Annotated in this window: 116 protein-coding genes and 1 pseudogene (1 of these 117 cut by a window edge); 68 read left to right on the forward strand and 49 right to left on the reverse strand. The window is 70.3% G+C overall.

The features are described 5' to 3' along the window. The first annotated feature begins 169 nt into the window (after positions 1 to 169). The 4 genes from VGN45_RS04145 (at position 170) to holA (ending at position 4,842) form a co-directional block, all read left to right on the forward strand. The gene (locus VGN45_RS04145) at positions 170 to 652 is read left to right on the forward strand and encodes a DUF3576 domain-containing protein (RefSeq protein WP_327459648.1); all 483 of its coding nucleotides are present in this window, start codon (positions 170 to 172) and stop codon (positions 650 to 652) included. Between the two features lie 101 nt (positions 653 to 753). Then, positions 754 to 3,312 (forward strand): leucine--tRNA ligase, encoded by a 2,559-nt coding sequence (leuS, locus tag VGN45_RS04150; RefSeq protein WP_327459650.1) that lies wholly within the window; start codon positions 754 to 756, stop codon positions 3,310 to 3,312. Continuing rightward, the gene (gene lptE, locus VGN45_RS04155) at positions 3,309 to 3,785 is read left to right on the forward strand and encodes an LPS assembly lipoprotein LptE (protein WP_327459652.1); all 477 of its coding nucleotides are present in this window, start codon (positions 3,309 to 3,311) and stop codon (positions 3,783 to 3,785) included. The genes leuS and lptE overlap by 4 nt, the downstream gene beginning before the upstream one ends. A gap of 4 nt (positions 3,786 to 3,789) precedes the next feature. Further along, positions 3,790 to 4,842: a DNA polymerase III subunit delta gene (holA, locus tag VGN45_RS04160; protein ID WP_327459654.1), complete on the forward strand. Its 1,053-nt coding sequence runs from the start codon at positions 3,790 to 3,792 to the stop codon at positions 4,840 to 4,842. On the opposite strand, the gene VGN45_RS04165 is transcribed toward holA, so the two are convergent. The 12 genes from VGN45_RS04165 to hemE form a co-directional block, all read right to left on the reverse strand. Further along, the gene (locus VGN45_RS04165) at positions 4,839 to 5,024 is read right to left on the reverse strand and encodes a hypothetical protein (protein WP_327459656.1); all 186 of its coding nucleotides are present in this window, start codon (positions 5,022 to 5,024) and stop codon (positions 4,839 to 4,841) included. The genes holA and VGN45_RS04165 overlap by 4 nt on opposite strands. 4 nt (positions 5,025 to 5,028) lie before the next feature. After that, positions 5,029 to 5,676: a class I SAM-dependent methyltransferase gene (locus VGN45_RS04170; RefSeq protein WP_327459658.1), complete on the reverse strand. Its 648-nt coding sequence runs from the start codon at positions 5,674 to 5,676 to the stop codon at positions 5,029 to 5,031. Then, entirely contained in the window at positions 5,652 to 6,548 is an 897-nt protein-coding gene (locus VGN45_RS04175) for a ParB/RepB/Spo0J family partition protein (RefSeq protein ID WP_327459660.1), read from the reverse strand. The genes VGN45_RS04170 and VGN45_RS04175 overlap by 25 nt, the downstream gene beginning before the upstream one ends. 17 nt (positions 6,549 to 6,565) lie before the next feature. Then, complete coding sequence (locus tag VGN45_RS04180) at positions 6,566 to 7,363, reverse strand: ParA family protein (RefSeq protein ID WP_327459663.1); 798 nt, start codon at positions 7,361 to 7,363, stop codon at positions 6,566 to 6,568. Then, positions 7,353 to 7,964: a 16S rRNA (guanine(527)-N(7))-methyltransferase RsmG gene (gene rsmG / locus VGN45_RS04185; RefSeq protein ID WP_327460174.1), complete on the reverse strand. Its 612-nt coding sequence runs from the start codon at positions 7,962 to 7,964 to the stop codon at positions 7,353 to 7,355. The genes VGN45_RS04180 and rsmG overlap by 11 nt, the downstream gene beginning before the upstream one ends. Before the next feature lie 2 nt (positions 7,965 to 7,966). Next, positions 7,967 to 9,817, reverse strand: a complete 1,851-nt coding sequence (mnmG, locus tag VGN45_RS04190; RefSeq protein WP_327459665.1) for a tRNA uridine-5-carboxymethylaminomethyl(34) synthesis enzyme MnmG — start codon at positions 9,815 to 9,817, stop codon at positions 7,967 to 7,969. A gap of 64 nt (positions 9,818 to 9,881) precedes the next feature. Continuing rightward, complete coding sequence (gene mnmE / locus VGN45_RS04195) at positions 9,882 to 11,174, reverse strand: tRNA uridine-5-carboxymethylaminomethyl(34) synthesis GTPase MnmE (protein WP_327459668.1); 1,293 nt, start codon at positions 11,172 to 11,174, stop codon at positions 9,882 to 9,884. A 139-nt stretch (positions 11,175 to 11,313) separates the two neighbouring features. Next, complete coding sequence (locus VGN45_RS04200; protein ID WP_327459670.1) at positions 11,314 to 11,541, reverse strand: DUF6489 family protein; 228 nt, start codon at positions 11,539 to 11,541, stop codon at positions 11,314 to 11,316. A 75-nt stretch (positions 11,542 to 11,616) separates the two neighbouring features. Beyond that, positions 11,617 to 13,032: a transcription termination factor Rho gene (gene rho, locus VGN45_RS04205; protein WP_327459672.1), complete on the reverse strand. Its 1,416-nt coding sequence runs from the start codon at positions 13,030 to 13,032 to the stop codon at positions 11,617 to 11,619. A 197-nt stretch (positions 13,033 to 13,229) separates the two neighbouring features. Further along, positions 13,230 to 13,697 (reverse strand): CopD family protein, encoded by a 468-nt coding sequence (locus VGN45_RS04210; protein ID WP_327459675.1) that lies wholly within the window; start codon positions 13,695 to 13,697, stop codon positions 13,230 to 13,232. Continuing rightward, complete coding sequence (hemH, locus tag VGN45_RS04215) at positions 13,694 to 14,761, reverse strand: ferrochelatase (protein WP_327459677.1); 1,068 nt, start codon at positions 14,759 to 14,761, stop codon at positions 13,694 to 13,696. The genes VGN45_RS04210 and hemH overlap by 4 nt, the downstream gene beginning before the upstream one ends. Further along, the gene (gene hemE, locus VGN45_RS04220) at positions 14,758 to 15,792 is read right to left on the reverse strand and encodes a uroporphyrinogen decarboxylase (RefSeq protein WP_327459680.1); all 1,035 of its coding nucleotides are present in this window, start codon (positions 15,790 to 15,792) and stop codon (positions 14,758 to 14,760) included. The genes hemH and hemE overlap by 4 nt, the downstream gene beginning before the upstream one ends. Before the next feature lie 495 nt (positions 15,793 to 16,287). Between hemE and VGN45_RS04225 the strand changes: the two genes are divergently transcribed. The 5 genes from VGN45_RS04225 to dnaQ are packed head-to-tail and all read left to right on the forward strand — an operon-like array spanning position 16,288 to position 19,850. After that, positions 16,288 to 17,145, forward strand: coding sequence for a pyruvate, water dikinase regulatory protein (locus VGN45_RS04225; protein ID WP_327459682.1), 858 nt, complete (start codon positions 16,288 to 16,290; stop codon positions 17,143 to 17,145). Beyond that, positions 17,142 to 17,726 carry a Maf family protein gene (locus tag VGN45_RS04230; RefSeq protein WP_327459684.1) on the forward strand — a complete coding sequence of 195 codons (585 nt, stop codon included), beginning with the start codon at positions 17,142 to 17,144 and terminating at the stop codon, positions 17,724 to 17,726. The genes VGN45_RS04225 and VGN45_RS04230 overlap by 4 nt, the downstream gene beginning before the upstream one ends. After that, entirely contained in the window at positions 17,723 to 18,514 is a 792-nt protein-coding gene (locus VGN45_RS04235; RefSeq protein WP_327459686.1) for a shikimate dehydrogenase, read from the forward strand. The genes VGN45_RS04230 and VGN45_RS04235 overlap by 4 nt, the downstream gene beginning before the upstream one ends. After that, complete coding sequence (gene coaE, locus VGN45_RS04240) at positions 18,511 to 19,152, forward strand: dephospho-CoA kinase (protein WP_327459688.1); 642 nt, start codon at positions 18,511 to 18,513, stop codon at positions 19,150 to 19,152. The genes VGN45_RS04235 and coaE overlap by 4 nt, the downstream gene beginning before the upstream one ends. 5 nt (positions 19,153 to 19,157) lie before the next feature. After that, positions 19,158 to 19,850 (forward strand): DNA polymerase III subunit epsilon, encoded by a 693-nt coding sequence (dnaQ, locus tag VGN45_RS04245; RefSeq protein WP_327459690.1) that lies wholly within the window; start codon positions 19,158 to 19,160, stop codon positions 19,848 to 19,850. Positions 19,851 to 19,930: 80 nt separating this feature from the next. Here dnaQ and secB read toward each other — a convergent pair whose 3' ends face one another. Continuing rightward, positions 19,931 to 20,428 carry a protein-export chaperone SecB gene (gene secB / locus VGN45_RS04250; RefSeq protein WP_327459692.1) on the reverse strand — a complete coding sequence of 166 codons (498 nt, stop codon included), beginning with the start codon at positions 20,426 to 20,428 and terminating at the stop codon, positions 19,931 to 19,933. Positions 20,429 to 20,605: 177 nt separating this feature from the next. Here secB and timA point away from each other — a divergent pair, with 177 nt between their 5' ends. Then, positions 20,606 to 21,223: a TIM44-related membrane protein TimA gene (timA, locus tag VGN45_RS04255; RefSeq protein ID WP_327459694.1), complete on the forward strand. Its 618-nt coding sequence runs from the start codon at positions 20,606 to 20,608 to the stop codon at positions 21,221 to 21,223. Further along, the gene (locus VGN45_RS04260; RefSeq protein ID WP_327459696.1) at positions 21,220 to 22,317 is read left to right on the forward strand and encodes an MltA domain-containing protein; all 1,098 of its coding nucleotides are present in this window, start codon (positions 21,220 to 21,222) and stop codon (positions 22,315 to 22,317) included. Before timA ends, VGN45_RS04260 begins: the two co-directional genes overlap by 4 nt. Here VGN45_RS04260 and VGN45_RS04265 read toward each other — a convergent pair. Both VGN45_RS04265 and VGN45_RS04270 read right to left on the reverse strand, forming a co-directional pair. Beyond that, complete coding sequence (locus tag VGN45_RS04265) at positions 22,289 to 22,975, reverse strand: hypothetical protein (RefSeq protein ID WP_327459698.1); 687 nt, start codon at positions 22,973 to 22,975, stop codon at positions 22,289 to 22,291. The genes VGN45_RS04260 and VGN45_RS04265 overlap by 29 nt on opposite strands. Next, positions 22,972 to 24,522, reverse strand: coding sequence for a helicase HerA-like domain-containing protein (locus VGN45_RS04270; RefSeq protein ID WP_327459700.1), 1,551 nt, complete (start codon positions 24,520 to 24,522; stop codon positions 22,972 to 22,974). The genes VGN45_RS04265 and VGN45_RS04270 overlap by 4 nt, the downstream gene beginning before the upstream one ends. Before the next feature lie 111 nt (positions 24,523 to 24,633). Between VGN45_RS04270 and VGN45_RS04275 the strand changes: the two genes are divergently transcribed. The 15 genes from VGN45_RS04275 (at position 24,634) to VGN45_RS04345 (ending at position 40,787) form a co-directional block, all read left to right on the forward strand. Then, positions 24,634 to 25,773 carry an AI-2E family transporter gene (locus tag VGN45_RS04275; RefSeq protein ID WP_327459703.1) on the forward strand — a complete coding sequence of 380 codons (1,140 nt, stop codon included), beginning with the start codon at positions 24,634 to 24,636 and terminating at the stop codon, positions 25,771 to 25,773. A 298-nt stretch (positions 25,774 to 26,071) separates the two neighbouring features. Further along, positions 26,072 to 26,905: an outer membrane protein gene (locus VGN45_RS04280; protein ID WP_327459705.1), complete on the forward strand. Its 834-nt coding sequence runs from the start codon at positions 26,072 to 26,074 to the stop codon at positions 26,903 to 26,905. Between the two features lie 142 nt (positions 26,906 to 27,047). Then, positions 27,048 to 31,955 (forward strand): NAD-glutamate dehydrogenase, encoded by a 4,908-nt coding sequence (locus VGN45_RS04285; protein ID WP_414643385.1) that lies wholly within the window; start codon positions 27,048 to 27,050, stop codon positions 31,953 to 31,955. A gap of 13 nt (positions 31,956 to 31,968) precedes the next feature. Further along, complete coding sequence (locus VGN45_RS04290; RefSeq protein WP_327459707.1) at positions 31,969 to 32,427, forward strand: universal stress protein; 459 nt, start codon at positions 31,969 to 31,971, stop codon at positions 32,425 to 32,427. 81 nt (positions 32,428 to 32,508) lie between these two features. Next, positions 32,509 to 33,072 carry a NifU family protein gene (locus tag VGN45_RS04295; RefSeq protein ID WP_327459710.1) on the forward strand — a complete coding sequence of 188 codons (564 nt, stop codon included), beginning with the start codon at positions 32,509 to 32,511 and terminating at the stop codon, positions 33,070 to 33,072. Positions 33,073 to 33,115: 43 nt separating this feature from the next. Continuing rightward, positions 33,116 to 33,721 carry a helix-turn-helix transcriptional regulator gene (locus VGN45_RS04300; RefSeq protein ID WP_327459712.1) on the forward strand — a complete coding sequence of 202 codons (606 nt, stop codon included), beginning with the start codon at positions 33,116 to 33,118 and terminating at the stop codon, positions 33,719 to 33,721. A 69-nt stretch (positions 33,722 to 33,790) separates the two neighbouring features. Next, complete coding sequence (locus tag VGN45_RS04305; RefSeq protein ID WP_327459714.1) at positions 33,791 to 34,132, forward strand: helix-turn-helix transcriptional regulator; 342 nt, start codon at positions 33,791 to 33,793, stop codon at positions 34,130 to 34,132. A gap of 16 nt (positions 34,133 to 34,148) precedes the next feature. Continuing rightward, positions 34,149 to 34,826, forward strand: coding sequence for a tRNA (adenosine(37)-N6)-threonylcarbamoyltransferase complex dimerization subunit type 1 TsaB (gene tsaB / locus VGN45_RS04310; protein WP_327459716.1), 678 nt, complete (start codon positions 34,149 to 34,151; stop codon positions 34,824 to 34,826). Continuing rightward, positions 34,823 to 35,248 (forward strand): GNAT family N-acetyltransferase, encoded by a 426-nt coding sequence (locus tag VGN45_RS04315; RefSeq protein ID WP_327459718.1) that lies wholly within the window; start codon positions 34,823 to 34,825, stop codon positions 35,246 to 35,248. Before tsaB ends, VGN45_RS04315 begins: the two co-directional genes overlap by 4 nt. A gap of 29 nt (positions 35,249 to 35,277) precedes the next feature. Further along, on the forward strand, positions 35,278 to 35,745 hold the full coding sequence (locus tag VGN45_RS04320) for a Fur family transcriptional regulator (protein ID WP_327459720.1): 468 nt from the start codon (positions 35,278 to 35,280) through the stop codon (positions 35,743 to 35,745). A gap of 42 nt (positions 35,746 to 35,787) precedes the next feature. Then, positions 35,788 to 37,215, forward strand: a complete 1,428-nt coding sequence (gene miaB / locus VGN45_RS04325) for a tRNA (N6-isopentenyl adenosine(37)-C2)-methylthiotransferase MiaB (protein WP_327459722.1) — start codon at positions 35,788 to 35,790, stop codon at positions 37,213 to 37,215. 2 nt (positions 37,216 to 37,217) lie between these two features. Next, on the forward strand, positions 37,218 to 38,210 hold the full coding sequence (locus tag VGN45_RS04330) for a PhoH family protein (protein WP_327459724.1): 993 nt from the start codon (positions 37,218 to 37,220) through the stop codon (positions 38,208 to 38,210). After that, complete coding sequence (gene ybeY, locus VGN45_RS04335) at positions 38,207 to 38,668, forward strand: rRNA maturation RNase YbeY (RefSeq protein ID WP_327459726.1); 462 nt, start codon at positions 38,207 to 38,209, stop codon at positions 38,666 to 38,668. The genes VGN45_RS04330 and ybeY overlap by 4 nt, the downstream gene beginning before the upstream one ends. 32 nt (positions 38,669 to 38,700) lie before the next feature. Further along, positions 38,701 to 40,269 carry an apolipoprotein N-acyltransferase gene (gene lnt / locus VGN45_RS04340; protein ID WP_327460178.1) on the forward strand — a complete coding sequence of 523 codons (1,569 nt, stop codon included), beginning with the start codon at positions 38,701 to 38,703 and terminating at the stop codon, positions 40,267 to 40,269. Positions 40,270 to 40,379: 110 nt separating this feature from the next. Beyond that, the gene (locus VGN45_RS04345) at positions 40,380 to 40,787 is read left to right on the forward strand and encodes a helix-turn-helix transcriptional regulator (RefSeq protein ID WP_327459729.1); all 408 of its coding nucleotides are present in this window, start codon (positions 40,380 to 40,382) and stop codon (positions 40,785 to 40,787) included. 5 nt (positions 40,788 to 40,792) lie between these two features. On the opposite strand, the gene VGN45_RS04350 is transcribed toward VGN45_RS04345, so the two are convergent. Continuing rightward, positions 40,793 to 41,299, reverse strand: coding sequence for an S-type pyocin family protein (locus VGN45_RS04350; protein ID WP_327459731.1), 507 nt, complete (start codon positions 41,297 to 41,299; stop codon positions 40,793 to 40,795). A gap of 102 nt (positions 41,300 to 41,401) precedes the next feature. Between VGN45_RS04350 and coaBC the strand changes: the two genes are divergently transcribed. The 5 genes from coaBC (at position 41,402) to VGN45_RS04375 (ending at position 46,300) form a co-directional block, all read left to right on the forward strand. Beyond that, a complete protein-coding gene (coaBC, locus tag VGN45_RS04355) occupies positions 41,402 to 42,634 on the forward strand; it encodes a bifunctional phosphopantothenoylcysteine decarboxylase/phosphopantothenate--cysteine ligase CoaBC (RefSeq protein ID WP_327459733.1) in 1,233 nt (410 codons plus the stop codon). Beyond that, positions 42,631 to 43,080 (forward strand): dUTP diphosphatase, encoded by a 450-nt coding sequence (dut, locus tag VGN45_RS04360; protein ID WP_327459735.1) that lies wholly within the window; start codon positions 42,631 to 42,633, stop codon positions 43,078 to 43,080. Before coaBC ends, dut begins: the two co-directional genes overlap by 4 nt. Before the next feature lie 70 nt (positions 43,081 to 43,150). Continuing rightward, a complete protein-coding gene (locus tag VGN45_RS04365; protein ID WP_327459737.1) occupies positions 43,151 to 43,513 on the forward strand; it encodes a hypothetical protein in 363 nt (120 codons plus the stop codon). Between the two features lie 282 nt (positions 43,514 to 43,795). After that, positions 43,796 to 45,298, forward strand: coding sequence for a CoA-acylating methylmalonate-semialdehyde dehydrogenase (locus VGN45_RS04370; RefSeq protein ID WP_327459739.1), 1,503 nt, complete (start codon positions 43,796 to 43,798; stop codon positions 45,296 to 45,298). 93 nt (positions 45,299 to 45,391) lie between these two features. Continuing rightward, entirely contained in the window at positions 45,392 to 46,300 is a 909-nt protein-coding gene (locus VGN45_RS04375; RefSeq protein WP_327459741.1) for a hypothetical protein, read from the forward strand. Positions 46,301 to 46,304: 4 nt separating this feature from the next. Here VGN45_RS04375 and VGN45_RS04380 read toward each other — a convergent pair whose 3' ends face one another. Further along, positions 46,305 to 47,468 (reverse strand): aminotransferase class V-fold PLP-dependent enzyme, encoded by a 1,164-nt coding sequence (locus VGN45_RS04380; protein ID WP_327459743.1) that lies wholly within the window; start codon positions 47,466 to 47,468, stop codon positions 46,305 to 46,307. A gap of 77 nt (positions 47,469 to 47,545) precedes the next feature. Continuing rightward, positions 47,546 to 50,440 (reverse strand): preprotein translocase subunit SecA, encoded by a 2,895-nt coding sequence (gene secA / locus VGN45_RS04385; protein ID WP_327459746.1) that lies wholly within the window; start codon positions 50,438 to 50,440, stop codon positions 47,546 to 47,548. A gap of 292 nt (positions 50,441 to 50,732) precedes the next feature. On the opposite strand from secA, the gene VGN45_RS04390 reads away from it, so the two are divergent. The 4 genes from VGN45_RS04390 to VGN45_RS04405 are packed head-to-tail and all read left to right on the forward strand — an operon-like array spanning position 50,733 to position 53,695. Then, the gene (locus tag VGN45_RS04390) at positions 50,733 to 51,713 is read left to right on the forward strand and encodes a peptidylprolyl isomerase (protein ID WP_327459747.1); all 981 of its coding nucleotides are present in this window, start codon (positions 50,733 to 50,735) and stop codon (positions 51,711 to 51,713) included. Beyond that, on the forward strand, positions 51,710 to 53,095 hold the full coding sequence (gene argJ / locus VGN45_RS04395) for a bifunctional glutamate N-acetyltransferase/amino-acid acetyltransferase ArgJ (protein ID WP_327459748.1): 1,386 nt from the start codon (positions 51,710 to 51,712) through the stop codon (positions 53,093 to 53,095). Before VGN45_RS04390 ends, argJ begins: the two co-directional genes overlap by 4 nt. Before the next feature lie 5 nt (positions 53,096 to 53,100). After that, entirely contained in the window at positions 53,101 to 53,499 is a 399-nt protein-coding gene (locus VGN45_RS04400; RefSeq protein WP_327460180.1) for a (deoxy)nucleoside triphosphate pyrophosphohydrolase, read from the forward strand. Between the two features lie 19 nt (positions 53,500 to 53,518). After that, positions 53,519 to 53,695, forward strand: a complete 177-nt coding sequence (locus tag VGN45_RS04405) for a Flp family type IVb pilin (RefSeq protein WP_327459750.1) — start codon at positions 53,519 to 53,521, stop codon at positions 53,693 to 53,695. 91 nt (positions 53,696 to 53,786) lie between these two features. Here VGN45_RS04405 and VGN45_RS04410 read toward each other — a convergent pair whose 3' ends face one another. Beyond that, complete coding sequence (locus VGN45_RS04410) at positions 53,787 to 54,656, reverse strand: methyltransferase domain-containing protein (RefSeq protein ID WP_327459753.1); 870 nt, start codon at positions 54,654 to 54,656, stop codon at positions 53,787 to 53,789. Here VGN45_RS04410 and VGN45_RS04415 point away from each other — a divergent pair. From VGN45_RS04415 to VGN45_RS04440, 6 genes are all read left to right on the forward strand, one after another. Beyond that, positions 54,656 to 55,450, forward strand: a complete 795-nt coding sequence (locus VGN45_RS04415; RefSeq protein WP_327459755.1) for a ComF family protein — start codon at positions 54,656 to 54,658, stop codon at positions 55,448 to 55,450. The two genes, VGN45_RS04410 and VGN45_RS04415, sit on opposite strands and share 1 nt — an antisense overlap. 65 nt (positions 55,451 to 55,515) lie before the next feature. After that, positions 55,516 to 55,773, forward strand: a complete 258-nt coding sequence (grxC, locus tag VGN45_RS04420; protein ID WP_327459757.1) for a glutaredoxin 3 — start codon at positions 55,516 to 55,518, stop codon at positions 55,771 to 55,773. Beyond that, positions 55,770 to 56,618 (forward strand): carbon-nitrogen hydrolase family protein, encoded by an 849-nt coding sequence (locus tag VGN45_RS04425; protein WP_327459759.1) that lies wholly within the window; start codon positions 55,770 to 55,772, stop codon positions 56,616 to 56,618. The genes grxC and VGN45_RS04425 overlap by 4 nt, the downstream gene beginning before the upstream one ends. Before the next feature lies 1 nt (position 56,619). Further along, positions 56,620 to 57,039 (forward strand): DUF1178 family protein, encoded by a 420-nt coding sequence (locus tag VGN45_RS04430; RefSeq protein WP_327459762.1) that lies wholly within the window; start codon positions 56,620 to 56,622, stop codon positions 57,037 to 57,039. 2 nt (positions 57,040 to 57,041) lie between these two features. After that, positions 57,042 to 57,863: a helix-turn-helix domain-containing protein gene (locus VGN45_RS04435; RefSeq protein WP_327459764.1), complete on the forward strand. Its 822-nt coding sequence runs from the start codon at positions 57,042 to 57,044 to the stop codon at positions 57,861 to 57,863. Between the two features lie 35 nt (positions 57,864 to 57,898). Continuing rightward, positions 57,899 to 58,348 (forward strand): DUF6265 family protein, encoded by a 450-nt coding sequence (locus VGN45_RS04440; protein ID WP_327459766.1) that lies wholly within the window; start codon positions 57,899 to 57,901, stop codon positions 58,346 to 58,348. Positions 58,349 to 58,351: 3 nt separating this feature from the next. Here the strand turns inward: VGN45_RS04440 and VGN45_RS04445 are convergent, their stop codons facing one another. Together VGN45_RS04445 and VGN45_RS04450 are read right to left on the reverse strand one after the other, a co-directional pair. Continuing rightward, positions 58,352 to 59,164, reverse strand: a complete 813-nt coding sequence (locus tag VGN45_RS04445) for an SDR family oxidoreductase (RefSeq protein WP_327459768.1) — start codon at positions 59,162 to 59,164, stop codon at positions 58,352 to 58,354. Between the two features lies 1 nt (position 59,165). Next, a complete protein-coding gene (locus VGN45_RS04450; RefSeq protein WP_327459770.1) occupies positions 59,166 to 59,636 on the reverse strand; it encodes an Rrf2 family transcriptional regulator in 471 nt (156 codons plus the stop codon). A gap of 166 nt (positions 59,637 to 59,802) precedes the next feature. Between VGN45_RS04450 and VGN45_RS04455 the strand changes: the two genes are divergently transcribed. The 4 genes from VGN45_RS04455 to VGN45_RS04470 all read left to right on the forward strand — a co-directional run bounded on the left by VGN45_RS04455 (position 59,803) and on the right by VGN45_RS04470 (position 66,235). Continuing rightward, on the forward strand, positions 59,803 to 61,761 hold the full coding sequence (locus VGN45_RS04455; protein WP_327459774.1) for a potassium transporter Kup: 1,959 nt from the start codon (positions 59,803 to 59,805) through the stop codon (positions 61,759 to 61,761). Next, a complete protein-coding gene (locus VGN45_RS04460; protein ID WP_327459776.1) occupies positions 61,758 to 63,047 on the forward strand; it encodes an RsmB/NOP family class I SAM-dependent RNA methyltransferase in 1,290 nt (429 codons plus the stop codon). Before VGN45_RS04455 ends, VGN45_RS04460 begins: the two co-directional genes overlap by 4 nt. Before the next feature lie 768 nt (positions 63,048 to 63,815). Continuing rightward, positions 63,816 to 64,478: a ribulose-phosphate 3-epimerase gene (gene rpe / locus VGN45_RS04465; protein WP_327459778.1), complete on the forward strand. Its 663-nt coding sequence runs from the start codon at positions 63,816 to 63,818 to the stop codon at positions 64,476 to 64,478. Further along, on the forward strand, positions 64,475 to 66,235 hold the full coding sequence (locus tag VGN45_RS04470) for a heparinase II/III family protein (protein WP_327459780.1): 1,761 nt from the start codon (positions 64,475 to 64,477) through the stop codon (positions 66,233 to 66,235). The genes rpe and VGN45_RS04470 overlap by 4 nt, the downstream gene beginning before the upstream one ends. A 3-nt stretch (positions 66,236 to 66,238) precedes the next feature. Here VGN45_RS04470 and VGN45_RS04475 read toward each other — a convergent pair whose 3' ends face one another. Then, entirely contained in the window at positions 66,239 to 66,655 is a 417-nt protein-coding gene (locus VGN45_RS04475; protein WP_327459782.1) for an endonuclease domain-containing protein, read from the reverse strand. A gap of 122 nt (positions 66,656 to 66,777) precedes the next feature. On the opposite strand from VGN45_RS04475, the gene purH reads away from it, so the two are divergent. Together purH and VGN45_RS04485 are read left to right on the forward strand one after the other, a co-directional pair. After that, on the forward strand, positions 66,778 to 68,382 hold the full coding sequence (gene purH, locus VGN45_RS04480) for a bifunctional phosphoribosylaminoimidazolecarboxamide formyltransferase/IMP cyclohydrolase (protein WP_327459784.1): 1,605 nt from the start codon (positions 66,778 to 66,780) through the stop codon (positions 68,380 to 68,382). Positions 68,383 to 68,430: 48 nt separating this feature from the next. After that, positions 68,431 to 69,183: a dienelactone hydrolase family protein gene (locus tag VGN45_RS04485; RefSeq protein ID WP_327459786.1), complete on the forward strand. Its 753-nt coding sequence runs from the start codon at positions 68,431 to 68,433 to the stop codon at positions 69,181 to 69,183. A gap of 73 nt (positions 69,184 to 69,256) precedes the next feature. On the opposite strand, the gene VGN45_RS04490 is transcribed toward VGN45_RS04485, so the two are convergent. The 11 genes from VGN45_RS04490 to VGN45_RS04540 all read right to left on the reverse strand — a co-directional run bounded on the left by VGN45_RS04490 (position 69,257) and on the right by VGN45_RS04540 (position 79,484). Further along, entirely contained in the window at positions 69,257 to 69,871 is a 615-nt protein-coding gene (locus VGN45_RS04490) for a DUF1134 domain-containing protein (RefSeq protein ID WP_327459789.1), read from the reverse strand. Positions 69,872 to 69,968: 97 nt separating this feature from the next. Beyond that, entirely contained in the window at positions 69,969 to 70,346 is a 378-nt protein-coding gene (locus VGN45_RS04495) for a hypothetical protein (RefSeq protein ID WP_327459791.1), read from the reverse strand. A gap of 83 nt (positions 70,347 to 70,429) precedes the next feature. Next, positions 70,430 to 70,969 carry a TIGR00645 family protein gene (locus tag VGN45_RS04500; protein ID WP_327459793.1) on the reverse strand — a complete coding sequence of 180 codons (540 nt, stop codon included), beginning with the start codon at positions 70,967 to 70,969 and terminating at the stop codon, positions 70,430 to 70,432. 3 nt (positions 70,970 to 70,972) lie between these two features. Continuing rightward, on the reverse strand, positions 70,973 to 73,408 hold the full coding sequence (gene pheT, locus VGN45_RS04505) for a phenylalanine--tRNA ligase subunit beta (RefSeq protein WP_327459795.1): 2,436 nt from the start codon (positions 73,406 to 73,408) through the stop codon (positions 70,973 to 70,975). After that, positions 73,405 to 73,830: a hypothetical protein gene (locus tag VGN45_RS04510; protein ID WP_327459797.1), complete on the reverse strand. Its 426-nt coding sequence runs from the start codon at positions 73,828 to 73,830 to the stop codon at positions 73,405 to 73,407. The genes pheT and VGN45_RS04510 overlap by 4 nt, the downstream gene beginning before the upstream one ends. A gap of 13 nt (positions 73,831 to 73,843) precedes the next feature. Continuing rightward, on the reverse strand, positions 73,844 to 74,920 hold the full coding sequence (gene pheS / locus VGN45_RS04515; RefSeq protein ID WP_327459799.1) for a phenylalanine--tRNA ligase subunit alpha: 1,077 nt from the start codon (positions 74,918 to 74,920) through the stop codon (positions 73,844 to 73,846). Between the two features lie 89 nt (positions 74,921 to 75,009). After that, entirely contained in the window at positions 75,010 to 75,378 is a 369-nt protein-coding gene (gene rplT, locus VGN45_RS04520) for a 50S ribosomal protein L20 (protein ID WP_327459801.1), read from the reverse strand. A 104-nt stretch (positions 75,379 to 75,482) separates the two neighbouring features. Continuing rightward, complete coding sequence (gene rpmI, locus VGN45_RS04525) at positions 75,483 to 75,680, reverse strand: 50S ribosomal protein L35 (protein ID WP_327459803.1); 198 nt, start codon at positions 75,678 to 75,680, stop codon at positions 75,483 to 75,485. Between the two features lie 160 nt (positions 75,681 to 75,840). Beyond that, entirely contained in the window at positions 75,841 to 77,796 is a 1,956-nt protein-coding gene (locus VGN45_RS04530; protein WP_327459805.1) for a S9 family peptidase, read from the reverse strand. Positions 77,797 to 77,882: 86 nt separating this feature from the next. Then, positions 77,883 to 78,404, reverse strand: a complete 522-nt coding sequence (gene infC, locus VGN45_RS04535) for a translation initiation factor IF-3 (protein ID WP_327459807.1) — start codon at positions 78,402 to 78,404, stop codon at positions 77,883 to 77,885. Positions 78,405 to 78,536: 132 nt separating this feature from the next. Then, positions 78,537 to 79,484, reverse strand: coding sequence for a glycosyltransferase family 9 protein (locus VGN45_RS04540; RefSeq protein ID WP_327459809.1), 948 nt, complete (start codon positions 79,482 to 79,484; stop codon positions 78,537 to 78,539). Between the two features lie 57 nt (positions 79,485 to 79,541). On the opposite strand from VGN45_RS04540, the gene VGN45_RS04545 reads away from it, so the two are divergent. Then, on the forward strand, positions 79,542 to 80,288 hold the full coding sequence (locus tag VGN45_RS04545) for an alpha/beta hydrolase (RefSeq protein ID WP_327459812.1): 747 nt from the start codon (positions 79,542 to 79,544) through the stop codon (positions 80,286 to 80,288). A gap of 9 nt (positions 80,289 to 80,297) precedes the next feature. Here the strand turns inward: VGN45_RS04545 and VGN45_RS04550 are convergent, their stop codons facing one another. After that, complete coding sequence (locus VGN45_RS04550; RefSeq protein WP_327459814.1) at positions 80,298 to 81,599, reverse strand: M23 family metallopeptidase; 1,302 nt, start codon at positions 81,597 to 81,599, stop codon at positions 80,298 to 80,300. 405 nt (positions 81,600 to 82,004) lie between these two features. On the opposite strand from VGN45_RS04550, the gene VGN45_RS04555 reads away from it, so the two are divergent. The 4 genes from VGN45_RS04555 to VGN45_RS04570 all read left to right on the forward strand — a co-directional run bounded on the left by VGN45_RS04555 (position 82,005) and on the right by VGN45_RS04570 (position 86,134). Beyond that, entirely contained in the window at positions 82,005 to 85,157 is a 3,153-nt protein-coding gene (locus tag VGN45_RS04555; protein ID WP_327459816.1) for an intermembrane phospholipid transport protein YdbH family protein, read from the forward strand. Between the two features lie 94 nt (positions 85,158 to 85,251). Beyond that, entirely contained in the window at positions 85,252 to 85,434 is a 183-nt protein-coding gene (locus tag VGN45_RS04560; RefSeq protein ID WP_327460182.1) for a YnbE family lipoprotein, read from the forward strand. Between the two features lie 22 nt (positions 85,435 to 85,456). Beyond that, positions 85,457 to 85,822, forward strand: a complete 366-nt coding sequence (locus VGN45_RS04565) for a DUF1318 domain-containing protein (RefSeq protein WP_327459818.1) — start codon at positions 85,457 to 85,459, stop codon at positions 85,820 to 85,822. A 42-nt stretch (positions 85,823 to 85,864) separates the two neighbouring features. Next, entirely contained in the window at positions 85,865 to 86,134 is a 270-nt protein-coding gene (locus VGN45_RS04570; RefSeq protein ID WP_327459821.1) for a hypothetical protein, read from the forward strand. Here the strand turns inward: VGN45_RS04570 and VGN45_RS04575 are convergent. Beyond that, positions 86,131 to 87,261 (reverse strand): DNA cytosine methyltransferase, encoded by a 1,131-nt coding sequence (locus tag VGN45_RS04575; RefSeq protein ID WP_327459823.1) that lies wholly within the window; start codon positions 87,259 to 87,261, stop codon positions 86,131 to 86,133. The two genes, VGN45_RS04570 and VGN45_RS04575, sit on opposite strands and share 4 nt — an antisense overlap. A gap of 81 nt (positions 87,262 to 87,342) precedes the next feature. Here VGN45_RS04575 and VGN45_RS04580 point away from each other — a divergent pair, with 81 nt between their 5' ends. From VGN45_RS04580 to VGN45_RS04605, 6 genes are all read left to right on the forward strand, one after another. Beyond that, on the forward strand, positions 87,343 to 87,816 hold the full coding sequence (locus VGN45_RS04580; protein WP_327459825.1) for a hypothetical protein: 474 nt from the start codon (positions 87,343 to 87,345) through the stop codon (positions 87,814 to 87,816). Positions 87,817 to 87,850: 34 nt separating this feature from the next. Beyond that, positions 87,851 to 89,005 (forward strand): acyltransferase, encoded by a 1,155-nt coding sequence (locus VGN45_RS04585; RefSeq protein WP_327459827.1) that lies wholly within the window; start codon positions 87,851 to 87,853, stop codon positions 89,003 to 89,005. Between the two features lie 46 nt (positions 89,006 to 89,051). Then, complete coding sequence (locus VGN45_RS04590) at positions 89,052 to 89,561, forward strand: CHAP domain-containing protein (protein WP_327459829.1); 510 nt, start codon at positions 89,052 to 89,054, stop codon at positions 89,559 to 89,561. Positions 89,562 to 89,571: 10 nt separating this feature from the next. After that, entirely contained in the window at positions 89,572 to 90,537 is a 966-nt protein-coding gene (locus tag VGN45_RS04595; protein ID WP_327459831.1) for a magnesium transporter CorA family protein, read from the forward strand. A gap of 37 nt (positions 90,538 to 90,574) precedes the next feature. Further along, positions 90,575 to 91,372 carry a tryptophan 2,3-dioxygenase gene (locus VGN45_RS04600; RefSeq protein WP_327459833.1) on the forward strand — a complete coding sequence of 266 codons (798 nt, stop codon included), beginning with the start codon at positions 90,575 to 90,577 and terminating at the stop codon, positions 91,370 to 91,372. 86 nt (positions 91,373 to 91,458) lie between these two features. Further along, positions 91,459 to 91,965: a PA2169 family four-helix-bundle protein gene (locus tag VGN45_RS04605; RefSeq protein ID WP_327459835.1), complete on the forward strand. Its 507-nt coding sequence runs from the start codon at positions 91,459 to 91,461 to the stop codon at positions 91,963 to 91,965. 69 nt (positions 91,966 to 92,034) lie between these two features. Here VGN45_RS04605 and VGN45_RS04610 read toward each other — a convergent pair whose 3' ends face one another. The 5 genes from VGN45_RS04610 to VGN45_RS04630 all read right to left on the reverse strand — a co-directional run bounded on the left by VGN45_RS04610 (position 92,035) and on the right by VGN45_RS04630 (position 95,971). Further along, complete coding sequence (locus tag VGN45_RS04610; protein ID WP_327459837.1) at positions 92,035 to 92,517, reverse strand: hypothetical protein; 483 nt, start codon at positions 92,515 to 92,517, stop codon at positions 92,035 to 92,037. Between the two features lie 161 nt (positions 92,518 to 92,678). Then, entirely contained in the window at positions 92,679 to 93,104 is a 426-nt protein-coding gene (gene rplS / locus VGN45_RS04615) for a 50S ribosomal protein L19 (RefSeq protein ID WP_327459839.1), read from the reverse strand. Between the two features lies 1 nt (position 93,105). Then, positions 93,106 to 93,831, reverse strand: coding sequence for a tRNA (guanosine(37)-N1)-methyltransferase TrmD (gene trmD, locus VGN45_RS04620; RefSeq protein WP_327459841.1), 726 nt, complete (start codon positions 93,829 to 93,831; stop codon positions 93,106 to 93,108). A gap of 3 nt (positions 93,832 to 93,834) precedes the next feature. Beyond that, the gene (locus VGN45_RS04625; RefSeq protein ID WP_327459843.1) at positions 93,835 to 94,287 is read right to left on the reverse strand and encodes a hypothetical protein; all 453 of its coding nucleotides are present in this window, start codon (positions 94,285 to 94,287) and stop codon (positions 93,835 to 93,837) included. Between the two features lie 10 nt (positions 94,288 to 94,297). Continuing rightward, the gene (locus tag VGN45_RS04630) at positions 94,298 to 95,971 is read right to left on the reverse strand and encodes a thiamine pyrophosphate-binding protein (RefSeq protein WP_327459845.1); all 1,674 of its coding nucleotides are present in this window, start codon (positions 95,969 to 95,971) and stop codon (positions 94,298 to 94,300) included. A gap of 108 nt (positions 95,972 to 96,079) precedes the next feature. Here VGN45_RS04630 and VGN45_RS04635 point away from each other — a divergent pair, with 108 nt between their 5' ends. After that, entirely contained in the window at positions 96,080 to 96,217 is a 138-nt protein-coding gene (locus tag VGN45_RS04635; protein ID WP_125255452.1) for an entericidin A/B family lipoprotein, read from the forward strand. A 169-nt stretch (positions 96,218 to 96,386) separates the two neighbouring features. On the opposite strand, the gene truA is transcribed toward VGN45_RS04635, so the two are convergent. From truA to def, 6 genes are all read right to left on the reverse strand, one after another. After that, positions 96,387 to 97,124, reverse strand: a complete 738-nt coding sequence (truA, locus tag VGN45_RS04640) for a tRNA pseudouridine(38-40) synthase TruA (RefSeq protein ID WP_327459852.1) — start codon at positions 97,122 to 97,124, stop codon at positions 96,387 to 96,389. 12 nt (positions 97,125 to 97,136) lie between these two features. Then, positions 97,137 to 98,093, reverse strand: coding sequence for a methionyl-tRNA formyltransferase (gene fmt / locus VGN45_RS04645; RefSeq protein ID WP_327459854.1), 957 nt, complete (start codon positions 98,091 to 98,093; stop codon positions 97,137 to 97,139). A 16-nt stretch (positions 98,094 to 98,109) separates the two neighbouring features. Continuing rightward, on the reverse strand, positions 98,110 to 98,433 hold the full coding sequence (locus VGN45_RS04650; protein ID WP_327459856.1) for a type II toxin-antitoxin system PemK/MazF family toxin: 324 nt from the start codon (positions 98,431 to 98,433) through the stop codon (positions 98,110 to 98,112). After that, the gene (locus VGN45_RS04655) at positions 98,430 to 98,639 is read right to left on the reverse strand and encodes an antitoxin MazE family protein (RefSeq protein WP_327459858.1); all 210 of its coding nucleotides are present in this window, start codon (positions 98,637 to 98,639) and stop codon (positions 98,430 to 98,432) included. The genes VGN45_RS04650 and VGN45_RS04655 overlap by 4 nt, the downstream gene beginning before the upstream one ends. 217 nt (positions 98,640 to 98,856) lie before the next feature. Beyond that, positions 98,857 to 99,084, reverse strand: coding sequence for a hypothetical protein (locus VGN45_RS04660; RefSeq protein ID WP_327459860.1), 228 nt, complete (start codon positions 99,082 to 99,084; stop codon positions 98,857 to 98,859). Beyond that, positions 99,084 to 99,653: a peptide deformylase gene (gene def, locus VGN45_RS04665; RefSeq protein WP_327459862.1), complete on the reverse strand. Its 570-nt coding sequence runs from the start codon at positions 99,651 to 99,653 to the stop codon at positions 99,084 to 99,086. Before def ends, VGN45_RS04660 begins: the two co-directional genes overlap by 1 nt. 103 nt (positions 99,654 to 99,756) lie before the next feature. On the opposite strand from def, the gene VGN45_RS04670 reads away from it, so the two are divergent. Continuing rightward, positions 99,757 to 100,782 carry an adenosine kinase gene (locus VGN45_RS04670; RefSeq protein ID WP_327459864.1) on the forward strand — a complete coding sequence of 342 codons (1,026 nt, stop codon included), beginning with the start codon at positions 99,757 to 99,759 and terminating at the stop codon, positions 100,780 to 100,782. Here the strand turns inward: VGN45_RS04670 and VGN45_RS04675 are convergent. The 3 genes from VGN45_RS04675 to VGN45_RS04685 are packed head-to-tail and all read right to left on the reverse strand — an operon-like array spanning position 100,769 to position 102,165. Further along, a complete protein-coding gene (locus VGN45_RS04675) occupies positions 100,769 to 101,320 on the reverse strand; it encodes a Smr/MutS family protein (RefSeq protein WP_327459866.1) in 552 nt (183 codons plus the stop codon). The genes VGN45_RS04670 and VGN45_RS04675 overlap by 14 nt on opposite strands. Before the next feature lie 7 nt (positions 101,321 to 101,327). Further along, a complete protein-coding gene (locus VGN45_RS04680; protein ID WP_327459868.1) occupies positions 101,328 to 101,567 on the reverse strand; it encodes a helix-turn-helix transcriptional regulator in 240 nt (79 codons plus the stop codon). A 22-nt stretch (positions 101,568 to 101,589) separates the two neighbouring features. Continuing rightward, complete coding sequence (locus VGN45_RS04685; RefSeq protein ID WP_327459870.1) at positions 101,590 to 102,165, reverse strand: DUF2975 domain-containing protein; 576 nt, start codon at positions 102,163 to 102,165, stop codon at positions 101,590 to 101,592. Between the two features lie 433 nt (positions 102,166 to 102,598). Between VGN45_RS04685 and rdgB the strand changes: the two genes are divergently transcribed. The 8 genes and pseudogenes from rdgB to VGN45_RS14645 all read left to right on the forward strand — a co-directional run. After that, a complete protein-coding gene (rdgB, locus tag VGN45_RS04690) occupies positions 102,599 to 103,204 on the forward strand; it encodes an RdgB/HAM1 family non-canonical purine NTP pyrophosphatase (protein WP_327459872.1) in 606 nt (201 codons plus the stop codon). Further along, positions 103,194 to 104,351, forward strand: coding sequence for a radical SAM family heme chaperone HemW (gene hemW / locus VGN45_RS04695; protein ID WP_327459874.1), 1,158 nt, complete (start codon positions 103,194 to 103,196; stop codon positions 104,349 to 104,351). Before rdgB ends, hemW begins: the two co-directional genes overlap by 11 nt. Before the next feature lie 32 nt (positions 104,352 to 104,383). Further along, entirely contained in the window at positions 104,384 to 105,259 is an 876-nt protein-coding gene (gene rsmI / locus VGN45_RS04700) for a 16S rRNA (cytidine(1402)-2'-O)-methyltransferase (RefSeq protein WP_327459876.1), read from the forward strand. After that, entirely contained in the window at positions 105,256 to 105,639 is a 384-nt protein-coding gene (locus VGN45_RS04705) for a YraN family protein (RefSeq protein ID WP_327459878.1), read from the forward strand. Before rsmI ends, VGN45_RS04705 begins: the two co-directional genes overlap by 4 nt. A gap of 61 nt (positions 105,640 to 105,700) precedes the next feature. After that, positions 105,701 to 106,633 carry a glutathione synthase gene (gene gshB, locus VGN45_RS04710; RefSeq protein WP_327459880.1) on the forward strand — a complete coding sequence of 311 codons (933 nt, stop codon included), beginning with the start codon at positions 105,701 to 105,703 and terminating at the stop codon, positions 106,631 to 106,633. A gap of 155 nt (positions 106,634 to 106,788) precedes the next feature. Beyond that, complete coding sequence (locus VGN45_RS04715; protein ID WP_327459882.1) at positions 106,789 to 107,220, forward strand: hypothetical protein; 432 nt, start codon at positions 106,789 to 106,791, stop codon at positions 107,218 to 107,220. A gap of 711 nt (positions 107,221 to 107,931) precedes the next feature. Further along, positions 107,932 to 108,972, forward strand: a pseudogene (locus VGN45_RS04720) (YifB family Mg chelatase-like AAA ATPase); the annotation flags it as partial. A gap of 175 nt (positions 108,973 to 109,147) precedes the next feature. Further along, on the forward strand, positions 109,148 to 109,273 hold the 5' end (the start) of the coding sequence (locus VGN45_RS14645; protein ID WP_414643387.1) for a helix-turn-helix domain-containing protein. The gene runs 147 nt beyond the window's last position; only the first 126 of its 273 coding nucleotides appear in the window; it begins with the start codon at positions 109,148 to 109,150; its stop codon lies off the right edge, out of view.

Genomic DNA, 109,273 nt, shown 5'->3' on the forward strand with positions numbered 1-109,273 from the left:
CGCCTCTCCCCTGACGCGGGAAAGTCCCGCTTCGGCCGTCGGATCGCCGTTCGGCCGCGACTTCGCCTTGTCATCGCCCCTTTTCGCCGTGCTATAGAGCGCGACCGCGCCTTGAGGGGGCGCCCGCGGCCCCTCCGGGCGCTGACGGAAACCATACGGAGTGGCATCGATGCGGTTCAGGACGGCGAAGGTCGGCGCGGCGGCTCTCATGGCGGTCACGGCGGGTCTGGCCCTTTCGGCCTGCTCGACCGAGCGTCCGTTCGGACCGACGGTCGGCGACGTCCTGGGCGGCGGCGGAACCTCGCCCGTCGCGTCCGGCGCCCAGGTCGGCATCGGCGTCAACGCCTATCTGTGGCGCGCGACCCTGGACACCCTCAGCTTCATGCCCCTGACCAGCGCCGATCCTTGGGGCGGCGTGATCAATTACGACTGGTACAGCGATCCGGCGACGCCGAACGAACGTTTCAAGGCGACCGTCTTCATTCTGGACACGCGCCTGCGCGCCGACGCCCTGAACGTGTCGCTGGTCAAGCAGGTGCGCGACGCGAGCGGAGAGTGGGTCGCCGCCGCCGTCGATCCCCAGACCGAGACGGATCTGGAAAACGCCATCCTGACCAAGGCGCGTCAGTTCAACCTGGCCGACGCGGCCTGATCCTCGCGCGCCCGGCTTGACGGGCGTCCAGCCCTCCCCGACTGATTCCGGGCCCCGAGGCCGAGCCTGACGGGCCCTTCGCCCTTCAGGAACCGCCGCCCGTGGCCCGCTACGATCCCAAGACCGCCGAACCCCGCCAACAGGCGCGATGGGCGGCCGCCGACGCCTTCCGCGCGCCCGACGCGCCGACCGGCCGGCCGAAATATTATGTGCTGGAGATGTTCCCCTATCCGTCCGGGAACATCCACATGGGCCACGCCCGCAACTATGTGATGGGCGACGTGGTCGCGCGACTGAAGCGTATGCAGGGCTTCGACGTCCTGCACCCCATGGGCTGGGACGCCTTCGGCATGCCGGCCGAGAACGCGGCCATGGAGCGGAACGTCCATCCCGGCGCCTGGACCCGCCAGAACATCGCCGCCATGCGCGAACAGCTGAAGCTGCTGGGGCTGTCGCTGGACTGGAGCCGCGAGTTCGCGACGTGCGAGCCGGAATACTACGGCAAGCAGCAGGCCTGGTTCCTGGAGCTGTTCCGGCGCGGTCTGGTCTACCGGCGCGAGGGCACGGTCAACTGGGATCCGGTCGACAACACCGTGCTGGCCAACGAGCAGGTGATCGACGGCCGCGGCTGGCGCTCCGGCGCGGTGGTCGAGAAGCGCAAGCTGAACCAGTGGTTCCTGCGCATCACCGACTATGCCGACGACCTGATCGAGGGGCTGAAGGAGCTGGAGGGCCGCTGGCCCGACAAGGTCCGGCTGATGCAGGAGAACTGGATCGGCCGGTCGAAGGGTCTGGAGATGACCTGGCGCTTCGCCGGTCAGGCCCCCGAGGGCTTCGAGGACGGAATCACCGTCTACACCACCCGGCCCGACACCCTGTTCGGCGCCAGCTTTCTGGGTCTGGCCCCCGATCACCCGATCTCGCAGAAGCTGGCCGCGGCGGACCCCGCCGTCGCCGCCTTCGTCGCCGAATGCCGCAAGGGCGGCGCCTCCACCGCCGACATCGAACAGGCCGAGAAGATCGGCTGGAACACCGGCCTGAAGGTCATCCACCCGTTCGACGGGCGTCAGGTCTCGGTCTGGATCGCCAACTTCATCCTGTCGGACTACGGCACGGGCGCCATCTTCGGCTGCCCGGCTCACGACCAGCGCGACCTGGACTTCGCCCGCAAGTACGACCTGCCGGTGATCCCGGTGGTGCGCCCCGACGGCGCGGGCGACGACTTCTCGGTGGGCGACGAGGCCTACGTCGGCCCCGGCCGCCTGTTCCACTCCGACTTTCTTGACGGGCTGGAGGTCGAGCCGGCCAAGGCCGCGGCCATCGCCCGCATCGAGGCCCTGGGTCAGGGCACGGGCGCGACGGTCTATCGCCTGCGTGACTGGGGCGTCAGCCGTCAGCGCTACTGGGGCTGTCCGATCCCGGTCATCCACTGCGAGGCGTGCGGCGTCGTGCCGGTTCCCGCCGATCAGCTGCCGGTCGTCCTGCCCGAGGACGTGACCTTTGACGTGCCCGGCAATCCGCTGGCCCGCCATCCGACGTGGAGGCACGTCGCCTGCCCGTCGTGCGGCGCGGCCGCGACGCGCGAGACCGACACCCTGGACACCTTCGTGGACTCCAGCTGGTACTTCGCCCGCTTCGCAGACCCGCACGCGGCCGAGCCGATCAATGCGGAGGCGGCGAACCGCTGGCTGCCGGTGGATCAGTACATCGGCGGCGTCGAGCACGCGGTCCTGCACCTGCTCTATGCCCGCTTCATCAGCCGGGCCCTGTCCGACGCGGGCTTGATGAGCGTCAAGGAGCCGTTCGCCGGCCTGTTCACCCAGGGCATGGTGGTGCACGAGACCTATCGCACCGCCGACGGCGCCTGGGTCGAGCCGTCGGACGTCGACCTGATCAATGAGGCCGGAAAACGTACGGCGCGCCGCCTCTCGACGGGCGAGCCGCTGGTCATCGGCGACGTCGAGAAGATGTCGAAGTCGAAGAAGAACGTGGTGGCCCCGCAGGAGATCGTGGACCTGCACGGCGTCGATGCAGGCCGCCTGTTCGTCCTCAGCGACAGCCCCCCGGAGCGGGACGTGCAGTGGACCACCGGCGGAGTCGAGGGGGCCAGCCGTTTCGTCCAGCGGGTGTGGGCCGAGTTCGACAGGGATATCGGGTCCGGATCTGCTGACGCCGACGCCGCTCTGAGCCGCGAAACCCACAAGACGATCAAGGCCGTCACCGAAGGTGTGGAACAGTTCCGTTTCAACTCGGCCATCGCGAAACTCTACGGTTTCCTGGGCGCGCTGAAGGCGCACGAGCAGGCCGGGGGCGAGGCGCGCCGCGAGGCGCTGTCCGCCTTCGCGCGCCTGATTTCCCCCTTCGTGCCGCATCTGGCCGAGGAATGCTGGACGCGGCTGGGAGAAACCGGGATGATTCTGGACGCGCCGTGGCCGATCTTCGACCCGACGCTGGCGGCCGACGACGAGGTGACCCTGCCGATCCAGATCGGCGGCAAGCGTCGTACCGAAGTGGTCGTGCCGCGAGGCAGCGACGCCCAGATCGTCGAAGCCGCAGCCTTGGCCAATACGACGGTTCAGGCCTATCTGTCTTCCAACAACGTGGCCGTGACCAAGGTGATCGTGGTGCCTGATCGGATCGTCAATCTGGTGGTTTCGTGATCCGGCGCCTTGCCCTGATCGCGGCCGCGGGCCTGAGCCTGACCGCTTGCGGCTTCACGCCGATGTACGGCGAGGGCGCGGGTCTGGCGCTGTCAGGCGTGGCCGTCACGACGCCCGACGATCGCTTCGGCTACCGTCTGCGCGAAGCGCTGGAAGACGCGTTCGGAACGCGGATCGGCGCCGCGGCCGCCTGGCGGCTGGAGACGGCCGTCGAGCAGGACCGTCGTCCCGTCGGGCGGCGCATCGACGATACGGCCGCCCGCTATGAGCTGACCGTGCGGATGAGCTGGACCCTGACGCCGGCGTCCGGCGGCGAGCCTGTGACGGGCGTGGAGACCGCCGTGGTCACCTACGCCTCCGCCGACCAGCCGGTGGCCGCCATCGCCGCTCAGGAGGATGCGGAGGTCCGCGCCGCCGCCGAACTGGCGCGCGAGGTGCGGCTGGACGTTCTGGCCGCGATCGCGGGGCGCTGATACCGTGATCCTGAGCAAGCGCCCCGAGGTCGAGCGCTTTCTGAAATCCCCCGACCCCATGGTGCGCGCCGTCGTCATCCACGGCCGCGACCGCTCCGGCGTGGCCGAGAGGTCTGAAATCCTCTGCAAGACCGTCACCCCCGATCTCAACGACCCCTTCAACGTCAGCCTGCTGACCGACGGCGACGTCGACGCCGGCGACGGCCGGCTGGAGGACGCGCTGGCCGCCATGTCGCTGATGGGCGGGCGGCGTCTGGTGCGGGTGCGCCTGTCGGCCGACAAGGCCGCGACCGACAAGGCTTTGGCCGCAGCGCTGAAGTCCCATGCGGAGGGCGGCTTCAATCCCGACGCCCTGCTGGTGGTCGAAGCCGGCGCTCTCGGCCGCGACTCCGCCCTGCGCAAGGCGGCGGAGGCCAGCCCCAACGCCGCGGCCATCGCCTGCTACGAGGACGAGGTCGGCGACGTGGCGCGCATGACGCGCGAGGCCCTGGCCGCCGACAAGGTCGGCCTGACCGGCGACGCGCTGGACCGTTTCGTCGCCCGCCTGCCCCGCGAGCGCGGCCTGATGCGCCAGGAGATCGAGCGGCTGGCCCTGTTCATCGGCCCCGGCAGCGGGCGCACCCTGGACGTCGCCGAGCTGGAGCAGCATCTGGGCGTGGAACCGGACGCGAGCCTGCAGGACGCGGCCCAACAGGCCTTCGGCGGCAAGGCCGCGCCCGCCCAGTCCGGCCTGCGCCGCGCCTTTCTGGAGGGCGAGGGCGCCGTCGCCGCCCTGCGCGCGATCGGGCGTCAACTGCAGATCCTGATCCGCATCCAGACGCTGATGGGGGCCGGCGCCGGCGCCAAGGAGGCCGCCAAGTCCGCCGGCGTCTTCTGGAAACAGGAGGCCGAAGTGCTGCGCCAGACGAAGTCGTGGACGCCCGACGCCCTGGACGCCGTCATGGATTCGCTGAACGCCGCGGAACTGGCCTGCCGCTCCACGGGATCGCCGGATCAGCTGATCGCAGAGCGTCTGATCCTGGAGATCAGCGCTCGGGCGCGACGGCTGGGGCTCTAGCCGCGTTTGGACGCCCGTCGGAACGCCGGCTTGTTCAGCGCCGAGTTCTGACGTTCCACCGCTTTTTCGGCGTGCTGACCGGGCTTGAAGCCGCCCGACTTCGGCGCCGATGCGCCCGCACGCTTGGCGGCCAGGGCCTTCTTCATCGCTTCGGCGGTCGGGTTCTTCGGGTTTTCGGTCATGGCGTCAGTCTGACGTCTTTCGCCGCGCCGTCCAGACCCGCGCCCCCTCGTCGGCGTCGGGCTTCAGCACCCGCTCCTGCACGTCGTCGAAGCCGGCCCGCTCCAGCCCCTCGCGATACTCCGCCGGATCCAGGCTGGCGTGATGGAGAGGCCGCCCCATCCATTCGCCCATGGCGACGCCGCGGCGCGGGCCGCCGACGAACATCAGCCGTCCCCCGGGCGCGACGTGCCGCGCGTAGACGGCCGCCATCGCCTCCTGATCCTCCGCGGTGAGGTGAAAGGCGCTGCACCAGGCCAGAAGCCCGTCGAACCGGCGTCCCAGATCGAGGCGGCGCATGTCGGCGACGATCCACGCCTGCTCCGGAAACCCCGCGCGACAGAGATCGATCAGGCCGGGCGAGGCGTCGACGCCGGTGACGCGGAAGCCGCGCCCGATCAGGGTCGCCGCGATCGGCCGCCCCGAACCGCAGCCCAGGTCCAGAACCTCGCCTCCCACCGGCAGCGACGACATGAACCGATTCAGATGGACGGCTTCGTCGGCCAGAAGCGTGTCGCCCCGCGCCTCGGCCCAGGCGTCGGCGTGGCGGGCATAGAGATCGACGATCTCCTCCGCCGCCGCGTCGGGTTTCAGACCTTCATCAGGCGGCGGCACAGGTCGTCCAGCTGGTCGAGGCTGCGCCAGTGCAGGGTCAGTTCGCCCTTCTCGCCCGGCCGCGCCGACAATTCGACCTTGAGGCCCAGCGCGTCGGCCAGATCCTGTTGCAGGGCGGCGATGTCGGGGTCGGTTTCCGCGCTGAGAGGCACGGCGCGCGGTTTGGCGGGCGCAGGGCGGTCCCCCTCGGTCGCGCGACGGGCCAGGGCCTCGGTCTGCCGGACGTTGAGGCCCTCCATGAAGGCGCGGTCGGCGAGGGACGCGGGATCCGGCGTATTGATCAGCGCGCGCGCGTGTCCGGCTGAAAGCTTGCCCTCGCGCACATAGTCGAGCACGCGCGGCGGCAGTTGCAGCAGGCGCAGCGTGTTGGCCACGTGGCTGCGGCTCTTGCCGACGACTCCGGCCACGGCGTCCTGGGTCCGGCCGAAGCGGTCCATCAGGACACGATAGGCCTCGGCCTCTTCAAGCGGGTTCAGGTCGGCGCGCTGGACGTTCTCGATGATGGCGACTTCCAGCACCGCCACGTCGTCCAGAACGCGCTCGACGATCGGCACCTCGGTCAGGCGCGCCTGCTGGGCCGCGCGCCAGCGGCGCTCGCCGGCGACGATCTGCCAGGATCCGGGCACGTCGGGATGCGGGCGCACCAGGATGGGCTGCAGCACGCCCCGATCACGGATGGAGCCGGCCAGTTCGTCCAGATCCTCCTTGGCGAAGATCTTGCGGGGCTGATCCGGATTGGGCTTCAGCGCCTCGATCGGCACGCTGCGAACGCCGGCGGGCGCGGGACCCCCGTCGACCGGAGCGCTCTCGGCCACCTGTTCCCCCAACAGGGCCGAAAGACCTCGACCCAAGCCGCGCTGGCGTTCGCTCATCATCCCCTCCACCGGCGTCAGGCCGCCTGCAGCCGGCCGCGCTCGCGCGCCACCACTTCCCGCGCCAGCCGCAGATAGGCCTGGCTGCCCGCGCATTTCAGATCGTAGATCAGCGCCGGCTTTCCGAACGACGGCGCCTCCGAAACGCGGACGTTTCGCGGTATGACGGAGTCATACACCTTGTCCCCGAAATGCGCGCGCACGTCGGCCTCGACCTGGCCCGACAGGGCGTTGCGGCGATCGTACATGGTCAGCACCAGACCCTGGATTTCCAGCTTCGGATTCAGGCTCTGACGGACCATGTCGACGGTTTTCATCAGCTGCGTCAGACCCTCCAGCGCGAAGAATTCGCACTGCAGCGGCACCAGGACCGCGTCGGCGGCGGACATGGCGTTGAGCGTCAGCAGGTTCAGCGAGGGCGGGCAGTCGATCAAAACGTAGTCGTAGGGTCGATCCAGATCCTGAGCCGCCAAGGCGTCACGAAGACGGTAGGACCGCCGGTCGGCCTGACTGAGTTCGATCTCGACGCCCGACATGTCCGCGTCGGCGGGGACGATGTGAAGACCGGGAACGGCGGTCTCGACGGCGGCCTCGGAAACCGCTCGTCCGTCCACGATGACGTCGTAGATCGTCACCCGGCGTGTTTCACGTGGAACACCCAAGCCGGTCGAAGCATTGCCCTGTGGGTCCATGTCGACGATCAGGACGCGCTGGCCGATCGCCGCCAAAGCGGTGCCGAGGTTGATGGCGGTCGTGGTCTTGCCCACCCCGCCCTTCTGGTTCGACACGGCCAGGACGCGAGACTTAGCGGACACGGCGAAGACTCCGGACGGACACCACGCGTCCCCGCGCGTCGCTGCGCGACGGGAACAGTTGGCTTTCGAATTGCCAGACCTTGCGGGCCTCCGCCACCTCGGCCTCGGCCTTCTCGCCCTTCAGGTACAGGCCCGCCGCCCCCTTCTGGTGATAAGCCTGTGCATAGCCGAGCAGCTTCGTCAGCGGCGCCACCGCCCGGGCCGTCACGACGTCGGCCTTGACGGCCTGCTCTTCCGCCCGAGCCCAGACGACGGTCGCCGGAAGCCTCAGCGCGTCGACGACCCACTGCAGGAAGCGGCATCGCTTCTGCAGGCTGTCGATCAGGTGCACGTGACCGCCCCGCGCCTTCATGAAGACGGCCAGCACCACGCCGGGCAGGCCGGCGCCCGCGCCGAGGTCGGCCCAGATTCGGGCTTCCGGCGCGTGATCCAGCAGCTGCGCCGAATCCAGGGCGTGGCGGTTCCAGAAATCCGGCAGGCTGTCGGGCCCCACCAGATTCATCACCGCGTTGGCCTCGGTCAGCAGGGAGAGATAGGTCTGAAGGTCCGCGGCCTCCGCCTCAGTCGCCCCTGTCGCGGCCCGGAACCCCGCGGCGTCCAGCGTCACGCCGCCACGCGCCGCACGTGGGCCAGCAGCGCCGTAAGCGCGCCGGGCGTCATGCCCTCGATCCGTCCCGCCTGACCCAGGCTGATCGGCCGCACTCGTTCCAGCTTCTCCCGCACCTCGTTCGACAGGCCCCCCACCGCGCCGTAGTCCAGGTCGCCCGGCAGGCGCAGATCTTCGTCCCGCTTCAGCGCGGCGGCATCGGCGGCCTGACGATCCAGATATCCGGCGTAGGCGGCGTCCACCTCCACCTGCTCGCGCACCTCCGGCGACCAGTCGGCGATTTGCGGCAGAACCGACCGGAACTGATCCAGCGTCACGCCGGGGTGGCCCAGAAGGTCGCGCACGGAACGGCGCCGGCCGTCGGCGTTCACGGCGATGCCGAGCGCACCCGCCTCCTTGGGCGTGAAGGTCATGTCCCGCGCCATAGACAGAGCCTCGGCCACACACGCCTGCTTGTCGACGAAGCGGCGACGGCGCTCCGGCCGCACGATCCCAGCGGCGTCGCCGATTGGGGTCAACCGTTGATCGGCGTTGTCGCTGCGCAGGTTCAGCCGCCACTCCGCCCGGCTGGTGAACATGCGGTAGGGCTCGGTCACACCGCGCGTGACCAGATCGTCGATCATCACGCCGACGTAGCCCTGGTCGCGGCCGATCACGATCGGCTCCTGACCGCCGGCCTTCCGCGCCGCGTTCAGACCGGCCATCAATCCTTGAGCGCCGGCCTCTTCATAACCGGTCGTGCCGTTGATCTGACCGGCCAGGAACAGGCCCGGCCGCGCCTTGACCTCCAGCCCCGGCGTCAGCTCGCGCGGATCGACGTAGTCGTACTCGATGGCATAGCCGAAGCGGAACACCTCCACCGCCTCCAGCCCGGGAATGGTCCGCAGGAAGGCCGTCTGGGTGGCGTCGGACACCGACGTGGAGATGCCGTTGGGATAGACGGTCGGATCGTCCAGCCCCTCGGGCTCGAGGAAGATCTGGTGCGAGGTCTTGTCGGCGAAGCGGACGACCTTGTCCTCGATCGACGGGCAGTATCGGGGGCCCCTGCCGGAGAGACGGCCGCCGTAGACGGCGCTCTCGCCGAGGTTCTCGGCGATGATGCGATGCGTTTCCGCGGTCGTCGCGGTGATGCCGCAGGCGATCTGCGGCACGGTGATCCGATCCGTCAGGAAGCTGAAGGGGACGGGCTCGTCGTCCGCCGCCTGCATCTCCAGCCGGTCCCAGGCGATGGTGCGACCATCCAGACGCGCGGGCGTGCCGGTCTTCAGACGCCCGAGCGCCAGACCGGCGGCGTGCAGATCGGCGGCGAGGCCCGTCGAGGGCGCCTCTCCATGGCGGCCGGCGGGAATGCGCTGGTCGCCCTTGTGGATCACGCCGTTCAGGAAGGTGCCGGTCGTCAGAACCACGGCTCCGGCGGTGATCGCCTCGCCGGCGCCGGTGACGACGCCGACCACGCGGTCGCCGTCAAGCGTCAGGCGCTCGGCCGTGCCGGCCATGAGCGTCAGGTTCGGCGTGCCGCCCAGTTCGGCCTGCATGGCCTCACGATACAGGCGCCGGTCGATCTGACTTCGCGGCCCCCGCACGGCGGCGCCTTTCGACCGGTTCAGCATGCGGAACTGGATGCCCGACAGATCGGCCATCCGACCCATCAGGCCGTCCATGGCGTCGATCTCGCGGACCAGATGGCCCTTCCCCAGGCCGCCGATCGCGGGATTGCAGCTCATCTCACCGACGGTCTCGAGCCTTTGCGTCAACAGAAGCGTGCGCGCGCCGGCGCGTGCGGAGGCCGCCGCAGCCTCGCAGCCGGCGTGTCCCCCGCCGATGACGATGACGTCGAAGCTGATCATGGGACGCGGGACATAGTCGATCTGGCCCCTCGAATCCACCGCGGCCGACGTTTCACGTGAAACGTCACTTGCCGATGCAGAAGCTGGCGAAGACCTCGCCCAAGACGTCCTCCACCCCAATTTCGCCGGTCACCTGGGCCAGAGCGGTCGCCGCACGACGCAGGTCCTCGCCTGCCATCTCGGGGGCCGGCTCCAGCGCGGGGCGCGCGGCCTCCACGGCGTCGAGCGCTTCCGCCAGACGCAGGCGATGCCGCGCGCGCGTCACCGCCGGGAAGTCGGCCCCTGACAGATCCCCCCGCAGCCGCTCGCCTAGCGCGGCATGGAGCGCGTCCATGCCCTCGCCCGTGACCGTGGACACCTGCAGGCCCTCCCCTTCGGCGCGGAGATCCGCCTTGGTCCAGATGACCAGATCGTCCGGACGGACGAAATCCGCAGCGGCGCCCTCCGGATCACCGGGCGCCCGGACCCAGAGCCGAAGGTCGGCCGCCTCGGCGCGCGCTCGGGCGCGACGGACGCCCTCGGCCTCGATGGGATCGTCGGACTCCCTCAGCCCCGCGGTGTCCGACAAGGTCACCGCATAGCCGTCGAGGACCAGTTGGGCGTCCAGAACGTCGCGAGTCGTGCCGGGGATGGGCGTCACGATGGCCGCCTCGCGCGCGACGAGCGCATTGAACAATGAGCTCTTGCCGGCGTTGGTCTCGCCGATCAGGACGATGCGATAGCCTTCCCGCACCCGCTCGCCGCGACCGGCGTCCGCGAGGGCGCGGCGAAGATCGTCGGCCAGGCGATCCAGAACGGGGCCCGCCGTCCGGGCCAGGTTGTCGGGCACATCCTCATCCGGAAAGTCGATCTCGGCCTCGACGAGGGCCAGCGCCCTCAGCAGGTCGGCGCGGAAGCCAGCGTAGACCGCGCTCAGGGCGCCGTCGAGCTGGCCCAGCGCCTGCCGCGCCTGAGCCGCGCTCTCGGCGTCGATCAGGTCGGCCACCGCCTCGGCCTGCGCCAGGTCCATGCGCCCGTTCTCGAACGCCCGACGTGTGAACTCGCCGGGATCCGCGGGGCGCAGGCCCAAGTCCGACAGAACGCCAAGCACGCCCTCGACCACTGCGCGCCCGCCGTGGAGATGCAGCTCCGCGACGTCCTCTCCGGTGTAGGATGCCGGGCCGGGGAACCAGAGAACCAACGCCTGATCAAGGCGGTCGCCCTTGTGACGGAGAGTTCGAAGTGTGGCGAGGCGGGGCGGAGGTACGCTCCCGGCCAGATGGACCAGAGCCCCGGCCGTCCCGGCCCCGCTGAGACGGACCACGGCGATCGCGCCTCGGCCCGGTGGCGTTGCGAGGGCGAAGATGGCGGAACTCATCCGTCTCCTCCCTGTCGCGAAGCGATGGGGGGGTGGCGCGACGCCGTAGGCGACGTGACGGAGGGGGTGGCGCGGTGGAGAGAGCCCCTCCACCGCTTCGCGGTCCCCCTCCCCATCAGAGATGGGGAGGAGACGGACACTACGGCTTGACCGCCGCTTCCATCAGGCGGCGGAACTGGTCCTGGGCCTGCAGGCCGAAGCTGGTCCAGGTCTTCATCAACTCTTCGGGCTGCATGGCCGCGACGTTGTCCTGCATCCGCTTCCGCATCTCCGCGACCATGGCGTCGTTCAGCGGCGTCACGTCGGGCAGGCCCAAGAAGGTCCGCGCTTCGGCCGGGGTGCAGTCGATCTCGACGTTGACCTTCATCGGGCGTCTCCTCGTTTCACGTGAAACACGGCCCTCAAGCAGCGAGGGCCCGCGGCGCGTGCGGTAGGGCCAGAATCACGTGTTCATGGACTGGAAGAAGTCGGCGTTGTTCTTTGACTGGCGCAGCTTGTCGAGCAGGAACTCGATCGCGTCCTGGGGGCCCATGGGGTTCAGGATGCGGCGCAGCACATAGGTCTTGGCCAGCTGATCCTTGGGCGTGATCAGGTCTTCCTTGCGAGTGCCGGACTTCAGCACGTCGATGGCCGGGAAGATTCGCTTGTCGGCGACCTTGCGGTCCAGGACGATCTCGGAGTTGCCGGTGCCCTTGAACTCTTCAAAGATCACCTCGTCCATGCGGCTGCCGGTGTCGATCAGGGCCGTGGCGATGATGGTCAGCGATCCGCCCTGTTCCACGTTGCGCGCCGCGCCGAAGAAGCGCTTGGGCCGCTGCAGCGCATTGGCGTCCACGCCGCCGGTCAGCACCTTGCCTGACGATGGGACGGTGGCGTTGTAGGCGCGGCCCAGGCGGGTGATGGAGTCCAGCAGGATCACCACATCCTTCTTGTGCTCGACCAGCCGCTTGGCCTTTTCGATCACCATTTCGGCGACGGCGACGTGGCGGGTGGCCGGCTCGTCGAAGGTGGAGGCCACGACCTCGCCCTTCACGGTGCGCTGCATGTCGGTGACTTCCTCGGGCCGTTCGTCGATGAGGAGGACGATCAGGAAGACCTCGGGATGGTTGGCCTCGATCGACTTGGCGATGTTCTGCAGCATCACCGTCTTGCCGACGCGCGGCGGGGCCACGATCAGGCAGCGCTGGCCCTTGCCCAGCGGGGCGACGATGTCGATGACCCGGCCGGAGCGGTCCTTCAGGGTCGGATCCTGGATCTCCATGTGCAGACGCTCTTCCGGATAGAGCGGGGTCAGGTTGTCGAACAGGACCTTGGTCTTGACCGTCTCGGGGTCTTCCAGATTGATCGTGTCGCACTTCAGCAGGGCGAAGTAGCGCTCGCCCTCGCGCGGGCCGCGCACGGCGCCGTGCACCGTGTCGCCCGAGCGCAGGCCGAAGCGGCGGATCTGCGACGGCGAGACGTAGATGTCGTCCGGCCCGGGCAGGTAGTTGGCGTCGGGACTGCGCAGGAAGCCGAACCCGTCGGGCAGGATTTCCAGCACGCCGTCGGCGATGATCTCCACCTCCTCGTCGGCCAGGGCCTTGAGGATGGCGAACAGCAGGTCCTGCTTGCGCAGGTTCGAGGCGTTCTCGATCTCCAGCTGCTCGGCGAAGGCGACCAGGTCTTCGGGAGACTTGGCGTTCAGTTCGGCCAGGGTGATGCGGCCGTTGGGGACGATCGGCTCGCCGTCGTCGTCCTCGTCCTCGTCGGCCTCCTGATCGACCATGGGCAGGTCGGCCGCGGAAACCTCGTCGTCCCGGACGGCGTCCAGGTCTTCGGTTTCGGGGGCGGTGGGATCGGTGTCGCGGACGTCGGTCATGGGAGCTTCTTCAGGCAGGCGCGCCCGACCGCTCGCGAAGGCGAGGGTCGCAGGCTTGGGAAATGTTCGGCCTCGCGGCCGCAGGGGGAACGATGGACTCCGCCTCTCGAAGGGAAGCGGCATCGTTTGGAGAGAGGGACCGTCCGGCCGGGCCAGGATCGGTTCGCCGCCAGCGAAACCACGCCGACGGGCTCAGGTCAACCGAAAGTCCACTCGGTCGTGACGGACAGGACCATGATCACCGCCAGGACGAAGGGAACTTCGTTGGTCATGCGCCAGAACTTTCCGGTCCGCACCGACGTGCCCGCAAGAATTCGGCGACGCTCCGCGACCAGAAACCCGTGCCAGCAGCTCAGTGCGACGACGCCCGCCAACTTGGCGAGCATCCACGGCTCCAGGATGAAGGCAGGGCCGCGGGTCTGAACGTCCAGATGGATCAGCCATAGACCGAACGCCCAGGCGGCGATCATCGCCGGGTTCAGGATGATCTTCAGCAGCCGACCTTGCCACGCCCGCAACAGCTCACGCACGTCCGACTTCAGAGGCTCGGTTTTCTCCGCTTGCTCGGCGTCGTAGGCATAGAGGCGGGGCAAGAACAGCAGGCCCGCCATCCAGGCGATCACGGCCAGGATGTGCAGCCCCCGCGCCAGGTCATAGGCGTTCATGCGGCCCTCCGCGCGTTCTGGCGGGGGCAGGCCTTCCAACGGCCCTGACACCCCGGTCCATGCGGCGCCGAGCCGAGGCGCGGCAGGGCCTCGACCACCGCCTCGGCCAGGGCGGCGATGAAGTCCGGGGCGGCGCCGACCGCCGCCGCCCTCAGATAGGGCGACACGCCCGCTTCATGCGCCAGTTCGGCGTACTCGACGTCCAACTCGACCAGGGTCTCGATGTGTTCGGAGACGAAGGCGACCGGCGCCAGCACGACGCCCAAGCCGTCCTCGCCCGCCCTGACGATCGCCTCCGGGGTGGCCGGCCCCAGCCACTTCAGCGGTCCGACGCGGCTCTGGTAGCAGATGTCCCATCGATCGCCGCGCGGGCCCAGCTCCAGCCGCTCGGCCACGGCGGCGCAGGTGGCCTCGACCTGCTCCTGATAGGGGTCGCCCTTCTTGGTCACCAGGGTTTCGGGGATTCCGTGCGCCGACATCAGGACGCGGACGGGGCGGTCGCCGGCCTCGGCCAGCTTGGACCGGATCGCCTCGGCCTGGGCTGCGATCCAGCCCTTGGCCCGGGGCCAGCAGCAGACGGTGCGGGTGCGGCCCGGTCCGGCATACGTCCGGTTCCACAGCTTCAGCGAGGAGTCCGACGTGGTGGTCGAAAACTGCGGATACAGCGGCAGGAGCACGATCTCGTCCGGCGCGAAGGCCGCCACCTCCGACGCCACCTCGGCCGTCATCGGCCGCCAGTAGCGCATGCAGACGAAGGCCCGGCACTCGTCGCCGGGAAGGCAGCGCGCCAGAGCGGCCTCCAGCGCCACCGCCTGGGCCCGCGTGCCGGGCAACAGCGGCGAGCCGCCCCCCATGACGTCATAGTTGGCCTGGGCCTCGGCTTCCCGGCGGGAGGAGATGAGGCGCGCCAGCGGCGTGCGGACGATCCCGGGCAGGCCGATGATGGCCGGATCATTGAACAGGTTGAAAAGAAAAGGCTTCACGTCCTCGGGGCCGTCAGGGCCGCCCAGATTGAACAGGACGACCGCGATGCGTCGTCCCCCCGACGTCTCCGTTTGCGTCACTGCGCGCCGATCCTCTTCAGAACGCGCTCGACATGCGCGATCGGCACGTCAGGTAGGATGCCGTGGCCCAGGTTGAAGATCCACGGCCCATGGCCCCAGGCCTCCATCAGCTGATCCACCCTGCGGTCCAGCGCGGCGCCCCCGGCCCGCAGCAACAGAGGATCCAGCGCGCCCTGGATGGGACGCATCTTCTGCACGCGCCGGCCGACCGCCAGCGGACAGGCGGTGTCCAGCGCCACGCCCTGAACGGCGCAGCGCGCGGCATAGTCCTCGACCAGGGCCGCCGACCCGCGTGGGAACCCGATCAGCGGCGCCGTCACGCCCAGATCGCGCAGCCGGGCCACCAGCATCTGGTGCGGGTTCATCACCAGGTCTTCGAACAGGTCGTCGGGCAGGCCCTCGGCCCAGCTCTCGAAGATCTTCAGCACCTGCGCGCCCGCGTCGGCCTGCATCTTCAGATAATGCGCCGTCGCCTCGACCAGCACGCCGAGCAGGGCGTTCACGCCGTCCGGGTCGCGATAGGCGTACTCCCGCGCCTGGGCCCGCTCGCCCTTGCCGATCAGCCGCGCCTCGCCGTCCAGCATGTAGGTGGCCACCGTCCACGGCGCGCCGGCGAAGCCGATCAGGGCGCGTTCCGGCTCCAGCTCGCGGCGCACGATCTTCAGGGTCTCGCCGACCTCGGACAGGGCGCGCCCGGCTCCTTCAGCCTTCTCACGCATGCTTTCCAGCGACGGCAGGGCGCCGAGACGCGGCCCCTCCCCATGCTCGAACCAGACGTCCTGACCCAGAGCCCGAGGGATCAGCAGGATGTCGGCGAAGACGATGGCGGCGTCGAAGCCGAACCGCCGCATGGGCTGCAGCGTCGCTTCGGCGGCCTTTTCCGGGTCCAGGCAGAACTCGATGAAGCCGGGCGTCGTGGCCCTCAAATCTCGATACTCGGGCAGATACCGCCCCGCCTGGCGCATGAACCAGACGGGCGGCCGGCCCACATGTTCACCGGCCAGGGTTCTGAGAAGACGAGGCGTGGTCATGAATCCGGCTTAGGGCGTCGGGCGTCGCCGCTCAAGCCACGCTTCCCTTCCCCTTATCCCTTTCTTGAATCGAAGAGTCGGGAAGAAGAAGGAGGAACGGGGGATGGCGGGGAGAACTTCGGACCCGTCCCGCATCTGACCGAGGTTGTCCACGGCGCCTGGACCCCTCCCGCCCGCTGGGGATCGATGCGGGCGCCGTCGCGGCTGAAAGCGTAAACGAAGCCTTAACGTCGAGGCCCTGCCGTGATCGACCTGCCCCACGGGCTTGTGGGTCGTTAACCGGTGGTCAAGATTTTCCCCACCGGCGTCGTCGTCGGTCTCCCCAGGTGGAAGATCACCCGGCGAAAACCCCCGACCGTCCCCGTTCATCCCCGCTCGCCCGGCGTCGGACGACGGGGTATGGAAATCCATGACCGGAACTCCGCAGACGGCGCCTCGATCTTCCCCCGCCTTCTCCCCAGGATTCGCCCGCATGTCCCAAGCGAGGCCCAAGGCATGACGCCGCCGCGCGCGGGCCGCCTGGCCACCTATTTTCACGTCCATCTGGTGTCGGATTCCACCGGAGAGACCCTGAACGCCATGGCCAAGGCCGTGGTGGCGCGCTTCGACGGCATCATCCCGATCGAGCACATCTATGCCCTCGTCCGCTCGCCCCGTCAGATGGAGCGGGTGCTGGAGGAGGTCGAGGCGGCGCCGGGCGTGGTGCTGCACACCCTGGTCGACCCGGAACTGCGCGACCAGCTGGAACAGGGGTGCCGCCGGCTGGACATGCCCCAGATCGCCGCGCTGGATCCTCTCGTCGGGGCCCTGTCGCGCTATCTGGGCGCGGCCCTGTCGACGCGGGTCGGCGCCCAGCACGCCCTGGACCACGACTATTTCAACCGCATCGCGGCGCTGGACTTCGCCATGGCCCACGACGACGGCCAGGGCACGACCGAGCAGCTGGAACAGGCCGACGTGGTGCTGACCGGCGTCAGCCGCACGTCGAAGACCCCGACCTGCATCTATCTGGCCCACCGGGGCATCCGCGCCGCCAACGTGCCGCTGGTGCCGGGGCAGGAGGACGGCGAGCGCCTGACCGCGCTCAGGAATCCCCTGGTCGTCGGCCTGACCGTGTCGCCCGACCGTCTGGTGCAGATCCGGCGTAACCGGCTGGAGGGGCTGAACGCCGACCGGGCCTCGTCCTACGTCGATCAGGACGCGGTGCGCGACGAGACGATCAAGGCCCGCCGCGCCTTCGAGCGGCGCGGGTGGCCCGTCATCGACGTGACGCGGCGCTCGGTCGAGGAGACGGCCGCCGCCGTGGTCAATCTGCTGCAGGAACGGCGCGCCAGGGCCGAGGCCGGCCGATGATCGTCCTTGCCTCCGCCAGCGCGGCCCGGCGCGCCATTCTGGACCAGGCGGGCGTCGATTTCGTCGTCGATCCGGCCGACGTCGACGAGGCGGCGCTGAAGACGCCCGACGCGCGCCGCGATCCGGCGCGGCTGAGCGTGACGCTGGCCGAGGCCAAGGCGCTGGACGTGTCCGGTCGCCGTCCGGACGACTGGGTGATCGGCTCGGACCAGATTCTGTCCTTCGACGGCGGTCTGGTGTCCAAGGCGACTTCCCTGTCGGAGGCGCGGACGCGGCTTCAGACCATGCGGGGGCGGGAGCATGTGCTGTGGTCCGGCGTGGCGCTGGCGCAGGGCGGACGCGTCGTCTGGTCCGATCGCGACGCCGCCCGCATGACGATGCGCGACGTCTCCGACGCCTTCCTCGACGCCTATCTGGCCGCAGAGGGCGAGGGCCTGCTGGCCTCGGTCGGTTGCTACAGGATCGAGGGACGCGGCGCACAGCTGTTCGCGCACGTCGAGGGGGCGCAGGCGACGATCATGGGCATGCCGCTGTGGCCGCTGCTTGAGGCCTTGCGGGCTCACGGGGCCCTGCCGGCATGATCCGGGGCGGCGTCGTCGGCTGGCCCATCGGCCATTCTCTCAGCCCGCTGATTCATGGCGCCTGGATCGACGTGGCCGGGCTGGACGCGACCTATGAGGCCTTCGCCGCTCCGGACGAAGCCGCCTTCGACGCGCTCGTACGGCAGGGCCGTGAAGGAATGCTCCGCGGACTGAACGTCACCGCGCCCTGGAAGCTGCGGGCGCTGGCGGCGGCGGACGAAGCGACGGACACGGCCCGCCGCGCCGGGTCGGCCAATCTGCTCGCCTTCCGCGATGGGCGGTTGGTCGCGGACTCGACCGACGGGCAAGGGCTTCTCGACGCCTTGGGGGAGCAGGCCCCGGACCTCGCGCTGCAAGGCGCGCGGGCGACGATCCTCGGCGCGGGAGGCGCGGCGCGCGCGGCCGTCGCGGCCCTTCAGGATGCGGGCGCCGTCGTGGGGGTCGTCAACCGAAGCCTGGACCGCGTGCGTGAGCTGGCCGAGACCCTGGGAGCCCTCCCTCAGACGACGGACGATCTGGACACCGCCGACCTGATCGTCAACGCCCTGCCCGTCGATCCCGAGCTGGACGTTCGGCGTCTGAAGCCCTCGGCGGTGGTGATGGACATGACCTACCGTCCCCTCATCACGCCGTTCCTGAGTGCGGCGCGCGACAGCGGCCTGACGATCGTCGACGGGCTGGCGATGCTGATCGGGCAAGCCCGGCCGTCGTTTTCAGCCATCTTCGGCGCCGCGGTTCCGGACGTCGACGTCCGTGCCCTGTGCCTCGAGGCGCTGGAGGGGTCATGATCCTGCTCGGTCTCACCGGATCGATCGGCATGGGCAAGTCGACGACGGCGCGCATGTTCGCCCTGGCCGGCGCCCTGACCTGGAACGCCGACGACGCGGTCCACGCCCTCTATGCGCCCGGCGGCGCGGCCGTAGGGCCGGTGGGCGAGGCCTTCCCCGGCGTGGTGGAGGAGGGCGCCGTCGACCGCGCCAGGCTGGCGGAGGCGCTGGGGCGCGATCCGTCCGCCTTCGCCCGGCTGGAGGCGATCGTCCATCCGCTGGTGGCGGGGGGCCGCCTTCAGGATCTGCAGGCCGCGCGGGCGGCCGGCGTGCGGCTGGCGGTTCTGGACATCCCCCTGCTGTTCGAGACCGACGGAGACGGCGCCGTGCATGCGGTGGTCGTCGTGACCGCTCCGCCGGAGGTTCAGGCCGAGCGCGTGCTGGCGCGGCCCGGCATGACGCGGGAGCGTTTCGACGCCATCCTCGCCCGCCAGGCGCCGGACGCGGAGAAGCGACGCCGCGCCGACTTCGTCATCGACACTTCCCGCGGCCTGGAGGCCGCGATGGTGCAGGTCGAGGGGATCGTGGGGACGGTTCTGGATCCGGCGTGGACTCCCGCGCCCGGACGGCTTCCGCTGGACGACGAACCGGGTCAGTAAGGGCCATGGCCCGCGAGATCGTGCTCGACACCGAAACCACCGGCTTCGACCCGAAGACCGGCGACCGCCTGATCGAGATCGGCTGCATCGAGATCGAGGATCTACTTCCGACCGGCCGGACCTTCCACCGCTACGTCAATCCCGAACGGCTGATCCCCGCCGGCGCGATCGCCGTGCACGGGATCACCGACGACAAGGTCAGGGACGCCCCGAAATTCCATCAGATCGCCGGCGACTTCCTGGAGTTCGTCGGCGACGCCCCGATCATCGCCCACAACGCCGGCTTCGACCGGGCCTTCGTGGAGTGGGAATGCGCCAACTGCGGGCGCGACCTGATCCCGGTCGAGCGCTGGATCGACACGCTGCAGCTGGCCCAGCAGCGGTTTCCCGGCATGCCCAACTCGCTGGACGCCCTGTGCCGGCGCTTCAAGATCTCGCTGACGGAGCGCACCCTGCACGGCGCCCTGATCGACGCCCGGCTGCTGGCCGAGGTCTATCTGGAGCTGAAGGGCGGCAAGGCGCGCAAGCTGGACTTGTCCATGGCCGCGGCGGTCGCCGCCACGACCCACGCCGGCGGCACGACCCACGGCCCCCGGCCGCGCCCCCTGACGCCGCGCCTGACCGACGCCGAAGCCGCCGCGCACCGCGCCTTCTTGGAAGGCGAGATCAAGTCGACGACGCTCTGGGACGCGGCTTGAGGAGCGCGGACCTCCAGGTCCGCGACCGTCGCTGATCTATGAGTGCAAGACGCGGACCTGGAGGTCCGCGCTCCTTGTCCTTACGCCTGCGCCGGCGTCCGCTGCATCTCTGCGCGGCGCTGGGCGTAGATGGCCGAGAAGTCGATCGGGTCCATCAGGAACGGCGGGACCAGGCCGCCGTCCGAGGTCGCCCGGGCGATGATCTCGCGCGCGAACGGATAGAGATAGCGTGGGCATTCGATCATCAGCATGGGCTCGATGTCCTGCTCGGGCACGCCGATCAGCTGGAACAGGCCGCCGTACACAAGTTCGACGGCGAAGATCGGCCCCGCCTCGACCGCGGCCTTGATCGACAGCTTCAGGTCCACCTCGAACAGGCCGTCCTTGCGGCCCATGGCGTTCATCTCCACGCCCATGTCGATGGTCGGCTTGCCCTCGGCGCGCAGGCTTTCCGGCGCCTTGGGGTTCTCGAACGACATGTCCCGGACGTACTGCGCCAGAATGCGGAAGCCGGGAGCGGCGGGCTGGCCCTGCTGGGGCTGGTCGCCGGTCGGCGTCGGGGTCGTGGCGTCGGTCATGGGTCGCGGATATCCGAAACGTGGCGGCGGAACGGCGGCCGCCGGGAAGGCGCGGCGACTATCATGGGCGGCGTCGGGTCGCAACGGCGGGCGCGGGCCGGGCATTGGGCGTTCCGCTTGCCCCACCCCATATGACCGCCTAATCCTGCTTTCCTCCCCCGCCTCCAGGGATGCCCCGTGCCCGTCCAGTTCCAGATCGTGCTCTTCGCGGTGATCGCCGCCTTCGTCCTGTTCCAGCTCTACAACGTGTTGGGCAAAAAGGTCGGCCGCCAGCCCGAGGACGACCCGCGCGCCCAGCCCGTGCCGGCGCAGGGTCCGGTCGTCGTGCCGAACGCGCAGCCGGTCGACGGCCACACCCTGGCGGCCATCCAGGGTCTGAAGGCGCGCGACCCCGCCTTCGACCCGCATCGCTTTCTGGAGGGCGCCCGCACCGCGCATGAGACGATCGTCCAGGCCTATGCGGCCGGCGACCGCGAGGCGCTGAAGCCGCTTCTGGCTCCGGCCGTCCTGGCCTCGTTCGAGGCCGGCATCGCCGCGCGCGAGGCCCGGGGCGACGTCGAGCGGGTGGAGTTCACCCACGCGCCGCGCGCCGATCTGGAGCAGGCGACGGTCGAGAACGACCGCGCCGTCGCCCGCGTCCGCTTCCTGGCCGAGCTGCGCCAGACGTCGTCGGCGCCCGGCCGCGACGACGTGATCGAGGAACGCCGCACGGCCGAGGTCTGGACCTTCCAGCGGCCGCTGGGCGCCCAGGATCCGAACTGGGTTCTGGCGCGGGTTGAGCCCGCCACGGCGTGATTCGCCGGCTTCTTCCGCTTCTGGGCCTGATCGCCGCCGCCTGCGCCACCGCGCCGGCCCCCTCGCCGACCGCGCCGCCGGTCGAAGGGCCCCCCCCGACCGTCTCGCCCCCGCCGGTCGTCGAGCCCGGCCCGGGGCCGCGCCCGCTTCCCGCCGGCGCCGTGCCCCTGTCCGCCCTGCCGGGCTGGGACCGGGAGGATCACGCCGCCGCGCTCCAGGCCTACGCCGCCGGGTGCCGCCCCGCCGCCGATCCGATGTGCGAGGCGGCGCGCGCCGAAGCGGCGCGGAACCCTTCCCCGAGCCGCGCCCGGGACTGGTTCGAGGTCAATTTCGCCGCCGTGGAGGCCCGCACGCCGGACGGATCGCCGGGCCGCCTGACCGCCTATTTCGCGCCGGAGTATCCGGCCCGCCGCTATCCGGACGCGGAATTCTCGGCCCCCGTCCTGCCGCCCCCGCCGGGCTGGCGACGCGGCGACGTCGGTCCGACCCGAGCCGAGATCGAGGCCCTGCCGGCGCCTCAGGCCCTGGCCTTCATGCGCGCCGAGGACCTGTTCTTCATGCAGATCCAGGGCTCCGGCTATCTGACGTTCGAGGACGGCACGCGCGCCCGCGCCGCCTATGCCGCCGACAACGGCCAGCGCTTCCTCGGCATTGCTGTGCCCATGGCCGAGCGCGGTCTGCTTCCCCGCGACGGCACCTCGGGCGAGGCGATCCGCGCTTGGCTGGCCGCCAACCGGGGCGACCGCGCGGCCGAGGTCATGGCCCTGAACCCCCGCTACATCTGGTTCCGCCTGGACCCCGACGACGGCGGCCACCCGGCGGGCGCGGCGGGCGTCCCCCTGACCGCGCGGCGGTCCATCGCCGTGGACCCCGCCTACTGGATCTATGGCGCCCCGGCGTGGATCGAGGCCGACGCTGGCAACCTCGCCGGCGCCCGCTCCGGCTACTCCGGCCTCGTTATGGCGCTGGACACCGGCTCCGCCATCCGCGGCCCGGTCCGTGCGGACTTCTACATGGGCCGCGGCGACGCGGCGGGCGACGAGGCCGGGACGGTCCGGCATCCGCTCAGGATGTGGCGGATCGTGGGGCGGTAGCGCGCGCCTTGCGCAGGCAGGCATCCTGAGCGACGGACGGCGGCATGGCGTAGCACTGACGGAAAGACTCCCTCTTCTCGACGTCCAGAAGGTTTTGCTGAGAAATCCAGGCCTCAGCATCTTCCCTAGTGTCGAAGGTGACCTTGCCGCCCGATCCATTGCGGCCCAAGACGACATACTCCTCCACGCCTGAGGGCCTGATCGCCACCCATTCGACGCCAAGTCGATCCAGCTGATCGACGGCCTGATCCGTGGCCGGATCCTCGAAGGCCCCGGGGGGCGCCGGAGGCAGGGTTGAGCCGCAGAAGTAGCGAACCAAGTTTCCCACTCTGGCCGCGCGAGCGCGTTCCACGGCTCCGCCGACGTCTCTTTCAGGAACCAGCGGCAACGCTTCATGGCCTGGTGGCGGCCGAAGTGAGTAGAAAGCCAACGCCGATCGTCCCCGAGATGGCGCCACCCATCCGCAGACCCCGCTCCTGTCGCTATCGACGTCGATCACGCGCGCGCCGGATTGGTCGCCGAACTGAGCAAGCACGGCGGTCTGAACGGCCCGCTCGTCTCTATGCCGGTCGTACGTTTCCCACCCCAACCTGCCGATCACGACCAGCAGCGGGCCGAGGGTGAGGGCGACCCAGAGTTTGGGCACCCGCATGTTCATCGCCGCTTCAACCCGCCGAGCACGCCGCGCAGCAGCTCCCGCGTGAGCGTGCTGCCCGCCGTGCGCAGCACCGACTTGGTCAAGGCCTCCACCGGCGTCTGGCGGTTCGAGCGGCGCGCGGGCGCACGGGCGCGTTCCGCCTCGCGGTCGAGGCGGACCTGTTCCTTCTCACGGGCGGCGGCGGCCTTCTCCGCCTCCTTCGCGGCGGCCGCGTCGGCCCTGGCGCGGGCTTCGGCCAGTTTGGCGTCGGCGGCGGCCTGGTCGGCCTCGCCGCGGCGGGCGGCCAGGACCTCTTCGGCGGACTCGCGGTCGACCGGGGTGTCGTACAGGCCGCGCACGGGGCTGGCGGCCATGATCTGCGCCCGCTCGGCGTCGGTGGCGGGGCCCAGACGGCTGTCCGGCGGGCGGATCTTCGTGCGGCCGACGACGCGGGGCGCGCCCTTTTCGTCCAGGGTCGAGACCAGCGCCTCGCCCACGCCCAGACCCTGGATCGCCTCGGCCGTGTCGAAGGCGGGGTTGGGGCGGAAACTCTGCGAGGCGGCCTTCAGGCCCTTCTGCTCCGACGGGGTGTAGGCGCGGAGCGCATGCTGGATGCGGTTGCCCAGCTGGGCCAGCACGCTGTCGGGGATGTCGGCGGGGTTCTGGGTGACGAAATAGACGCCGACGCCCTTGGACCGGATCAGGCGCACCACCTGCTCGACCTTCTCGCGCAGGGCGTCGGGCGCGTCGGTGAACAGCAGGTGCGCCTCGTCGAAGAAGAAGACGAGCCGCGGCCGGTCCGGATCGCCCACCTCCGGCAACTGTTCGAAAAGTTCCGACAGCAGCCACAGCAGGAAGGCGGCGTACAGGCGCGGCGAGTTCATCAGCCGGGTCGCGTCCAGCACGTTGACCTGCCCCCGGCCGTCCAGCGACGTCCGCAGCATGTCCTCCAGCCGCAGCGCCGGCTCGCCGAAGAAGGCGGCGCCGCCCTGCTGTTCCAGCTGAAGGATCGACCGCTGGATGGCGGCGATGGACGTCGGCGCGACGTTTCCGACCTCCCGCCCGATCCGCTCGGCGTTCTCGCCGACGTAGGCCAGCATGGATCGCAAGTCGTCGAGGTCCAGCAGCAGCAGGCCTTCCTTGTCGGCGACGTGGAAGACCACCGACAGCACGCCCTCCTGCACCTCGTTGAGGTTCAGCATGCGCGCCAGCAGCACGGGCCCGACCTCGCTGACCGTGGTGTGGATGGGATGCCCCTTCTGCCCGTACAGGTCCCAGAAGACGGTCGGCGCGGCCTTCGGCGTCAGCGCCAGCCCCATCTCCTGCGCCCGCGCCAGCAGCTTCTCGTTCGGGCTGCCCGGCATGCAGATGCCCGACAAATCGCCCTTCACGTCGGCGCAGAAGACCGGCACCCCGGCTTCGGAGAAGCCCTGGGCCATGATCTGCAGGGTCACGGTCTTGCCCGTGCCCGTCGCGCCGGCGACGACGCCGTGCCGGTTGGCCCGGCTCAGCAGCAGGGTTTCCGGCTGGTCGGACTGGCCCAGGAACAGGGCGGGGGCGTCGGTCATCGGGGCGTCCTTTGCGGAACCGGGGCGGATCGGCGGCGCTCATGCTTCACCGGGGCGGAGCGGGGATCAAGGCCCGTTGACGCCGCCGGTCCGGACCTTGACCATATGCCGATGAAGCCGCCGACCGTGATCCCCTCCTCGACCGTGTCGAGAAACGCCCTGGTGGTGATCGCCGCGGTGGCCGGGTGCTGGGCGGTCTACTGGCTGAGGGACATCCTGACGCCCCTGGCCATGGCCATCTTCCTTCTGATCATGATCGGCGGCATGCAGCGCTGGCTGGAGCGGCATGCCCGCCTGTCGCCGCGCTGGGCGGGGGTCACGGCCCTGGTCCTGGTCATCCTCGGCTTCTTCGCCTCGGTGGCCTTCATCCTGAACGGCGCGATCGGCTTCTTCGGCGAGGCGTCGGGCGTGTCGACGCGGATCGGGCCCCGCCTGGATCAGATTCTGACCGACGCCTGGGCCCTGTTCGGTCAGGCCGAGCCGCCGACGATCTCCGAGCTTCTGACGCAGCTGGACCTGCGATCCTACATCGGCCAGGCGGCCGTGCAGGCGCAGGGCGTGCTGACCGGCGCGGTCTTCGTCCTGATCTACCTGGCCTTTCTTCTGGCGTCGCAATGGGGCTTCCGGCGCAAGCTGGTCGGCATGTTCCCCGAGCGCAAGGCCCGCACCGAGGCCATGGAGGTGTTCGAGCGCGTCCGCGGCGGGGTCGAGGGCTATCTGTGGGTCCAGACGGTCACCGGCCTGATGATCTGCGCCGCCGCCTGGGTGCTGATGCGGGCCGTCGGGCTCCAGAACGCCGAGTTCTGGACCTTCGTCATCTTCGTGGTCGGCTTCATCCCGGTTCTGGGCGGGGCCATCGCGGGGCTGGCGCCGCCGCTGTTCGCCCTTGTGCAGTTCGAGAGCTACTGGCCGGCGCTGATCCTGCTGGGAGGGCTGCAGGCGATCCTGTTCATCTCCGGCAACATGATCCAGCCGCGGATGCAGGGCGACAACCAGAACATCGACCCGGTGGTGGTCCTGCTGTCGCTGGCCTTCTGGGGCAAGATCTGGGGCGTGGTCGGGATGTTCCTGTCCACCCCGCTGGCGGTCATGGCCATGGCCATCCTGGCGGAGTTCCGCGGCAGCCGCTGGATGGCCATCCTGCTGTCCGGCGACGGCGAGCCCTATGCCGACGAGGAGCAGAAGGCCGCTGCGGCCCGCGACAACCCGCCGCGCCCCGGCCGGGCCTCCAAGGCCGCCGAAAAGGGTTGAACCCGGGCGCGGAGTGCCCATTTCCGCATCACCGTCGCGGACCCCCTCCCCCTCCAGCCGCGGCGATCGACAGGCCGGCGCCTCCCCTCCCCCTCCCGGCGCCGTCCCGGCAAAGGCCGCCGAAGTTCGCTTCGGCGGCCTTTCGCCATTCTGGGTTGTTGCCTCTTGAACACAGCGGCGCCGTAGACGGGCGCCGGCGCGGTCGCGGCCGGAACGGCCGACGAGACGCGACGTTCATCCGCCCTGGGAGGGCTTCCACACCCCGACGCGGCGACGCGTCCAGCATTTGAGGTTTTCGATGAACATTCGACACACCGTCGCCGCCGCCGCGCTTCTGGCCGTCGCCGGCGCCACCCCCGCCCTGGCCCAGGCCGCTCCGGACTGGAGCGGCTTCTACGTCGGAATCCACGGCGGCTTCCTGGATTCGGACGAGGACAAGAACGAGACCCTCGTGTTCGACCGCGACTTCGACGGCGACTTCGACGACACCGTCGTTCTGAGCGCCGGCGGCGACGCCTTCAGCCCCGGCTATTGCTCCGGCCAGGGCAGCAACGCCCAGCCGACCAGTTGCGACCGCGACGACGGCGGCGTCGAGGGCGGCGCCCGCGTCGGCTACGACATGCAGTTCGGCAACTGGGTCGTGGGCGCCGTGGCGGACGTCTCGGCCGTGGACGCCGAGGACAGCGTGACCGGCTTCAGCACCACGCCGGCAAACTATGCCTTCACCCGCAATCTGGAGCAGATGGCCGCCTTCCGCGGGCGGGTCGGCTACGCCTTCGGCCCGGCCCTGGTCTATGCCACCGGCGGCGTCGCCTACGGCCAGATCGACAACAAGTTCTTCACCACCAACGGCGCCAATTCCTTCGTCGAGCGCGTGGACGAGGAGCGGGCCGAGGGCACGCAGTTCGGCGGCGGCATGGAGTGGAGCCTGGCGCCCAACCTGACCTTGGTCGGCGAATATCTCTACACCGATCTGGAGGCCGGCGACTACGTCGTGCGCGCCGGCCCGGGCACGGCGGGCCCCACCAATCCCTTCATCCTCGCCCCGAACACGGCGGGTACGGACATCACCCGGTCGAACGAGGACTTCAAGTTCCACGCCTTCCGGCTGGGCTTCAACGTCCGCTACTGAAGACCCCTCGGGTCACGACGGGACGCCGGCTTCCGAAGCGAAGCCGGCGTCTTGTCTTTTCCGGCCTTCCCCTTTGACGACGCCCGCACTAACCATCGGCGAAAGTGCGGTCGGGAGGACCGCGTCCGACAAGAGAGCCCCCATGGCCGCCCAAGCCGAAGCCGCCCCGACGTCCGCCCATCGGATGGAGGCGCTGGCGGGCGACTTCACCCGGGCCGGCGGCGGCGCGGTCGGGCCCCTGGAACGGGAGTTCCTGCGTCAGGCCCTGGACGACTGGTCGGCGGACGAGACGCCGGAGATCGCCCTGGCCGATCTGGGAGCCGTTCTGGCCGGCGTCTGGACCGCGACCGCGGTGCGCCGGGCGGGCGAAGCCCCGCGCGTCGAGATCGGGCCCATGGCCGGGGCCGACGGCCGGCCCGGCGGCTTCGACCTGATCCACGTCATCCAGGACGACGGCCCCTTCCTGGTCGACAGCGTCATGGGCGAGCTGGCCGACGCCGGCGTCTCGGTGCGCGCCATGTTCCATCCCGTGGTTCCGGCCGCCCGCGACGGCAAGGGCGCGCGGACCGCCGGGGCGACCCGGGAATCCGTCATCGTGGTGGTCGTCGATCCCCTGCCGAACGAACGTCGCGAGGCCTTGCGGCAAGGACTGACGACGACGCTGGAGGACGTGCGTCTCGCCGTGGGCGACCACGGCGCGATGAATGCGGCGATGAGCCGGGCCATCGATCATCTGCGCGCCGGGCCGAAAGGCGTCGACCCGGAACTGGCGACGGAGTCCATCGCCTTTCTGGAGTGGCTGAACGCCGACCACTTCGTCTTCCTGGGCGCGCGCGACTACGACTATCCGCGCGACGCCGCCGGCGCCTACCAGGCCGAGGCCCCCCTGTCGCAGTCGCGCGAGGGACTGGGCGTCCTGCGCGACCCGGAGCGCACCGTGCTGCGCCGGACGAACGAGCCGGCGGTGCTGACCGGGGCGATGAAGCGCCAGATCGACCTGTCGGACCCGGTCACCGTGGCGAAGGCCAACGCGCGGTCGCGCGTGCATCGCCGCGCCTACATGGACTACGTCGGGGTCAAGCGCTTCGACGCCGAGGGTCGTCCGTCGGGCGAGACCCGCTTCGTCGGCCTGTTCACCGCCGAGGCCTATGACCGGCAGACCTCGGAGGTTCCGCTGATCCGGCGCAAGGTCATGAACGCCCTGGCCCGCGCCGCCAAGGTCGAAGGCAGCCACAGCCACAAGCGGTTGAAGAACATCCTCGAGACCTATCCGCGCGACGAGCTGTTCCAGATCCGCGAGGACGAGCTGCTGGAGATCGCGCTCGGCATCCTGCACCTGCAGGATCGACCCCGCATACGCAGCTTCACGCGCAAGGATCCCTTCGACCGCTTCGTCTCCGTGCTGGTCTTCATCCCCCGCGACCGGTTCCACGCCTCGGTGCGCGAGCGCATCGGCCGCATCCTGGCCGAGGCCTGGGGCGGGCGCCTGTCGGCCTGGTATCCGGAGCTGTCCGACAATCCGCTGGTCCGGATCCACTACATCATCGGCGTGACGCCCGGCGACCACCCGACGCCCGACGCGGCGGACCTGGAAGCCCGGATCGCCGAGGCGGGGCGGGGTTGGAAGGACCGGTTCGAAGCCGCCCTGCGCGCCGCCTCGGTCGACGACGTCGGCGTGGGCCCGCTCAGCGAACGCTGGGCCGACGCCTTCGGGGCCGGTTATCGCGACCGTTACGACGCGGCGGAGGCCGTTCGGGATCTTCATGCCTTCGACCGGCTGAACGAGGACGGCGCCGTGGGCGGCGGCGAACCGGTGGGCGTACGCGCCTTCCGCAATCCGGGCGACACCGCCCTGCAGTTCCGCTTCAAGCTGTACCGTCGCGGCGGGGCCGTGCCCCTGTCCGACGTCCTGCCCATCCTTGCGGACATGGGGCTGAAGACGCTGGAGGAATGGGGCCACGCCGTGATGCCGCTGGGCGACGAGTCGGTCCACGTCCACGAGTTCCTGCTTGAGGACCCGCGCGGCGAGGCCCTGAGCTTCGACGCCGTGGCCGGCCCGTTCGAGGCGGCGGTTCAGGCCGTGTGGAACGGCCTGACCGAAAGCGACGGCTTCAACCGGCTGGTGCTGGAACTGGGCGTGGGGTGGCGCGAGGCCGCCCTGATCCGCGTCCTGGCCCGCTATCGCCAGCAGAGCGGTCTGGATCCCAGCCAGGCGGTGCAGGAAGAGGCGTTGATCCTCTACCCGGACGCGGCGCGGACCCTGCTGGAGCTGTTCCTCGCCAGGTTCGATCCCTCGCGCGGCGACGTCGCGGCCCGTCAGGCCGAGGTGGACCGGCTGAACGCCCGCATGGCGGACCTGCTTCAGGCGGTGAAGAGCCTGGACCACGACAGGGCCCTGCGTCGCATGGCGGCGCTGATCGGCGCGATCAAGCGCACCAACTTCTTCCAGACCGAGGCGGACGGCGCGCCGAAGCCGCACATCTCCATCAAGATCGCCTCTCGTGAGCTGGACGACCTGCCCCTGCCCAAGCCGCACCGCGAAATCTTCGTCTGGGCGCCGCACGTCGAGGGCGTGCACCTGCGCTTCGGGCCCGTGGCGCGCGGCGGCCTGCGCTGGTCGGACCGACGCGACGACTTCCGCACCGAGGTGCTGGGCCTGGTGAAGGCGCAGCAGGTCAAGAACGCCGTCATCGTGCCCGTCGGCTCCAAGGGCGGCTTCTATCCCAAGAACCTGACCGCCATGGTCCGCGCCGGCGCCGACCGCGACGCCCAGCAATCCGAGGCGATCCGCGCCTACAAGACCTTCCTGTCCGGACTGCTGGACGTCACCGACAACATCGCCGCCGACGGCGCGGTGGTCCGGCCCGCGAACGTCGTCGCCTGGGAAGACGACGATCCCTATCTGGTCGTCGCCGCCGACAAGGGCACGGCGACCTTCTCCGACATCGCCAACGGGGTGTCGGCGCAATACGGCTTCTGGCTGGGCGACGCCTTCGCGTCCGGGGGCTCGGTCGGCTACGACCACAAGGCCATGGGCATCACTGCCCGCGGCGCGTGGGAGGCGGTCAAGCGCCACTTCCGCGAGATGGGCAAGGACATTCAGACCGAGCCGTTCACGGCGGTCGGCGTCGGCGACATGTCGGGTGACGTCTTCGGCAACGGCATGCTGCTGTCGAAGGCCACGAAACTGGTCGCCGCTTTCGACCACAGGGACATATTCCTGGACCCGGACCCCGACCCGGCCCTGAGCTGGGCCGAGCGGAACCGCATGTTCCAGCTGACGCGCTCGTCTTGGCAGGACTACGACAGGTCGAAGATCTCGAAGGGCGGCGGCGTCTTCTCGCGCGGCGACAAGTCCATCCCGCTCTCGCCCGAGGTCCGGGCCCTGCTGGGCGTCGAGGACGAGGCGCTGGACCCGCCGTCGCTGATGAGGGCGATTCTGAAGGCGCCGGCCGAACTGCTCTATCTCGGCGGCATCGGCACCTATGTGAAGGCTCCTCACGAAACCGACGCCCAGGCCGGCGACAAGGCCAACGACGCCCTGCGCATCGACGGCGGCGACCTGCGCGTGAAGGTGGTCGGCGAGGGCGCCAATCTGGGTCTGACCCAGGCGGGCCGCATCCATTTCGCCCTGAGCGGACGCGGATCGGGCGGCGGTCGGATCAACACGGACGCCATCGACAACTCGGCCGGGGTGGACACCTCGGACCACGAGGTGAACATCAAGATCCTGACGGGCTCGGCGATCATGTCCGGCGCGCTGAAGCCGGAGGATCGCGACGCTCTGCTGGCCTCCATGACCGAAGAGGTCGGGCTGAAGGTGCTGAGGCACAACTATGACCAGACCCTGGCCCTGACGCTGCAACAGGCCGAGGGGACCGACGCCCTGGACGCCCAGCAGGCCTTCATGCAGGCCCTGGGAGCCAAGGGCCGGCTGGACCGCAAGGTCGAGGGCCTGCCCGACGACCTGAAGCTGGCGGAGCTCAAGGCCACCGGCTCGGCCCTGACCCGGCCGGAACTGGCCGTGCTGACCGCCTATTCCAAGATCGAGCTGTTCGACGAGATCGTGGCGTCCGAGGCCCCGGACGACCCCTTTTTCTTCAAGACCCTGGTCGGCTACTTCCCCGCCGCCCTGCATGGGTTCGAGGCGGAGATGAAGGGCCACCGGCTGCGGCGCGAGATCATCTCGACCGTGCTCGCCAACGACATCGTGAACGCCTGCGGCGCCACCTTCCCTCTCCGCCTGCGCCAGAGCGCCGAGACGGGGGCCGGTCCGATGGTCCTGGCCTTCGCCGCGGCGCGCCGCATCTTCCGCCTCGACGAGGCCTGGGCCGAGGTGTCGGCGCTGGATCTCAAGACCCCGGCCGAGGCCCAGACCGCGCTCTATCGCGAGATCGCCCTGGTCATGCGCCGCCAGACCTTCTGGCTGACCCGGCGCGCCGCTCGGGCCGGCAGCTCGGTCCAGGGCTTGATCGACGCCTATCAGCCCGTGGCCGACGCCCTGCGGCCGCACGGCGGCGAGGTGCTGTCGCGCTTCGAGCAGGCGCGGCTTCAGGCCCGTATCGACGCCTTCCGCGCCGTCGGCGCTCCGGACGATCTGGCCCGCTCTGTGGCGATGCTGCGGCCGACCGTGGCGACCGCCGACGTCGGCGATCTGGCCCGGGAGGCCGGCTGGGACGCGGCCTCGATGGCCCGACTGTACCATCAGGTCGGCGCCGCCTTCGACTTCGACCGCCTGCGCGCGGCCGCCGGCGGCGTGCCGTCCCAGGACCGCTTCGATCGGATGGCGGTGCGCCGTCTGGTCCAGGACCTGAAGGCCGAACAGCTGGTGCTGACCCGCGCGGTGGCCAAGTCCTCGGACGCCTCGTGCGGCAAGGACGAGCTTGCCGCCGAGAAGGCCGTCGACGCCTGGATCGGACCGCGGCTTTCGATCGTCGAGGGCGTGCGCGCCTCGGTGGACGAGATCGAGGCCTCGGGCGCCGGCTGGACCTTCGCCAAGTTGACCATCGCCAATTCGACGATCCGAGAGATCGCCGCCACGGCGGGCTGACGGGGAGGGAGCCGTGCCGCGCAAATTTCTGGTCGTCGCCGACGAAAGCCCGGAGTTCGACGCGGCGCTTCGCTACGCCTCGCGGCGCGCCCGGTCGACGGGCGGGCGCGTGGCTTTGCTGCGGGTGATCCCCAGCGGGTCCGACGCTCACTGGAGCGGCGTGCGCGACGAAATACAGCGCGAGCTGCGCGAGGAGGCCGAGCGCCTGCTGAACCGGCTGGGGCAGGAGGCGCAGGAGCGCTCGGGCGCGGCCCCGCAATTCCTGATCGAGGAGGGCGAGCCGGTCGAGGCGATCCGCCGCGCGGTCGAGCAGGATCCGGAGATCAAGATCCTGGTCCTGGCCTCCAGCGTCGGCGGTCGGGGGCCCGGCCCCCTGGTCACCGCCGCGATCAAGGGCCTGGGCGGACGCAAGCTGCCGGTGACCATCGTGCCGGGGGAGCTGAGCGACAGGGACGTCGAAGACCTGGCTTGATGCCGCCCTGGCGCTCGCCGCTGGCGGCTCACCGCTTGAGGGCGGCTTGCGTAGGCGACGGGGAGGGCGCATCTCGGTCCCATGTTCATCCAGACCGAACCGACTCCGAACCCGGACGCGCTGAAATTCCTGCCGGGCCGCGTGGTGGCCGAGGGCGCCGGGGTCGCTTTCGACGATGCGGCGTCGGCCGCCGCCTCGCCCCTGGCCCATGCCCTGTTCGGCCTGCACGGCGTGACCGGCGTCTTCTTCGGTCCGGACCACGTGGCGGTGACCCGCGCCCCGGACGGGCCGGACTGGGTCCAGCTGCGCCCGCACGTCCTGACGACCCTTATGGACCATTTCGTTTCGGGTGCGCCGTTGATGCGGGACGGCGAGACCGGCGCCGGTCACGCCGCGTCGGATCTCGACGACGAGATCGTCACGGAGATCAAGGCTTTGCTCGACTCTCGCGTGCGCCCGGCGGTGGCCCAGGACGGGGGCGACATCCTGTTCGACGCCTTCGATCGTGAAACGGGAGTGTTGACCCTGCGCATGCGCGGCGCCTGCGCCGGCTGTCCGTCCTCGACCGCCACGCTGAAGGCCGGGGTCGAGCAGATGATGCGTCACTACGTGCCGGAGGTGACGTCCGTCGAGGCCGCGCTCTGACGAAACGCTTCCGTCGCGCCCCGACGCGCGGCATGATCGAAGAATGGCGGGATTTCGAGGCGACGAACGGGCGGCGGAAGAAGCCCGGCGGCTGGGAGAGGCCTTGGCGCGTCTGCGCCGAGAGGCCGGTCTGAACCAGGCCGAGGCCGGGGCGCGGGCGGGCATGACGGGTCAGGGCTGGGGCCTGTATGAATCCGGCAAGCGGCCCGGCCTCTTCCGCCCCGACGTCCAGCGTCGCCTGACCGCCGCCCTCGGCGCCGATCCCGAGGCCCTGGCTCTTGCCGCCGTCGGCGAAGCGCCCCAGGCGCCGGAAAAGCCGATGGGAATGGAGGCGACCTCTCGCGATTTCGCGTCCGGTCCCATTTCGTCTTCACAGGCGACCCTTCACCTCGTGCTCACGGACGACTCGCTGGACCCGTGGGCCGCCGCAGGCACGGTGGTGGAGTACGATCCCGATCGGTTTCCCCGCCGTGGCCAGGGTTGCGTGGTGGAAGGTCTGGACGGCTCCGTGTCCGTCTGGCTGTTCGACGGCGCGGACGCGGACCTGTTGCACCTCCGGGGGGGCTCCGGAGGCCTCTCGGCCACAGTCAGACTGGCGCGTGTCACGGTGGCGCGCATCGCTTCGGTCGTCGCCAGACGCGACGCATGAAACCTTTTCGTTGCAATATCGGCGCGGGCGTGAAACATCTTCGTCGTGAAGGCGATGAAGGGGCGGCTCATGAGCGCGCGAGACAGCACGGAGGCGGATCGGGCCCTGGGCGCGAGGCTGGCGGCCCGTCGCACCGCGCTGGGTCTGACGCGGGCGCAGATCGCCGCCATCGCCGGCGTCAGCGTGCAGCAGCTGGCCAAGTACGAGGCGGGGACGAACCGCATTCCGGCCTCGCGGCTGGTGATTCTGGCCACGGCTCTGGGCGCGCCGGCGGCCGATCTGTTGGGGCCGTCCGCCCCGACTTCGAGGCCGGAGGCGGACGGGATCGTGTTCGACCGGCTGGCGGCGCGCATTCCGGACCCTGCGGTTCGGGCGGCGCTGATCGGGCTGGCGGCGACGCTGGCCGCCTGACCGCACAGGTTCCCGAATGAATCTGCTCGTCGTCGACACGGCGCTGGGTCGGTGCACCGCCGCCGCTTGGGACGGTGCGCGGACGGTCGCGCGCAGCGAACCCATGACCCGAGGCCATCAGGAGGCGCTGGCTCCCCTGGCCCGGGCGGTCATGGCCGAGGCCGGGCTCGCCTTCACCGATCTGGACGGCGTGGGGGTGACGGTCGGGCCGGGCTCGTTCACGGGCCTTCGCGTCGGCCTGGCCTTCGCCCAAGGCCTGGGCGCTGCTCTGAGCCGACCGGTCGTCGGGCTGTCGACGCTGGACGCCCTCGCCGCCTCGATCGCGCCGGACGGCCGGCCCGTCGCCGCCGTGATCGACGCCCGCCGGGGTCAGGTCTACGCCCGCCTGTTCGACGGCGCGGGCGGGATCCTGGACGCGGCGACGGCGACGCCTCTGGCGCAACTGTCGGGCCGGCTGTCGGCAGCCGGCGGCCCCGGCCGACTGGTCGGAACCGGCGCCGCGCTCGCGGCCGAGGCGACGCCCGGCTGGACTCCGGCGCCGCTGGACGGGCCCACCGCCGAGGCCATGATCCGGCTGACCGCCGCCGGCTTGGCCCAAGGCGCGCCCGACGCGCCGCGTCCGCAGTATCTGCGCGCACCCGATGCGACGCCGCCGACCCGGCTGCCCGGCCAACCCCGCCCGGCCCGCGCATGACGCCGGACGTCGAGGCGCTGGCCGCGATCCACGCCGAGGCGTTCGACGCGCCCTGGAGCGCCGTGGCGCTCAAGGCCTTCATCGAAAGACCGGGCGTCGTGTTGCGGGTCGAGGCGGACGGGTTCGCCCTGCTTCAGGTCGCCGGCGACGAGGCCGAGGTGCTGACCCTCGCCGTCCGGCCCGCCGCGCGCCGTCGCGGCGTGGCCCGGCGGTTGATGCGCGCCGCCGCCGCGGGCGCCGCCGCCCAGGGCGCCGCCCGGATCTTTCTGGAAGTGGCCGAGGACAACGCCGCCGCACGAGGCCTCTATGCGGGCCTGGGCTTCGAGCGGGCGGGCCGGCGCCCGTGCTACTACGCCCGTCCGGACGGGGCTCCCGTCGACGCCCTGCTTCTCGTTCTCAACTTGCCCGGACCGCTTCCCTAGGCCGTCGCCGGGCCCTATTCTCATCGCCCATGGACCGGATCGAGAAACTCTGCGCCGAGCGCGGCATGCGCATGACCGACCAGCGGCGCGTGGTCGCGCGGGTGCTGTCGAACGCCGAAGACCATCCGGACGTCGAGGAGCTGTATCGTCGCGCCTCGGCCATCGATCCGCACATCTCCATCGCCACCGTCTATCGCACCGTGCGCCTGTTCGAAGAGGCGGGCGTGGTCGAGAAGCACGACTTCGGCGACGGGCGCAGCCGCTATGAAGAGGCCGGCGACGACCACCACGACCATCTGATCGACACCAAGACAGGCGAGGTCATCGAGTTCTTCGACGCCGAGATCGAGCGCCTGAAGACCGAGATCGCCCAGCGCCTGGGCTTCGAACTGGTCGGTCACAAGCTGGAACTGTACGGCAAACCCATTCCCGGGGCGTCGCCCGAGGCGCGCGAGGGCCTGATCTACAAGCGCCACGCCGCGCGGGTCGACGCCTGACCCCGCCTTGCCGTCGCCACGTGCGGCGATCATAAGCCGCTGATGACCGAAACCGTCGTCCCGCCTCAGGTCGAGCCGGCGCCCAAGCGCCTGTTCATCAAGACCTACGGCTGCCAGATGAACGTCTACGACTCCGAGCGCATGGCCGACGTCCTGCGCCCGCTGGGCTATGCGCCGACGGAAACGGTGGAGGACGCCGATTTCGTCATCCTGAACACCTGCCACATCCGCGAAAAGGCTGCGGAGAAGGTCTATTCCGAGCTCGGAAAGCTGCGGATGCTGAAGGAGGAGAAGGCCCAGAACGGTCGTGGCGCCATGACCATCGCCGTGGCCGGCTGCGTCGCCCAGGCCGAGGGCGAGGAGATCATGAAGCGCCAGCCGGCGGTCGATCTGGTCGTCGGCCCCCAGGCCTATCACCAGCTGCCGGAGCTCCTGACCCGCACGGCGCGGGCGCGCGGCGAGCGGATCGGCGCGGACTTCGCCCCCGACGACAAGTTCGACGCTCTGCCGAAGACCCGCGGCGTCGACGGCGTGACCGCCTTCCTGACGGTGCAGGAGGGCTGCGACAAGTTCTGCACCTTCTGCGTGGTGCCCTACACGCGCGGCGCCGAATGGTCGCGCCCGGTCGCGGCGGTGGTGGCCGAGGCGCGGGAGCTGGCCGCGCGCGGCGTGCGCGAGGTCACCCTGCTGGGCCAGAACGTGAATGCCTATGACGGCGTGGGCGCCGACGGCGCGCCGTCCAGCCTCGCGCGGCTGGCCTTTGAACTGGCCGCGATCCCCGGGCTGGACCGCATCCGCTACACCACCAGCCATCCCAACGACTTCACCGACGACCTGATCGCCGCCCACCGCGACCTGCCGCAGCTGATGCCCTATCTGCACCTGCCGGTGCAGTCGGGGTCGGATCGCATCCTGCGCCTGATGAACCGCAAGCACGGGCGTCAGAAATACTTCGACCTGATCGACCGCATCCGTGAGGCGCGGCCGGATCTGGCGCTGTCGGGCGACTTCATCGTCGGCTTCCCCGGCGAGACCGACCGGGACTTCGACGACACGATGGATCTGGTCCGGCGCGTCGGCTACGCGAGCGCCTTCTCCTTCATGTACTCGCCGCGCCCCGGCACGCCCGCCGCCACCATGGCGGCCCAGGTGCCCGACGAGGTCTCCCGCGCGCGCCTGCACGCGCTCCAGGCCCTGCTGACCGAGCAGCAGGTGGCGTTCAACGCGTCGCAGGCGGGCAGGGTGCTGCCCGTGCTGTTCGAACGAAAAGGGCGGCACGGCAGGCAGGCCATCGGCCGGTCGCCGTACCTGCAGTCGGTGCACGTCGAGGACGCCGATCACCTGATCGGCCGGGTCGTGCCCGTGCGCATCCTGAAGGGACAGCAGAACAGCCTGACCGGCGAACTGATCGCCGAGGGCCACGTTTCGACGCCCGGGGCCGAGCCGGTCCGCGCGAGGGGAGCCGCCTGACCTTGGCCCGAGACACCGAATTCCTGGCGCTGGGCGACGACGCCCTGCGCGCCGTCGTGGGGCCGGGCAGCCGGCACCTGGCGCTGATCGAGACGGCCTTCAAGGTGCTGGTCGAAGCGCCCGGGGGCGGCGTGACGGTCAACGGCTCACCGCGCGACCGGGCGCAGGCGAAGCGCGTCATCCAGACCCTGGCCGACCGCGCCGAGACGGGCGCCGAGATCACCGAGGCGGACGTGCGCACCGCCCTGGGCGCCGCCGTCAGCGCGCCCCGGCCCGAGGGCGGCCGCAAGTCGGACGTCGCGGCGGCCGCGGCCGTCTCCCTGCCCGTCGGACGGCGCGGGGCGATCGCGCCCAAGACGGCGGCCCAGGCCGAGTACATGTCGATGCTGGGGCGCTGCGAGGTGACCTTCGGCGTCGGGCCGGCGGGCACGGGCAAGACCTTCCTGGCCGCCGCCTACGGCGCCTCGCTGCTGCGTCGTGGCGAGGTGGACCGGCTGGTGGTCACCCGGCCGGCGGTGGAGGCGGGCGAGAAGCTGGGATTCCTGCCCGGCGACCTGAACGAGAAGGTCGATCCGTATCTGGCGCCGATCTGGGAGGCGCTGAACGACATCCTGGGCGCCGACGACGTGCGCCGCCGCCGCGACAAGGGCGAGATCGAGGCCGCGCCGATCGCCTTCATGCGCGGCCGCACGCTCAGCCACGCCTTCGTCATCGCCGACGAGGCGCAGAACCTGACCCGATTGCAGATGAAGATGGTCCTGACCCGTCTGGGCGAGGGCGCGCGCATGGTGGTGACCGGCGACCCCAGCCAGATCGATCTGGTCAACACCCGCGATTCCGGCCTGGCCCACGCCCTGCGCATCCTCGAGGGCGTCCAGGGCATCGGCGTGCAGAGGTTCCAGGCCCAGGACGTGGTGCGTCACGCCATGGTCGAGCGCATCGTGCGCGCCTACGACGCCGACGCCGCGCGCGGCCGGGGCGAGGACGCCCAATGAGCGACGGCCGGATCGACGTCGAGGTCGAGGCCGGGGACTGGCGCGGCGTCGCCGACGTCGAAGCCTTGGTCATCCGGGCGGCGACGGCGGCCTTGGGAGCCGAACCGGGCGCCCTGACCGTGCTGCTGACCGACGACGCGGCGCAGGCCGAGCTGAACGCGCGCTTCCGGGGCCGCACCGGCTCGACCAACGTGCTCAGCTTCCCGGCGCCGGACAGCGCTCGGCCGCACCTGGGCGACCTGTCGCTGGCGTGGGAGACCTGCCTGGGCGAGGCGGAGGCTCAGGGAAAGCCGATCGGCGACCATCTGGGCCACCTGATCGTCCACGGCGTGCTCCACCTGCTGGGGCGCGATCACATGGACGACGCCGAGGCCGAGGCCATGGAGGCCGAGGAGCGCACGATCCTTGCAGGGCTGGGGATTCCCGATCCCTATCGTGCCGAGACGAGCCAGACGTGACCGATCCCGCCGCCCCGACCGACAGACCCGCGCTGCGACGCTGGGGCTGGGCGCTGCGCATCGTGTTGGCGCTTCTGGCCGGCGTCCTGACCGCCGTGGTGCATCCGCCGTTCGGCTTTTTGCCCGGCCTGATCGGCTACCCGCTGCTGATGGTGCTGGCCGAACGGTCGCGGACCGTGCGCGGCGGCTTCTGGACGGGGTGGCTGGCGGGCTTCTCCTATTTCGGCGTCGGCTGCTGGTGGGTGGCCGAGGCGTTTCTGGTCAATCCGGCGCAGGCGTGGATGGCCCCCTTCGCCGCCAGCCTGCTGCCCTCGGGTCTGGGCCTGTTCTGGGGGGCCGCGACGGCTCTGCATCGCCGCCTTGCTCCCGCCGGCGTGGCCCGCGTGTTGGCCTTTGCGGCGTTCTTCAGTGGAATGGAGTGGCTGCGCGGCCACGTGCTGACGGGCTTTCCCTGGAACCCGGCGGGCGCCGGGTGGGAGGCCGGATCCGCCCCGTCCCAGTTCGCCGCCGTGGTCGGCGTTTACGGGTTGGGACTGATCACCGTGCTGGCCGTCTGCGCTTTCGCGCCGATGGTCGTGGGCGGCGGGACGCGCAAGGGCCGCATCGGTGCGGCGATGGCGGGCGCGGCGGCGCTCATCGTCCTGTTCGTCGGCGGCGCGATCAGGCTGTCGGGGGCCGAGGTGCGATCGACCGGAACCATCGTCCGGGTGGTCCAGGCGGACGTCGATCAGGAATCCAAGTGGTCGCCCGAAGCCTACCGCGACATCGTCCAGCGCTACGTCGCCCTGACCGCCCGGCCGGGCCCGCGCGTGCCGGACGTGGTGGTCTGGCCCGAGGGCGCCCTGCCCAACACCGCCAACGCCGTCCTGGCCGAGGGCGCCTGGGAGGCGGGGGCCATCGCCGCCGCTCTGCAGCCCGGACAGACCCTGCTGGCGGGGCTCAGCCGGGGCGAGCCGGACCCGGAGGCCGAAACCGGCGGTCGCTATTTCAACAGCCTGATCGCCCTGCGCCGCCTTCCGGGGCGCGACGGCATGCGGATCGAGGCCGTCTACGACAAGTACCGCCTGGTGCCGTTCGGCGAGTTCCTGCCCGCGGGCGCGCTGATGAGCCGGCTGGGCGTGCGCAGCCTGGTGCACGTGCCGGCCGACTTCACCGCAGGGCCGCGTCCGAGACCGCTGGAGCTCGCCGGCCTGCCGACCGTCCAGCCCCTGATCTGCTACGAAAGCCTGTTTCCCGGCTTCGTGGGGCGCGGCGCCGACGTGAAGTGGATCGCCAACGTGTCGAACGACGCTTGGTTCGGGCGCACCTCGGGTCCGTTGCAGCACCTGAATCTGGCCTCCTACCGGGCGATCGAGACGGGCCTGCCGGTCGTGCGCGCCACGCCCACGGGCACGTCGGCGGTCATCGATCCGTGGGGCCGGATCGTCGGCGACAAGCGGCTGGATCCGGGCGAAAGCGGCGTCATCGACGCGGCCTTGCCGCAGGCCCTGACGACCACGCCCTATGCCCGGGTCGGCGACCTGCCGTGGCTGGCCGGAATCATGATCTGCCTGGTCGGGACGGTCATGGCGCGTCGCCGCCGCGAGGAAGTTTCCCGCTGACCGCGAATTCCGTCCGTTCTCGTACAGAAGGCGAAATTTTTTCCCGTGACACGCCAGCGTGACGGGCGCATTTCAGCGATATGGGGCGGCGACAGGCCGTGGAGGACTCTATGGCGCGAGGCAAGGTGATCGAAGACGGTCCGCATCCGGTGGATCGCCACGTCGGCAGGCGCGTGTGCGAGAAGCGCATCGCGCTGGGCTATAACCAAAGCGATCTGGGTCGCGCGGTGGGCGTGACCTTCCAGCAGATTCAGAAGTACGAAAAGGGCACGAACCGCATCTCGGCGTCGAAACTGTTCGAAATCTCGCGCTTCTTCCAGACCGAGATCGCCTACTTCTTCCAGGGGCTGGGCGACGCCCAGCCGGGCATGGCGGAAGACGCGGCCGGCTTCGATCACGACTACCCCGCCACCCGCCAGTCAGTGGAGATCGCCCGCCTGGCTCCCAAGCTGTCGCCGCAGAAGCAGAAGCTGGCTTTGGACCTGATCCGGGCCCTGCACGCCGCCAAGGACGACTGACCGGCTCAGTCGGCCCGGCGCCGTCCGAACGTCGGCGCGGCGGCCTTCTCCTTCTCCCAGTAGTCGGAGCCTTCGCGCGGCTTGAACATCGTCCGCGCCGACCCGTTTCGGTCCACCACGGCGAAGGTGTTGCTGGACGCCTGATAGAGCAGAACGTCGCCGTTCGGCCGCTCCGCCCGCTCCACGTCGCGCGGCGGATTGCGGGTGAAGGCGGTCACCTTGGCCAGATAGTCCTCGGCCGACCGCGCCCCGAAGTCCGCCCCGTTGCGCTCGTACAGACGCTGCACCTTGGCGTCGACGGTCTCGCGCCGGTTCGCCGTCAGCGGCGCCGCCTCGACCTTGGCCACCGTCTCGGTCGGCGCGTCGTCGGCCATGGCCGCGGCCGTCTGGACCGCGCCGCCGGCCGAGCCTTCGACCCGATCCCGCGTCTCGACCGCCGACGCCCCGTCGTCGCAGCCCGCCAGCGCCCCCAGCGCCCCGACGACGCCGACCAGAATGAGATGCCGTTTCATCCAACCCTCCGTTGAGATACCCGCGATCGGACTCGTGGCACAGGAATTCTGTTCTTGCAATGTTCCATTTCGCGGGCCGCCGCCGACCGCTATGGAGAGGCCATGACTTTCACCCTCGCCCGGCCCCGTCGCGTGCTGCTGATCGTCGGCGGCGGCATCGCGGCGTACAAGTCGCTGGAGCTGGTGCGCCTGTTCGCGAAAGCCGGCGTCGAGGCCCAGGCGATCCTTACGAAGGCGGGCGAGGAGTTCGTCACCCCGCTGTCGCTGGCGGCCCTGACGGGGCGACCGGTGCGCCAGTCCCTGTTCAGCCCCGACGACGAGACCGCCATGGGCCACATCGAGCTGTCTCGCTGGGCCGATCTGGTGGTCGTGGCGCCGGCGACCGCGGGGCTGATCGCCAAGGCGGCGAACGGGATGGCCGACGACCTGGCCTCGACCACGCTGATGGCCACCGACAAGCGCGTGCTGATGGCGCCGGCCATGAACGTGCGCATGTGGACCCATCCGGCCGTGCAGGCGAACGTGGCGCGGCTGAAGGGCTTCGACGGTCTGCACGGCGTCGCCTTGGTCGGCCCGGACGAGGGCGAGATGGCCTGCGGGGAGTTCGGCCCCGGCCGCATGGCTGAGCCGCCCGCGATTCTGGAAGCCGCCATGGCCCTGCTGGACGGCCCCGACGGCCGCCCCCTGTCCGGCCGCCGCGTCGTGGTCACCGCCGGGCCGACGTTCGAACCGATCGACCCCGTCCGCGGCCTGACCAACCGGTCCTCGGGCAAGCAGGGCTATGCCGTCGCCCGGGCCCTGGCCGAACTCGGCGCGGAGGTGACGCTGGTGTCTGGCCCCGTGGGGCTGGAGGCGCCGGCGGGCGTGACGCGGGTTTGGGTCGAGACCGCCGAGCAGATGCGCGCGGCGGTTCAGGCGGCCCTGCCGGCCGACGTGGCGGTGATGTCCGCCGCCGTGGCCGACTGGCGCGTCGACGGCGTCGCCACCGGCAAGATCAAGAAGGCCCCCGGCGGCGCGCCCAAGCTCAGCCTGATCGAGAACCCGGACATTCTGGCCGAAACCTCGCGCAAGGGGCCGCGCCGGCCGAAACTGGTCGTCGGGTTCGCGGCCGAGACCGGCGATCTGGTCGCGCTGGCGAAGGCCAAGCTGTCGCGCAAGGGCTGCGACTGGATCGTGGCCAACGACGTCTCCGCCGACGTCTTCGGGGCCGAGGCCAACGCCGTCACCCTGATCCGCGCGGACGGGTCGATGGAAAGTCTCGACCGACGGTCCAAGGCCGAGATCGCCCGGACGCTGGCCGCCCGCATCGCAGAGCATTTCATGGAGTCCGAATGACGACCCTGCGCGTCCGCCGCCTGCCGCACGCCGAAGGCCTGGCCCTGCCCGCCTATGAGACGGCCCAGTCGGCCGGCATGGACCTGAGGGCCGCCGTGCCGGCGGACGCGCCCGTGACCCTGGCCCCCGGCGACCGGGCCCTGATCCCCACCGGCCTGCAGATCGCGCTGGAGCCGGGATTTGAGGCGCAGGTCCGGCCGCGCTCCGGCCTTGCGCTCAAGCACGGGATCACCTGCCTGAACAGCCCGGGCACGATCGACGCCGACTATCGCGGCGAGGTCGGCGTCATCCTGATCAACCACGGCCGCGAGAGCTTCGTGATCGCGCGTGGCGAGCGCATCGCCCAGATGGTCGTCGCGCCGTTCGTGCAGGCGGCGCCGATCGAGGTCGAGGCTCTGGACGAGACGGCTCGCGGGGTCGGAGGCTTCGGCTCGACCGGACGCTGAACCTTTGCCGGGCGAACCGCGTTAACCCAACCGGCGGCCAAGCTTGGCCGGTCTGGAACGGAGCGAGGACATGGAGTCCCTGATCGACGCGATCAGCGGTTTTCTGATGGGCCTGTGGGCCCTGGCCCAGGCGGGCTTCGACGGCGTGAACCAGGTCGTCGGCCTGATCATCGCCCTGGTCGCAGCCCTGATGATGCCGGCGTGGCGCGCCCTGTGGGCCACGGCGGCCGGGGCCACGGTGGTGCATCTGATCGTACAGGTGCTGCGGCCGGTGCTGGACGGCGCGGCCTTCGCCCTGCCGCCGATCATGACGCTGGGCTTCTGGATGACGGCGCTGGCCCTGTTCCTGGGCTTCGCGGTCGTGATCGCCGTCTTCTTCCTGATCAAGAGCCTGATCCCCGGCCTGGGCGGTCGCCGCGCGCACGCTCACTGAGCCGCGTGTGAACGCGCGGGTCGCTGGTTCATCACAAAGGACACCAAGGGACCACCAAGGACACGAAGAGACCGAGGGCAAGGCGCCGCAGGCATTCCAACTCGGGGACGTCGGACGTGAAGGCGCTGCGCGCGGCTTCGGTCGCCGAACCCTTGGTGTTCTTCGTGCCCTCTTCGTGTCCTTCGTGATGAACCAACAGGCCCCAACCTCGCGCTCAGGGTGGCGTGGTCGGTCGCCAGGGGCTAAACCGCGCGCGTCAGTTTCTTGAGGAAAAGCCTGCCCATGCGCGACATCACGCACTTCATCGACGGCGCCGCCTTCACGGGGGCCTCGGGGCGCTTCGGCGACGTGATGAACCCCAACACCGGCGAGGTTCAGGCCCGCGTCCAGCTGGCCACCGCGTCGGAAGTCGATCGCGCGGTCCAGGCTGCCCAGAACGCCTTCGAGGGCTGGTCCTCGACCAATCCGCAGCGCCGCGCCCGCGTCCTGTTCGAGTTCAAGCGCCTGGTCGAGGCCAACATGAACGAGCTGGCCGAGCTGCTGTCCAGCGAGCACGGCAAGGTCATCGCGGACTCCAAGGGCGACATCCAGCGCGGGCTTGAGGTCATCGAGTTCGCCTGCGGCATCCCGCATGCGCTCAAGGGCGAATACACCTGGGGCGCCGGCCCCGGCATCGACGTCTATTCGATGCGCCAGCCGCTGGGCGTCGTCGCGGGCATCACCCCGTTCAACTTCCCCGCCATGATCCCGATGTGGATGTTCGGCATGGCCATCGCGGTCGGCAACACCTTCGTGCTGAAGCCGTCCGAGCGCGATCCGTCGGTGCCCGTCCGTCTGGCCGAGCTGATGATGGAGGCGGGCGCCCCCGCCGGGGTTCTGAACGTCGTCCACGGCGACAAGACCGCCGTCGACGGCCTTCTGACGCACCCGCTGGTCCACGCGATCAGCTTCGTCGGCTCGTCCGACATCGCCCACTACGTCTATCAGACCGGGGCGGCCAACCATAAGCGCGTCCAGGCCATGGGCGGCGCCAAGAACCACGGCGTCGTCCTGCCCGACGCCGACATGGACCAGGTGGTCAAGGATCTGGCCGGCGCCGCCTTCGGCTCGGCCGGCGAGCGATGCATGGCCCTGCCCGTCGTCGTTCCGGTCGGCCAGAAGACCGCCGACGACCTGCGCGAGCGGATGGTGGCGGAGATGCGCACGCTGAAGGTCGGCGTCTCCACCGACGCCGAGGCCCACTACGGACCCGTCGTCACCGCCCAGCACCGCGAGCGCGTGGCCGGCTGGATCGAGAAGGGCGTCCAGGAAGGCGCCGAACTGGTCGTCGACGGCCGCGACTTCAGCCTGCAGGGGCACGAGAAGGGCTATTTCATCGGCCCGTCGCTGTTCGATCGCGTGACGCCGGACATGTCGTCCTATCAGGAAGAGATCTTCGGCCCCGTGCTGCAGATCGTGCGCGCCGACACCTTCGAGGAGGCGCTCAGCCTGCCGTCGAAGCACCAGTACGGAAACGGCGTCGCCATCTTCACCCAGAACGGCCGCGCGGCGCGCGACTTCGCCGCCCGGGTCAACGTCGGCATGGTCGGCATCAACGTGCCGATCCCGGTGCCGGTCGCCTATCACACCTTCGGCGGCTGGAAGCGCTCGGCCTTCGGCGACATCAACCAGCACGGCATGGAAGGCCTGCGGTTCTGGACCAAGACCAAGACCGTCACCGCCCGCTGGCCCGACAGCGCGCTGGAACACGCCGACAGCGCCTTCGTCATCCCGACGATGCGGTGAGGCAAGGCGCGGAGGCGTGTCCCCCGCGTCATGTTTCCGACCGACGTTCGATGGTAAGCCTCGTCATCGACTGAAACGAATCCGGACCCTCGCATGCGTCGCTTCTTCGTCTGGTCGGCCCTGGCGGCCCTCGTGGGCCTGCTGATCGCGGGAGGCGGCTACTGGGCCTACTGGCAGTTCCATGCGCGGTTCCAGCCCGTCACGATCACCCGGCACCAGGGCGCGATTCAGACCCTCCTGGACGGGTCGGGCTGGGTTTCGGGCGGCGGCGGCGGTCAGGCGCTGTGGATCGTCGGCTATCGCGACAGCGCCGCCATGCAGCGCTACGAACGGCAAGAGGGCCCCAAGCTTCGCGCTGCGGGGGTTGAGGTGCGGGTCGTGGTCTTCGCCCGCCCCGACCGCGAGGGGCTGGAACAGTCCACGGCCGCCGAGCGGTCGACGGTGGCGGAGCTGTGGCTGACCCGCGACTGGTCGCTGTACCAGCGCTGGACCGCGACCCCGACGGCGTCCTGGACCGCGGCGGGCCTGCCGCGCGCCGACGGCAACCTGGCCCGGATGGCGGTGGTCGAGGCGGGACGCAGCTTCTCCGGCGACCTGTCCGATCTGCTGTCGGCCTCGGGCTTGCAGACCCGCTGGCCACTGGTGATCTGGCGTGACCGCGACGGCTTCCTGAAGGCCTGTGCCTGCACCGACGCGCGCTCCTGGGCCTTCATCCGCGACGACCTGGGCGCCCCGGACCGGGTCGATCCCGACGTTCCGGCCGGTCCGGGCCTGCCGCCCGCGCCGGTGGACGGCGTGCCGCCCGGCGGGCAGGGCCAGACGCCGCTGCCCTATCCGACCCTGCCGACCCTTCCGCCGGCCGACGCTCCCGCAGGGGGCGGCCAGCCCGGCGCGACGCCCGCCGCTCCGGGCCAGACGGCTCCGCGACCGGCGCCCCGCGCCCCGGCCCAGCCCCGCAAGGCGCCGGAGCCGACGAAGCAGGAAGACACCACCTTCTATTGAGCCGTCACAGGGCGGCGCACGCCCGGATCAGGCCGTCCAGGTCTTCGGCGTTCTGATAAAGGCCGAAGCCGAAGCGGATCACGTCGTCGCGCACGTCGGTCACGACGTTCGAAGCCATCAGCGCCTTCTGCCAGCTCCCGGCCTCGGGATGCCGCAGCGCCAGGAACCGGGCCCGCGCGCTTTCGCCGGGCGTCACGGGGTTCAGGATGTCCGCCTCGATCAGGCGACCCGCCTTGCCGTCATGCACGGCCTTCTGGAACGCGATGGCCAGAGCGTCCGCATGGGCCGAGATGCGCGGTGTCGTCAGCCCTTCGGCGTCCAGCGCCCATCGCGCCGCGTTGAAGCGATACAGGGCCGAGACGTCGAAGGTCGCGCCCCAGAAGCGGCCGCCGTCGGTGCGATGGCCCACGCCGCCCGGCGGGCCCGCCAGATCGCCGAACTCCGCGAACCAGCCGGTCGCCACGGGCCGCGGACAGAAGCCGTCCGGCGCATGCAGGAAGCAGCCGCCCTCGCCCGACATGGCGTATTTGTAGACCCCGGCCGTGTAGAAGACCCGGTCGGCGATCGCCGACAGGTCGGTCGGGCGCGCCATGAAGCCATGGTAGCCGTCGATCAGGACCCAGGGCCCCTCGGGCCGGGCCAGATTCGCCAGCTGATCCAGGGCCTCGAAGGCCTGCCCGGTGCGGAAGAAGACGTGGCTGACCACGATCCAGTCGTGCCCGCCGGCCCGCGCAGCCTCCAGAAAGCGGTGGGCGAAGGTCGCGAACGGCTCCAGCGGCACGCGATCGACCACCGCCTGTCCCGCCTCTTCCCACCGCTGGGCCTGCCGTCGGAACGAGTGGAATTCGCCGTCGGTCGACAGGATGCGGACGGGCGACCTCTCCACGCCGGAGAAGATGCGCAGCAAGAAGTCGTGGGTGTTGGACGAGAAGGTGATCGTGTTCGGGTCCGGCAGCCCCAACTCCCGCGCCACATGCGCCTGCGCCTCCGGGATCACCTCCCCGAAGATGTGATCCCACTTGCGGTCGGCGTGGCGCGCCGCGTCCTCCCAGGCCTGAACCTGCCCCTCGAACCCCGCGTCGGGCCACAGGTGATGGCTGTGCGCGGCGAAGTGCAGGCGTCCGGGCGCGGCGGACAGGGCGCGGGAGAACAGGTCTTTCCGGCTCATGTCCACCTTGTGTCCTTCGTCCTTCACGCTCGGCGACGATTGTCCCGTTTTTGTCCTGCCGAATGTGTCGCTTCGGATCAGACCAGCGCGCCGTGGCAATGCTTGAACTTGCGGCCGGAGCCGCAGGGGCAGTCGGCGTTGCGGCCGGTGCGCTCCCAGCCCGGCGGCAGGGCCTCGACCGGCAGGCGCGCCCGGTCGTCGCCCTGCAGCGCCCCTTCGGGCAGCTGGGCGGCGGGGTTGGCCATCTCGTTCTCGCCGGTTTCGGGATTCAGATGAATCTCCTGAAACTCGGGCAGTTCCATCTGCGGCGGCGGCTCGAAGCGGAACTCCACCGTCATCAGCCAGCGCGTCACGTTGTGCCGCAGCTGGGTCAGCAGGCCCTCGAACAGGTTGAAGGCCTCGGTCTTGTACTCGTTCAGCGGATCGCGCTGGCCATAGCCGCGCAGACCGATGACCCCGCGCAGATGGTCCAGATGCACCAGGTGCTCGCGCCATTGCAGGTCGATCATCTGCATCAGGAATTGCTTCTCCAGACCCCGCATGCGGTCCGGCGTGATCGCCTGCTCGCGCTCGGCGGCGCGGGCGTCGGCGGCCTGGACCAGGCGTTCCTCGACCTCCTCGTTCGACACGCCTTCTTCCGCGGCCCAGTCGTGCAGCGGCAGGTCCAGACCCAGGGTCGACTGAACCTTCTCCTTCAGCCCGTCGATGTCCCACTGTTCGGCATAGGCCTTGGGCGGCATGTGCTGCTCGACCAGGTCGGCGATCACGTCGTGGCGGAACTCGGCCACCAGTTCGGAGTGGTTCTCGGCGTCCAGGAATTCCTGACGCTGTTCGAACACCGCCTTGCGCTGGTCGTTCACGACGTCGTCGTACTTCAGCAAGTTCTTGCGGATGTCGTAGTTGCGCTGCTCGACGCGCTTCTGAGACGTTTCGACCGCCTTGTTCAGCATGGAGTGGCTGATGGCCTCGCCTTCCTGAACGCCGAAGGTCTTCATGATCGCTTCCAGCCGCTCGCCGGCGAAGATGCGCATCAGGTCGTCTTCGGTGGACAGGAAGAATTTCGATGTGCCGGGGTCGCCCTGACGGCCGGTGCGGCCGCGCAGCTGGTTGTCGATGCGGCGGCTCTCGTGGCGCTCGGTGCCCAGCACGTACAGGCCGCCGGCGGCGAGCGCCCGTTCCTTCTGGACGGCGATCTCGGCCTTCACCTCGGCTTCGCGCGCGGCCTCGCTCTCCGGCGTCACCTCGACGCCGAGGTTGCGCTGGTCCTGGCGCCAGCGCTGCATGCGCATCTCCAGGTTGCCGCCCAGCTGGATGTCGGTGCCGCGGCCCGCCATGTTGGTGGCGATGGTCACCGCGCCGGGCAGGCCGGCCTCGGCGACGATGTAGGCTTCCTGCTCGTGCTGGCGCGCGTTCAGGACGTTGTGCGGAATGCCCTTGCCCTTGCGCACCTCGACGTCGAAGTCTTCGTCCTTCAGCGCCTGATAGGCCTTGCGTGCTGCGGCGCGTTTCTTTGGATCCTCGGACCGGACGTCGATCTCCAGCTGGCGGTGCATGTCCTTCAGCGTCTTCAGCTCGACGGCGTACTCATAGGTCTGCAGCAGGGCCGACAGGCTCTCGGATTTCTCGATCGACACCGTGCCGACCAGAACCGGCTGGCCGCGCACGAAGCACTCGGCGATCTGCTTGGCGATGGCGTCGTTCTTCTCGCGGGCCGAGCGATAGACCTCGTCGTCGTGGTCGATGCGCTTGACCGGCCGGTGCGTCGGCACTTCGAGCACGTCCATCTTGTAGATGTCCATGAACTCCTGGGCCTCGGTCGCGGCCGTGCCGGTCATGCCCGAAAGCTTTGAATACAGACGGAAATAGTTCTGGATCGTGACCGAGGCCAGGGTCTGGTTCTCGGGCTGGATCTTGACGCCTTCCTTGGCCTCGATGGCCTGGTGCAAGCCTTCCGACAGGCGCCGGCCCTGCATCATGCGGCCGGTGAACTCGTCGATCAGCATGATCTCGCCGGCGCGGATGATGTAGTCTTTGTCTTTTTGATACAATGTGTTGGCGCGCAGGGCCTGGTTGATGTGATGCACCAGGGTGATGTTGGCGGCGTCGTACAGGCCGGTGGTGTCGGCGGCGAACAGGCCGCGGTCCTCCATGATCTGCTCGATCTTTTCGGAGCCTTCCTCGGTCAGCAGGGCCTGGCGCTGCTTTTCGTCGAGGTCGAAGGTTCCTTCTTCCTTGATCAGGTCCTTGATGATGGCGTCGACCGTCACATACAGGTCGGACCGGTCCTCGGTCGGGCCTGAGATGATCAGCGGCGTGCGCGCCTCGTCGATCAGGATGGAGTCGACCTCGTCGACGATGGCGAAGTTGTGCCCCCGCTGGACCATCTCGCGCCGGTCATAGACCAGGTTGTCGCGCAGATAGTCGAAGCCGAACTCGTTGTTGGTGCCGTAGGTGATGTCCGCGGCATAGGCGGCCTGGCGCTGGCCCTGCGACAGGCCGTTGACGATGACGCCCACCTCCATGCCCAGGAAGCGATAGACGCGGCCCATCCATTCGGCGTCGCGGCGGGCGAGGTAGTCGTTGACGGTGATGACGTGGACGCCCTTGCCCTCGAGCGCATTCAGATAGACGGGCGCCACGGCGACCAGGGTCTTGCCCTCGCCGGTCCGCATCTCGGCGATGCCGCCTTCGTGCAGGATCATGCCGCCGGCCAGCTGGACGTCGTACTGGCGCTGGCCCAGCGTCCGCTTGGACGCCTCGCGCACAACGGCGAAGGCTTCGTTCAACAGGGCGTCCAGCTTTTCGCCCTTCGCCAGCCGGTCGCGGAAGACGTCGGTCATCATCCGCAGTTCGTCGTCGGAAACCTTGGCGTACTTCTCTTCCAGCGCGTTGATCCGGGTCACCTGACCCATGAAGTCGCGGACCCTGCGGTCGTTGGTGCTGCCGAACAGTTTCTTGGCGAAGCCGAGCATGAGGATTCCGGTAAGCGGTCGAGCGGGCGAAGGCTCTGGGACAGGGGCTCTTGAGCCTGGGACGGGCCCCGGTCGGGGCGGTCGCGCCGGTCTCGGGCCCTTCGGCGTCGCGCGACCCTGACCCGGCTGAAACAGCGGCGCGGCGAGGGCGCGCGGACCGTCGAAAACCCCTCGACTTGAACGCAGGCGGGACTTAAGCACCGGCCTTACCCCTGTCAACGCGAGGGGCTTTGCAGGGGCCGCCGAAGGCCCGTCGCAGCGGCCTTTTCGCCCGCAGCCGATCGAGCCGCCCATGCCCTCGCGCCCGACACCGATCTTCGCGCTTCTGGCGGCCTTCGCCTTCCTGACGCTGGCGGCCTGCGGCGGCGGCGGCGGGAACGACCGCCCGCCCGAGCCCGGCGACCGCGCCGTCGCCCGCGTGGCCGGCGAGACCATCTGGGCGTCGGACGTCAAGCGCGAGGCTGTGGCGCAGGGGCTGATCGGCGAGGGGGAGCCCCTGGACGTGACCTCAGGCCTGTTCCGCCGCGTCCTGGACGAGGTGATCGACCAGAAGCTGCTGGCGCGCGAGGCCGAGCGCCGCGGCCTGGACAACAGCCCGTCGGTCCAGCGCCGCCTGGCCACCACACGCGACCGCATCCTGGGCGACGTTCTGGTCGAGACCGTGGTCAACGGCACCATCACCGATCAGGCGGTTCAGACCCTGTACAACGAACAGCTGAACCTGGCCCGAACGTCGGAAGAGATCCGCGTGCGCCAGATCGTGTCGCGCACCCAGCCCGAAGCGGCCCAGGTCGTCGGCATCCTGTCGGCCGGCGCGGCGTTCGAGGCGGTGGCGGCGGAACGGTCGATCGACGAGGCGACGCGCTATTCCGGCGGCGATCTGGGCTATTCCACGCTGGACGTCATGCCCAAGGCCTATGCCGACGCCCTGCGCGACCGGCCGGCCGGCTCGACCGTGGGACCCTTCCAGGTCGAGGGCGGCTGGGCCGTGGTCCGCATCGAGGACCGCCGCCGCGAGACGCCGCCGACCCTGGAGCAGGCCCGGCCGCAGATCGTGCGTTATCTGACCTATGAGGGCGTGCGCCGCCTGCTGGAGGATCTGCGCGGCGGCGCCGAGGTCGAAATCCTGCTGGGCGGCTCGGACGAAGGGGGGGGGACGGAGCCGGCCTCGGCGCCCCGGACGGCCGCGCCCCAGCCCACGCCGCCCCCCGCTTCGGCGCCGACGTCGGGCCAGGCGCCGGCCGCGACCGCCGCGCCGAAGGCCCGGCCTTGAGCGGCGCCGGCGACGGCCGCTCGACCGGCCGCAAGATCGAACAGGCTTTGGGGAAGGCGCTGGATCCGCTGACCTCGGCTTTGAAACCCAGGACGGCGACGACGCCGGCCGCCGCTCCGGGCAAGCCTGGGCTGCAGGTCTCGCCCCTGGCCGTGCCGTTCCCGAAGGTCGGGGCCGTCGGCGGAGTGGAGATCGCGACTGCCCGGGCCGGTTTCTACAAGCACGAGCGGGACGACCTGACGGTGTTCCGTTTCGCCCGCGGCACCACCTGCGCCGGGGTGTTCACCCGCCACAAGATCGGCTCGGCGCCGGTCGACTGGTGCAAGCGGCACCTCGACGGCGCCGAGGGCGGCGGCGACGTGCGTGCGCTGGTCGTCAACGCCGGCTGCGCCAACGCCTTCACCGGCAAGGCGGGAGCCGACGCCGCGCGGCGTACGGCGTCGGAAATCGCCAAACGCTTCGGCTGTCGCCAGCGCGACGTCATGTTGGCCTCGACCGGCGTCATCGGCGTGGTGCTGGACGACCGCAAGATCGCCGCCCGCCTGCATGAGGTGGAGGCGGCGCTGGACGCCGACGTGCCGGCCGGGGAGCAGTGGGCCCGCGCCGGTCTGGGCATCATGACCACCGACACCTTCCCCAAGGGATCGTACGCCGAAGCCCGGATCGACGGGGTCAAGGTGCGGATCGCCGGCATCGCCAAGGGCTCGGGCATGATCGCGCCCGACATGGCCACCATGCTGGCCTTCATCGTCACCGACGCCGCCATCGCCCCGCCGGTGCTGAAGGCCCTGCTGGGCCTGCACGTGCGCACCACGTTCAACAGCGTGACGGTCGACGGCGACACCTCGACCAACGACACCTGCCTGCTGTTCGCCACCGGCGCCTCGGGCGCGCCGCGCATCGGCCGCGTCGGCGACCGGCGGCTGAAGGAGTTCTCGGCCGCGCTGGACAAGGTCATGCTGGACCTGGCCCACCAGCTGGTCCGCGACGGCGAGGGCGCGACCAAGTTCGTGCGCGTGACGGTGGAGGGCGCCGCCAGCCCCGCCAGCGCCCGCAAACTGGCCAAGTCGATCGCCGACAGCCCGCTGGTCAAGACCGCGCTCGCCGGCGAGGACGCCAACTGGGGCCGCGTGGTGATGGCCGTGGGCAAGACCGAGGAGCCCGTCTCGAAGGAACGGCTGGCGATCCGCTTCGGCCCGCACGTGGCGGCGATCGAGGGCGCGCCGTCGCCCCACTACGACGAGGCGAAGATGAGCGCCTACATGAAGAACGCCGAGATCGACGTCGTCGTGGACGTCGGCATGGGCCGCGCCTCGGCCACCGTCTGGACCTGCGACCTGACCAAGCGCTACGTCGAGATCAACGGCGATTATCGCTCGTGAGCGACCTGAAGACCGTCCTCGTCGTCGCCGTGGCGTTGATCGACGCCGACGGGCGCGTGCTGATCGCCCAGCGGCCCGAGGGCAAGCAGATGGCCGGGCTGTGGGAGTTTCCGGGCGGCAAGGTGGAGCCCGGCGAGCGGCCGGAGGCGGCCCTGATCCGGGAACTGAAGGAAGAGCTTGGCATCGACGTCAACGAGGCCTGCCTGGCGCCGTTCGTCTTCGCCAGCCACGCTTACGATTCGTTTCACCTGTTGATGCCACTGTATCTGTGCCGACGCTGGTCGGGCACGGTGACGGCGCATGAGCATGCGGCGTTGAAGTGGGTCAGGCCGAACGCCCTGTCCGACTGGCCGATGCCCCCGGCCGACGCGCCCCTGGTCGCCTGGCTGCGCGACCTTCTCTAGCCTTCGGAAGGGAGGGCCGATGCCGATGCTGAAGCGCCTCCTTCAAGACCGTTCCGGCGCGACGTCACTGGAGTACGGCCTGATCATCTCGCTGATCTTCCTCGTGATCCTGACGGCCCTCACAGCTTTCGGCGACACGTCCTCCGGCATCTTCAACGGTGCGATGAACGCCATCCGCAACGCCATGGGCGGCTGAAGCTCTTGAGGAGCGCGGACCTCCACGGCCGCGAAGCCGTCGAGCCTCCAGACGCGGACCTGGAGGTCCGCGCTCCATCGAGGAGAGGTTCTCACTCCCCCTTGTGCTCCACCACACCCAGGGCATCGGCCAGCCGCACCGTGGCGGATCCGCGCGACAGCGGCCTCTGCTGGCCTTCATGCGGGGCCCAGCCCGACAGGGTGACGATCTCGAATGTGGCCGTCAGCTTGCCGTCGGCGTCGGCGAAGCGTTCGGCGTAAATCTGCGCCGCCCGCAGCAGCACATCCCGGCGCAGCGGGCGGACGGGCCCGGTCGGCACTGCCGTCTCTCCCATAGCGCGCAAATCCTTCATCAGGGCGATCGGATCGCCGTAGCGCACAGTGACGCGATCGACGTCGCAGACCGGCAGGGCCAGACCGGCGCGTTGCAGCAGCGCCGCCCCGTCGAAGCCGTCGGCGAACGGCGACACCCGCGTCGCCGCGCCGTCGGTGATCTCCAGCTCCGCCGCCGTCAGCGCCTGACGCAGCTCCGTCAGGGTCGACCCTCCGAGCAGGGCCGCCAGGAACAGGCCGTCCGGCTTCAGCGCGCGTCGGGCCCGCACCATCAGGCCGGGCAGATCCTCGACCCACTGCAGGCCCAGCACCGAGACGATCAGGTCGACCGACGCCGGCTCGAGCTCCAGGTCTTCAGGCCCCATCGGCGCGGCGACCGTGCGCGGCGACCCCACCCGGCCCGCAGCGTCCGACGCGGCGAGGGCCTCGGCGAACGCCCGCGGATGGGGCGACAGGTCGACGACGGCGGGAAAGTCGCGCAGGATCGCCTCCAGGCTTTCGACCAGCCCCAGAGCGGCACGGCGGTGCAGGAAGTCGGCCCCGGCGAACAGGGGCCGGCTCCGCTCCAGTCGGGCGGCGCGGCGGGCGGGGTCGAACAGGCGGGCCTGAATCGGGCGGGGAGGGGTCATTGCAGGGACAGGATGGGGTCTGGACCCGCGCCTGGGAAGCCGCCCGGCCCCGACTGGCGCATTTGGGCCGGGGCCTGACCCACTTGATCCTGCCGCCGTTGGCCCACGACGCGCCGGAAGCCATGGGCGCCGCCGGGCTGTCCGCCGGGGCTTTCAGCCGCGTGACCTTTCTGGAAGACCCGGTCTGCGACGGTTGCGGCGCGGCGTTCGCGCACGACGGCGGCGTGTTCGCCGAAACCCGCTGCGCCGCCTGCACGGCCCATCCCTACGCCTTCGCCCGAACCCGAGCGGCCTGCGTCTACGACGACGCCTCGCGCCAGGTGATCCTGCGGCTCAAGCACGGCGACCAGCAGCAGTTCGCGCCCCTGTTCGCCCGCTGGCTGGAGCGGGCGGCCGCGCCCCTGCTGGCCGACTGCGACGCGATCGTGCCCGTGCCGCTGCACCGGCTGAGGCTGCTGTCGCGCCGCTTCAACCAGGCGGCGGAGATCGCCCGGCCGCTGGCCAAGGCGGCGAACCGTCAGTTCCTGCCCGACGCCCTGATCCGAACCGTCCGCACCGACAGCCAGGGCGGCAAGTCGGCGCGTGGACGGCGGTTGAACGTGAAGTCCGCCTTCGCCGTGACGCCCGCGGGGGCCCGCGCCGTGCAGGGTCGGCGCATCTTGCTGGTCGACGACGTCCTGACGACCGGCGCCACGGCCGAGGCCTGCGCCAAGGCCCTGCTGGCCGCCGGCGCCCGCGCCGTGGACCTGGCGGTCGTCGCGAGGGTGCGAACGGCGCGAACCCTGCCTACATGAGGTCGGCCCTATCGCTCGCGACGCGGTCGCTCGCTGCTTGAGGGCTGTTTGAGTTGGAGAAAAACGTGCCCGACGTCGTCATCTACACCAAGCCCGGCTGCCCTTACTGCGCCATGGCCGAGGCTCTGCTGGAGCGCAAGGGCGTCGCCTTCACCGAGATCGTCGCGTCCAACGATCCGAAGAAGAAGCAGGAGATGATCCAGCGTTCGAACGGGCGGATGACCTTCCCCCAGATATTCATCGGCGACAGGCACGTCGGCGGCTCCGACGACCTGCACGCGCTGGACCGCAAAGGCGAGCTGGACGCGCTTCTGGCCGCATGAGCGAAACCCTGCGCGTCGCCCTGGTCCAGACCACGACCCCGGCCGATCCGGCCGAGGGTCTGGCCCACGTCGCGCCGCTGATCCGGCGGGCGGCGGAGGGCGGGGCGCGGCTGATCCTGACGCCGGAGGGGACCAACCTGCTGGTTCAGGACCGCGCCCGGCGCGAGGCCCTGCTGGCCGACGAGGGCGAGGACGTGGCGGTGGCGGGGCTCAAGGCGCTGGCGACCGAACTCGGCGTCCAGCTGCTGATCGGCTCGGCCATCGTGAAGTCCGGCCATGCGGACGACGCGCGCGCCGCCAACCGGTCCCTGCTGATCGACGACCGAGGGGAGACCGTCGCCCGCTACGACAAGCTGCACGTCTACGACGTCGATCTGCCGACCGGCGAGCGCTGGCGCGAAAGCGCGGCCGTGCGGCCGGGCGAGCGGGCGGTGGTGGCCCGGACGCCCTGGGGCGGGCTCGGCCTGACCGTCTGTTACGACGTGCGTTTCCCGCACCTGTTCCGGGCCCTGGCTCGGGCGGGGGCCGACCTGATCGCCGTGCCCGCCGCCTTCACCGTGCCGACCGGCGAGGCGCACTGGGAGACGCTGCTGCGCGCCCGGGCCATCGAAACGGGCTGCTTCGTGCTGGCCCCGGCCCAGGGCGGCGCCCACGCCGACGGACGCCGGACCTGGGGCCGCTCCACCGTCGTCGGGCCGTGGGGCGAGGTGATCGGAAGGCTGGACCACGACCGGCCCGACGTGCTTTTCGCCGATCTGGACCTGTCGGCCGTCGCCCGCGCCCGTCAGGCCGTGCCCCAGCTGACCCACGACCGCGATTTCGCCGCCCCTGACCCGATCGCCTGACATGATCCGCTACGCCCTCCACTGCGACGCCGGCCACGCGTTCGAGGCCTGGTTCGGCTCCTCGGACGACTGGGACGACCAGTCTGCGCGGGGTCTGGTCGAATGCCCGTTCTGCGCGTCCACTCAGGTGTCGAAGCAGATCATGGCCCCGGCCGTGGCCGGAACGAAACGATCCGCCACGCCCGACCCCGGCGCCCTGCGCACCATGATGATGCAGGCCGCGCACGAGGTCCGCAGCCACGTCGAGACCACCTTCGACTACGTCGGCGACGCCTTCGCCAGCGAGGCCCGCGACATCCACGAGGGTCGGTCCGAAAAGCGCGAAATCTACGGCGAGGCCACCCCCGCCGAGGTCAAGAAGCTGAAGGACGACGGCGTCCCCGTCGCCCCCCTGCCGCCCGATCCGTCGAAACTGGTCTGACCTTGGGACCGGGGGAGCGGTATCAGGAGGTCGACCCGCCCGAGGCCCTGCGGCCCTGGGTTCGGACCATTTGGACCTATGCCGCCCCCGAGCCCAGTCCGACCGTCCAGCGCATCGCGCCCGACGGCTGTCCAGAACTGATCCTGCACCTCGGCGTCCCCTACGAGGAACAGAGCGACGACGGGATGTTCCATCCGCAACCGTCGGCCGTCTTCGCCGGCCAGATGACGCGTCCCCTGGCGCTGCGCCCGGCCGGGCCGGTCGAACTGTGCGCCGTCCGCTTCCACCCCGACGGCGCACGCGACTGGCTCGCCGCCCCTCTTGCTTCGGCGACCGACCGACGGCTGGACATGACGGCGCGGCTGGCCAGCTTGCGCCTGCCGCGCGGCGACCCGGATGAGCAGGCGCGGCGACTTGGCGACTGGCTGGAAGAAGAGCGGCAGGGCCGTTCCGGCTGGACCGTCGACCCTCGCGTTCGGGCCGAGGTCCGCGCTCTGGAAGAAGGGCTGGAGACCGCCGCGCGAGATCCCGCCGGCCACCGGGCCTTGCAGCGGGCCTTTCTCGACCGGGTCGGCGTGTCGCCGCGGCTATTGCGCTCGATCTTCCGTTTTCGTCGCGTGTTCGATCACGCCCACGATCCGGACGCGGCCATCGGCTGGCTGGAGGCCGGATTGGCGGCCGGCTATTTCGACCAGCCCCAGCTGGCCCGGGACTTCCGCCGGTTCCTCGGCTGCACCGCAACCGCCTGGGCACGCGAGCAGGTCGAACTGGCCCGGTCTCTGGCGTCGCAATCCTACAAGACCGTCGTGGGCGAGGCGCCCTAGACCGCTTTCCGCCGTCATCGCACGAGGGACTCCCCATGCTCGCCGCCGCCGTCGCCGCCCTCCTCGCTCCTTCCGCCGATCCGGACCTGTCCTGGATCGCCGGCTATTGGCTGGACTGCTCCGACGGGCGCGAGGTCTCGGAGACCTGGAGCGATCCGCGCGGCGGCCTGATGGTCGGTCATGCCCTGACCCTGTCACCGACCGGCCGCGTCTCCTTCGAGATGGCGCGGATCGGGCCGACGCCGCAGGGGCTCGCCTACGTTGCCCAGCCGGACGGCGGCACGCCGACCGTCTTCGTCCTCGCCGAAAGCGGGCCGGGCCGCGCGGTTTTCGCCAATGAGACCAACGATTTTCCCACCCGCATCATCTACGCCCGCGACGGCGACGTGCTCACCGCCCGGATAGAAGGCACGATCGACGGTCAGGCCCGCGCCATGGGCTGGTCCTTCCGCTCGGCTCCGCTCAACGCCCGCTGTTCGGCCTGAAAGTCAGATCCGCTTCAGCCGCTTCGCATGGCCGCCGACCATGTTCAGCGCCACGCGGTCGGGCAGGTGCTTGGCCAGCCCCGCCAGCAGATTGTTCATGACGCCCGGCGTCACCTGCGGCCGGTTCGCCTCGCAGGCGTCGTGGCCGACGCGCGCCACGTGTTCGGCCGTCTGCCACATCCAGGCCGGATAGGCGCTCGACACCTCCTGCCGCGTGCCGTTGACGTCGTGGAACTCCGTCAGGGTGTAGCCGGGGCACAGGGCGGTGACGTGCACGCCGGTCCCGCGCAGCTCCAGATGCAGGCCCTGCGAGGCCTTGATCAGAAAGCTCTTGATCGGGCCGTACAGGGTGTCGCCCCCGGTCGCGGGCATCCGTCCGGCCAGGCTGGCGACGTTCAGGATGCGGCCGAAGCCGCGCTCGACCATGCCGGGGGCCAGCCGCCGCGCCAGCTCGACCGGCGCGCCCAGCATGACCTGCACCATGGCGCGGTGGTCGGCCGGGTCGGTGTTCAGGAAGCCTGAGGTGCGGCTGAAGCCGGCGTTGTTGACCAGGCCGTCGACGTGCAGGCCGCGCTGGTCGATCTCCGCGACCAGTCGGGTCGGCGCGTCCGGGTCGGCCAGATCGTCGGTCAAGACGGTGACGGCTGAGCCGGAGAGCGTCAGCTCCTTGGCCAGCGCCGTCAGCGGCCCCTCGCGCCGCGCCGTCAGGACCAGATCCCAATCATTTCGCGCATACTCCCGCGCCAGCGCCGCGCCGATCCCGGCCGAGGCGCCGGTGACCAGCATCGTGGGGCGGACCTTGGAAGGCAGGCTCACCCTAGGCCGCGACCGGGCACGAGGCGTGCGGCGCGAACGGCCTCAGCGCGTCGGCGTCCTCGGCCAGAAGGTCGGCGATGGTGATCTTCGACAGGGCCTCCGCCGCCGCCTGGTCCGCCGCGGTCAGGGCCTTGGCCACCTGGCGCGGGATGTGTTGGCCGACCGGGCAACCCTTGGCCCCCGCGGGCGGAGAGCCGAGGTGGGCGCAGCCGTTCACCGCCTTCAGCACCTGGTCCAGGCGAATGTTTTCCGGCCGGTGCAGCAGCCAGGCCCCGCCCGAAGCGCCGGGCCGCGTGGCGATCAGGCCCGCTTTGGCCAGCAACGCGGTCACGCGCCGCACCACGACCGGATTGGTCGGCACGGAGGCGGCGAGCACGGCGCTGGGCGCGGCGGCCTCGGGCCCATAGGCGCCCTTGTGGGCCAGATAGGCCAGGGCATGGGCGGCGACGGGAAAGCGTTGGCTGTCGGACATGGCGTTTCGACCCCAATTTAGGCGTGCGGCGCCGGATTCACAAACGCGTCGCAACTGGGCGTCCCCCACGACCGTTTCGGCCGCGATTGATGCGCCGTTCGAAAGGGTCTAAAGCCCCGCGGCTTTCGAGAAAGGGTCGCCTCTCCGCGGACCCCGGAGATCGTGAATGGCCGGGGCCGACCCCCGCGGCGAGACTGACGCTTCCGCCGCCCAACCCTCTTCCACGCCCGCCCTGCCCGACGCCCCCCACGGCGACGGTCATGCGCGCCAGGGCAAGGCCGCCCTGATCGTGGGCGCCATCGGCGTGGTGTTCGGCGACATCGGCACCAGCCCCTTCTACGCCATGCGCGAGGCCCTGGCGCACAGTCGCTCGGGCGGCCAGGCCGAACTCGCCGTGCTGGGCGTCGTCTCGCTGGTGTTCTGGGCCCTGATCCTGGTCGTGACTCTGAAGTACGTCGTCTTCCTGATGAAGGCCGACAACAAGGGCGAGGGCGGCACCCTGTCGCTGATGGCCCTGGCCCAGCACGCCATCGGCCGGCGCAGCGCCCTGATCTTCCTGCTGGGCGTCTGCGGCGCGGCCCTGTTCTACGGCGACGGCATCATCACCCCGGCGGTGTCGGTTCTGGGCGCGGTCGAGGGGCTGAAGGACGCGCCGGGTCTGGCCGGGCGGGTCGACGGCTTCATCCTGCCCATCGCGGCGGGCATCCTGATCGGCCTGTTCCTGATCCAGTCGCGCGGCACCGCCAGCATGGCGCGGTGGTTCGGCCCCTTGACGACGGTCTGGTTCCTGATCCTGGGCGGATTGGGAATCTACCACATCTTCGACGACGTCTCGATCCTGCGGGCCCTGTCGCCGCACTACGGCGTGCTGTTCCTGATCGACAACGGCTTCCTGGGCTTCGTCATCCTGGGCAGCGTCTTCCTGGCCGTCACCGGGGCCGAGGCGCTGTACGCCGACATGGGCCATTTCGGAAAGGCCCCGATCCGTCAGGGCTGGCTGTTCTTCGTCCTGCCCTGTCTGACGCTGAACTATCTGGGTCAGGGCGGTCTGGTCCTGTCCGACCGCGCGGCGGCCGAGAACCCCTTCTGGATGATGGTGCCGGAGTTCGCCTACTGGCCAGTCTTCGTCGTCGCCACGATCGCGGCCATCATCGCCAGTCAGGCGGTCATCACCGGCGCCTTCTCGGTGACCCAGCAGGCGGTCCAGCTGGGTCTGCTGCCGCGCATCAGCATCCTGAACACGTCGGAAAGTCAGTCCGGCCAGATCTTCGTCCCGGCGGTCAACATGATGCTGATGGTCGGCGTCCTGTTCCTGCTGGCCATGTTCCAGACCTCGTCCAACCTGGCCGCGGCCTACGGCATCGCGGTGACCGGGGCGATGTTCGTCGACAGCCTGTTGGCTTGGTTCGTGGTCCGGCGGCTGTGGAAGTGGTCGCTGCCCCTGTCGCTGGCGGTGCTGACGCCCTTCCTCGCGCTGGATCTGGTCTTCCTGACCTCGAACCTGCTGAAGATCCCGCAGGGGGCGTGGTTCCCGCTGGTCATGGGCGCGGGTCTTCTGATCGTCATGTGGACCTGGGTGCGCGGCACCCAGATCCTGACGGCCAAGACGCGCAAGGATTCGCTGCCGCTGACCGACCTGATCGAGATGCTGCGCGCCCGGCCGCCGCACCGCGCGCCCGGCACGGCCATCTTCCTGACCAGCGACCCCGACGTCGCCCCGGTCGCCCTGATGCACAACCTCAAGCACAACAAGGTGCTGCACGAGAAGAACGTGATCCTGACGGTGCGCACCACCGATCGCCCGCGCGTGCCCGAGGACAAGCGCATCCAGATCGACCCCATCTCCGACGACTTCAAGAAGCTGACGATCTACTACGGCTTCATGGAGCAGCCGAACGTGCCCAAGGCGCTGGGCGTGTGCCGCCGCCAGGGGCTGAAGTTCGACATCATGTCGACCAGCTTCTTCCTCGGCCGTCGCTCGGTGGTGCCGTCGGCGCAGCAGGGCATGCCCCTGTGGCAGGACCGGCTGTACATCTTCCTGATGCGCAACGCCGCCAATCCGACCGACTTCTTCCACATCCCGCCCGGCCGCGTGGTCGAGCTGGGCGCGCAGGTCTCGGTTTGAGCGAGGTCGAGCCCGGCGCCGGCATCGAGGCGCGCCGCCTCGCCGGCGCTCTTCTGGAAGGCGCCCTGTCCGGCCGAGACGGTCTGGCGGCCGTGCAGGCGGGCAAGCCGTTCAACGCCCTGTCGCCCCAGGACCGCGCCTTCGCCCGCGCCGTCGCCATGGGCGCCCTGCGTCGGCTGGGCGAGATCGACCGCGCGCTGGACGCGCGTCTGAAGACCGCGCCGCCGCAGCAGGTCCGCACCCTGCTGCGCGTGGCGCTGGCCCAGCGGCTGGCGCTGGACGTGCCGGCCTTCGCCACCGTCTCCACCGCCGTCAAGCTGGCCGAGCGCGAGGCCAAGACCCGGCCCTACAAGGCGCTGGTCAACGCCGTCCTGCGCGGGTTGGAGCGCGACGGCCTGCCCGACGCCGACCCCGTCGCCAATCTGCCCGGCTGGCTGGTGGCCCGCTGGACCCAGGCCTGGGGCGCCGACGCCGTCGCCGCCATCGCCCGCGCCGCCCGCGAGGAGCCGGCCACGGACCTGAGCCTGAAGCCGGATCAGGACGCCGCCGCCCTGGCCGCCGCGCTGGAGGGCGAGGTCCTGCCCTGCGGCTCCGTCCGCACGCGTCGGCGCGGCGATCTGTCGGCGTGGCCCGGCTACGCCCAAGGCGGCTGGTGGGTGCAGGACGCGGCGGCCGCCGTGCCCGTGCGGGCGCTGGCCCCGCTAGCTGGCGAGACCATGCTCGATCTCTGCGCCGCGCCCGGCGGCAAGACGCTGCAGCTGGCGGCGTCGGGGGCCTCGGTCGTGGCTCTCGACCGCAACGCCTCGCGCCTGAAGCGCGTGCACGAGAACCTCGCCCGCACCGGCCTGACCGCCGAGGTCGTCGCGGCCGACGCGGTCGGCTGGGACGACCCGCGCACCTTCGACGCCGTGCTGCTGGACGCGCCCTGCACCGCCACCGGCACCCTGCGCCGCCATCCGGAGGCCCTGCACGCCGTGCGCCCCGCCGACGTCGCCAACCTGGCCGACGTCCAGCATCGCCTGCTGGACGCCGCCGCCGACCGCGTGAAGCGCGGCGGACGGCTGGTCTACTGCGTCTGCTCGCTGGAGCGAGAAGAGGGCGAGGGCCAGGTCCCGGCCTTCCTGCGCCGCCGCCCGGACTTCCGCCTGACCCCCATCGACCCCGCCGCCGTCGGCGCGCCGCCCGAGACCGCGTCGGAATACGGCTTGCGCCTGCACCCCGGGCATTGGCCCGAACGCGGCGGTCTGGACGGCTTCTTCGTCGCTCGGTTTGAGCGGACAGGCTGACGCCCTAAACTCCAGGCCTTGGCGCGGTCATCGGCTCTATGCGCTTTTGACAGCGTATTTTTGTCTCCATTCAGCGCAGCTTTCGATTTCCACTGCACCTCGAAATATTTGAGCGTCTTGGGTTGTCCCGACTATGGCAACGTCAAAGTAACACTCGACAAATGTACATTCCGAGATTATAACAGCACCAGTTATGTTCGAACCCATAGGAACCACCACAATATTTCTTTCAATTGTAGAGCAAAATAGAACTGTAGTTTTGCTATGTAATTTTATCTGACCGTTTCCATGTATCACGCATCTTATGAATTCCCGGCCGTGGACTATGGGATTTGGGCCGACAAGGTCTGCGATTGATACACGCTCATCCACAAAGGTGCGGCGATCGCGCGTCGCAACTTTACGAGGACTTAAGTGGCTGAGCCCGACTAAAAGCCAAGTAAGAATCACCCCAACCAAAAGTACGAAGACCAGCCCAAGTATTAGGGCATCAAGCCAGCTAGCCGAATTTAGCCACGGTCTCGATTTCGCGAAGACGGTGGCCAACCCTGTGCCAGCCGCGAGCAAAATAGGCCACCATCGTTGCGCCAACTCCAAGGCTCTATCGACGGCTCTGAAACTGTCCCGGAGCACGGGCGCACCTCGACTTGAGTTAAATTGAATGACTATCGAACAGTGATTCGCCAGCTTTAGCGGATGCGTTGCCGTTAAGCAGCGATCGTTGTGGGCCCGCTTGCTCCGGTCCCCGGCCCGGCTTAAGCCCGGACCATGGCCGCGCCCCTGATCTGTCCGTCCATCCTGTCCGCCGATTTCGCCAAGCTGGGCGAGGAGGTCGCCGCCATCGACGCGGCGGGGGCCGACTGGATCCACGTCGACGTCATGGACGGGCATTTCGTGCCCAATCTGACGATCGGTCCGGCGGTGGTGAAGGCCCTGCGGCCGCATTCGAAGAAGCCGTTCGACGTGCATCTGATGGTCGCGCCGGTCGATCCCTGGCTGGAGGCCTATCGCGAGGCGGGCGCCGACGTGCTGTCGATCCACCCCGAAAGCGGTCCGCACGTCCACCGGACCCTGGGCCAGATCCGCAAGCTGGGGGCGAAGGCCGGTCTGGTGCTGAACCCGGCCACACCGGTCGAGGTGGTGGCCGAGACGGTCGAGCTGCTGGACCTGGTGCTGATCATGTCGGTCAATCCTGGCTTCGGCGGGCAATCGTTCATCGACTCGTCGCTGCGCAAGATCGAGCGCGTGCGCGCCGTCCTGGACGCGGCGGGGTCGAAGGCGGTGCTGCAGGTCGACGGCGGCGTGACGGCGGCCAACGCCGGCGCCTGCGTCGCCGCCGGGGCCGACGCCCTGGTGGCGGGCACGGCGGCGTTCCGGGGCGGGCCGTCCGCCTATGCCGCCAACATCTCGGCGCTCAAAGCCGCGGCGTGAGCGGCGGACCCGACATTCCCGGGCTGCGCGGCGCGCCCATGCGCACGCCGGTCAAGCCGACCGGCGCCGCCTCCGGTCCCGAGTTGTGGCCCGCGCTGGCCGGGCGCATGCTGACCCGCCAGCTGTGGGTCGAGCTGTATGGCCTGCCCGGCTATGGCGCGACGCTGGGCGGGACCAAGGTCGCCGCCTTCGCCTGCGCGCCGAAGGATCCGCGCCCCGTCGACGCGACCCTGGGCCGTTCGGTGCTGGACGGCCGCTTCGTGCTGGCGGGCACGGCGATGGACGCCCCGGCGCCCGACGATCCGTGGAACCGGCCCAGCCCGTCCATGCCCTTCGCGGCCCAGCTGCACGCCTTCGCCTGGCTGCCGCACCTGATGGCCGAGGGCGAGCGCGGCGTGCGCGAGGCGCTGCGGCTGGTGCGGGGATGGGAGGGGACCTTCCGCCGCTGGTCGCCCTTCGTCTGGGATCCCGACCGCCTGTCGCGCCGGGTCTTCAACCTGTCCTGCGCCGCGCGCCGCCTGGGCTCCGTCGCCGACGAGGCGGACCGGCTGGCGCTGGCCGTGTCGCTGTCGCGGCAGGCGCGGCAGCTGCTGCGCGCGCCCGACCCCACCGCGCGGCGGGCCGAACGCCTGACGGCGGCGGCGCTGGCCGGATGCGTCCTGACCGGCCCCATCGGCGCCGCGCTGCGTCGCCGCGCGCTGGCCCGCCTGCCCGGCGCCCTGGCCCAGGGCGTGGGCGAGGACGGCGGTCACGCCGGCCGCAGTCCGGAGGCGGGGCTGGAGCTGCTGCTCGACCTCATGACCCTGTCGGACGCGCTGAACCAGCTGGGCGAGCCGGTCCCCGAAGCCGTGACCCGGGCCATGGGCCGCCTGGGCAAGGGCGTGCGCACCCTGGCCTTGCCGGACGGGCGTCTGGGAAGTTTCCACGGCGGGGGGCCCTCGTCGGCCGCCTCGGTCGCGGCCGCTCTGGAGCCCGCGGGCGCGGGCGAGCCGGGCGTGGCCTGCGCCGGCTTCGCCCGGCTGGCCAGCCCGCTGCTGACGGTTCTGGCCGACGTCGCCGCCCCGCCGCGGGGCGCCTGGGGCGCCGACGCCTGCGCCCAGCCGATGGCGCTGGAGATCGTCTGCGGCAAGGACCGGCTGATCACCGGCTGCGGCTGGACCCCGCTGGCGTCCGACCGTCAGGGCCTGCGCCTGACCCCCGGTCATTCGACCCTGACGCTGGGCGAAAGCTCGCTCGGCGAGCCCCTCTCTGGCTGGAAGGCCAACGTGCTGGGCGCACGGCTGGCCGGGCGCGCCTATCCGGTGCGCACCGAGCGCCGCGACGGCGACGGGGCCGTCTGGCTGGAGATCGAGCACGACGGCTGGACCGGCCATGGCCTGACGCACCAGCGCCGCCTGTATCTGGACCAGCGCATGGACGAGCTGCGCGCCGAAGAGCGGCTGTTCCCCACCGCCGGCCGACCCGACGCCACCCGCCAGATCGCGGCGCCCTACGCCATCCGCTTCCATCTGGAGCCGGGGGCCCAAGCCTCGCTGGCGCGCGACCGGCGGTCGATCCTGCTTCGCGGCCATTCCAGCCGCGGCTGGTGGTTCCGCACCGACGGTCCCGACGTCGCCATCGAGCCCTCGGTCCACGTCGACGGCGGCCTGACGCGGCGCTCGCTCCAGATCGTGGTGCGCGGCTCGGCGCGCACGGACAACGAGACCAAGATCCGCTGGAAGCTGAGCCCGGCGGGCGGGGTGGGGGATCCGGTTTAGCCCTCACGTCTCCTCCCCGCGAGCGGAGCGAAGTGGGGAGGGGGACCGCGAAGCGGTGGAGGGGCTCTTTGCCCGTGCCCGGACGGCCAGCAGGATCGCCTTAAGCACGCCGTCGGGATTCACCCGCACCTCTTCCGCAGCGAAACGAATGACGTCGACGCCCTGCGCCGCCAGCCAAGCCGACCGTCGCCGGTCGTGGGCGATCGCGTCCTCCTGATCATGACCCTGCCCGTCGATCTCCACCGCGAGCTTCGCCTCCGCGCAGTAGAAATCGAGAACGAAGGCCCCGATCGGGTGCTGACGGCGAAACTTGAACCCGCCGAGCGCGCGTCCCTTCAGCGCCGTCCATACCCGCGCCTCAGGCGGCGTGAGGGTGCGCCGCTGGATGCGGGCCCGCGAGACGGCGCCTGTCGTGTCCAAAGAGCCCCTCCACCGCTTCGCGGTCCCCCTCCCCATTCCTCCGGAACGGGGAGGAGACGTCAATCACGAGCTCTGCTAAGGCCCCACGCGTCTCCCCGACTCCAGACTACGGACGCCGCCCCATGCCCGCCGCTCCCGACTTTCCGCCCGCGCCCGACCGGGTAGCGCCCGCGCGCGCCCTGATCTCGCTGTCCGACAAGACCGGGCTGGAAGAGGTCGCCCGCACCCTGCACGGCCTCGGAGTCGAGCTGGTGTCCACCGGCGGCACGCGTGGGGCGATCGCGGCGCTGGACTTGCCGGTCAAGGACGTGGCCGACCTGACCGGTTTCCCGGAGATGATGGACGGGCGGGTGAAGACCCTTCATCCCGTCGTCCACGGCGGCCTGCTGGGCGTGCGCAATGCCCCGTCGCACGCGGCGGCGATGCAGGAGCATGGCATCGCCCCGATCGATCTGGTCTGGATCGACCTCTATCCGTTCGAGGCCACCGTCGCGTCCGGCGGCGGGTTCGAGGCGGCGATCGAGAACGTCGACATCGGCGGCCCGGCCATGATCCGGTCGGCGTCCAAGAACCACGGCCACGTCGCGGTGGCGGTGGACGCAGAATCGATCGGCTGGATCGTCGAGGCGTTGAAGGCCGACGGCGCGACGTCGCTGGACCTGCGCAAGCGGCTGGCGGCCCGCGCCTTCGCCCGCACCGCCGCTTATGACGCGGCCGTCTCGGGCTGGTTCGCCGGCCAGATCGGCGACGCCGCCCCCGCCCGGAAGTCCATCTCGGGCACGCTGGCCCAGACACTCCGCTATGGCGAGAACCCGCATCAGTCCGGCGCCTTCTACCGCACTTCGGAGACCCGCCCCGGCGTCGCCAACGCGCGCCAGCTGCAGGGCAAGGAACTGGGCTACAACAACATCGCCGACGCCGACGCCGCCTATGAGCTGGTCGCCGAGTTCGACGCCCCCGCCTGCGTCATCGTCAAGCACGCCAACCCTTGCGGGGTGGCGACGGGCGGCGACCTGTCCGAGGCCTACGTCCGCGCATTGGAGTGCGACCCCGTCTCGGCCTTCGGCGGCGTGATCGCCGTCAACCGACCGCTGACCGCCGCCGACGCGGAGAAGATCGTTGAGATCTTCACCGAGGTGGTCATCGCGCCCGGCGCCGACGACGCGGCGCGCACCGTGTTCGCGGCGAAGAAGAACCTGCGCCTGCTGCTGACCGACGGCCTGCCCGATCCGCTTGCGGCGGGTGAGGTCTTCCGCAGCGTGGCCGGCGGCTTCCTGGTCCAGTCGCGCGACGTGGCCCGCGTCACGGCCGCCGACCTGAAGATCGTCACGAAGCGCCGGCCGGCGCCGCAGGAGATCGAGGACATGCTGTTCGCCTTCACGGTGGCCAAGCACGTGAAGTCCAACGCCATCGTCTATGCCAGGGACGGCCGCACCGCCGGCATCGGCGCGGGCCAGATGAACCGCCGCGACTCGGCCCGGATCGCCTCGCTGCGCGCCGCCGAGGCGGGTCAGGCGCTGGGGTTGCCCGCCTCGCTGGCGCAAGGGTCCGCCTGCGCGTCGGAGGCCTTCTTCCCCTTCGCCGACGGCCTGCTGGAAGCGGTCGCGGCCGGGGCGACGGCGGTGATCCAGCCCGGCGGCTCGATCCGCGACGACGAGGTGATCGCCGCCGCCGACGAAAAGGGCGTCGCCATGGCCTTCACGGGGACGCGGGTGTTCCGGCACTGACGCGTGCCCTATGGTTCGCGATGCGGTCGCTCCTGGCTCGAGGGCATGATGGACACTCTCTCCGAACGCTGGGCCCGGCTGGAACCCCATGTCGTCTGGCATGGGCCGAACGACGACCGGGCGCGGCCCATCGCCCTGCTGTTTCACGGTTGCGGCGGTGTTCGGGCCCATCTGCCGCGCTATGCCGAGGCCGCCGTCTCGGCCGGTTGGCGCGCGGCGATCGTGGACTCGTATGCTCCGCGCGGCTGGTCCCGGGAGTTCGCCATGGCGACGGTGTGCACGGGCCTGATGTTCCGGGGCTGGGAGCGGGGCGGCGACGTGCTGGCGACCGTTCGGGGCGTGTCGCAAAGGCCCGACGTCGACGCCTCCGCGGTCTGTCTCGCCGGCTGGAGCCACGGCGGCTGGGGCATCATGGAGGCCATGAGCGTCGATCCCGCCCGTCCGGGCGCTCTGGGCGTTCGGGATGCCGACAGTGCGGACTTGTCGGGCGTGCGGGCGACCTTCCTGGCCTATCCCTACGTCGGCGTCGCCGCGCTGAACCGAATGCGGCCGTGGCGGCATTGCCCGCGCACCCTGGCCGTCGTGGCGCGGCGGGATCATCTCACGACGGTGCGCAACGCGGAACGCGTGCACGACATGGTCCGCGACTGCGGCGCGGACGTCGAGGTCTGGATCGCCGAGGGCACGCACAGCTTCGACGAGCCGATGAACGCCCCGCCCATGCGTTATGACGAGGCGCTGGCGGCGCAGTCTCTGGACCGTTTCCGCCGGCTTCTGGAAGACGTCGCCGTCGCGCCCTGACCGGCCTCAGGCCGCGAGGCCGGTCCTTCCGCCCTCAAGCGGCGAGCGACCGCGTCGCGAGCGTTGAGGCCACTCAGAAAGGCAGCAGGTTCCGCTGGCGGCTGTAGGCCATGGTGCCGACGTTCGCGCCCAGGCGCAGCCCCACGCCGGTGCGGATCGGCGCCAGGATGATGCCGTCCGCCTGCTGGTAGTTCACGCCCAGGCCGCCGACCAGATAGGCCGAACCCTCCACCCCGGGATAACGGCGGTAGATCATGTCCGGATAATACAGGCCGTAGACCAGGGTGAAGACGCGGCTGGCGTTGCCGCCCACGTCCCAGCCGATCGAGATGCCTTGCCAGAACACCTCCTGGCTGGCGGTGAGATCCTTCATGTGCAGGGCGCCGCGGCCATAGCGGACGCCCACGCCGACCGCGCCGGACCCCTCTTCGCCCGCGATGTATGCCGTGGGGCTGTCGCCCTGGTCGGCGAAGATGCGCTCGATGGCGCCGCCGATGGCCTCCGCCGCGATGCCCAGCTCCCGAGAGCCGGCGGCCACCAGCTCCTCGGCGGTGTAGGCCGGGGCCGTGCGGTCGCGGTCTGTGGGGAAGGCGGGGTCGCTCGGCGCCGCGTTCGGCGTGGCGCAGGCGGCCAGCGTCGAGGTGGCCCCGAGCGCGAGACCGGACTGGATAAGATGGCGGCGATGCATGGCGAGACGGCCCCGTTCGACGAGAGGTGCGACGAAGCGTCAGCCTCGCCGCCCATTGAGTCAGCCTTGCGGCGACGAGGTTAACGGGACCTTGCTGTCAGCCGGTGCATGCGGAGTCCACGTTCGACGGCCGGATGGACGGCGACATGTAGACGAACTGGCTGGTTTCGCCGGGCGACAGGTAGAAGGGGCTTTCGAACCCCGTGTTCCACGTCACGGTCGCCTCGAGCGCGCGCGAGCCGGTGTTTCTGACGCGCAGATAGGTCTGGTTGTTCACGATCCCGAACTCGGCCAGGCCGGTGCAGTCGCCCTCTCCGAAGTACTGGCTCTCGTGGGCGTCTTCGTAGAAGTAGCCCTGCTCATAGGCCATCTGGTCCGAGACCATCATCATGGTCGTGGCCAGCTCCGCGCATCCCATCAGGCCCAGACACGCGCCCGCCACGGCCGTTCCGGCCGCCAACTTTCTGACGTTCATAAGATTTCTCCCCAACTCCCTTGGGGAAACCAGCATTTCAGATCGCCGTTCGTCAAGCCGGAGCGGCGCGTCGTCGGAAACCGTCAGTGTTTGTCGGTCTTGGCGGTCAGCCAGTCCATCAAGGCCAGCAGCACGCCTGAGGCGACGAAGGTCAGGTGGATGATGACGCCCCACATGGCCTCGGCCTGATCGAATTCGTACCCGGGCTTGCCGATGTTCATGAAGGTCTTGAGCAGCTGGATGCCCGAGATGGCCACGATCGAAGCGATCAGCTTCATCTTCAGGCCCGAGAAATCGACCGTGCCCATCCACGGCGGCCGGTCCGTCTCTCCGTCCAGATCCAGCTTGGAGACGAAGTTCTCATAGCCGGAAAACAGGACGATCAGCAGAAGATTGCCGGTCAGCGACAGGTCGATCAGCGTCAGCAGGGCCAGGATGGCGTCGTTGTCGCTCATCCCGGCGGCGCCGAAGACGACGGGAACATAGCCGACCAGCTGCCGCGTGAAGACGACCAGCAGCATGAACAACGCCAGCACCAGGCCGAGGTAGAAGGGCGCCATCAGCCAGCGCGACATGAACAGGCCGCGCTCGAAAATCGTCTCGATCCGGGGCTTGATGCCCATGGCTCAGCTCCTCAGCGTCGCACCCAGCTTGCCGGCCGCCGCCGTGACCTTGGCCCTCAGGGCTTCGATGTCGGCGTCCGACAGGGTCGCCTCGCGCGGCTGGAGGACGATCTCCAGCGCGATCGAGGCCTTGCCCTCCGGCACGCCCGGCCCGCGATAGACGTCGAACACCCGCACCTCGGCGATCAGGGCCTTGTCGGCGCCGGCGACGGCGCGGACCAGATCCCCGGCCGCCGTTCCGTCGTTCACCACGAAGGCGAAGTCGCGGCTCAGCGGCATCAGGACGGGCAGGTCGGCGGTGCCGCGCGACCTGGACTTCGCCCCCCGCGGTTCCGGCAGGGCGTCCAGAATGACTTCGAATCCGTACAGCGGGCCGTCGGCGTCCAACGCCTTCAACACGCGCGGGTGCAGCTGACCGAACTCGGCGACCACCGTCCTGGGCCCCAGCTGCAGGCGGGCCGAGCGGCCGGGGTGCCACCAGTCGTGGTTCTGGCCCTGCGTCAGTTGCAGTGATCCGACGGGCGCCCCCATGCGGTCCAGAGCGGCCATCAGGTCGCCCTTGACCGCGAACAGGGCGTCTTCGCCCTTGCCCGACCAGTGCCGCACGGCGCGGTCGGACGTGACGCCGGCCAGGACCGTCCGCTGATCGTCGGGGCCGTCGCCCGGATAGATCGGCCCGATCTCGAACAGGGCGACGTCGGCGTGGCCGCGCGCGGCGTTGCGCGCCGCCGCCTGGATCAGGTTGGGCAGGGCCGAGGGCCGCATGCAGTCCAGATCGGCCGCGATGGGGTTTTCGACGACCAGCCGCTCCGATCCGCCCCCGAAGAGCTCGGCCGTGGACCGCTTGAGGAAGGACCAGGTGACCGCCTCTGACCAGCCCAGGGCGGCCATAGCCCGTCGCGCGGTCCGCACCCGCGCCTGCCGCGGGTTCAGCACGCCGCGCGGCGGGGCGCCCAGGTCGGGCAGGGGGGTGGACGGCAGGGCGTCGTAGCCGACGATGCGGGCGACTTCCTCGACCAGATCGGCGGGGCCTTCGACGTCGCGCCGCCAGCTGGGTGGCGTGACGCGCCAGGGCGTTCTCCGGCTCACGGTGAAGCCGAGCGCGGTGAGGATTTCGGTTATCCGGTCCTCGCCGACCGACAGCCCCGTCAGGGCCGCCACGCGGCCCGGATCGAACTCGAACGCAGAGGGCGCGGCCGGGGCCTGGCCAACGACGGAGACCTCCGAGGCCTCGCCCCCACACAAATCCAGGATCAGCCGCGTGGCTAACTCGATGCCCGGCACGACCGATTGCGGATCGACCCCTCGCGCGAAGCGGTACTGGGCGTCCGAGGTGATCCCAAGGTCGCGGCCGGTCTGGGCAGTGACCAGCGGGTCGAACCAGGCGCTTTCCAGAAAGACGTCGGTGGTGCCGTCGTCGCAGCCGGTGGATTCGCCTCCCATGACGCCGCCGATCCCAATCGGACGCACGCCATCTGCGTCCGAGATCACGCAAACGCCGGGCTTAAGGGTGTAGGGTCGGCCGTCCAGCCCGATCAGCGCTTCCCAGACGTGATGCTCAGGTTCCGCAGGTGCGTTAGGGTTCTCTTCGTGAGGCCTGCCGTCTCGGACGACGATGGTATCGCCCTTGAGCTTGGCCATATCGTACACGTGCAGCGGCCGCGCGCGGTCGTAGGAGATCAGGTTGGTGACGTCGACCAGCCGGTTGATTGAGCGCAGGCCGATCGCCGTCAGACGCCGTTTCAGCCATTCGGGCGACGGCCCGTTGGTCACGCCGCGGATCACTCGACCGGCGAAGACAGGGCAAAGCTCCGGCGCTTCCAGCCGCACCGTCACGGGATTGGCGAAGGTTCCCGGAACCGATGAGATTTCCGGCGTCTTGAGCGTGCCAACGCCGGCGGCCGCCAGATCGCGGGCGATGCCGGCGACACCCAGCCAGTCGGGCCGGTTCGGCGTCACCTCGAAGTCGATCACCGGCTCGGCGCCGAAGACGCCGGCGGCCGGGGTCCCCACCGGCGTGGCCGGATCCAGCTCGACGATGCCGTCGCTCTCGTCCGCCAGTTCCAGCTCGGACGCCGAGCACAGCATGCCGTTGGACACCACGCCCCGCACCGGCTTCTCGACCAGCGTCCCGCCCAGTCCGGGCACGTAGGCGCCGATCGGCGCATAGATGGTGACGAGGCCCGCGCGCGCGTTCGGAGCGCCGCAGACGATCTCCTTAAGCCCGTCCACGGTTTCGACCTGGCAGACCTGCAGCCGGTCGGCCTGGGGGTGGCTTTCGGCGGAGACGACCCGTGCGGCGGTGAACGGCGTCAGGGCGGCGATCGGGTCATGAACCTCTTCGACTTCCAGCCCCGCGCGGGTCATGGCGTCGGCCACGGTCGCGGCGTCGGCATCCGTGTCCAGATGGTCCTTCAGCCAGGACAGAGTGAATTTCACTTGGCCGCGCCTTCACCTTCGGCGGTTGCCTGTTTCACGCGGGCCTGAAGCTCTTCGAGCAAGGCCTCTGAGCCCGTGAACCCGACCTGAACGAAGCGGCAGCGCACGAATTTGCAGTCCTCGATGCCGACCACGCCAGCCAGCTTGTCGCCCAGAGGACGGTAGAGCAGGGTCCTGGTGTCGGTGGCGGCGCCCATGGCGCAGTCCTCGAACTGCGTCGTGCCCATCACGGCGATCACCGCCGGGCCCTCGATCAGACAGTCGGTGAAGGTCTTGCCCTTCACCGACATCTGGCCTGCGTTCCAGTGATGCACGGTCAGCAGCGGCAGCCACACCGCCTCCTTTTCGAAGGCGGTGCGCTCGACCAGCGCGCGCCCAAAGGCCTCGTCGGACGCAAATGTCGCCTTGGGGGTCTCGGTCATGGTCAGGTCTCGATCAGCTGAGGCCGGCCGCCGACGACGGCGCGGCGAAGGGGGAGAAACCGTAGTGCGCCAGCCAGCGCACGTCGGCGTCGAACATGGGGCGCAGGTCGGGGATGCCGTACTTCAACATGGCCAGGCGATCCACGCCCATGCCGAAGGCGAAGCCCTGCCACTCGTCCGGGTCCAGGCCGCAGGCGCGCAGGACGTTGGGATGCACCATCCCGCAGCCCAGAATCTCCATCCAGTCGTCGCCCTCGTTCAGCTTCAGCGTCCCGCCCGAGCGGTCGCAGCGGATGTCCATCTCTGCCGACGGTTCGGTGAAGGGGAAGTGATGGGGACGGAAGCGGGCCTCGATGCCGTCCAGTTCGAAGAAGCGGGCGACGAAGGTCTCCAGCGTCCACTTCAGGTGGCCCATGTGGATCCCCTTATCGATCACCAGGCCCTCGACCTGGTGGAACATCGGCGTGTGGGTGGCGTCCGAATCCTTCCGGAAGGTGCGGCCCGGCGCGACGATGCGGATCGGCGGCGTCTGGCCCATCATCGTGCGCACCTGCACCGGGCTGGTGTGGGTCCGCAGCACCTTGCGCTCGCCCGTCTCCGGGTCCGGCTTCAGGAAGAAGGTGTCGTGCATCTCCCGCGCCGGGTGCTTGGGCGGGAAGTTCAGGGCCGTGAAGTTGTGGAAGTCGTCCTCGACGTCCGGCCCCTCCGCCACGGCGAAGCCCATGTCGGCGAAGATCGAGATCATCTCCTCCATCACCTGCATGGTCGGATGCACCGCGCCCTTGCGGCGCGGGCGCGCCGGAAGAGACAGGTCGACGCGCTCGGCTTGCAAGCGCGCGTCCAGCTCGGCGGCCTCCAGTTCGGCCTTTCGGGCGGCCAGCGCAGACTGCACCCGATCGCGCAGGCCGTTGATCGCCGGCCCCTTCTCGCGGCGCTCGTCGGGGCTCATCGCGCCCATGCTCTTCAGCAGGCCGGAGATCGTGCCCGACTTGCCCAGGGCGGCGACGCGCAGGTCTTCCACGGCCGCGGCGGTTTCCGCGCCGCCGATGGCGGTCATCAGATCGAATTCGAGCTGGTTCAGGTCGGTCATGTCGCGGACGATCTAGCGGCTGCGGTCAAAAGCAAAAAGCCCCCCGGCGCGGACCGGGGGGCTTTTGCGGCGTCCGTGTCCGGAAAGCCTTAGGCCTTGGCCTTCTTGTCCAGGGCTTCGCGGACCTTGCCGGCGATGGCGGCGAAGCCGGCGTCGTCGGCGGCGATCGCGGCCATGACCTTGCGGTCCATCTCGATGCCGGCCAGCGACAGGCCGTGCATGAACTGGGAATAGGTCATGTCGTGCAGGCGGGCGGCAGCGTTGATGCGCTGGATCCACAGGGCGCGGAAGCTGCGCTTCTTGTTGCGGCGGTCGCGATAGGCGTACTGCCCGGCGCGGTCCACGGCGGCCTTGGCCGTGCGGATGGTGTTCTTGCGGCGGCCGTAGAAGCCTTTCGCCTGCTTCAGGACCTTCTTGTGCTTGGCGTGGGACGTGACGCCCCGGGTGACGCGAGCCATGTCTTTATTTCCTTCGGAGACCCCTAACGCTCGCGCCGCGGGCGCTCGCTGCTTGAGGGGATCAATTCAAATTCATTGCTGGGAGATCAGGATGCGCGCGCCGATCAGGCGTACGGCATGTAGGTCTTGATCTTCTTGGCGTCGGCATCCGACATCAGCTGCGTGCCGCGGTTCTGACGGATGTACTTCGAGTTGTGGCTGATCAGACGGTGGCGCTTGCCGGCCACCCCTGCCTTCACCTTGCCCGACGCGGTGAATTTGAAGCGCTTCTTGGCGCCCGACTTCGTCTTCAGTTTCGGCATTTTCACTCTCTCATTTTGAGCGGACCCTCGCCAATCGGCTACTTGAGCCCAAAGGACGACGACCCTGATTTAGAACCGCCCAGGCATGCCTGTTCGCCCGGCGGTCCGGTACGCGAAGGCGCGGCTTTTAGGGGAAGCGGCCGGCGAACGCAATGGGGGCTCAACGCGCCGGGTTGTGGGTCTCCAGAAACCGGACCGTTTCGGTGAGCATCTGCTGACGGGTTTCGGCGCGGGACAGCCAGTGGTCCTCGCCCCTCAGCGGGATCAGTTCATGGGGCTTGCCCGCCCGCGTCAACGCTTCGGCGAAGATACGGCTCTGTTCATAGGGGACGACGGTGTCGTCTTCGCCGTGCAGCAGCAGGATCGGCGCGTCGGCCCGGTCCGCGAGGTGCGCCGGCGAAAAGGCGTCCAGACCGCGGTCGCCCAGCCGCTCGGCGCCCATGAAGCGGTTCCAGTACCGGACGACAGGGGAGTTCCTCAGCCCGCCGGCCTCGCTGGCGGACCACTGGACCATCCGGCGCAGATCGGAGACCCCGGCGATCGACACCGCGCAGCGATACACGCCCGGATCGAGCGTCGGCCCGGCCATCGCGGCATAGCCGCCGTAGCTGGCGCCGACGATGCAGACCCGCGCGGGATCGACGATCCCCTCCGCCGCCAGCCAGCGCACGCCGTCCGACAGATCGGTCTGCATCTTGCGGCCCCACTCGCCGTAGCCGGCCTCCAGATGGGCCTGGCCGAAGCCGTCCGATCCGCGGAACTGCGGCTGCAGGACCGCATATCCGCGCGACGCTAGGGCCTGCGCCCACCAGTCGAAGCCCATCACATCGCGCGCCGCCGGCCCGCCGTGAGGCAATACGACCAGGGCGAGGCCCTGCGGCTCCGTCGCGCCTGGGGGAAGGGTCAGATAGGCCGGGATGCGCAGGCCGTCCGCCGCGGCATAGGACACGGCGCGGACCTCTCCGACGCGCCCCGGGCCGAGCTCCGGATAGGCCTCGCCGATCACCTCGGCCAGGCCCCGGTCCAGATCGACCAGATGATAGGTGCCGGCGTCGTCCGTGCCTTCCGTGAACACCACCATCTGGCGCAGATCATGCGACCATGAGGTCACGCTGACCCGCTTGCCGTCGAAGGCCGTGCGCAGGGACCGCCAGGCCCGTTCCATGGCGGGATCCGTGTACTGGCGATGGTCCTCGCCTTCCCCCTGGGTCACCGCCCCCACCAGCAGCCGCGTGTGGGGATGGACGATCGGGGCGCTCGCCAAGGCGTCGAACGGCAGTTCCGAGAAGGTTCCGTCGGTCAGGTTCAGAAGATGAAGGCCGTCGGAACGGCCGTCCGGGGCGCCCGACACGACCACGGAGTTCAGGTCCGGCCCCAGAGAAACCAGGCCCGGCGGGTCCAGAAGGGCGGTGGTCTTCCATACGGTGCGCCAGAAGCCGCCGCGCATGACCTGGATCTCATACTCGCCGGTGCGTCCGTCGTAGCGGGCGCGGGCCACGGGACGCCCTTCGCCGTCCACCAGCCACCCGCCGCCGCCTGACCGGTCCGGCCGCTCGACCGGCCGCCCCGCGCCCGTGTCCGGGTCGATTCGGAACAGACCGTAGCCGTCGTAGCCTGCGCCGCCGACCAGGAAGATCCCCTCCCCGTCGACCAGCCGCAGAATGGGCGAGCCGCCCAGTCGGGGAAGGATGCCCGGCGTCCGGTCGAAGGCATTCACGACCCGGCGCGTCTCGATCGAATAGATCTTGCCCTCGAAAAGCTCGGCGGCCCTCAATCCCGTGACCATTCCGGACTGCGTCGCCGACGTGGACAGGACCACGTGGGTCTCACCGATCCACCCCAGATCCCTGACCTTCACGTCGCCTGCACGGACCCCGCCGATCACGCTCATGTCCGACAGGTCATGGATGATCAGGCTGCGCTCTTCGCCGACCACGGCGAGATAGGCCAGGCGATCGCCGCTGGGCGAGACCTGGGCCATGTCCATGGCGGGCATCGCTCCATAGACGGACAGGGGCGCCGGTTCCGGCGACTGGGCCCGGGCTGCGGCCGATTGCAGAAGGGCGGCGACGGCGACCGCTCCCAGACCCTTGAGCAAGGTGCTTCCGAACGACATGGCTCTCCCCCCGAATGCGCCCGAGAGGAGACGCTAGCGGGAGGGAGCGCGGCGGCCAAGTCCCGCGAGGCGTCCCGATGACCCGCCTACTTCGGCGCCAGGATCATGATCATCTGGCGGCCCTCCATGCGGGGGGCGTATTCGACCTTGGCGACTTCCTCGAAGTCGGCCTGAACCTTGTTCAGCAGCTTCATGCCAAGTTCGGGGTGGGCCATCTCGCGGCCGCGGAAACGCAGCGTCACCTTGACCTTGTCCCCCTCCTCGAAGAAGCGGTGCATGGCCTTGGCCTTCACGTCGTAGTCGTGGGTGTCGATGTTGGGGCGGAGCTTGATCTCCTTCAGCTCCACGACCTTCTGCTTCTTGCGGGCGGCGGCCTTCTTCTTCTGCTCTTCAAAGCGGAATTTGCCGTAGTCCAGGATCTTGCAGACCGGCGGCTCGGACGTCGACACGATCTGAACCAGGTCCAGGCCCGCCTCTTCGGCGGCCTCCAGAGCGGCCGACAGGGGCATCACGCCCTGCTTCTCGCCGTTCTGGTCGATCAGAAGCACCCGCGGCGCGCGGATGTCCTGGTTCATCGGGGGGCCGTCCTTCACGGGCGGCGCTTGCATCGGTCTACGAATGGGCGTCGGTTCCTTGTCTCTATTCAAACGCGGTGGGGAGCAGGCGCGCGCGGGCCTGCGGTCGCTCTCCGCGGCGGCAATATGCCGATGCGGCGGGGTTTCTTCAAGGCGCGTCGGGCGTCAGGCAGGCGGATGAGCGTCGTGAAGCGCGATCACGGCGCCGAACACGTGATCGACGGTCAGGTTCTCGATCGGCGCGAACTGACCGCGCGTCTCGTTCGAGGCGACCGTGCGCGTTCGGGGGCCCCAAGGGCCGTACAGCCACCACTCGGTCGGCCCGAACAGGCCCAGCGTCGGCCGCCGCGCTGCGGCGGCCACGTGCATCAGGCCGGAATCGTTGCCGACGAACAGAGCCGCCCGGTCGATGGCGGCGGCCGAGGCCAAAATGTCGCCCTTGCCCACGAAGTCGATCCCGCGCGGCCCCGCCGCCTCCAGAGCCGGGGTCGCAGGCGGACGGTCGCCCGGACCGCCCACGGGCATGAAGCGCCAGCCGTCGAAGCGCGGCTCGGCCTTCAGCCGTTCGACCAGGGCGCCCCAGCGGTCGGCGGGCCAGCTTTTGCCGGGCTGATGGGCGATGGGGGCCAATGCAAGGATCGGCCCCGGTCCGCCCCCCGCGGCCAGTTGCGGGTCGATGACAGCCGCCGCCTCGGCCCGCGCGCGGTCGTCCAGGAAGATTTCGGGATGCAGCGGCTCCGAGGCGCCCATCATGGCCGTCGCGGTCTCGACTTTGCGGCGGCCGGTCTCCAGCTTGCGGGAATAGACGACGCGCCGCTTCGCGTTCAGCGCCCAGGCCAGGGCCGACCCGCGCACGTCGATCACCAGATCCCAGCGTGTGCGCCGCGCTTGGGCCCACAGGTCGAACCAGTGGCCGGACAGGGACTTCTTGTCCCAGGGAATGACCTCGACCACCCCCGGCGCGGCGCGGAACAGCGGCGCGGGCGGACGGCCGCAGGCGACGGTGATCTCGGCTCCCGGCAGCTGTCGCCCGATCTCGCGGATCACCCCCGAAGAGATGACGCAGTCGCCGATACGGTTGGAGGTGACGAACAGAACCTGGGGGGCGGGCATGGCCACGCTCTCCTAGCCGAGGGTGACGGCGCCGGGAAGTCGCGGCACAAGGCGGGCATGAGCGAGCTTCAGCGACTGACCCGCCCCGACGGCGAAACCCTGGCCTTCAAGCAGGTGACCGGCGCCGGTCCGACCGTGCTGTGGATCGGCGGCTTCCGCTCGGACATGGAGGGGACCAAGGCGCTGGCGCTGGACGCCGCGGCGCGGGAGCGCGGCTGGAATTTCGTCCGCTACGACCACTTCGCCCACGGCGCCTCTTCGGGCGACTGGGAACAGGCGACGATCGGGCGGTGGCGCGAGGACGCGATCGCCTTGGTCGATCAGATGGACGGGCCCGTACTGCCGGTCGGATCTTCCATGGGGGGGTGGGTGGCGCTGTTGCTGGCGCAGGCTCGGCCGGAGCGGACGGCGGGTCTGGTGCTGGTCAATCCGGCGACGGACTTCACCGATCGGCTGATGTGGCCGTCGCTGCAGGACCACGTCCGTCACGCGATCCTGCGCGACGGCCGTGCGGAGATCGAAGAACCCGGTCTGGGCCGCCATGCCCTGACCCGCCGCATGTTCGAGGAGGCGCGCGACTGGATGTTGCTGAACGCCGAGCTCGATCTCACCGGCCCGGTTCATGTGCTGCAGGGGCGACGGGACGACGTGGTGCCCTGGTCGCATCAGATAAGCCTGGTCGAGCGGTTGAATCGCGCACAGGTGCGGCTGGAGCTGGTTCCGGACGGCGACCACCGCCTGTCGACGCCCGCCGATCTGGCGCGGCTGGTCGAAATGGTCGAGGAGATGCGGCGCGTGGCCTGAGTCTGCGGATCAGCCGTTGGAGGCGGGACGCAGGGCGCTGGCCTGACCCGCGCGGCGCTCGCCGCCGGCCAGGATGACGCGGTCGATGCGGGCCTTCTCGGCGCGGAAGGCGGTCAGCTCGGCGCCCGACAGGATGGTGCCTTCCTGGGTCTTCACGCCGGCCGGATTGATCCGCTGGCCGTTGCGCCAGATCTCATAGTGCAGGTGCGGCCCCGTGGAGGCGCCGGTCGAACCGACGTAGGCCACCACTTGGCCCTGCCGCACGCGCTGGCCGGGACGGATGCCCGAGGCATAGCGCGAGAGGTGGCCATAGCCGCTTTCCAGCCCGTTGGAGTGGCGGATGCGCAACCAGTTGCCGTAGCCACCCCAACGTCGCGCCTCGACCACCACGCCGTCGGCCGGCGCCACGATGGGCGTGCCGGTGCCGGCGGCGAAGTCGATGCCCTGGTGCATCCGGCGATAACCGGAGATCGGGTGGCGGCGATAGCCGAAGGACGAACTCATGCGATAGCCGCCGGCCAGCGGCGTGCGCATGAAGGCCGAACGCGTGTTCTTGCCCGTGGCGTCGAAATACTGGGTCTCGCCGCCGCCCACGGGCTTGTAGCGATAGAAGACCTGGCCCTTCAGCTCGGCGTAGAGCAGCTCGCCCGTCTCGACCACGCGGCCCGTCTCGGTGACGGTGCGGGCGAAGACCAGGGTGAACTCGTCCGAGCCCTTGATGTCCCGGTCCATGTCGAACTTGTGCGAGAACAGCTGAACCGCCTTGCGGGTCACGGCGCCCGAGGCGCCCATGCGCTGGGCCGTCGCGTACAGCGACCCTTTGACCTCGCTCTTAAGCACCACGGTCTCATGGGTGACCTTCTCCTCCAGCGCGCGCAGGCGCAGGGCGCCGTCGAAGGTGCGCGACACGGTCAACTGGCTGGCCGGTCCGGTCCGCATGGTCAGGCCGATCAGGCGGCTGTCGCCGCCGCGGCCGCCGCGGGGACGAGCGACGGCGGTCTCGAACTTCAGTCCGGCGCCCAGTTGGCTGACGTCGAAGGCGCCGGCGATGGTGGCGACCACCGCCTTGGCCTCTTCCAGGCCCACGCCGGTGCGGCGGATGGCCTGTTCGAAGGTCTCGCCCTTGCGGATCTGGACCTGCATCGATTCCGGCGCGGTCAGGCCCGCGGGCGACCCGGCGGCGGCCAGGGCGCGCGCTTCCAGCGCGGCCAGCTGCTCGACGGTCATGGGGGCGGGGGTTTCGGCGCGGACCGGCTGGTAGACGCGCCCGGCCAGCAGGGTGACGGCCACGGCGGCGGCGATCGTGAACACGTGAGGGGCAACCCGCATGGGCTGGCGACGTGGATCGAACTGAGCCATCGGTACCCGGCAATCGACGACGCCCGGCGGCGCCAAACCACTTGTAAGCAAGGTTCGCGCCGGCCCGGTCCCCCCGGAAGCGCGACCCGGCTATAGCCTCTCGGAGTCCCGATGTGAAGCATCTCCATTACCAATCGTTAAACCGAAGGCGGGGTTTGTGTATTTCCAAGTCTCGGCGGCCGGTTTCGCCGAGGGACGCCCAGTCGAAAATCAGGAACGCGGCGTGAACGCGAAAAGCCGAAATCGTGACCTTGGCCGTTGGGCCGACGCTGCACTTGGAGTGACCTTTGCGCCACTTGGCCGTGGCTCGTCTGCCACGAGGTCGAGCAACTTCGGGACTGAGATGGACGCGGCGTCGTGACCGAAACGGAACAGCCGCCGATCCGCGCGCACCGACGCCGGGGTCGGACCTTGGTGCGGGCGCTCGTGATCGCCGTCGTCGTGGTGCTGGTCGTCGGGCTCGCCGCCTGGCTGGGCCGCCGCACCGTGGCGCGCGAGGCGGTGGTCTTCTGGCTGGAGCGGCGGGGCGTCGCGGCTGAGGTGCGGATCGATCGACTGGAACTGAACGGCATGGTCGGCGCCGTGACCCTGGGCGACCCGCGCGACCCTCAGGTCGTCGCCCCCCGCGTCGAGGTGGACTGGACGGTGGGGGCGCCGTGGCGCGCCGGCGGCCTGGGACCCAAGCCGACGCGCATTCGGCTGGTCGGATCGACGGTGCGTGCGCGCTGGACCGGACGTCGGCTCAGCTTCGGCCAGCTGGACCCCCTGATCGACGAGTTCGCCCGCCGTCCGGCCCGCACCGACGAGGTCGGTCCCGTCATCCTGCTGGAAAAGGCGGTGGTCCGGCTCGATTCCGACTGGGGACGGACGACGATGCTGGGCGACGCCCGCGTCGCCGACGGACGGCTGGCGAGCCTCGAGGCGGTGCTGCCGTCGGCCGATTATAGGAACGGCGTGCGCTTCGTGCGCGCGGCCGGCGGGCGGGTCAACCTGGCGACGGCGTCGGGGCGGACCCGGTTCGACCTGACGCTGGCGATCGCCGAGGCGGATCTGCCCGGTGTGCGCGGTGCGGGTCTTGATCTGAGAGCCCGGGGCGCCGCCGCCTACCCGGACGTCGGGCGCCGATCCGCCGACGGGCCGGCCCGTCTGGACTTGGCCTTCGCCGCCGACCGTATGGCTTCCGGCGGCTGGTCCGGCACAGACGTCTCGGGCGGGATCGACTTCGTGGGCGAGGCGACGGGCGCCGGGGCCGGCCTGACGGTCACCGGCCTCAGCACGCTCGACCTCTCGGCCGCCGAAGTGGACGGAACCGTTCGTGCGCGGGGGGCGCGGGTCAAGGCGACCGGCGCCCCGACCCGTCTGGTCTTCGACGACGGCGGCCCCCTGTGGCGGCTGGACGGGCCCGTGTCGATCGCCGCGTCGTCGGTCGATGGGCAGGGCTTCGCCTTGCGCGGGCTGGACGCCGCCTCGACGGAGCTGACGCTGGGCGGGCGCGGCGTCACGTGGGAGGCGTCGGGCTCAACGCTGCTGCGCGCGTCGCGCGTCGAGACCGGCGGGCTGACTCTGACGGGCGTGGCGTCGCGTGGCGCGCTGGACCTGGTCGCCGACGGGCCCCTTCGCCTGACGTTGACGGGCGTGGCGTCGGCCACCGGCGGTCGCTGGCCCTTGCTGGGGGCGCCCGGGCGGGACGACGTGCCCGAACTGGCGACGTTGAAGGGCGCCCTTTCGGACTTCTCCCTGTCCGCGCCCGCCTACCGACTGGCGGTCGGGCCAAGTGGAACGACCGTGGAGACACCGCAGGGGCTGACGATCCGGCCTCGGAGAGGAGGGTCCGCCACGATCACCCCCGCCGGCGGCCCCGTCCTGATCGACGCGCTCGGCGCCGCGCCGCGCGGGGCTTTCGACCTGGCGATGAGCGGGGGCGGCCTGCCCGAGGCGCGGGTGCGGGTGACCGGGTGGCGGATGACCAGCGGCGGCCTTCAGGCGGATCTGACGGGCCGGGCGGCGCTGGACTTTGGGCTGGGCCGCGGCGTCACCCTGGACGCGGCGGGGCGTCTGGCCACGACGGCGGCGGGCCTGACCTTCACGACGTCGCGTTGCACGCCGCTGACCGTCGAACGGCTGGAACTGGGCGAGAACGACGTGATCGACGTCGCCGGAAGCCTGTGCCCGACGGGCCGGCCGCTGGTGACGGTGGCCGACGGCGGGTGGCGCGTGGACGGTCGTCTGGCGGACGTCTCGGCCCGAGCCCCCTTCCTGGCTCTGCGCGTCGAGGCGGGCCAGGGGCCGCTGACCGTTCGCGGCACGCCCGGCGGCCTGGGCCTGACGGTCGGCGTCGAGCGGGCCCGTGTGATCGACGCCACGGATCCGCTCAGGTTCCACCCGCTGCAAGCGTCGGGCCGGGCGTCGCTGGCGAACGACCGCTGGAACGGCGTCTTCGACCTGGCCGAGGGGGAGACGCCCGTCGGGCGGCTGACGTTGGCGCACGACGGGCCGACCGGCGTCGGCGGCGTGGATGTCATGTCGGAGGATCTGATCTTCGCCGAGGGCGGACTGCAGCCGTCCGACCTGACGCCGCTGGGCGCGGATTTGATCCGGTCGCCGGTTTCGGGCCGGGTCCGGTTCGACGGGCGGATCGACTGGACGGCTCAGCCCGGCGGCGGGTCGAGCGGCGGCCTGTTGACGCTCGAAGACCTGGACTTCGACAGCCCCGCGGGCCCGGTCGAAGGCCTGTCGGGTCAAATCCGGCTGACCAATCTGGCCCCGCTGGAAACCGCGCCGGACCAGACCGTGACGATCGCCAAGGTCGCGGCCCTGACGGACGCGACCGATCTCACCCTGAGGTTCGACCTGAACAAGGCCATGCTGAACCTGGATGCCGCCTCGGTCGCGGCGGCAGGCGGCACGGTGACCTTGGAGCCCACAACCCTGCCGCTGGCCCCGGATCAGCCCTGGTCCGGCGTGCTGCTGCTGGACCGCATCCAGATCGGCGACCTGATCTCGCCGACGGGCCTGGCCGACAAGGTGGCCGTGGACGCCATGGTGTCCGGCCGGGTGCCCTTCACCTGGACTCCGGGTCAGGGGGCGACGGTGCAGGGCGGAAGTCTGTATTCCGTCCAGCCGGGCCGACTGTCGATCCAGCGCGAGGCGTTGTCGGGGCTGGACGCGGGCGGCGGGGGCGAGGCTGTGCCGCCGGGCACGGTCGAGCAACTGGCCTATCAAGCCATGGAGAACCTGGCCTTCGACGAGCTGACGGCGGCGATGGACAGCGTCGACGGCGGGCGTCTGGCGCTGCGCTTCCACATCCTGGGCCGGCATGATCCTCCGGTGAGGCAGGAGCTGCGGCTGGGCTGGCTGGAGCTGATCCGCCGCGACTTCCTGAATCGGACCGACCTGCCGCTGCCTTCGGACACCGGCATCGACCTGACGCTGGACGTGGACCTGAACATCAACCAATTGATTTCCGACCTGCTGGCGATCCAGCGGGCGCGGGAGGGGAACTCCGACTGAGCCGGTCGCGTTGGCCCGTTCAGACCGCGTTCATTCCTGACTTGGCCATATGTCTTCGAACGCTTTCGCAGGATGACCGCCCATGAAGATCGACATGAAGCGCGCCGCCGCCCACCTGGCCCTGGGGCTGACCGCCGTGACGCTGGTCGCCTGCACGCCGACGGTGCGCCTGCAGGTCGATCCGATCCAGATCTACGCCAAGCTGGACGCCGACGTCCGCGTCCGCCTGGACCGCGAACTGGAGCAGCTGCTCCAAGAAAACCCCAACCTGTTCTGAACGTGACCGGGGGAGACAGACCATGACCTTCCGCAAGACCTTCGTCGCCGTCGCCGCCGTGGCGGCCCTGGCCTTCGCCGCCGCGGGCGCGGCCTTCGCCCAGTCCGCCGAGCAGAAGGCGCTGGTCGACCGCGCCAAGGCCGAGGGGACCGTGGGCGAACAGGCCGACGGCTTCCTGGGCTTCCGCGTCGCCTCGACCGACGCCGGGCTGCAGACCGCCGTCCGGATCACCAACGACGGCCGCCGCGCCGCCTATGCGCGCGCCGCTGCCGACACCGGCGTCAGCGTCGACGTGGCCGCCGCCCGCGCCTTCGAGACCATCGTCCAGCCGCGCATCTCGTCCGGCCAGTGGTGGCGGAACGCCCAGGGACAGTGGGTGCGTCGCTGACGGCGGTGGGCGCCGCGCGCGTTCGGGATTAAGAAGCGGACCATGACCTCGCGTCTGGTCCGCTTTTTTCTGGCCCTGCTTCTGGCGCTGCTGACCGCGGCGGCGGCCACCTTCGGCGCGGCCGCGGCGTGGCGGGCCATCGGCGGGGCGGCCATGTCGGTCCATGGCTGGATCGCGCTCGGCCTGGGCATGTTCGGCAGTCTTGCTCTGGCCTGGGGCCTGATGACCCTGGCGTTCAAGTCGTCCCGCGAAGGCTGGGACGCGCGGGTGGACAACACCCTGGATCCGGGGCGGGACCGGACGGACGATTAGGCGGCGGCGCGGCGTCCGGCTCCCGGCTTCAGCAGGCCTTCCGACAGGGCGCGGACGACCGGCACCGCCACTGCGTCGCCCATAAGCTTCAATCCGGCGGACGCGGACGGCGGCAGGCGCCAGTCCTCCGGCACGCCCATCAGCCGGGCCGCCTCGCGCGGCGTCAGCCAGCGCAGCCGGGTCTGCGAGCCCTCGACCACAACGACCATCTGCCGCGACGAGCCGCCGGCGGGGGTCCGGAGACAGCCCGCCAGGCCGTCGAACCTGAGTTCGAGCCGCTGGGTCCGAATCCCGTCCTCGATCCGCACGCGGCGATAGCCGGCCGCGATCCGTCGCGCGCCGGACGCACGTTCCGCCTCCAGCCGCCGCCGGTGCAGGGGCGACAGCAGGGCCAGCGCCGCCGCCGCTCGCTCCGACGGGAACCAGTTCACCGAATCATCCGGTTCCAGAAGGGTCGCCAGATCGAGATTCCGGTGCGGCGGCGCGGCCAGCGACCACCAGGCCCAGTTCGCCCTGACCGCCTCCGGCAGCCGGTCGTGCGCAGCGATCAGACGGGAGGAGTGAAATGGGCCGTCGGGTCCGGTCGTCTCCGGCGGCGCGTCGCCGCGCACGGCCACGACGAACAGGCGGGGGCGCGACTGGGGCAGCCAGTGGGCGGCGTCGATCTCCAGCGCGCCGACGCGCCGGCCGCCCTCCGAAAGCGCCGCGCAGACCGCCGCGAAATCGGCGCCGCCGCCGGAGGTCAACAGGCCGCAGACGTTCTCCACCACGATGCCATCCGGGCCACGCCCCTCGGCGTCCAGCGCCCGCATCAGGTCAATGAAGCCCCAGAAGGCTCCGGACCGGCGTCCCGCCAGCCCGCCGCGCGCGCCGGCCAGGCTCAGGTCCTGACAGGGGGACGACGCCCAGGCCAGGTCGGCCCGCCCGGGCAGGTCGGCGGGCGTCAGGGCCCCGACGTCGCCCAGATGGAACGTCACCTCGGGATGGTTTTCCCGGAAGGCACGCCCCTTCGCCGGGTCCAGGTCATTGGCGAAGCCGATCCGCCAGCCGTGCAGCCCCATCCCCGCCAGACCGCCGCCGGCGAAGAATTCCCAGGCGACGGGGACGTCGGGCCGGTGATTCGACATTTCCGCAGCCTAACCGGTCCCGCCGCCCTTGACCTCCGTCCCCGCGCCGCGTCCGATGCCGGTGGTTTTCCGGAGTGCGCCATGCGTCTGATCCTGTCGTCCCTCGCCGCCCTCGCCCTGGCCGCCTGCGGCGAGGCCCGGGCGCCCGAGGAGCCCGCTCCCGCCCCCGAGCCGGCGCCCGTTCTGGGCGGCGTCGATCTGGGTCAGCCGATCCGGGCGCTGGGGACCGAGCCGTTCTGGGGCGTCGACATCGGGCCGGAGGGCATCGCCTATGAGGGCGTCGATCGCCCGCGCGAGGTCGCGCCGCGCGGCGAGGTGGAGCTGATGGGCACCATGGCCGTCTTCACCGGCACGACCGACAAGGGCCGGGCCATCACCGTCACCCTGATCGACACCGACTGCTCCGACGGCATGAGCGACCGTCTGTATCCCCTGACCGCCCGCGTCGAGATCGGCGAGGACACGCTGCAGGGCTGCGCCGCCGCCACCGCCGCGATCATGACCGCGGGCGAGAGCGGCCCGGTCCAGACGCCGCCGGCGGCGAACGTCCCTTAACGGTTCCCAAAGCGGTTTCGGCCAGCATGGCGGGATGACCGCCGTGCCCTCTCCCGACGACGCCGGCCCCATAGCGCCGGCCGACCTGCGCCCCCTGACCGCGCTCCGCTTCGTCGCGGCGGCCTGGGTGGTGCTCTACACCTGCTGGCCCTTTCTGGACGTCGGATTCACGCCGAACCTGGCGGCCAAGGGCTATCTGGGCGTCGAGCTGTTCTTCGTCCTGTCGGGCTTCATCCTGAGCCACGTCTATCTGGAGGCGTTCGGGACGAAACGCTTCGGCTACCGCAGCTTCCTGTGGGCCCGGATCGCGCGGGTCTATCCGCTGCATCTGGTCACCCTGCTGGGCGTCATGGCGCTGGCGATCGGGGCCGCGGCCGCCGGCATCGTCATGCAGGCGCGGGTCATTGACTGGCCGTCGTTGCCGGCGAACCTGCTGATGCTGCACGCCTGGGGCCTGGCGCCCGAGGCGGCGTTCAACCATCCGTCCTGGTCGATCTCGGCGGAATGGTTCGCCTATCTGACCTTCCCCGTCTTCGCCGCCGGCGCCTGGGCCCTGCGCGCCCGGCCGTGGCTGGCGGTCGCGGCCGCCGCCGCCGCCGTGATGGCGCTGTACGTCGTGTTCCAGCAGCTGGCGGGCTTCTCGTTGACGCAGGCCACCATTCGTTGGGGCGCCCTGCGGATCGTGCCGTGCTTCGCCCTGGGCTGCGCGCTCTATCTGGTGCATCGCCGCGGCGGCGTGGCCCGTCCGGGACTGCTCAGCGCGCTGGCCCTGATCCTGATCGTCGCCGCCGCCTCGGTTCAGGCGTGGGACGGGTTCATCGTGCTTCTGGGCGGCATGCTGATCCTGGCGCTGGGGTCGCTGGACAACGTCCGCGCCGGGCCCCTGTCCAGCTGGTTCGCCGTCTGGCTGGGCGAGATCTCCTACGCCCTGTACATGGTGCTGATCCCGTGGACGCTGGTGGCCGTGAACGGCGTCGCCCGTCTGACGGGGTCTGAGGACAAGACCTTCGCCCTGCCGGTCTGGCTGGGCATCGTGACGGGCGCCGTCGTGACCGCCGCGATCGCCCATCATTTGGTTGAAAAGCCCGCCCGTGCCTGGCTTCGGAACCTGCCTGCGCGGGGCCGAAACGCCGATCACGCGAAAGTCAGACAGGAAAAATCCCCCGCACGGGTTTCCCCGGCCGGGTGAATTCGGCTACCCAAGGCCCTCGATCCACCGGAACGGAGCACGCCTCATGCTGAAACGGCTCGCCGTCGCCCTGGTTGCGGCCGTCATCGGATTTTCTCCGCTGGCCCCCCAGATCGCCCAGGCTGACGCGCCGTATTGGCAGTGCGTGACCTTCGCCCGCCTGACCTCGGGCATCGAAATCCGCGGCGACGCCTGGACCTGGTGGGAAAGCGCCCAGGGTCAGTACCGCACCGGCTCGTCGCCGGAAGTCGGCTCTGTTTTGGTGTTCCGCCCGACCGGCCGCATGACGCGCGGGCACGTGGCGGTCGTCTCCGAAATCCTGACTGACCGCGTGATCCGCATCACCCACGCCAACTGGGGCGGCAGTCGCGGCAAGATCGAGGAGAACGTCACGGTCGCGGACGTGTCCGACGCCGGCGACTGGAGCGCGGTCAAGGTCTGGTACGCCCCGATCAACGACCTGGGATCGTCGGTCTATCCGGTCTACGGCTTCGTCCATAACGAGCGCCTGGGCGGGTCCACCCTGATCGCCTCGCTGCCGCTGTCTCTGGGCTGACCAGCATCCCATGATCCGCATCCATCGGCGCGGCGAGAACGGTTGCCGCGCCCTGGACGCACCGCCCGTCGGCGCGCTGGACCCCGACGTCCTGTGGGTCGATCTGATCGCGCCGTCGCGCGAAGAGGAGCTGTCGATCGAGCGGGCTCTGGGCGGCATTCCCCTTCCGACGCGCGAGGAGATGGCCGAGCTGGAAGCTTCCAGTCGTCTGTATCGCGAGCAGGGCGCCACCTACGTCACCGTCGATCTGCTGCACCGGGGCGACGAGGACGTGCCCTTCCTCGATCCGGTGACCTTCGTCCTGACGCCGGGCCCGCTCGTGACCATCCGCTACTTCGATCCACGCCCGTTCGCCATGATGGAGGCGGCGCTGGAACGGGATGAGGAGTTGTGCGTCACCGCGCCGGGCCTGGCTCTGCACCTGTTCGAAATGGTGATCGACCGGACGTCGGACGTCCTGTCCAAGACCGTCGCGCGCATGGAGGCGTTCAGCGACGAGATCTTCGCCGAACGAGGACGGGCCCGTAGCTTCGAGCCCTATGTGAACCGGCTGGGCCGCGTGCGTCAGGCGAACGCCCGACTGGAGCGGACGCTGGCGGGCCTGCTGCGCGCCTTCGTCTTTTTGGGTCTGGACGACCGGATCGAAAAGGACACGGAAGCCCGCGATCACCTGGCGTCCCTGACGCGCGACGCCCGCAGCCTGATCGACCACAATCACGCGGTGGCGGCCTCCATCGATTTCCAGCTGAACGCCGCCCTGGGTCTGATCAACATCCAGCAGTCGTCGATCATCAAGATCTTCTCGGTCGCCGCGGTCGCCTTCCTTCCGCCGACGCTGATCGCCTCGATCTACGGCATGAATTTCGACCACATGCCGGAGCTGGCCCAGCCCTGGGCCTATCCGGCTGCGCTGGGCGCCATGGTCGTGTCGGCGATCCTGCCGCTGGCCTGGTTCAAGAAGCGCGGCTGGCTGTGAGCCTTGCGTCCCGCCGGCGCGGACGCGACAAGGCGCCATGAGCGACTCCCGAGACGTCACCTACGCCGGCTATCTGGACCTCGACGTCCTGCTGACGGCGCAGAAGCCGCACTCCGACCAGCACGACGAGATGCTGTTCGTGGTCATTCACCAGACCAAGGAGCTGTGGCTCAAGCAGATGCTGCACGAGGTGGCGCTGGCCCAGCGGCTGGTCCGCGCCGGGGATCTGGTGCCCGCCTACAAGAGCCTGGCCCGCATCAGCCGCATCCAGGCCGTGATGACCCAGAGCTGGGACGTCCTGGCCACCATGACGCCCGCCGACTATCTGAACTTCCGCGCCGTCCTGGGGTCGTCGTCGGGGTTTCAGAGCGACCAGTTCCGCCGGTTCGAGGCGATGTTGGGCCTCAAGAACCCGGCTTTCCTGCGTCACCACGTGGACCGGCCCCACGCGCACGCGGCGCTGAAGGCGGCTATCGAGGCGCCCAGCCTGTATGACGACGCACTGGCCCGGCTGGCCGCGGCGGGGCTGGACGTGCCGGCCGAGATCCTGTCGCGCGACGTCTCCACGCCGCACGAGCCCAGCCCGGCGGTCGAGGAGGCGTGGCTGCGGGTCTATCGCCGGCCCCATGAGTTCTGGGAACTTTACCAGCTTGCTGAAAAGCTGGTCGACCTGGACGACGCTTTGCTGACCTGGCGGCACAAGCACGTGGTGACGGTGGAGCGGATCATCGGGCGACGCATGGGCACGGGCGGCACGGCCGGTGTGGGGTACCTGACCGAGACCCTGTCGCGGCGATGCTTCCCGGAGCTGTGGTCGATCCGGACCCGGCTCTAGAAGTCGCCGCTTTTCAACGGCCAAGCTGAAACCCGCCGGGCGTCCGGGCGCTTTGACCTCATCTTCCCCGATGAGAGGCAAATCCCATGACCGACGCCAACCGACACGACATCGACGTTCTGAACGGTCTGATCGAGACCACGCTGGACAGCGCCGACGGCTACGAGGAGGCCGCCAAGGAGACCGACGTCGCAACCTATCGCGACCGCTTCGTCAAGCGCGCGGGCGAGCGCCGCCGCGTCGCCGCCGACCTGCAGACCGCCGTGCGCGGCCTGGGCGCGACGCCGGAGGACGACGGCTCGATCCTGGCCAAGGCCCACCGCGCCTTCCTGGACGTGAAGCACGCCCTGCTGCGCGACGAGCAGGCGGTGGTGAACTCCGTCGAGAACGGCGAGGACTTCATCAAGGCCAAGTTCGAGCGCGCCCTGGAAGACGAAAAGCTGTCGGCCACGACGCGCGAAGTGGTCCGCCGCGCCTATCTGACCGTCAAGGACGGCCACGACGAGATGCGCGACCTGAAGCACGCTCTGGAAGGCGCCGACGGCCGTCCGGTCACGACGACGCCCCCGGACGGACGGCCGCTGTCGATGTGAATCGCGTCACACGGCATGAAAAAGGGCCCCGGATCGATCCGGGACCCTTCGTCCCTCGACGTCGGAGCCTCACTCGCCCGCGGCGATCTCACGATAGCGGGCGGCCAGCACGTTGATGTCGCCCTCGATCGGCTCGATGCCTTCCGACAGGGTCGAATCGCAGGCGTAGGCCATGATGGTGGCGCTGGTGGCCGTCATGTTGACGTCGGTCCAGTCCGGCTCGTCGGCGATGCTGCCCATAAGGCCGCCGCCCAAGTCATAGGCGGTGGCGGCGGGCGTGCGGAACCGGCGACCGGGGCAGTCGAACTCGTAGGCCATGTCCAGCCGCGCGATCCCGTCCTGCACGGCGTTCGGGGCGCTGAGGACCGAGATCGTGACCTTGGCCTGCGACCCCGACCGCGAACGCGTGCCGCCCGCCGCCAGGATCAGGTTCTCGTCGGCCAGATCCATGATGTAGTACGGGCCCGAGTTGGCGACCGGATCCTGGGCCTGCGCGGGCAGGGCGACGACCGCCACGGCGGCGGCGAAGAGCGAGAGAAGGGGCAGGCGCATTCCGAAGGCTCCACGAGGGTCGACGATGAGGAACGCACCCTACCGCGCCTGGATTTCGCCGCAATCCCGCTCGCCTCCCGCGTCATGTCCCGTCAGGAACGACGAAGGCCCGGACGCTCCGCCCGGGCCTTCTGAACTTCTGGAAGACGCGTGTTCGAGGATCAGCCCTCAGTCGCCTCCGGGGCCGCGTCGGCGGCGCCTTCGGACGGCACTTCCACGCCCTTGCGCTGGGTCTGGCGCTCGGCGATCCGGGCCGACTTGCCGCGACGGTCGCGCAGATAATACAGCTTGGCGCGACGCACGACGCCGCGACGCTTCACCTCGATGGCGTCGATGTTCGGGGACAGGATCGGGAATTTCCGCTCCACGCCCTCGCCGAACGAAATCTTGCGGACCGTGAAGGTCTCGTTCACGCCGCCGCCGTCACGGGCGATGCAGACACCTTCGAACGCCTGGATGCGCTCGCGCTCGCCTTCCTTGATCTTGACCATGACCCGCAGGGTGTCGCCGGGCTGGAAGTCCGGGATCTTGCGGTCGCCCAGGACGCGGGCTTTTTCTTCGGCTGCGATGGTCTGCAGAATGTTCATCTCAGTCTCCTCGAGCTTTTGCGCTCTTTGCCTGTAAGTTGGCGAGATGCCGCTCCCAGAGGTCCGGTCGCCGCTCCCGCGTGGTGATTTCCCTCTGCTCCTGGCGCCATTGCGCGACCTTCTTGTGGTCGCCCGACAGCAGGACCTCGGGGATGTCGAGCCCCTCGAACGTCCGCGGTCGCGTGTACTGCGGATGCTCCAGAAGCCCGTCCTCGAAGCTTTCGGACGACAGGCTTTCGCCTGAGCCGAGCACTCCGGGGATCAGTCTTATGCACGCCTCGATCGCCACCATCGCCGCCGCCTCGCCACCGGCCAGGACCGCGTCTCCGACGGAGACCTCCTCGAACCCCCGGGCGTCGAGCACCCGCTGGTCCACCCCCTCGAACCGGCCGCACAGCACGACGATCCCGTCGCCTTGCGCCCAGTCCTTGACGCGCGCCTGGGTCAGGGGCCGACCCCGGGCGCTCATGTACAAAAGCGGCCGCCGCGGCCCGGAAAGCCCGTCAAGAGCCCTGGCCACCACGTCCGCCTTCAACACCGCTCCCGGTCCGCCGCCCGCAGGGGGGTCGTCCAGGAAGCCGCGCCTATCGTCGCTGAAGCCCCGAATGTCAACCGTTTCCAGCTTCCACAGGCCCCGCTCATGCTGCGCCGTCCCGATCAGCGATACGCCCAGCGGGCCCGGAAAGGCCTCCGGAAACATGGTCAGGACGGTGGCGGTGAAGGGCATGTCTCAGCTGATCCAGGTCTGCTCGCAACGCTCGACCGTCCAGCCCGCGAACCCCGAGCGCAGCCGGCAGCGCACGCCTTCGCCGGCCCACGGCCCCCACATCGCGCTGCTTTCGATCACCGCCCCCTGGCCGTCATAGCTCGGCTTCTGGAAGCTGACGTAGCGATGCCCCGAGGGGGCGCCGTCCGGCTCCGGCTCCGTGGCCGCCGGATCGTAGACCTGGGGGACGGCCAGACCGTGTCGGCTCCAATCGCACCGGGGCGCCCAGCCACGTCCATCGTTCAGCCACAGAGGCAGGGAAGGGCGATCGGTGGCGTTGAAGCCATAGTGCTCCTTGGCCACTGCGGCGATCACCGCGCAGTCGTCGCCGTCGCCGGACGTCGGCGTCTGAGGTTCCGCCGGTGTGGCGCAGCCTCCCAAGGTGAGGGCTGCCAAGCCGATGCAGGCGACCTTCATCGTCTCGCTCCTACTGACTCCGCAGCCCGCTGATCGTGCGGCCCGGTGCGATGTCTTCGGCCGAGGTGATCAGGTGCACCAGCGCCGGAACCTGACGGGCCTTGGCCGCGTCGCGGGCGGTCTGGAGCGCGGCGGGGAAATCCTCCGTCGTCTCGCACCGAACGCCGAACGCGCCGAAGGCCTGAGCCCACATCACGAAGTCGGGGTTCTTCAGGTCGGTGGCGATGACCCGCTCGGCCCCCGGATAGTGCCCCTCCTGATGCATGCGGATGGTGCCGTAGGTTCCGTTGTCGACCACGATCACCACCGGGTTCAGACCGTGCTGGACGGCGGTGGCCATCTCCTGCCCGGTCATCAGGAAATCGCCGTCGCCGGCGACGCAGATCGCCTCGCGCTCGCGGTCCACGGCCTTGGCGGCGATCGCGGCGGGCCAGCCATAGCCCATGGCGCCCGAGGTCGGGGCCAGCTGGGTGCGGCAGGCGCGGTGGCGATAGAAGCGGTGCAGCCAGGCGGCGAAGTTTCCGGCGCCGTTGGTGACCACGGCGTCGGCCGGCACGGCGTCCATCAGGTGCGCCATGCATTCGCTCATGTTGACCGCGCCCGTCACCGGCACCGGCGTGGAGAAGGCCAGGAAGTCGGCGTGCGCCTGTTCCGCCTCGGCGCGCCAGTCGCGGCCCGGCTCCAGTCTGGTCAGGGCCAGGGCGGCCAGACTGTTGTCCGCCACGCCCGAGATCAGCGTCGGCCACACCCGGCCCAGCTCCTCCGGCCCCGGGTGCAGATGCACCAGCACCCCGGCCGTGTGGTCGCGGTCGAACAGGGTGTAGCCCTGCGTCGGGTTCTCCCCCAGCCGCGCGCCGATGGCGATCACCAGATCCGCCGCCTTCGCCCGCGCCGTCAGCCTGGGATTGCACCCCAGCCCCAGGTCGCCGGCATAGTTGGGCCGATCGTTGGAGATGATGTCCTTGCGCCGAAACGAGCCCGAGATCGGGATCATGTGCCGCTCGGCCCAGTCGGCCAGGGCGTGGCTGGCTTCGGTCGTCCAGCCGGATCCGCCCACCACGATAAGCGGCCGCTCGGCCTTTTTCAGCCGCTCGCCGACGTCCGCCAGCACGGCCGGGTCCAGCGTGGCCCTCGCCGGAACCACCGGCCGCTTCGGCGCCGGTCCGCCGTCGGCGTGCAGCAGGTCCTCCGGCAGGGCCACGACCACCGGACCCATGCGACCCTGCAGGGCGGTGGCGAAGGCGCGTTCGACCACCTCCACCGTGCGCTCCGGGCTTTCCAGCTCGGTCGCCCACTTGGCCAGGCCGCCGAACACCTCGCGGTAATCGACCTCCTGAAACGCCCCGCGCCCACGGTCGGTCAGGGCGATCTGGCCCACGAACAGGATCATCGGCGTGGAGTCCTGATGCGCCGTGTGCACGCCGATCGAAGCATGCGTCGCGCCGGGCCCGCGCGTGACCATGCAGACCCCGGGCCTGCCGGTCAGCTTGCCATAGGCCTCGGCCATGTTGGCGGCCCCCGCCTCGTGCCGGCAGGTGACGACCTCGATCCGGTCGCGCACGTCGGCCAGGGCGTCCAGCACGGCCAGATAGCTCTCGCCGGGCACGCAGAAGACCTTGTCGATCCCGTTGGCGACCAGGGTTTCGACGAGGCGGCGGGCGGCGGTGTTCTGCGGCTGGCTCATGCGGAGGCGTTAGCAGAGGGTGCGGCGGTTTGGCGATGGGGGCGGCGCAACCGAACGGCCACGCTTGGCGTTCACGGCCCAGGTTCAACCCCGTCGGAGACTGCTCCAATGAAGAAGATCGTCACCCTGACCCTGATCGCCGCGGCCATGGCCGTGTCGGCCTGCAACACCATCGCCGGCGTCGGCCGCGACGTCTCGGCCGCCGGCGACGCCGTCACCGGCGCCTCGAACGAAGCCCGGAACTGATCTGAAGCCACCTCTCCGCGCGCAAGGGCGCGTGGGGAGGACGGACCGCGAAGCGGTCAGGAGGGGGGCTCGGCGCCGAAACTTCGCCCATCGAGCCGCCCCTTCCTGGTCGTCGCAAGACGCCGACCTGTCCTCCCCATCCGCTTGCGCGGACGGGGGAAGTGACCTTTCAGTACTCCACGCCCGTCAGATACAGTCCGTCGCTCGGGGCGACCGGTCCGCAGGCGGACCGGTCGCGGGCGTCGAGCGCGGCCTTCAGATCGGCGGCGGACCACCGCCCCAGGCCGACCTCCACCAGACTTCCGGTCATCGACCGCACCTGCCGATGCAGGAAACTGCGCGCCGCGAACGTCAGCCGCACCTCGTCGCCGACCCGCTCCACCGCCGCGACGTCCAGCGTCTTCACCGGCGAGGCCGACTGGCAGTTCACGTCCCGGAAGGTCGTGAAGTCGTGCAGGCCGACCAGCGCCTGGGCGGCCGCATGCATGGCGTCGGCGTCCAGCGGCTTCTTCATGTGCCAGACCCGACCGGCGTCCAGGGCGGGCGGTCCGGGGCGGTTCATGATGCGGTACAGGTAGCGCCGCCCCGTCGCCGAGAACCGCGCGTGCCATTCCGGATCGGCCTCGGCGCAGTCCAGCACCGACACCGCCTCCTCGACCAGGTGGGCGTTGAGCGCGTTCATCACCGTGCGCGCCGGCCAGGCCTTTTCCAAATCAAAGCCGATCACCTGACCCGTCGCATGCACTCCCGTGTCGGTCCGCCCTGCCGCGAACAGCCGCACCGTCTCACCGCAGAAAGCCGTCAGCGCCGTCTCGATCGCGCCCTGCACGGTCGGCTGCCCGGCCTGGACCTGGAACCCGTTGTAGGCCGAGCCGTCGTATTCGACCGTAAGGCGGTAGCGCGGCATCGCTTTCTTTCCCTACCGCTCGCCGCGCGGCGGCTCGCCGCTTGAGGGGAGCACCGTCCCGATGGTTATCGGAAACCCGCGCAGCATCTCTTCGGCCGCCTGGGCCCCTTTGCCCGCGCGCTGCACGGTCATCAGCCGCACCACGCCGGCGCCGCAGGCGACGCGCAGCTCCTCGTCCAGCACCTCTCCCGCCGCGCCCGACCCGCGCGCTGACACGCGGCTCATCAGCGCCTTGATCCGCACCGGGCCGTCGGGGCCGGGCACCTCGAACCAGGCCCCGGGCGCGGGCGACAGGCCTCGAATATGGGCGTCCACTTCCGCCGCCGGGCGGGTCCAGTCGATGCGCGCCTCGGCCGGGGTGATCTTCTTCGCATAGGTGGCCTCGCCGACCTGCTCCACCGCCTCCAGCCCGCCGCGCTCCAGCGCCGCCAGAGCCCGGGGCCACAGGGCCGCGCCCACGTGCGCCATGCGCTGGCCCAGCGATCCCGCCGTGTCGTCCGGGGCGATCTCCATGACCTCGCTCAGCAGGATGGGCCCCTCGTCCAGTCCCGCCGACATCCGCATGATCTGCACGCCGGTCTGACGGTCGCCCGCCATGATGGCCCGCTGGATCGGCGCTGCCCCTCGCCAACGAGGCAACAACGACCCGTGCAGGTTCAGGCATCCCAGCCGCGGCGCCTCCAGAACCTCGGGTTTCAGGATCTGGCCATAGGCGACGACGCAGGCGGCATCCAGATCCAGCGACCGGAAGGTCTCGATCGCGTCCGTCGCCTTCATCGACTCCGGCGTGAACACCGGCAGGCCCAGGGTCTCGGCGAAGGCCTGAACCGGGGACGGCGTCAGCTTCTGCCCCCGGCCACGCGGCCGGGGCGGCTGGGAATAGACGGCGACGACCTCATGCCCAGCGGCGACGAGTTCGGCCAGCGAGGGCACGGCGAATTCTGGGGTACCCATGAAGGCGAGGCGCATGGGCGAGGCTTTAGCGTCAGGCCAAGCCGAGGAACAGGGCGAGGCCCCGATCGACGGCAGCCATATTGGTGGGCGTCAGACGGCCGATCACATCCTTCAACCGGCTGGTCGGCACGCTTTGCAGACGGTCCAGTTGCACCTGTGATGTGACCTGCAGGCCGTTTTCCGCGGAAGGCTCGATCGTCAGCCGAATGTCGTCGATCTCGGTCAACGTGCTCGTCATGAGCGCGATTGTGACGGAGCTGTGGCCGCGATATCGATCGGCCTGCACAATCAGAGCCGGTCTGGGTTTGCCATAGTCGCCCTTCATGACGACGATGACGACGTCGCCGCGCGTCAATCCTCGTCGTCCCAATCGAGGAATTCTTCGAGCTCGCGCACGAGAGCTTGCTCTCTAGGATCGGACCTCAGCGCCTCGATCTGGCGCCGAATGCGCGCGTCGTACTCAGGCGCGCGCGTGTCCGGCACCCAGATCTGGACTGGCCGGAGCCCCTGTGCCCGCAGGTTGGCCCGATGATCGGCGACACGCTTCGCGGAACTTCCCATTGGTTACATGTAACGCAAATGGGGACATAGGTCCACGGCTGCGCCTTCATCTCAGTGGGGGAAGATCATGCTGCCGAGTGCGTAAATCAGGACGCCCGCGACCGGCGGTCCCGCGAAAAAAGCGGCTACGATGATCAGGGCGCGAACCCACCATTTGCTGCCCACCGCGTGTCGCACCAGCCATCCTCCCCAGCACAGGGACGCACTCGCGTGAGCCTCAGTCCCAGCGGGTGAAGACTCCGCCGCCCTCGTCCCACTCGCCGCCGGCGTCCAGCGCGTCGTCGAAGCTCAGCAGGCGGTCGATGATCATGCCGGCCACCACGCCCGCCAGGGCCACCCCCAGCAGGGTGACGACGCCGGCCACGCCGACCTTTTCATTGCGGGTCAGGCGGCGACGCCCGCGCGGGTCGATGATGCGGTCGGGGCTGCGCTTCAAACGGGCCATCAGGCGGCCATCCTCGCGGCCTTCTTCACCTTGGCCATGGCCCGGTCGCGCTTCAGCCGGGACAGGTGGTCGATGAACAGCACGCCGTTCAGGTGGTCCAGCTCGTGCTGGAAACAGACGGCGTACAGGCCGTCGATCTCTTCCTCGACCATCCGGCCCTCGCGGTCCAGATAGCGGACGCGGGCGCGGGCGGGGCGTTCGACGCTGTCGAAATACTCGGGGATCGACAGGCAGCCTTCCTCATAGGGCAAGGTCTCTTCCGACGCCCACAGCACTTCAGGATTGACGAAGAAGCGGGGGTTGGGGACGCGGGCGGGCTCATCCTCGCCCTCCTTGGCCTCGGCCTCGGGATCCGGCGCGCCGTCGCCCAGATCCATGACCACGACGCGCGTCAGCTCTCCGATCTGCACGGCGGCCAGGCCGATGCCGGGGGCCGCGTACATGGTCTCCAGCATGTCGTCCATCAGGGCGCGCACGCCGTCGTCCACGGTCTCCACGGGCTTCGACACCTGCTTCAGCACGGCCAGGTCGGCGGCGTTGTCGACGGTCAAGATGCGGCGCATGGTCATGCGGTCGAGGTAGGCCCGAAGGCCCCTCGGGTCAAGAATTCCGGCCGTGGTGGTCGGGTTTCGATGCTGGCGAAGTCGGCTGCGGACGGCTATGGGCGCGCCCATGACCCAGGCCTCTTCCCCCGCCCGCTTCGACGTCTGCGCCGTCGGCAACGCGATCGTCGATGTGCTGGCGCCCTGCAGCCCCGCCTTTCTGGAGGCGCAGGGCCTCACGCCCGGCTCCATGCAGCTGGTCGACGCGGCTCAGAGCGCGGCGCTGTACGACGCCATGGCCGCGGGCGTCGAGGCGTCGGGCGGCTCGGCCGGCAACACGGTGGCCGGCGTCGGCTCTTTCGGCGGACGCGCCGCCTATCTGGGCAAGGTCGCCGACGACCAACTGGGTCAGGTCTTCGCCCACGACATCCGCGCCGCCGGGGTGCATTTCGACGTCGCGCCGCTGGTCGACGGCGTGGCCCAAGGCCTGGGCACCGGGCGCTGCCTGATCAACGTCACCGAGGACGGCCAGCGCACCATGTGCACCTTCCTGGGCGCCGCCAACCAGCTGACGGTCGCCGACGTGGATGCCGCCCTGATCGCCGACAGCGCGATCGTCTACTTGGAAGGCTATCTGTTCGATCCGGCCCCCGGCCGAGCCGCCTTCGAGGCGGCGGCCAAGGCCGCTCACGACGCCGGGCGCAAGGTGGCGATCACCCTGTCCGACAGCTTCGTCGTCCACCGCTGGCGCGCCGATCTGCTGGGCTTCATCCGCTCGTCCGCCGACGTCGTCCTGGCCAACGAGGCGGAGCTGACCGCCCTGTTCGAGACTGACGACTTCGACGCCGCCGCTGAGCGGCTGGCCGCCATGGTCGAGGTCGCCGCCGTCACGCGCGGCCCGGACGGCTCTGTTATCATCTCGGGCGACGACCGGGTGAAGGTCGCCGCCGTTCCGGTCGTCAAGGTCGTCGACACCACAGGCGCGGGCGACCAGTACGCCGCCGGCTTCCTTCTGGGCCTCGCCCGCGGCCTGCCGCTGGAAGACGCCGGCAAGCTGGGCTCCCTCGCCGCCGCAGAGGTCATCGCCCACTGGGGGCCGAGGCCGATGGTCTCGCTGGAGAAGTTGGCGAAGGACGCGGGGCTCAGGCTCGCCTGATCGTCACGTACAGCGCGCCGTCGCCGCCGTGCTTGCGGGCGGCGGGGGCGAAGCCGGAGACGACGCCGCGCAGCGCCGGAGCAGTCAGCCAGTCGTGGACGCTGGACTTGATGACGCCCGTGCCGCCGCGCCGGCCCTGACCGGTGATCACCAGCACCGCGCCGTGCCCGCGCGCCTGCGCGCCGATCAGGAACGCCGTCAGGGCGTCCTGGGCCTGGAACCTGCCATAGCCGTGCAGGTCGATGCGGGCGTCGATGGGATCGCGCTCGCGCGACAGGCGGCGCTGGCGGCGGGGCTCCAGCTCTTCGGGCACGCCTCGCGTTCGGGGCGCGGGCGGCTTCGACGGGCTCGGAAGAGCCGCAGGGGCAGCGAGGGGCCGTGACTTGAGAGATGGCGACGGCGCGGTCTTCGGCACGATGGCCGGCGCTTCCCCTCCGGCGACCAACAGCGGCTTGCGGCGCTTGTGCGGGACCGCCGACCCCGCCACCCGCGCCCAGATGCGGCGATCCTCGGGCGACAGGTCGTCCCGGCGGCTCATCGGCGGGTCACGCGTCTTCGGCGTCGTCGCCGCCGGCCTGGGGCCCCGGCACATGGCCCAGCAGGTCGCCGGGCGTGCAGTTCAGTTCGCGGCACAGGGCGTCCAGCGTCGAGAAGCGCATGGCCCGCGCCTTGCCGGTCTTCAGAATCGACAGGTTGGCCACGGTCACGCCGACGCGGTCGCTGAGCTCCGTCAGCGACATGCGGCGCTCGGCCAGCAGTTTGTCGAGTTGGACGCGGATGGCCATGGGCGCTCTTACACCGGGTCCGTCAGATCGTCAGTTCGGATTCGCGGCGCAGACGCGCGCCCTCTCGGAACACCTCCGCCAGCACGAAGACGACCAGGACGGAAAAAGCGGGGGTCACCAGGTTGAACGGGCTGGGCTCGTCCATGATCCCTCGGCCGAGCCGCGAAATCAGCATCTGGCCCACCCAGACGCCGCCGGTGACGGTGGCCAGGATCCAGCCGATCTGGCGCAGCCGCGTCACGTTTTCGGGCTGAAAGGGGTCGCCCAGGGTTAGGGTGCGGAACACCCGGCGCAGATTGCGAAGGATCAGGGCGAAGCCGGCGAAATAGCCGATGAAGGCGCCGACCCCGAACAGGGCGTGGGATCGGGGCAGGGGGATCTGGGCGCCGCCGGCGTCGTCGGTGACGTTCAGCGCCAGCTGGTCCATGGGGATGAAGGCCACGGTGATCAGCAGGACCACCCCGAGGCCGGTCAGCAGGATCAGCACGGCGTAGGCGACGTCCAGCGCGGTCTTCAGCAGGCTGGACACCGAGCCCGGCCCCAGGGCGCGCAGTCCGGGCAGCTTGGGCATGACCAGACGGCGGGGCGACAGGGGCATGGGAAACCTTTAAAGCCGGAGCCGGGGGATCGCCGCGCCGGCCCCGAAGGGACCGCGCGCGGCCTCCACCATCGCTTCGACTTTCATTCCGGTCAAAATCCCGCCGCTCAGAGAGCTTGCAGCAGGATGGCGACCAGGGCGGTCGGCAGGGCGGCCAGCAGGGCGCCGTTGACGACGGCATAGCCGACTTTTTCGGCGAACTGGGTGGCGGTCATGGCGTGCATCGTCTTTCTCCGTTTTTCCTGAGTGAGGTGCGTCATTGCTCTTTTCTTTCGACCGCTGCATTCCGATGCCCCTTTCGGTTTCTCGGGAGAACGATGCGGCCCCTCGTTCTTGAGATCATAGATAGGACGTGCGGGGCGACGATGCACGTTACATATCGTTTAACGATATTAAACTTAGGCAAGGTTGGCCGCTGGGAGCGCGACGCCGGATGAAACCGAGACTTATCAAGGGCATGCGCCTGGTGGCCGCGACGCATAATCCGGGCAAGGCGCGCGAGATCGCGGCCCTGCTGGACGGAAATTACACGATCGTCACGGCGGCGGAGGCGAACGTGCCCGAACCGGATGAAACCGAGAGCACTTTCGTCGGCAATGCGGTCCTGAAGGCGCGCCATGCGGCCCAGGCGTCGGGTCTGCCGGCGCTGGCGGACGACAGCGGGCTGTCGGTCGCGGCGCTGGGCGGGGCGCCTGGCATCTTTTCGGCACGCTGGGCGGGGCCGGACAAGGACTTCGCCCACGCCATGGCCCAGGTCGAGCGACGGCTGGAGGAGGTCGGATCCGACGACCGCATCGCCTGGTTCACCTCGGCCCTGGCCGTGGCCTGGCCGGACGGCCCGACGGTGGTCGTCGAGGGGCGCGTGGACGGCGTGGTGACCTTCCCCCCGCGTGGCGACCAGGGCTTCGGCTATGACCCCATCTTCGTCGCCGACGGCTTCACCCAGACCTTCGGCGAGATGGACCCTGCGGCCAAGGACGCCATGAGCCACCGCGCGCGGGCGTTCGAAAAGCTGAAGGCGGCGCTGGTTGACGACTGAGACGCCCGACCCCGGCACGGACCTCGCTCTCTACGTCCACTGGCCGTTCTGCGCCCGCATCTGCCCCTACTGCGACTTCAACGTCATGCGGGCCCGTGGCCAAGAGGATCGGGCGGCCCTTCTGATGGTGGCGATCCTCGACGACCTCAGGGCCCAGGCGGCCCTGACCGGCCCTCGCCGACTCGCCTCGATCTTCTTCGGCGGCGGAACGCCCTCGCTGATGGACCCGGCCGACGTCGCGGCGGTGGTCGAGGCCGCCCTCGCGCTCTTTCCCTGCCCGCCCGTCGAGGTCACGCTGGAGGCCAATCCCACGGACGCGGAGGCCGACCGCTTCGCCGCCTTCGCCGCCGCCGGGGTGAACCGCCTGTCCATGGGGGTGCAGGCGCTGGACGACGCCCAGCTGGCCTTTCTGGGCCGCAACCATTCGGCGGAAGAGGCGCGCCGCGCCGTCGCCGTCGCCGCCCGCATCTTCCCGCGCCTGTCGATCGACCTGATCCACGCCTTGCCGGGCCAGTCGGTCGCCGACTGGCGCGCGGCCCTGACCCAGGCCTTGGACCTCGGGTTCGAGCACGTCTCGCCCTATCAGTTGACCATAGCCCAGGGCACCGCCTTCGCCCGCGCCGTCGGCCGCGGCGACTGGTCCCCGCCGGACGAGGACCTGGCCGCCGCCCTCTATGAGGCCACTCAGGCGACCTTGGGGGCCGCCGGCTTCGACGCCTATGAGGTCTCCAACCACGCCCGCGGCGTCGCCGCCCGCTCGGCGCACAATCTCCACGTCTGGCGCGGCGGCGACTATCTGGGCCTCGGCCCCGGCGCCCACGGCCGGCTGACGGTGAACGGCGTCCGCACCGCCACCGTCGCCCACCGCGGGATCGACGCATACCTGGCAGGCGTCGAGGCGGGCGCCCCGTGGGAGGAGCGTGCCGACCTGTCGCCGGCGGAGGCGGCCGAAGAGCGCGTCCTTCTGGGCCTGCGCACCGTCGAAGGGGCGCCTCTGTCGGTGCTGAACGCCCTGCCCGCCGCCGCCCGCCCGCTGGCGCAGATGGTCGAGGAGGGCTTCCTGACCGTCGCCGCCGGCCGCGTCGTCGCCACCGCCGCCGGCCGTCCGCTGCTGGACGCGGTCACCAGCCGCCTGCTGACCGCTTGAGCGCGTCGCCCGACGCTGTCACGGTCCTCGCCATGCCTGACCCCAGCCCCTTTCCCCCCGCCGCGCCGCCGCCCCGGCCGGTCAGCCCGGGGCTGTATCTGGTCGCCACGCCCATAGGGAACCTGCGCGACATGACGCTGCGCGGTCTCGACGTGCTGGCCGCAGCCGATCTGGTGCTGGCCGAGGACACGCGCGTCTCGGCCAGGCTGCTGGCCGCCTATGGGCTTAAGGCGAAGCTGGAACGCTGCGACGACCACGCCTCCGAACGCGCCGCCCGGATCGCCGTCGAACGCATCGCCGAGGGCCACGTCGTGGCCCTCGTGTCCGACGCGGGCACGCCCATGGTCTCGGACCCCGGCTTCGTCGTGGCGCGCGAGGTGATCGCGGCGGGCCTGCCGGTGCATCCCATCCCCGGCGCCTCCAGCCTTCTGGCCGCCCTGTGCCTGGCCGGCCTGCCCGCCGACCGCGTCCTGTTCGCCGGCTTCCTGCCGCCCAGGTCCGCCGCCCGGAAGACCGCACTGGCCGAACTGGCCGAACCTGGCCGGACGCTGGTCTTCTTCGAAAGCGGCCCGCGCCTGGCCGCCAGCCTCAGCGACATGGCCGAGGTGCTGGGCGACCGCCCCGCCGCAGTTACGCGCGAGCTGACCAAGCTGCACGAGGAATGCCTGCGCGGCGCCCTGTCCGAACTGGCCGTCCATCCGCGCACGCAGGCGCCGAAGGGCGAGATCGTCGTCGTGGTCGGTCCCGGAGAGGTCGTTGCCGCCAGCACCGACGACGTCGACGCGGCCTTGGCCGAGGCCCTGACCCGCCTCGCTCCTGGGCCCGCCGCCGCCGAGGTCGCCAGACAGACCGGCGCGAGCCGCAAGGCGCTGTACGCCCGCGCGCTGCAGATGAAGGCCGGCGCGTGACCGGCCCCCGCCCCGACCGCCGCGCGCGGGGCGGGGCGGCCTGGCGTCAGGGGCATGCGGCGGAATGGCTGGCCGCGGCCTGGTTGATGCTGACCGGTCATCGCATCCTCGCCTTCCGCCTGAAGACGCCGCAGGGCGAGATCGACCTGCTGGCTCACAAGGACCGGGAGCTGATCGTGGTCGAGGTCAAGCGCCGCGCCGTCCGCGACGCCGCCGAACAGGCGCTCAGCCCGCAGCAGGCGCGCCGCCTGCTGGCCGCCGGTGAGGCGGTGCGCCGCTCGCGCCCCGCCCTGCGCGGATATGCGCTCCGCATCGACCTGATCGCCCTGGCGCCCGGCCGTCTCCCGCGCCACCTCAAGCGGCTGGCGTTCGACGGCTGAGCCTTGCGGTTCGGCGCCCGCGCGCCCATTCCCTTCGCACCGTCAGCTTCAGGAGCCGCGCATGACCCGGGTCGCCGTCCAGATGGACCCCATCGAGCAGGTGAACCCCCGCTCGGACACCACCTGGCTGATGATCCAGTCGGCGCAGGATCGGGGCTTTTCCGTCTGGACCTACGACTTCCGCACCCTGGCTTTGGAGAACGGCCGTCTGTCCTGTCGCGCCCGCCGCACGGTGCTGAAGGGGGATCTGGTCGAGCTGGGCGAGATGCAGAAGCTGGACCTGCACGCCGACGTCGATGTGGTGCTGATGCGTCAGGACCCGCCCTTCGACATGGCTTACGTCACCGCCACCTATCTGCTGGAGGCGCTGCGCGGCGACACGCTCGTCCTCAACGACCCGGCCGAGGTGCGGTCCGCCCCCGAAAAGCTGATGGTCACCCGCTGGCCGCAGCTGCAGCCGCCGACCCTGATCAGCTCGGACGTCGAGGCGCTGGAGGACTTTCACGCGCGCGAGGGCGATGTGGTGCTGAAGCCCCTTCACGGCGCCGCCGGCTCCGGCGTGGTGCGGCTGAAGGCGGGCGACCCCAACCTGGCCGCCCTGGTCGAGATCCACGCGACCGGCAGCCGCGACCCGCTGGTCATCCAGAAATTCGTCCCCCAGGTCTCGGCCGGCGACAAGCGCGTCATCCTGATCGAGGGCGAACCGGTCGGCGCCATCAACCGCGTGCCGTTGAGGGGTCAGGTCCGCTCCAACCTGCGCGTCGGCGGCACGGCCGAGGCGGTCGAGCTGACCGCCCGCGACCGCGAGATCTGCGCCGCCATCGGGCCGGAGCTGAAGGCGCGGGGTCTCGTCTTCGTCGGCATCGACGTGATCGGCGACTTCCTGACCGAGATCAACGTCACCTCCCCCACCGGCGCCCAGCAGCTGAAGGCGTTCACCGGCATCGACGCGACGGCCCTGATGTGGGACGCGATCGCGGCGCAGCTAGGTTGAGATCAGGGGCGGATCAACCTTCTCTCCCTCCGGGCGGAGGATGCGCCCTCTCTCTTCAGGAATTGTGCGAAAGACTCGCCGCACGTCCGAAAGCGGTCGCCCGGAACTTCAGCTACGGGTGGAAAGCGGACCACCCGTCGAGCTAGGTTCTTGGCATGAACGCTCGTAACGAAGCTTGCTTTCAAGACTGGCCCGCAGGCTGGTTGGTTGTCGCGTTTCCTCACGGGTTTGGCCTAGACCCTAGGTTTGCGGCGGCCATTGCAGCCATTGCAAATGGATCAACACTGGAAGCGAACGGCTCGCGCATAGACGATATTGGCGCGGTTGTGGACGACCCGACCCTTCTCGGTGCCGTGATCCGGCTCTTCGACGCCTCCGGGGAATGGGAGGCTCTGTGTTCGAACGTGGGCAGTTTCTCTCTCCTGGGCGCAACACCATCGGTGATGTCGGTGGTTTTTGATGCGAGGTCCCGTGCGGGCCTGCGGACGGAATTCGAGTCGTGGGTGAACGACAACGGTGTCGGCTTTGGCGAAACTGGACGCGCGTTCGCCATCGACCAACTCCTGCGCCTGCTGCGGCGCCCGTAGGTCCGCAACGGGTCGGGAGCGGTCTTGACCGCGAAGCCGTGAAGAGGCGCAGGGCCTGAGAGTCTTCTCGGCCGGCGGGCGCCGCCCGAACCTTCCCCAGTGAGCGCAGATGGCCGATGCGGCAGGAGGCTGGGGGAAGTTGCGCCGGCTTCCGCCGATTTCCTCGCCGCTTCAACGCCTCTCTCTGATCCAGCCCCGACTTTCTGTGACCACCTTTCCCCTGCGCCAGTCTGGACCCGTCCCGTCGCCCGGAGGGCTCGTAAGGCCTGCGACCTTGCGGCGGCGGGAGCGTGTGGCGCGGGGTCCGTCTCGAACGGAGCCGACCGTCCGCGTCCGGGCCTCACGCAGCGAGCGCCCGCGGCGCGAGCGGCAGCCCCCCAAGGAATGGAGCCGATGGGTCTCACCAAGAGATGAGACCCGGCAAGGGTCAGGGGGGATACCTGGACCGATCCGGGACCGTCCGCAGGGACGGCCCGCCCGCCGGGAGCGACTGCGGTAAGGCCCTAAGAGGGCCACCCGCCGCAAGCTCCCGGAAAAACCATGCGCGCGGAGCGTCGGTCTTCGTCGAAACGGTCATCACATCTTCTCCGGGCTCCGCGCCCGGCGCTCCGTCCGCCCTCCACCTCCGCGCGAAAGCGACGGAGCGCTCAATCGTGCTTGCCAACCACTGTGAGTTCATGTTCTGTTCCACGCAGGTCGACGGAGGCGGGCATGGTCGCGCGGGCGGTGACGGTGGCGTTCGACGGGGTGGACGCGCGGCGTGTGGACGTCGAGGTCCAGCTGGTCGGCGCGGCCCAGCCCAGCTTTTCCGTCGTCGGCCTACCCGACAAGGCGGTGGCCGAAAGCCGGGAGCGGGTGCGCGGCGCCTTCGCCGGCATCGGCCTGGCCCTGCCGCCCAAGCGCATCATCGCCAACCTGGCGCCCGCCGACCTGCCCAAGGAGGGCAGCCACTTCGACCTGCCGATCGCGCTTGCCCTTCTGGCGGCCATGGGGGTGATCCCGCTCGACGCGCTGGACGGCTGGTGCGCCGTGGGCGAACTGGGCCTGTCGGGCCAGATCGCGCCGGTCGGGGGAACCCTGCCGGCGGCGGTCACCGCCTCGGCCATGGGCATGGGCCTGATCTGTCCGGAGGCGAACGGGCCCGAAGCCGCCTGGGCCGGGGACGCGAAGATCCTGGCGCCCCGCTCGCTGATCGGCCTGATCAACCACTTCAAGGGCACGCAGCGCCTGTCCCAGCCCGAGCCCGGTCCCCTGCGCGCCGGCGAGGCCGTGCGCGACCTGCGCGAGGTCAAGGGGCAGGAGGGGGCCAAGCGCGCGCTGGAGATCGCGGCGGCCGGCGGCCACAACCTCCTGTTCGTCGGCCCGCCGGGATCGGGCAAGTCCATGCTGGCCCAACGCCTGCCGGGCCTCTTGCCGCCGTTGACGCCGCAGGAGCTGCTGGAGACCTCCATGGTCTGGTCCGTCGCCGGTATGATCGAACGGGGCGCCATCGCGCAGGACCGTCCGTTCCGCAGCCCCCACCATTCCGCCTCGATGGCGGCGCTGACCGGCGGCGGGCACCGGGCGCGGCCGGGCGAGGTGTCCCTGGCCCACAACGGCGTGCTGTTCCTGGACGAACTGCCGGAGTTCTCGCCCCAGGCTCTGGATTCGCTGCGCCAGCCGCTGGAGACGGGCGAGGTCACGGTGGCCCGCGCCAACGCCCACGTGCGCTATCCGGCGCGCTTCCAACTCGTCGCCGCCATGAACCCGTGTGGCCGCGTTGCTGTTTTGCTGTCGTCTGAAGCCGCTGCTGCTGAAGGCCGAGCGGCCGGAAGCGGCGCTTCGCCCAGGCGACAGTCTCGGCCGGCAGCTCGCCGCACGCCGTCAAATGCTCGGCCACCGCCTGATCGATGCGGCGGCCATCATCGGCGTCGATCCGAAGACGTGGATGTGGTGGGAACGGGACGAGCACGCGCCCACCGTCTGCCAATACCCGGCCATCATTCGCTACCTCGGCTACGAGCCGTGGCCGGAGCCGGCGACCCTCGGCGACCGGCTCCTCATAGAACGGCGA

The organism is Brevundimonas sp. (genome assembly GCF_035999125.1).
Classification (GTDB): domain Bacteria; phylum Pseudomonadota; class Alphaproteobacteria; order Caulobacterales; family Caulobacteraceae; genus Brevundimonas.

Excerpts from the sequence above, each read along its gene's own strand:
- coaBC (WP_327459733.1), top strand. The coding sequence starts at position 41,402 with ATGACTTTCACCCTCGCCCGGCCCCGTCGCGTGCTGCTGATCGTCGGC.
- VGN45_RS04440 (WP_327459766.1), top strand. The coding sequence starts at position 57,899 with ATGCTCGCCGCCGCCGTCGCCGCCCTCCTCGCTCCTTCCGCCGATCCG.
- VGN45_RS04485 (WP_327459786.1), top strand. The coding sequence starts at position 68,431 with ATGGACACTCTCTCCGAACGCTGGGCCCGGCTGGAACCCCATGTCGTC.
- purH (WP_327459784.1), top strand. The coding sequence starts at position 66,778 with ATGCCCGCCGCTCCCGACTTTCCGCCCGCGCCCGACCGGGTAGCGCCC.
- VGN45_RS04375 (WP_327459741.1), top strand. The coding sequence starts at position 45,392 with ATGCGTCGCTTCTTCGTCTGGTCGGCCCTGGCGGCCCTCGTGGGCCTG.
- VGN45_RS04350 (WP_327459731.1), bottom strand. The coding sequence starts at position 41,299 with ATGAAACGGCATCTCATTCTGGTCGGCGTCGTCGGGGCGCTGGGGGCG.
- VGN45_RS04365 (WP_327459737.1), top strand. The coding sequence starts at position 43,151 with ATGGAGTCCCTGATCGACGCGATCAGCGGTTTTCTGATGGGCCTGTGG.
- VGN45_RS04230 (WP_327459684.1), top strand. The coding sequence starts at position 17,142 with ATGATCGTCCTTGCCTCCGCCAGCGCGGCCCGGCGCGCCATTCTGGAC.
- mnmG (WP_327459665.1), bottom strand. The coding sequence starts at position 9,817 with ATGATCAGCTTCGACGTCATCGTCATCGGCGGGGGACACGCCGGCTGC.
- secA (WP_327459746.1), bottom strand. The coding sequence starts at position 50,440 with ATGCTCGGCTTCGCCAAGAAACTGTTCGGCAGCACCAACGACCGCAGG.
- VGN45_RS04370 (WP_327459739.1), top strand. The coding sequence starts at position 43,796 with ATGCGCGACATCACGCACTTCATCGACGGCGCCGCCTTCACGGGGGCC.
- VGN45_RS04390 (WP_327459747.1), top strand. The coding sequence starts at position 50,733 with ATGCCCTCGCGCCCGACACCGATCTTCGCGCTTCTGGCGGCCTTCGCC.
- VGN45_RS04200 (WP_327459670.1), bottom strand. The coding sequence starts at position 11,541 with ATGAAGGTCAACGTCGAGATCGACTGCACCCCGGCCGAAGCGCGGACC.
- VGN45_RS04630 (WP_327459845.1), bottom strand. The coding sequence starts at position 95,971 with ATGAGCCAGCCGCAGAACACCGCCGCCCGCCGCCTCGTCGAAACCCTG.
- VGN45_RS04430 (WP_327459762.1), top strand. The coding sequence starts at position 56,620 with ATGATCCGCTACGCCCTCCACTGCGACGCCGGCCACGCGTTCGAGGCC.
- VGN45_RS04380 (WP_327459743.1), bottom strand. The coding sequence starts at position 47,468 with ATGAGCCGGAAAGACCTGTTCTCCCGCGCCCTGTCCGCCGCGCCCGGA.
- mnmE (WP_327459668.1), bottom strand. The coding sequence starts at position 11,174 with ATGAGTTCCGCCATCTTCGCCCTCGCAACGCCACCGGGCCGAGGCGCG.
- VGN45_RS04405 (WP_327459750.1), top strand. The coding sequence starts at position 53,519 with ATGCCGATGCTGAAGCGCCTCCTTCAAGACCGTTCCGGCGCGACGTCA.
- VGN45_RS04660 (WP_327459860.1), bottom strand. The coding sequence starts at position 99,084 with ATGGCCCGTTTGAAGCGCAGCCCCGACCGCATCATCGACCCGCGCGGG.
- VGN45_RS04570 (WP_327459821.1), top strand. The coding sequence starts at position 85,865 with ATGACCTCGCGTCTGGTCCGCTTTTTTCTGGCCCTGCTTCTGGCGCTG.
- VGN45_RS04275 (WP_327459703.1), top strand. The coding sequence starts at position 24,634 with ATGAAGCCGCCGACCGTGATCCCCTCCTCGACCGTGTCGAGAAACGCC.
- VGN45_RS04585 (WP_327459827.1), top strand. The coding sequence starts at position 87,851 with ATGACCGCCGTGCCCTCTCCCGACGACGCCGGCCCCATAGCGCCGGCC.
- VGN45_RS04300 (WP_327459712.1), top strand. The coding sequence starts at position 33,116 with ATGGCGGGATTTCGAGGCGACGAACGGGCGGCGGAAGAAGCCCGGCGG.
- VGN45_RS04500 (WP_327459793.1), bottom strand. The coding sequence starts at position 70,969 with ATGGGCATCAAGCCCCGGATCGAGACGATTTTCGAGCGCGGCCTGTTC.
- VGN45_RS04685 (WP_327459870.1), bottom strand. The coding sequence starts at position 102,165 with ATGCCCCTGTCGCCCCGCCGTCTGGTCATGCCCAAGCTGCCCGGACTG.
- VGN45_RS04165 (WP_327459656.1), bottom strand. The coding sequence starts at position 5,024 with ATGACCGAAAACCCGAAGAACCCGACCGCCGAAGCGATGAAGAAGGCC.
- VGN45_RS04510 (WP_327459797.1), bottom strand. The coding sequence starts at position 73,830 with ATGACCGAGACCCCCAAGGCGACATTTGCGTCCGACGAGGCCTTTGGG.
- secB (WP_327459692.1), bottom strand. The coding sequence starts at position 20,428 with ATGACCGACGCCACGACCCCGACGCCGACCGGCGACCAGCCCCAGCAG.
- VGN45_RS04580 (WP_327459825.1), top strand. The coding sequence starts at position 87,343 with ATGCGTCTGATCCTGTCGTCCCTCGCCGCCCTCGCCCTGGCCGCCTGC.
- coaE (WP_327459688.1), top strand. The coding sequence starts at position 18,511 with ATGATCCTGCTCGGTCTCACCGGATCGATCGGCATGGGCAAGTCGACG.
- VGN45_RS04320 (WP_327459720.1), top strand. The coding sequence starts at position 35,278 with ATGGACCGGATCGAGAAACTCTGCGCCGAGCGCGGCATGCGCATGACC.
- tsaB (WP_327459716.1), top strand. The coding sequence starts at position 34,149 with ATGAATCTGCTCGTCGTCGACACGGCGCTGGGTCGGTGCACCGCCGCC.
- VGN45_RS04610 (WP_327459837.1), bottom strand. The coding sequence starts at position 92,517 with ATGCGCCTGCCCCTTCTCTCGCTCTTCGCCGCCGCCGTGGCGGTCGTC.
- pheS (WP_327459799.1), bottom strand. The coding sequence starts at position 74,920 with ATGACCGACCTGAACCAGCTCGAATTCGATCTGATGACCGCCATCGGC.
- VGN45_RS04280 (WP_327459705.1), top strand. The coding sequence starts at position 26,072 with ATGAACATTCGACACACCGTCGCCGCCGCCGCGCTTCTGGCCGTCGCC.
- VGN45_RS04670 (WP_327459864.1), top strand. The coding sequence starts at position 99,757 with ATGACCCAGGCCTCTTCCCCCGCCCGCTTCGACGTCTGCGCCGTCGGC.
- VGN45_RS04600 (WP_327459833.1), top strand. The coding sequence starts at position 90,575 with ATGAGCGACTCCCGAGACGTCACCTACGCCGGCTATCTGGACCTCGAC.
- dnaQ (WP_327459690.1), top strand. The coding sequence starts at position 19,158 with ATGGCCCGCGAGATCGTGCTCGACACCGAAACCACCGGCTTCGACCCG.
- infC (WP_327459807.1), bottom strand. The coding sequence starts at position 78,404 with ATGCAAGCGCCGCCCGTGAAGGACGGCCCCCCGATGAACCAGGACATC.
- VGN45_RS04545 (WP_327459812.1), top strand. The coding sequence starts at position 79,542 with ATGAGCGAGCTTCAGCGACTGACCCGCCCCGACGGCGAAACCCTGGCC.
- VGN45_RS04175 (WP_327459660.1), bottom strand. The coding sequence starts at position 6,548 with ATGAGCGAACGCCAGCGCGGCTTGGGTCGAGGTCTTTCGGCCCTGTTG.
- VGN45_RS04345 (WP_327459729.1), top strand. The coding sequence starts at position 40,380 with ATGGCGCGAGGCAAGGTGATCGAAGACGGTCCGCATCCGGTGGATCGC.
- VGN45_RS04540 (WP_327459809.1), bottom strand. The coding sequence starts at position 79,484 with ATGCCCGCCCCCCAGGTTCTGTTCGTCACCTCCAACCGTATCGGCGAC.
- VGN45_RS04285 (WP_414643385.1), top strand. The coding sequence starts at position 27,048 with ATGGCCGCCCAAGCCGAAGCCGCCCCGACGTCCGCCCATCGGATGGAG.
- ybeY (WP_327459726.1), top strand. The coding sequence starts at position 38,207 with ATGAGCGACGGCCGGATCGACGTCGAGGTCGAGGCCGGGGACTGGCGC.
- gshB (WP_327459880.1), top strand. The coding sequence starts at position 105,701 with ATGACCCGGGTCGCCGTCCAGATGGACCCCATCGAGCAGGTGAACCCC.
- VGN45_RS04675 (WP_327459866.1), bottom strand. The coding sequence starts at position 101,320 with ATGAGCCGCCGGGACGACCTGTCGCCCGAGGATCGCCGCATCTGGGCG.
- VGN45_RS04680 (WP_327459868.1), bottom strand. The coding sequence starts at position 101,567 with ATGGCCATCCGCGTCCAACTCGACAAACTGCTGGCCGAGCGCCGCATG.
- rho (WP_327459672.1), bottom strand. The coding sequence starts at position 13,032 with ATGACCGACGTCCGCGACACCGATCCCACCGCCCCCGAAACCGAAGAC.
- rdgB (WP_327459872.1), top strand. The coding sequence starts at position 102,599 with ATGAAACCGAGACTTATCAAGGGCATGCGCCTGGTGGCCGCGACGCAT.
- VGN45_RS04560 (WP_327460182.1), top strand. The coding sequence starts at position 85,252 with ATGAAGCGCGCCGCCGCCCACCTGGCCCTGGGGCTGACCGCCGTGACG.
- fmt (WP_327459854.1), bottom strand. The coding sequence starts at position 98,093 with ATGCGCCTCGCCTTCATGGGTACCCCAGAATTCGCCGTGCCCTCGCTG.
- VGN45_RS04490 (WP_327459789.1), bottom strand. The coding sequence starts at position 69,871 with ATGCATCGCCGCCATCTTATCCAGTCCGGTCTCGCGCTCGGGGCCACC.
- VGN45_RS04565 (WP_327459818.1), top strand. The coding sequence starts at position 85,457 with ATGACCTTCCGCAAGACCTTCGTCGCCGTCGCCGCCGTGGCGGCCCTG.
- VGN45_RS04530 (WP_327459805.1), bottom strand. The coding sequence starts at position 77,796 with ATGTCGTTCGGAAGCACCTTGCTCAAGGGTCTGGGAGCGGTCGCCGTC.
- VGN45_RS04575 (WP_327459823.1), bottom strand. The coding sequence starts at position 87,261 with ATGTCGAATCACCGGCCCGACGTCCCCGTCGCCTGGGAATTCTTCGCC.
- rpe (WP_327459778.1), top strand. The coding sequence starts at position 63,816 with ATGGCCGCGCCCCTGATCTGTCCGTCCATCCTGTCCGCCGATTTCGCC.
- rplS (WP_327459839.1), bottom strand. The coding sequence starts at position 93,104 with ATGAACATTCTGCAGACCATCGCAGCCGAAGAAAAAGCCCGCGTCCTG.
- VGN45_RS04715 (WP_327459882.1), top strand. The coding sequence starts at position 106,789 with ATGAACGCTCGTAACGAAGCTTGCTTTCAAGACTGGCCCGCAGGCTGG.
- VGN45_RS04625 (WP_327459843.1), bottom strand. The coding sequence starts at position 94,287 with ATGAAGGTCGCCTGCATCGGCTTGGCAGCCCTCACCTTGGGAGGCTGC.
- VGN45_RS04270 (WP_327459700.1), bottom strand. The coding sequence starts at position 24,522 with ATGACCGACGCCCCCGCCCTGTTCCTGGGCCAGTCCGACCAGCCGGAA.
- VGN45_RS04455 (WP_327459774.1), top strand. The coding sequence starts at position 59,803 with ATGGCCGGGGCCGACCCCCGCGGCGAGACTGACGCTTCCGCCGCCCAA.
- VGN45_RS04295 (WP_327459710.1), top strand. The coding sequence starts at position 32,509 with ATGTTCATCCAGACCGAACCGACTCCGAACCCGGACGCGCTGAAATTC.
- rpmI (WP_327459803.1), bottom strand. The coding sequence starts at position 75,680 with ATGCCGAAACTGAAGACGAAGTCGGGCGCCAAGAAGCGCTTCAAATTC.
- VGN45_RS04655 (WP_327459858.1), bottom strand. The coding sequence starts at position 98,639 with ATGGGAAGTTCCGCGAAGCGTGTCGCCGATCATCGGGCCAACCTGCGG.
- VGN45_RS04305 (WP_327459714.1), top strand. The coding sequence starts at position 33,791 with ATGAGCGCGCGAGACAGCACGGAGGCGGATCGGGCCCTGGGCGCGAGG.
- VGN45_RS04145 (WP_327459648.1), top strand. The coding sequence starts at position 170 with ATGCGGTTCAGGACGGCGAAGGTCGGCGCGGCGGCTCTCATGGCGGTC.
- VGN45_RS04410 (WP_327459753.1), bottom strand. The coding sequence starts at position 54,656 with ATGACCCCTCCCCGCCCGATTCAGGCCCGCCTGTTCGACCCCGCCCGC.
- rplT (WP_327459801.1), bottom strand. The coding sequence starts at position 75,378 with ATGGCTCGCGTCACCCGGGGCGTCACGTCCCACGCCAAGCACAAGAAG.
- VGN45_RS04210 (WP_327459675.1), bottom strand. The coding sequence starts at position 13,697 with ATGAACGCCTATGACCTGGCGCGGGGGCTGCACATCCTGGCCGTGATC.
- hemE (WP_327459680.1), bottom strand. The coding sequence starts at position 15,792 with ATGACCACGCCTCGTCTTCTCAGAACCCTGGCCGGTGAACATGTGGGC.
- VGN45_RS04265 (WP_327459698.1), bottom strand. The coding sequence starts at position 22,975 with ATGAACATGCGGGTGCCCAAACTCTGGGTCGCCCTCACCCTCGGCCCG.
- def (WP_327459862.1), bottom strand. The coding sequence starts at position 99,653 with ATGACCATGCGCCGCATCTTGACCGTCGACAACGCCGCCGACCTGGCC.
- rsmI (WP_327459876.1), top strand. The coding sequence starts at position 104,384 with ATGCCTGACCCCAGCCCCTTTCCCCCCGCCGCGCCGCCGCCCCGGCCG.
- miaB (WP_327459722.1), top strand. The coding sequence starts at position 35,788 with ATGACCGAAACCGTCGTCCCGCCTCAGGTCGAGCCGGCGCCCAAGCGC.
- VGN45_RS04495 (WP_327459791.1), bottom strand. The coding sequence starts at position 70,346 with ATGAACGTCAGAAAGTTGGCGGCCGGAACGGCCGTGGCGGGCGCGTGT.
- VGN45_RS04235 (WP_327459686.1), top strand. The coding sequence starts at position 17,723 with ATGATCCGGGGCGGCGTCGTCGGCTGGCCCATCGGCCATTCTCTCAGC.
- VGN45_RS04425 (WP_327459759.1), top strand. The coding sequence starts at position 55,770 with ATGAGCGAAACCCTGCGCGTCGCCCTGGTCCAGACCACGACCCCGGCC.
- dut (WP_327459735.1), top strand. The coding sequence starts at position 42,631 with ATGACGACCCTGCGCGTCCGCCGCCTGCCGCACGCCGAAGGCCTGGCC.
- VGN45_RS04315 (WP_327459718.1), top strand. The coding sequence starts at position 34,823 with ATGACGCCGGACGTCGAGGCGCTGGCCGCGATCCACGCCGAGGCGTTC.
- truA (WP_327459852.1), bottom strand. The coding sequence starts at position 97,124 with ATGCCGCGCTACCGCCTTACGGTCGAATACGACGGCTCGGCCTACAAC.
- VGN45_RS04605 (WP_327459835.1), top strand. The coding sequence starts at position 91,459 with ATGACCGACGCCAACCGACACGACATCGACGTTCTGAACGGTCTGATC.
- trmD (WP_327459841.1), bottom strand. The coding sequence starts at position 93,831 with ATGCCCTTCACCGCCACCGTCCTGACCATGTTTCCGGAGGCCTTTCCG.
- VGN45_RS04450 (WP_327459770.1), bottom strand. The coding sequence starts at position 59,636 with ATGTCCGACAGCCAACGCTTTCCCGTCGCCGCCCATGCCCTGGCCTAT.
- VGN45_RS04595 (WP_327459831.1), top strand. The coding sequence starts at position 89,572 with ATGATCCGCATCCATCGGCGCGGCGAGAACGGTTGCCGCGCCCTGGAC.
- VGN45_RS04590 (WP_327459829.1), top strand. The coding sequence starts at position 89,052 with ATGCTGAAACGGCTCGCCGTCGCCCTGGTTGCGGCCGTCATCGGATTT.
- VGN45_RS04635 (WP_125255452.1), top strand. The coding sequence starts at position 96,080 with ATGAAGAAGATCGTCACCCTGACCCTGATCGCCGCGGCCATGGCCGTG.
- VGN45_RS04225 (WP_327459682.1), top strand. The coding sequence starts at position 16,288 with ATGACGCCGCCGCGCGCGGGCCGCCTGGCCACCTATTTTCACGTCCAT.